The sequence below is a fragment of the Janibacter terrae NBRC 107853 genome, from assembly GCF_001591405.1.
Lineage (GTDB): Bacteria > Actinomycetota > Actinomycetes > Actinomycetales > Dermatophilaceae > Janibacter > Janibacter terrae.
Map to the genome: position 1 here is coordinate 1 of NZ_BCUV01000003.1, position 112,891 is coordinate 112,891.

General features: G+C 72.3%; 104 protein-coding genes, 3 tRNA genes, 1 pseudogene and 1 riboswitch. Of the genes and pseudogenes, 53 read left to right on the plus strand and 55 right to left on the minus strand.

What is annotated here, in order from left to right:
• A partial coding sequence (locus JT1_RS02460; RefSeq protein ID WP_255218234.1) for a PrsW family intramembrane metalloprotease occupies positions 1 to 1,483 on the plus strand: 1,483 nt, incomplete at its 5' end.
• Between the two features lie 18 nt (positions 1,484 to 1,501).
• Here JT1_RS02460 and JT1_RS02465 read toward each other — a convergent pair.
• On the minus strand, positions 1,502 to 2,179 hold the full coding sequence (locus JT1_RS02465; protein ID WP_068322561.1) for a 4'-phosphopantetheinyl transferase family protein: 678 nt from the start codon (positions 2,177 to 2,179) through the stop codon (positions 1,502 to 1,504).
• Positions 2,180 to 2,253: 74 nt separating this feature from the next.
• Here JT1_RS02465 and JT1_RS02470 point away from each other — a divergent pair.
• The 6 genes from JT1_RS02470 (at position 2,254) to JT1_RS18820 (ending at position 9,651) form a co-directional block, all read left to right on the plus strand.
• Positions 2,254 to 2,330: transfer RNA gene (locus JT1_RS02470), tRNA-Arg, on the plus strand.
• 60 nt (positions 2,331 to 2,390) lie between these two features.
• Positions 2,391 to 4,115 (plus strand): dynamin family protein, encoded by a 1,725-nt coding sequence (locus JT1_RS02475; protein ID WP_068322564.1) that lies wholly within the window; start codon positions 2,391 to 2,393, stop codon positions 4,113 to 4,115.
• The gene (locus JT1_RS02480) at positions 4,112 to 5,770 is read left to right on the plus strand and encodes a GTPase family protein (protein WP_068322568.1); all 1,659 of its coding nucleotides are present in this window, start codon (positions 4,112 to 4,114) and stop codon (positions 5,768 to 5,770) included. Before JT1_RS02475 ends, JT1_RS02480 begins: the two co-directional genes overlap by 4 nt.
• Positions 5,771 to 5,922: 152 nt before the next feature.
• The gene (locus JT1_RS02485) at positions 5,923 to 6,507 is read left to right on the plus strand and encodes a single-stranded DNA-binding protein (protein WP_068322572.1); all 585 of its coding nucleotides are present in this window, start codon (positions 5,923 to 5,925) and stop codon (positions 6,505 to 6,507) included.
• A gap of 46 nt (positions 6,508 to 6,553) precedes the next feature.
• Complete coding sequence (ettA, locus tag JT1_RS02490; protein ID WP_068322575.1) at positions 6,554 to 8,236, plus strand: energy-dependent translational throttle protein EttA; 1,683 nt, start codon at positions 6,554 to 6,556, stop codon at positions 8,234 to 8,236.
• Positions 8,237 to 8,349: 113 nt separating this feature from the next.
• Positions 8,350 to 9,651 (plus strand): polysaccharide pyruvyl transferase family protein, encoded by a 1,302-nt coding sequence (locus tag JT1_RS18820; RefSeq protein ID WP_082807424.1) that lies wholly within the window; start codon positions 8,350 to 8,352, stop codon positions 9,649 to 9,651.
• A 136-nt stretch (positions 9,652 to 9,787) separates the two neighbouring features.
• Here JT1_RS18820 and JT1_RS18825 read toward each other — a convergent pair.
• From JT1_RS18825 to JT1_RS17680, 5 genes and pseudogenes are all read right to left on the minus strand, one after another.
• Positions 9,788 to 10,447, minus strand: a pseudogene (locus tag JT1_RS18825) (O-antigen ligase family protein); the annotation flags it as partial.
• 419 nt (positions 10,448 to 10,866) lie between these two features.
• The gene (locus tag JT1_RS02510; RefSeq protein WP_068322586.1) at positions 10,867 to 12,126 is read right to left on the minus strand and encodes a glycosyltransferase; all 1,260 of its coding nucleotides are present in this window, start codon (positions 12,124 to 12,126) and stop codon (positions 10,867 to 10,869) included.
• Between the two features lies 1 nt (position 12,127).
• Complete coding sequence (locus tag JT1_RS02515) at positions 12,128 to 13,435, minus strand: lipopolysaccharide biosynthesis protein (RefSeq protein WP_068322589.1); 1,308 nt, start codon at positions 13,433 to 13,435, stop codon at positions 12,128 to 12,130.
• Positions 13,432 to 14,196 (minus strand): hypothetical protein, encoded by a 765-nt coding sequence (locus JT1_RS02520; RefSeq protein ID WP_068322592.1) that lies wholly within the window; start codon positions 14,194 to 14,196, stop codon positions 13,432 to 13,434. Before JT1_RS02520 ends, JT1_RS02515 begins: the two co-directional genes overlap by 4 nt.
• Entirely contained in the window at positions 14,193 to 16,367 is a 2,175-nt protein-coding gene (locus tag JT1_RS17680) for a glycosyltransferase (RefSeq protein WP_082807425.1), read from the minus strand. Before JT1_RS17680 ends, JT1_RS02520 begins: the two co-directional genes overlap by 4 nt.
• Before the next feature lie 140 nt (positions 16,368 to 16,507).
• Here JT1_RS17680 and JT1_RS02530 point away from each other — a divergent pair, with 140 nt between their 5' ends.
• Positions 16,508 to 17,113 carry a pentapeptide repeat-containing protein gene (locus JT1_RS02530; protein WP_068322595.1) on the plus strand — a complete coding sequence of 202 codons (606 nt, stop codon included), beginning with the start codon at positions 16,508 to 16,510 and terminating at the stop codon, positions 17,111 to 17,113.
• Between the two features lie 29 nt (positions 17,114 to 17,142).
• On the opposite strand, the gene JT1_RS02535 is transcribed toward JT1_RS02530, so the two are convergent.
• Positions 17,143 to 17,754, minus strand: a complete 612-nt coding sequence (locus tag JT1_RS02535; protein WP_255218235.1) for a TetR/AcrR family transcriptional regulator — start codon at positions 17,752 to 17,754, stop codon at positions 17,143 to 17,145.
• Positions 17,755 to 17,833: 79 nt separating this feature from the next.
• On the opposite strand from JT1_RS02535, the gene JT1_RS02540 reads away from it, so the two are divergent.
• The 4 genes from JT1_RS02540 to moaA all read left to right on the plus strand — a co-directional run bounded on the left by JT1_RS02540 (position 17,834) and on the right by moaA (position 21,044).
• Positions 17,834 to 18,988: an acyl-CoA dehydrogenase family protein gene (locus JT1_RS02540; protein ID WP_068323411.1), complete on the plus strand. Its 1,155-nt coding sequence runs from the start codon at positions 17,834 to 17,836 to the stop codon at positions 18,986 to 18,988.
• 123 nt (positions 18,989 to 19,111) lie between these two features.
• The gene (locus JT1_RS02545; protein WP_068322598.1) at positions 19,112 to 19,603 is read left to right on the plus strand and encodes a MogA/MoaB family molybdenum cofactor biosynthesis protein; all 492 of its coding nucleotides are present in this window, start codon (positions 19,112 to 19,114) and stop codon (positions 19,601 to 19,603) included.
• On the plus strand, positions 19,603 to 20,046 hold the full coding sequence (locus JT1_RS02550; protein ID WP_068322601.1) for a molybdenum cofactor biosynthesis protein MoaE: 444 nt from the start codon (positions 19,603 to 19,605) through the stop codon (positions 20,044 to 20,046). The genes JT1_RS02545 and JT1_RS02550 overlap by 1 nt, the downstream gene beginning before the upstream one ends.
• Positions 20,046 to 21,044 carry a GTP 3',8-cyclase MoaA gene (gene moaA / locus JT1_RS02555; protein WP_068322604.1) on the plus strand — a complete coding sequence of 333 codons (999 nt, stop codon included), beginning with the start codon at positions 20,046 to 20,048 and terminating at the stop codon, positions 21,042 to 21,044. Before JT1_RS02550 ends, moaA begins: the two co-directional genes overlap by 1 nt.
• A gap of 3 nt (positions 21,045 to 21,047) precedes the next feature.
• Here moaA and JT1_RS02560 read toward each other — a convergent pair whose 3' ends face one another.
• The 13 genes from JT1_RS02560 to JT1_RS02620 form a co-directional block, all read right to left on the minus strand.
• Entirely contained in the window at positions 21,048 to 21,287 is a 240-nt protein-coding gene (locus tag JT1_RS02560; RefSeq protein WP_068322607.1) for a MoaD/ThiS family protein, read from the minus strand.
• A complete protein-coding gene (locus tag JT1_RS02565; protein WP_068322609.1) occupies positions 21,284 to 21,565 on the minus strand; it encodes a DUF6457 domain-containing protein in 282 nt (93 codons plus the stop codon). Before JT1_RS02565 ends, JT1_RS02560 begins: the two co-directional genes overlap by 4 nt.
• Positions 21,562 to 22,188 (minus strand): molybdenum cofactor guanylyltransferase, encoded by a 627-nt coding sequence (mobA, locus tag JT1_RS02570; RefSeq protein WP_068322612.1) that lies wholly within the window; start codon positions 22,186 to 22,188, stop codon positions 21,562 to 21,564. The genes JT1_RS02565 and mobA overlap by 4 nt, the downstream gene beginning before the upstream one ends.
• On the minus strand, positions 22,185 to 22,664 hold the full coding sequence (gene moaC / locus JT1_RS02575; protein ID WP_068322615.1) for a cyclic pyranopterin monophosphate synthase MoaC: 480 nt from the start codon (positions 22,662 to 22,664) through the stop codon (positions 22,185 to 22,187). The genes mobA and moaC overlap by 4 nt, the downstream gene beginning before the upstream one ends.
• Positions 22,665 to 23,891: a molybdopterin molybdotransferase MoeA gene (locus JT1_RS02580; protein WP_068322618.1), complete on the minus strand. Its 1,227-nt coding sequence runs from the start codon at positions 23,889 to 23,891 to the stop codon at positions 22,665 to 22,667.
• Positions 23,888 to 25,048: a ThiF family adenylyltransferase gene (locus JT1_RS02585; RefSeq protein WP_068322621.1), complete on the minus strand. Its 1,161-nt coding sequence runs from the start codon at positions 25,046 to 25,048 to the stop codon at positions 23,888 to 23,890. Before JT1_RS02585 ends, JT1_RS02580 begins: the two co-directional genes overlap by 4 nt.
• Before the next feature lie 19 nt (positions 25,049 to 25,067).
• Positions 25,068 to 25,820: a respiratory nitrate reductase subunit gamma gene (gene narI / locus JT1_RS02590; RefSeq protein WP_068322624.1), complete on the minus strand. Its 753-nt coding sequence runs from the start codon at positions 25,818 to 25,820 to the stop codon at positions 25,068 to 25,070.
• Positions 25,817 to 26,563: a nitrate reductase molybdenum cofactor assembly chaperone gene (gene narJ, locus JT1_RS02595; RefSeq protein WP_068322627.1), complete on the minus strand. Its 747-nt coding sequence runs from the start codon at positions 26,561 to 26,563 to the stop codon at positions 25,817 to 25,819. Before narJ ends, narI begins: the two co-directional genes overlap by 4 nt.
• Entirely contained in the window at positions 26,560 to 28,227 is a 1,668-nt protein-coding gene (gene narH / locus JT1_RS02600) for a nitrate reductase subunit beta (protein ID WP_068322631.1), read from the minus strand. Before narH ends, narJ begins: the two co-directional genes overlap by 4 nt.
• Positions 28,227 to 31,949: a nitrate reductase subunit alpha gene (locus tag JT1_RS02605; RefSeq protein ID WP_068322634.1), complete on the minus strand. Its 3,723-nt coding sequence runs from the start codon at positions 31,947 to 31,949 to the stop codon at positions 28,227 to 28,229. The genes narH and JT1_RS02605 overlap by 1 nt, the downstream gene beginning before the upstream one ends.
• On the minus strand, positions 31,946 to 32,743 hold the full coding sequence (locus JT1_RS02610) for a helix-turn-helix transcriptional regulator (protein ID WP_255218236.1): 798 nt from the start codon (positions 32,741 to 32,743) through the stop codon (positions 31,946 to 31,948). Before JT1_RS02610 ends, JT1_RS02605 begins: the two co-directional genes overlap by 4 nt.
• Positions 32,744 to 32,873: 130 nt before the next feature.
• Positions 32,874 to 33,836, minus strand: a complete 963-nt coding sequence (locus tag JT1_RS02615; RefSeq protein WP_068322639.1) for an acyl-CoA thioesterase — start codon at positions 33,834 to 33,836, stop codon at positions 32,874 to 32,876.
• Positions 33,837 to 33,896: 60 nt separating this feature from the next.
• Positions 33,897 to 36,014, minus strand: a complete 2,118-nt coding sequence (locus JT1_RS02620) for a RecQ family ATP-dependent DNA helicase (RefSeq protein ID WP_068322642.1) — start codon at positions 36,012 to 36,014, stop codon at positions 33,897 to 33,899.
• A gap of 88 nt (positions 36,015 to 36,102) precedes the next feature.
• Between JT1_RS02620 and JT1_RS02625 the strand changes: the two genes are divergently transcribed.
• Genes JT1_RS02625 through JT1_RS02635 form a run of 3 tightly spaced genes read left to right on the plus strand, consistent with a single transcriptional unit; the run spans position 36,103 to position 38,001 of the window.
• The gene (locus JT1_RS02625; protein ID WP_068323414.1) at positions 36,103 to 36,558 is read left to right on the plus strand and encodes an acyl-CoA thioesterase; all 456 of its coding nucleotides are present in this window, start codon (positions 36,103 to 36,105) and stop codon (positions 36,556 to 36,558) included.
• Positions 36,555 to 37,184 carry a DUF8185 domain-containing protein gene (locus JT1_RS02630; RefSeq protein ID WP_068322645.1) on the plus strand — a complete coding sequence of 210 codons (630 nt, stop codon included), beginning with the start codon at positions 36,555 to 36,557 and terminating at the stop codon, positions 37,182 to 37,184. The genes JT1_RS02625 and JT1_RS02630 overlap by 4 nt, the downstream gene beginning before the upstream one ends.
• A 22-nt stretch (positions 37,185 to 37,206) precedes the next feature.
• Entirely contained in the window at positions 37,207 to 38,001 is a 795-nt protein-coding gene (locus JT1_RS02635) for an inositol monophosphatase family protein (RefSeq protein WP_068322648.1), read from the plus strand.
• Positions 38,002 to 38,121: 120 nt separating this feature from the next.
• Here JT1_RS02635 and JT1_RS02640 read toward each other — a convergent pair whose 3' ends face one another.
• The 3 genes from JT1_RS02640 to JT1_RS02650 all read right to left on the minus strand — a co-directional run bounded on the left by JT1_RS02640 (position 38,122) and on the right by JT1_RS02650 (position 41,331).
• Entirely contained in the window at positions 38,122 to 38,739 is a 618-nt protein-coding gene (locus tag JT1_RS02640; RefSeq protein WP_068322652.1) for a hypothetical protein, read from the minus strand.
• A gap of 130 nt (positions 38,740 to 38,869) precedes the next feature.
• Entirely contained in the window at positions 38,870 to 40,852 is a 1,983-nt protein-coding gene (locus tag JT1_RS02645; protein WP_068322654.1) for a sensor histidine kinase, read from the minus strand.
• Complete coding sequence (locus JT1_RS02650) at positions 40,849 to 41,331, minus strand: hypothetical protein (protein ID WP_068322657.1); 483 nt, start codon at positions 41,329 to 41,331, stop codon at positions 40,849 to 40,851. Before JT1_RS02650 ends, JT1_RS02645 begins: the two co-directional genes overlap by 4 nt.
• Before the next feature lie 116 nt (positions 41,332 to 41,447).
• Between JT1_RS02650 and JT1_RS02655 the strand changes: the two genes are divergently transcribed.
• On the plus strand, positions 41,448 to 42,113 hold the full coding sequence (locus tag JT1_RS02655; protein ID WP_068322662.1) for a response regulator transcription factor: 666 nt from the start codon (positions 41,448 to 41,450) through the stop codon (positions 42,111 to 42,113).
• A 7-nt stretch (positions 42,114 to 42,120) separates the two neighbouring features.
• Here JT1_RS02655 and JT1_RS02660 read toward each other — a convergent pair whose 3' ends face one another.
• Genes JT1_RS02660 through pepN form a run of 6 tightly spaced genes read right to left on the minus strand, consistent with a single transcriptional unit; the run spans position 42,121 to position 49,095 of the window.
• Complete coding sequence (locus JT1_RS02660) at positions 42,121 to 42,915, minus strand: glycerophosphodiester phosphodiesterase family protein (RefSeq protein WP_068323416.1); 795 nt, start codon at positions 42,913 to 42,915, stop codon at positions 42,121 to 42,123.
• 30 nt (positions 42,916 to 42,945) lie between these two features.
• Positions 42,946 to 43,497, minus strand: coding sequence for a dienelactone hydrolase family protein (locus JT1_RS02665; RefSeq protein WP_068322665.1), 552 nt, complete (start codon positions 43,495 to 43,497; stop codon positions 42,946 to 42,948).
• Position 43,498: 1 nt separating this feature from the next.
• Entirely contained in the window at positions 43,499 to 45,214 is a 1,716-nt protein-coding gene (locus JT1_RS02670) for a glycoside hydrolase family 13 protein (protein WP_082807426.1), read from the minus strand.
• Positions 45,211 to 45,615, minus strand: a complete 405-nt coding sequence (locus JT1_RS02675) for a globin (RefSeq protein WP_068322668.1) — start codon at positions 45,613 to 45,615, stop codon at positions 45,211 to 45,213. The genes JT1_RS02670 and JT1_RS02675 overlap by 4 nt, the downstream gene beginning before the upstream one ends.
• A gap of 13 nt (positions 45,616 to 45,628) precedes the next feature.
• Complete coding sequence (locus tag JT1_RS02680) at positions 45,629 to 46,546, minus strand: mechanosensitive ion channel family protein (RefSeq protein ID WP_068322671.1); 918 nt, start codon at positions 46,544 to 46,546, stop codon at positions 45,629 to 45,631.
• Positions 46,543 to 49,095 carry an aminopeptidase N gene (pepN, locus tag JT1_RS02685; protein ID WP_068322673.1) on the minus strand — a complete coding sequence of 851 codons (2,553 nt, stop codon included), beginning with the start codon at positions 49,093 to 49,095 and terminating at the stop codon, positions 46,543 to 46,545. The genes JT1_RS02680 and pepN overlap by 4 nt, the downstream gene beginning before the upstream one ends.
• 72 nt (positions 49,096 to 49,167) lie before the next feature.
• Between pepN and JT1_RS02690 the strand changes: the two genes are divergently transcribed.
• From JT1_RS02690 to trmB, 4 genes are all read left to right on the plus strand, one after another.
• Positions 49,168 to 49,773: a mycothiol-dependent nitroreductase Rv2466c family protein gene (locus JT1_RS02690; protein WP_068322676.1), complete on the plus strand. Its 606-nt coding sequence runs from the start codon at positions 49,168 to 49,170 to the stop codon at positions 49,771 to 49,773.
• A gap of 11 nt (positions 49,774 to 49,784) precedes the next feature.
• Entirely contained in the window at positions 49,785 to 50,252 is a 468-nt protein-coding gene (locus JT1_RS02695; protein ID WP_068322679.1) for a ribose-5-phosphate isomerase, read from the plus strand.
• A gap of 149 nt (positions 50,253 to 50,401) precedes the next feature.
• Positions 50,402 to 51,481 carry a PP2C family protein-serine/threonine phosphatase gene (locus JT1_RS02700; RefSeq protein WP_169701817.1) on the plus strand — a complete coding sequence of 360 codons (1,080 nt, stop codon included), beginning with the start codon at positions 50,402 to 50,404 and terminating at the stop codon, positions 51,479 to 51,481.
• A gap of 58 nt (positions 51,482 to 51,539) precedes the next feature.
• Positions 51,540 to 52,259 carry a tRNA (guanosine(46)-N7)-methyltransferase TrmB gene (gene trmB, locus JT1_RS02705; protein ID WP_082807427.1) on the plus strand — a complete coding sequence of 240 codons (720 nt, stop codon included), beginning with the start codon at positions 51,540 to 51,542 and terminating at the stop codon, positions 52,257 to 52,259.
• Between the two features lie 36 nt (positions 52,260 to 52,295).
• Here the strand turns inward: trmB and JT1_RS02710 are convergent, their stop codons facing one another.
• The 5 genes from JT1_RS02710 to JT1_RS02730 form a co-directional block, all read right to left on the minus strand.
• On the minus strand, positions 52,296 to 52,868 hold the full coding sequence (locus tag JT1_RS02710; RefSeq protein ID WP_068322684.1) for an AMIN-like domain-containing (lipo)protein: 573 nt from the start codon (positions 52,866 to 52,868) through the stop codon (positions 52,296 to 52,298).
• Positions 52,869 to 52,965: 97 nt separating this feature from the next.
• Entirely contained in the window at positions 52,966 to 54,240 is a 1,275-nt protein-coding gene (gene efeB, locus JT1_RS02715) for an iron uptake transporter deferrochelatase/peroxidase subunit (protein ID WP_068322687.1), read from the minus strand.
• A 2-nt stretch (positions 54,241 to 54,242) separates the two neighbouring features.
• Positions 54,243 to 55,403 (minus strand): iron uptake system protein EfeO, encoded by a 1,161-nt coding sequence (efeO, locus tag JT1_RS02720; protein ID WP_068322690.1) that lies wholly within the window; start codon positions 55,401 to 55,403, stop codon positions 54,243 to 54,245.
• Positions 55,404 to 55,414: 11 nt separating this feature from the next.
• Positions 55,415 to 55,621 carry a hypothetical protein gene (locus tag JT1_RS02725; RefSeq protein ID WP_169701818.1) on the minus strand — a complete coding sequence of 69 codons (207 nt, stop codon included), beginning with the start codon at positions 55,619 to 55,621 and terminating at the stop codon, positions 55,415 to 55,417.
• A 78-nt stretch (positions 55,622 to 55,699) separates the two neighbouring features.
• A tRNA-Gly gene (locus tag JT1_RS02730) sits at positions 55,700 to 55,770 on the minus strand.
• 93 nt (positions 55,771 to 55,863) lie between these two features.
• Between JT1_RS02730 and JT1_RS02735 the strand changes: the two genes are divergently transcribed.
• From JT1_RS02735 to JT1_RS02785, 12 genes are all read left to right on the plus strand, one after another.
• Positions 55,864 to 55,937 (plus strand) — tRNA-Pro (locus tag JT1_RS02735).
• Between the two features lie 153 nt (positions 55,938 to 56,090).
• Positions 56,091 to 57,446, plus strand: a complete 1,356-nt coding sequence (tig, locus tag JT1_RS02740; RefSeq protein WP_068322697.1) for a trigger factor — start codon at positions 56,091 to 56,093, stop codon at positions 57,444 to 57,446.
• A gap of 83 nt (positions 57,447 to 57,529) precedes the next feature.
• Entirely contained in the window at positions 57,530 to 58,786 is a 1,257-nt protein-coding gene (locus JT1_RS02745) for an MFS transporter (protein WP_082807428.1), read from the plus strand.
• The gene (locus JT1_RS02750; protein ID WP_068322700.1) at positions 58,783 to 59,499 is read left to right on the plus strand and encodes a PaaI family thioesterase; all 717 of its coding nucleotides are present in this window, start codon (positions 58,783 to 58,785) and stop codon (positions 59,497 to 59,499) included. The genes JT1_RS02745 and JT1_RS02750 overlap by 4 nt, the downstream gene beginning before the upstream one ends.
• A 10-nt stretch (positions 59,500 to 59,509) precedes the next feature.
• A complete protein-coding gene (treS, locus tag JT1_RS02755) occupies positions 59,510 to 61,777 on the plus strand; it encodes a maltose alpha-D-glucosyltransferase (RefSeq protein WP_082807450.1) in 2,268 nt (755 codons plus the stop codon).
• Positions 61,774 to 61,899, plus strand: coding sequence for a hypothetical protein (locus JT1_RS18830; protein ID WP_255218237.1), 126 nt, complete (start codon positions 61,774 to 61,776; stop codon positions 61,897 to 61,899). The genes treS and JT1_RS18830 overlap by 4 nt, the downstream gene beginning before the upstream one ends.
• A gap of 173 nt (positions 61,900 to 62,072) precedes the next feature.
• Positions 62,073 to 62,654 carry an ATP-dependent Clp protease proteolytic subunit gene (locus JT1_RS02760; protein WP_068323429.1) on the plus strand — a complete coding sequence of 194 codons (582 nt, stop codon included), beginning with the start codon at positions 62,073 to 62,075 and terminating at the stop codon, positions 62,652 to 62,654.
• 30 nt (positions 62,655 to 62,684) lie between these two features.
• Positions 62,685 to 63,359 carry an ATP-dependent Clp protease proteolytic subunit gene (locus JT1_RS02765; protein ID WP_068322703.1) on the plus strand — a complete coding sequence of 225 codons (675 nt, stop codon included), beginning with the start codon at positions 62,685 to 62,687 and terminating at the stop codon, positions 63,357 to 63,359.
• A gap of 105 nt (positions 63,360 to 63,464) precedes the next feature.
• Positions 63,465 to 64,043, plus strand: a complete 579-nt coding sequence (locus JT1_RS02770) for a hypothetical protein (protein WP_169701819.1) — start codon at positions 63,465 to 63,467, stop codon at positions 64,041 to 64,043.
• 21 nt (positions 64,044 to 64,064) lie between these two features.
• Entirely contained in the window at positions 64,065 to 64,607 is a 543-nt protein-coding gene (locus tag JT1_RS02775) for a hypothetical protein (RefSeq protein ID WP_068322708.1), read from the plus strand.
• Between the two features lie 134 nt (positions 64,608 to 64,741).
• The gene (gene clpX, locus JT1_RS02780) at positions 64,742 to 66,019 is read left to right on the plus strand and encodes an ATP-dependent Clp protease ATP-binding subunit ClpX (RefSeq protein ID WP_068322710.1); all 1,278 of its coding nucleotides are present in this window, start codon (positions 64,742 to 64,744) and stop codon (positions 66,017 to 66,019) included.
• 13 nt (positions 66,020 to 66,032) lie between these two features.
• Entirely contained in the window at positions 66,033 to 66,752 is a 720-nt protein-coding gene (locus JT1_RS02785; protein WP_068322713.1) for a cysteine peptidase family C39 domain-containing protein, read from the plus strand.
• Positions 66,753 to 66,764: 12 nt separating this feature from the next.
• On the opposite strand, the gene valS is transcribed toward JT1_RS02785, so the two are convergent.
• Complete coding sequence (gene valS / locus JT1_RS02790; RefSeq protein ID WP_068322716.1) at positions 66,765 to 69,395, minus strand: valine--tRNA ligase; 2,631 nt, start codon at positions 69,393 to 69,395, stop codon at positions 66,765 to 66,767.
• Between the two features lie 85 nt (positions 69,396 to 69,480).
• On the opposite strand from valS, the gene JT1_RS02795 reads away from it, so the two are divergent.
• Entirely contained in the window at positions 69,481 to 70,245 is a 765-nt protein-coding gene (locus JT1_RS02795; RefSeq protein ID WP_068322719.1) for a lysophospholipid acyltransferase family protein, read from the plus strand.
• 3 nt (positions 70,246 to 70,248) lie between these two features.
• On the opposite strand, the gene JT1_RS02800 is transcribed toward JT1_RS02795, so the two are convergent.
• Complete coding sequence (locus JT1_RS02800; protein WP_068322722.1) at positions 70,249 to 72,075, minus strand: ABC transporter ATP-binding protein; 1,827 nt, start codon at positions 72,073 to 72,075, stop codon at positions 70,249 to 70,251.
• Positions 72,076 to 72,159: 84 nt separating this feature from the next.
• On the opposite strand from JT1_RS02800, the gene JT1_RS02805 reads away from it, so the two are divergent.
• Entirely contained in the window at positions 72,160 to 72,624 is a 465-nt protein-coding gene (locus JT1_RS02805) for a MarR family winged helix-turn-helix transcriptional regulator (RefSeq protein ID WP_082807430.1), read from the plus strand.
• A gap of 12 nt (positions 72,625 to 72,636) precedes the next feature.
• Here the strand turns inward: JT1_RS02805 and JT1_RS02810 are convergent, their stop codons facing one another.
• The 9 genes from JT1_RS02810 to JT1_RS02850 form a co-directional block, all read right to left on the minus strand.
• On the minus strand, positions 72,637 to 73,176 hold the full coding sequence (locus tag JT1_RS02810; RefSeq protein WP_068322725.1) for an NUDIX hydrolase family protein: 540 nt from the start codon (positions 73,174 to 73,176) through the stop codon (positions 72,637 to 72,639).
• A 32-nt stretch (positions 73,177 to 73,208) separates the two neighbouring features.
• Complete coding sequence (locus JT1_RS02815; protein WP_068322727.1) at positions 73,209 to 75,467, minus strand: heavy metal translocating P-type ATPase; 2,259 nt, start codon at positions 75,465 to 75,467, stop codon at positions 73,209 to 73,211.
• Entirely contained in the window at positions 75,464 to 76,378 is a 915-nt protein-coding gene (locus tag JT1_RS02820; RefSeq protein ID WP_068322731.1) for a DUF8832 domain-containing protein, read from the minus strand. The genes JT1_RS02815 and JT1_RS02820 overlap by 4 nt, the downstream gene beginning before the upstream one ends.
• Complete coding sequence (locus JT1_RS02825; protein WP_068322734.1) at positions 76,378 to 76,587, minus strand: heavy-metal-associated domain-containing protein; 210 nt, start codon at positions 76,585 to 76,587, stop codon at positions 76,378 to 76,380. Before JT1_RS02825 ends, JT1_RS02820 begins: the two co-directional genes overlap by 1 nt.
• An 89-nt stretch (positions 76,588 to 76,676) precedes the next feature.
• Positions 76,677 to 77,453 (minus strand): ECF transporter S component, encoded by a 777-nt coding sequence (locus JT1_RS02830; protein WP_068322736.1) that lies wholly within the window; start codon positions 77,451 to 77,453, stop codon positions 76,677 to 76,679.
• Entirely contained in the window at positions 77,450 to 79,069 is a 1,620-nt protein-coding gene (locus JT1_RS02835; RefSeq protein ID WP_068322739.1) for an ABC transporter ATP-binding protein, read from the minus strand. Before JT1_RS02835 ends, JT1_RS02830 begins: the two co-directional genes overlap by 4 nt.
• On the minus strand, positions 79,066 to 80,202 hold the full coding sequence (locus JT1_RS02840) for a CbiQ family ECF transporter T component (RefSeq protein WP_068322742.1): 1,137 nt from the start codon (positions 80,200 to 80,202) through the stop codon (positions 79,066 to 79,068). Before JT1_RS02840 ends, JT1_RS02835 begins: the two co-directional genes overlap by 4 nt.
• 8 nt (positions 80,203 to 80,210) lie before the next feature.
• On the minus strand, positions 80,211 to 81,146 hold the full coding sequence (locus JT1_RS18200) for a hypothetical protein (protein WP_169701820.1): 936 nt from the start codon (positions 81,144 to 81,146) through the stop codon (positions 80,211 to 80,213).
• On the minus strand, positions 81,146 to 82,507 hold the full coding sequence (locus JT1_RS02850; RefSeq protein WP_068322748.1) for a prenyltransferase/squalene oxidase repeat-containing protein: 1,362 nt from the start codon (positions 82,505 to 82,507) through the stop codon (positions 81,146 to 81,148). Before JT1_RS02850 ends, JT1_RS18200 begins: the two co-directional genes overlap by 1 nt.
• 108 nt (positions 82,508 to 82,615) lie before the next feature.
• A riboswitch (cobalamin riboswitch) is annotated at positions 82,616 to 82,678 on the minus strand.
• 311 nt (positions 82,679 to 82,989) lie between these two features.
• Here JT1_RS02850 and ileS point away from each other — a divergent pair.
• From ileS to JT1_RS02865, 3 genes are read left to right on the plus strand one after another with little or no spacing between them, the layout of a single operon-like run.
• Positions 82,990 to 86,307, plus strand: coding sequence for an isoleucine--tRNA ligase (gene ileS / locus JT1_RS02855; RefSeq protein ID WP_068322751.1), 3,318 nt, complete (start codon positions 82,990 to 82,992; stop codon positions 86,305 to 86,307).
• A 7-nt stretch (positions 86,308 to 86,314) separates the two neighbouring features.
• Positions 86,315 to 86,674, plus strand: coding sequence for a CidA/LrgA family protein (locus JT1_RS02860; RefSeq protein WP_068322755.1), 360 nt, complete (start codon positions 86,315 to 86,317; stop codon positions 86,672 to 86,674).
• Positions 86,667 to 87,371: an LrgB family protein gene (locus tag JT1_RS02865; protein WP_068322758.1), complete on the plus strand. Its 705-nt coding sequence runs from the start codon at positions 86,667 to 86,669 to the stop codon at positions 87,369 to 87,371. The genes JT1_RS02860 and JT1_RS02865 overlap by 8 nt, the downstream gene beginning before the upstream one ends.
• A gap of 55 nt (positions 87,372 to 87,426) precedes the next feature.
• Here the strand turns inward: JT1_RS02865 and JT1_RS02870 are convergent, their stop codons facing one another.
• The 7 genes from JT1_RS02870 to JT1_RS02900 form a co-directional block, all read right to left on the minus strand.
• The gene (locus JT1_RS02870; RefSeq protein WP_068321680.1) at positions 87,427 to 88,464 is read right to left on the minus strand and encodes an IS481 family transposase; all 1,038 of its coding nucleotides are present in this window, start codon (positions 88,462 to 88,464) and stop codon (positions 87,427 to 87,429) included.
• Between the two features lie 187 nt (positions 88,465 to 88,651).
• Positions 88,652 to 89,158, minus strand: coding sequence for an SRPBCC domain-containing protein (locus JT1_RS02875; RefSeq protein WP_068322761.1), 507 nt, complete (start codon positions 89,156 to 89,158; stop codon positions 88,652 to 88,654).
• Positions 89,155 to 89,493 (minus strand): ArsR/SmtB family transcription factor, encoded by a 339-nt coding sequence (locus JT1_RS02880; protein ID WP_068322765.1) that lies wholly within the window; start codon positions 89,491 to 89,493, stop codon positions 89,155 to 89,157. Before JT1_RS02880 ends, JT1_RS02875 begins: the two co-directional genes overlap by 4 nt.
• Positions 89,494 to 89,519: 26 nt before the next feature.
• Positions 89,520 to 90,329 carry an ABC transporter ATP-binding protein gene (locus tag JT1_RS02885; protein WP_068322769.1) on the minus strand — a complete coding sequence of 270 codons (810 nt, stop codon included), beginning with the start codon at positions 90,327 to 90,329 and terminating at the stop codon, positions 89,520 to 89,522.
• A complete protein-coding gene (locus tag JT1_RS02890) occupies positions 90,326 to 91,384 on the minus strand; it encodes a FecCD family ABC transporter permease (protein WP_068322774.1) in 1,059 nt (352 codons plus the stop codon). The genes JT1_RS02885 and JT1_RS02890 overlap by 4 nt, the downstream gene beginning before the upstream one ends.
• Positions 91,381 to 92,400 carry a FecCD family ABC transporter permease gene (locus tag JT1_RS02895; protein WP_211596799.1) on the minus strand — a complete coding sequence of 340 codons (1,020 nt, stop codon included), beginning with the start codon at positions 92,398 to 92,400 and terminating at the stop codon, positions 91,381 to 91,383. The genes JT1_RS02890 and JT1_RS02895 overlap by 4 nt, the downstream gene beginning before the upstream one ends.
• Before the next feature lie 10 nt (positions 92,401 to 92,410).
• Positions 92,411 to 93,442, minus strand: a complete 1,032-nt coding sequence (locus tag JT1_RS02900; RefSeq protein ID WP_068322780.1) for an iron-siderophore ABC transporter substrate-binding protein — start codon at positions 93,440 to 93,442, stop codon at positions 92,411 to 92,413.
• Between the two features lie 66 nt (positions 93,443 to 93,508).
• On the opposite strand from JT1_RS02900, the gene JT1_RS02905 reads away from it, so the two are divergent.
• Genes JT1_RS02905 through JT1_RS02945 form a run of 9 tightly spaced genes read left to right on the plus strand, consistent with a single transcriptional unit; the run spans position 93,509 to position 101,382 of the window.
• Positions 93,509 to 93,922 carry a class I SAM-dependent methyltransferase gene (locus tag JT1_RS02905; RefSeq protein ID WP_169701821.1) on the plus strand — a complete coding sequence of 138 codons (414 nt, stop codon included), beginning with the start codon at positions 93,509 to 93,511 and terminating at the stop codon, positions 93,920 to 93,922.
• 19 nt (positions 93,923 to 93,941) lie between these two features.
• Positions 93,942 to 95,381: a bifunctional folylpolyglutamate synthase/dihydrofolate synthase gene (locus JT1_RS02910; protein WP_068322786.1), complete on the plus strand. Its 1,440-nt coding sequence runs from the start codon at positions 93,942 to 93,944 to the stop codon at positions 95,379 to 95,381.
• 20 nt (positions 95,382 to 95,401) lie between these two features.
• Positions 95,402 to 95,797 (plus strand): DUF4233 domain-containing protein, encoded by a 396-nt coding sequence (locus JT1_RS02915; protein ID WP_169701822.1) that lies wholly within the window; start codon positions 95,402 to 95,404, stop codon positions 95,795 to 95,797.
• A gap of 2 nt (positions 95,798 to 95,799) precedes the next feature.
• Positions 95,800 to 96,627, plus strand: coding sequence for an undecaprenyl-diphosphate phosphatase (locus JT1_RS02920; RefSeq protein ID WP_068322791.1), 828 nt, complete (start codon positions 95,800 to 95,802; stop codon positions 96,625 to 96,627).
• A gap of 26 nt (positions 96,628 to 96,653) precedes the next feature.
• Positions 96,654 to 97,076, plus strand: coding sequence for a nucleoside-diphosphate kinase (ndk, locus tag JT1_RS02925; protein WP_068323432.1), 423 nt, complete (start codon positions 96,654 to 96,656; stop codon positions 97,074 to 97,076).
• A 1-nt stretch (position 97,077) separates the two neighbouring features.
• Positions 97,078 to 98,127 carry a rod shape-determining protein gene (locus JT1_RS02930; protein ID WP_303621104.1) on the plus strand — a complete coding sequence of 350 codons (1,050 nt, stop codon included), beginning with the start codon at positions 97,078 to 97,080 and terminating at the stop codon, positions 98,125 to 98,127.
• Positions 98,127 to 98,903: a rod shape-determining protein MreC gene (gene mreC, locus JT1_RS02935; protein ID WP_068322794.1), complete on the plus strand. Its 777-nt coding sequence runs from the start codon at positions 98,127 to 98,129 to the stop codon at positions 98,901 to 98,903. The genes JT1_RS02930 and mreC overlap by 1 nt, the downstream gene beginning before the upstream one ends.
• A complete protein-coding gene (gene mreD / locus JT1_RS02940; RefSeq protein ID WP_169701823.1) occupies positions 98,900 to 99,388 on the plus strand; it encodes a rod shape-determining protein MreD in 489 nt (162 codons plus the stop codon). Before mreC ends, mreD begins: the two co-directional genes overlap by 4 nt.
• Complete coding sequence (locus tag JT1_RS02945; RefSeq protein ID WP_068322801.1) at positions 99,385 to 101,382, plus strand: penicillin-binding transpeptidase domain-containing protein; 1,998 nt, start codon at positions 99,385 to 99,387, stop codon at positions 101,380 to 101,382. Before mreD ends, JT1_RS02945 begins: the two co-directional genes overlap by 4 nt.
• On the opposite strand, the gene JT1_RS02950 is transcribed toward JT1_RS02945, so the two are convergent.
• Together JT1_RS02950 and JT1_RS02955 are read right to left on the minus strand one after the other, a co-directional pair.
• Positions 101,383 to 101,586: a YbdD/YjiX family protein gene (locus JT1_RS02950; protein WP_068322804.1), complete on the minus strand. Its 204-nt coding sequence runs from the start codon at positions 101,584 to 101,586 to the stop codon at positions 101,383 to 101,385.
• Positions 101,583 to 103,880 (minus strand): carbon starvation CstA family protein, encoded by a 2,298-nt coding sequence (locus tag JT1_RS02955; protein ID WP_068322807.1) that lies wholly within the window; start codon positions 103,878 to 103,880, stop codon positions 101,583 to 101,585. Before JT1_RS02955 ends, JT1_RS02950 begins: the two co-directional genes overlap by 4 nt.
• A gap of 77 nt (positions 103,881 to 103,957) precedes the next feature.
• On the opposite strand from JT1_RS02955, the gene lpdA reads away from it, so the two are divergent.
• The 7 genes from lpdA to JT1_RS02990 all read left to right on the plus strand — a co-directional run bounded on the left by lpdA (position 103,958) and on the right by JT1_RS02990 (position 112,498).
• Complete coding sequence (gene lpdA, locus JT1_RS02960; protein WP_068322810.1) at positions 103,958 to 105,355, plus strand: dihydrolipoyl dehydrogenase; 1,398 nt, start codon at positions 103,958 to 103,960, stop codon at positions 105,353 to 105,355.
• A 207-nt stretch (positions 105,356 to 105,562) separates the two neighbouring features.
• A complete protein-coding gene (locus JT1_RS02965) occupies positions 105,563 to 107,461 on the plus strand; it encodes a M6 family metalloprotease domain-containing protein (protein ID WP_082807431.1) in 1,899 nt (632 codons plus the stop codon).
• A gap of 7 nt (positions 107,462 to 107,468) precedes the next feature.
• Positions 107,469 to 108,311, plus strand: a complete 843-nt coding sequence (locus JT1_RS02970; RefSeq protein ID WP_068322813.1) for a hypothetical protein — start codon at positions 107,469 to 107,471, stop codon at positions 108,309 to 108,311.
• The gene (locus JT1_RS02975; protein ID WP_068322817.1) at positions 108,308 to 109,222 is read left to right on the plus strand and encodes an ATP-grasp domain-containing protein; all 915 of its coding nucleotides are present in this window, start codon (positions 108,308 to 108,310) and stop codon (positions 109,220 to 109,222) included. The genes JT1_RS02970 and JT1_RS02975 overlap by 4 nt, the downstream gene beginning before the upstream one ends.
• A gap of 27 nt (positions 109,223 to 109,249) precedes the next feature.
• Entirely contained in the window at positions 109,250 to 109,546 is a 297-nt protein-coding gene (locus JT1_RS02980; RefSeq protein WP_068322819.1) for a hypothetical protein, read from the plus strand.
• A 124-nt stretch (positions 109,547 to 109,670) separates the two neighbouring features.
• Positions 109,671 to 109,940, plus strand: a complete 270-nt coding sequence (rpsO, locus tag JT1_RS02985) for a 30S ribosomal protein S15 (RefSeq protein WP_068322822.1) — start codon at positions 109,671 to 109,673, stop codon at positions 109,938 to 109,940.
• 176 nt (positions 109,941 to 110,116) lie between these two features.
• A complete protein-coding gene (locus tag JT1_RS02990; RefSeq protein WP_068322824.1) occupies positions 110,117 to 112,498 on the plus strand; it encodes a polyribonucleotide nucleotidyltransferase in 2,382 nt (793 codons plus the stop codon).
• Between the two features lie 133 nt (positions 112,499 to 112,631).
• On the opposite strand, the gene JT1_RS18205 is transcribed toward JT1_RS02990, so the two are convergent.
• Positions 112,632 to 112,799 (minus strand): hypothetical protein, encoded by a 168-nt coding sequence (locus JT1_RS18205; RefSeq protein ID WP_169701824.1) that lies wholly within the window; start codon positions 112,797 to 112,799, stop codon positions 112,632 to 112,634.
• Positions 112,800 to 112,891: the final 92 nt, after the last annotated feature.

Consider the following 112,891-nt stretch of genomic DNA (forward strand, 5'->3'; position numbering starts at 1 on the left):
CGGCGCGTCCGCGACCCCGCCGCCGCCGTCCGTGACCCCGACGCCCCCGCCGCCGCCCGGACAGCCGCCGGCCCCGCCGTCGTCGAGCCGCCCGGCGGAGGACACCCTCTCCCGACGCGTGCTGCGTCGCTCCGCGCCGGACGAGCCGGAGTGGTTCCGCACCGCCTCGCGCTCGATCGCCCTCGCCGAGCAGGAGGCCAGGACCGACTCGCGCGCGAAGGTCCTCGCCCAGCAGCAGGCCTACGAGGAGCAGCAGCGGGCTGCGCGCCTGGCTGCCCAGCAGCAGGCCGCCGCCGCGCAGTACCAGCAGCACCAGGCGTGGCTGCAGCAGCAGCAGTACACCGCCCACTACGTGACCGCCCAGGCACAGGCCAACCCCACGCCGCGCCCGACGCTGCGGACCTGGCTGCTCGGCGGCACGGTGCTCATCGGCTCGCTCGTGCTCGTCCTGCTCTTCGCGCTGTACTACGGGTTCGCCTTCGGGGTCATCCTCACGCTCGTGTCGCTGGTCGCCGCGCTCATCCCGCTGTGTCTCGTCCTGCCGATCTTCCTGTGGCTGGACCGCTTCGAGGCGGAGCCGCTGCGCTACCTCGTCACGGCCTTCCTCTACGGCGCGCTCGTCTCGACCTTCCTCGCGATCTTCGCCAACACCCTCGGCGGGGCGGTCATCAGCTCGTTCGCCTCGTCGCCGCAGGACGTCAGCACCCTCACCGCGGTGCTCGTCGCCCCGCCGGTCGAGGAGACGACGAAGGGGGTCTTCATCCTCGTCATGTGGTGGTTCATGCGGCGTGAGTTCAACGGGCTCACCGACGGCGTCGTCTACGCGGGCATCGTCGCGGCCGGCTTCGCCTTCACGGAGAACATCCAGTACTTCGCGGGGGCGGCCACCGAGGCCGGCGCCGCGGGCTTCGGCTGGACCTTCGTCCTGCGCGGTCTCGTCACCCCCTTCCTCCACCCGATGTTCACGTCGATGACGGGCATCGGCATCGGCGTGGCAGCGGTCTCCCGGTCGATGCCGGTCAAGATCATCGCCCCGGTCCTCGGGTGGTGCGCGGCGGTGCTCCTCCACGGCCTGTGGAACCTCAGCGCCTCCACCGGGCTGGTCGGCCTGGGCATTGGCCTGGTCGTCGGCTTCGGTGCCTTCGTCAGCTTCGTCTGCTTCGTCGTGTGGACCCGCAAGCGCGAGGGGCGGGTCATCGGCCAGCACCTCATGGCCTACGTCGACACGGGCTGGATCTCGGGCGACGAGGTCGGGATGCTCGCGGACATGAAGGCCCGCCGCCAGGCGCGCCAGTGGGCCAAGTACCACCGGGGGCCGGGTGGGTTGAGCTCGATGCGCAGCTTCCAGGACTGCGCCTCGGAGCTGGCGCTGCTGCGCTTCCGGATGCTCAGCCACGAGGCCGACCCGCGCTCGCTCGAGCGTGAACGGGTCCTGCTGGACTCGATGACCGCCCGACGGCGGGAGTTCGCCGGCGCGGTCTGACCGCGGTCGACGCGATCCTCAGGTCGTGACGACCTCGAGGGGCTCGTCCGTGAGGGCTGCGACCGCGGCGCGGTGGCTCGCGGCGTCGAGCGTCACGTCGGCGAGCGAGATCCGCGCCGGTCGCGGCTCGGTGGCCCGCCAGTCGACGAGGAGCGCGGCCTCCAGCGGCCCGGAGACCAGGACCTCGGCGGGGTCGACGACCAGGCCGTGACCGGTCGCCTTGAGGACCGCCTCCTTGCGGGCCCACACCCGGGCGCGGGCGACGAGCAGCTCGTGGCCCTCGAGGCCGTCGAAGCCGGCGACCTCCTCGCGCGCCAGCGTGGCCCGGGCGAAGCTGTCGAAGTCGGCATCCGTCAGGTCCTCGGTGTCGACCCCGACCTCGACCCCCTTCGCCACCGCCACGACGGCGACCTCGGGGGTGTACGAGAGGGAGAAGTGCCAGCCGTCGCCCTCGACGAGGACCGGTTTGCCGTGGAGGTCGCTGCGGCAGGTCGTGCACCGGCGCTCGAGGACGAGCCCGGCGGGGTCGCGCTCGACCAGCTCGCCGAGGACCCGTCGCACGAGCGCGTGGCCCGTGACGAAGGGGGCCGGCTGTCGCTTGCGGTGCGCCCGGGACATCTCGCCGGGGTCGAGGAGCGCCAGATCGGCGGGGGAGTGGCCCACCCCCGCCTCACGGACCAGGACGCGGACGGACATGTCCCGATCATGTCAGGTCGCGACGCTCACTACACTGGGCTCCGCCCGTGCGTGGACACCGCCACGCCGGGCGTGCCTCCGTAGCTCAGCTGGACAGAGCAAGGGCCTTCTAATCCCTAGGTCGCAGGTTCGAGTCCTGCCGGGGGCGCCACGCGCCGTCACGCCGAGCGTTCGGGCAGGACAGCCGGGCGCACGTATATAGGGTGGGCGCATGGCTGAGATCTCGAGCGCGAACGGGGCGGACGCCGGCCTGCTGCAGCGGGTGACGAGCCTGCGCGACGAGGTGGCTCGCAGCCGGCTCACGCTGGACCTGCCGAGCACCCGCGCGGCGCGGACGGAGCGGCAGGCGCTCCTCGACCAGCTCGACGACTACGTGATCCCGCGCCTGTCCTCGATGGACGCGCCGCTGCTCGCCGTCGTCGGTGGCTCGACCGGCTCCGGCAAGTCGACGCTGGTCAACTCGATCCTGCGCCGGGAGGTGAGCCGGTCCGGGGTGCTGCGCCCGACGACGACCAGCCCCGTGCTCATCCACCACCCCGACGACGAGCGGTGGTTCCGCGACGCGCGGGTCCTCCCTTCCCTCGCCCGCGTCACCGGTGGCGCCGGCGCCGACCCGCAGCCCGGGACCGTCCGCCTGACGCCGTCGCCGACACTGCCCCCGGGCATGGCGATCCTCGACGCACCCGACATCGACTCGGTCGTCTCGGCCAACCGCGAGCTCGCCGCCCAGCTGCTCGCGGCCGCCGACCTCTGGCTCTTCGTGACGACGGCCGCCCGCTACGCCGACGCCATCCCGTGGCGTCTGCTGCAGCAGGCCTCCGAGCGGGGGACCGCGGTCGCGATCGTGCTCGACCGGGTCGACCGGCCCGCGATGGCCGACGTGCGCACGCACCTCGTCGACATGCTGCGCGACCACGGCCTCGAGACCGCGCCGGTCTTCACCGTCCCCGAGACCGACCTCGACGACGACGGCCTGATCCCGGAGCAGGACATCGAGCGGGTGCGCGCCTGGCTCACGGCGCTCGCCGGCGACCAGCGGGCCCGCTCGATCATCATCCGGCAGACCCTCCGGGGCGCGCTGCGCTCGCTCGACGGCCGCACCCGCGCGCTCGTCGACGCCGCCCAGAGCCACCGCGACCAGACGGACACCCTCGCCCAGGCCGCCTACGACGCCTACGACAAAGCGGAGGAGGGCGTCACCGAGGGCATGAAGGACGGGCAGCTCCTGCGCGGAGAGGTCCTCGCCCGGTGGCAGGAGTTCGTCGGGACCGGTGAGTTCTTCCGCAAGGTGGAGAAGGGGGTCTCGCGCCTCCGCGACCGCGTCACGGCCGCAGTGGGCGGAGGCCCCCCGCCGTCCGCGGAGCTCGACCAGGCCCTGCACACTGGCGTCAGCGCGCTGCTCATCGCCGAGGCCGACGCCGCCGCGAGCACCGTCGCCCGGACGTGGCGCTCGACCGAGGCCGGCCCGGTCGTCCTCGACCAGCACCCCGAGCTGGCGCACTCCTCGCGAGGGCTCGAGGGCGAGGTCGAGCGGCTCGTGCGCGACTGGCAGGGCGATGTCCTCGACATCGTCCGGGCCGAGGGCGGCAACCGGCGCACCAACGCCCGGATCGCCGCCTACGGCGTCAACGGCATCGGCCTCTTCCTCATGCTCGTGTCCTTCGCGCACACCGGGGGCGTGCTCGTCGCGCCCGAGGTCGCCATCGCGGGTGGGACCACCGCGCTGGCGCAGAAGGTGCTCGAGGCGATCTTCGGCGACCAGGCGGTGCGCGACATGGCCAAGAAGGCCCGCCAGCTGCTCCTCGAGCGGGTCGAGGACCTCTACACCGCGGAGCGGTCGCGCTACACCGACGTCACCGGTGACCTCGCCGTGAGCGAGGCGCAGCTGCGCCGGCTGCAGCAGGCCGCTGCCGCGGTCGGTGAGGGCACCCGATGAGCCCGCGCAACCCCCTTCGTCGTGGCGGTGGGGACGCCTCCGCGCTGTCCGTCGAGGAGCTGACCGCCCGGGCCGACGCACTCTCCGAGGCCCTCGAGGCCGGGGGCAGCCGACTCGAGCCGCAGCCGGCCGGCCGGGCCCGCGAGGTCGTCGCCAAGGTCTCCGAGCGGACCGCGCTCGTCGGCGGGCACACGGTCGTCGCGCTCGCCGGGGCGACCGGCTCCGGCAAGTCCTCGCTCTTCAACGCCCTCGTCGGCGCCGACGTGGCCCGGGTGGGCCAGCGGCGCCCGACGACGTCCACGCCGACCGCCGCCGTCTGGGGCGGTGAGCCCGCCGGCGAGCTGCTCGACTGGCTCTCCGTGGGCACCCGGCACCAGGTGCAGGAGGGTGCCTCCGACCTCGACGGGCTCGTCCTGGTCGACCTGCCCGACTTCGACTCGCGCGAGGCCGCCCACCGCGAGGAGGCCCGGCGGGTCCTCGAGCTCGTCGACGTCTTCGTCTGGGTCACCGACCCCCAGAAGTACGCCGACGCCGTGCTCCACGACGACTACGTCGCGGTGCTGCGCGAGTACGGCGCCGTGACGATCGTCGTGCTCAACCAGGTCGACCGGCTGCGTGGGGAGGGCCAGGCCCAGGTGGCCGCCGACCTTTCCCGGCTGCTCGAGCGCGATGGCCTGCAGACCCACGAGGTCATCGGGACCTCCACGCGGACGGGGGAGGGGCTCGAGACCCTGCGCGCCCGCCTCGCCGATGCCGTCCAGCACTCCGATGCCGCCCGCCACCGGCTCGGCGCGGACCTGCGCACGGCCGCAGAGGGCCTGCGTGCGTCCGTGGCCGATCGGGAGGCAGCGATCCCCGACCGCGCCCGCGGGGAGCTCGTCGACGCCCTGGCCCGCAGTGCGGGCGTCCCGACCGTCGTCGAGGCCGTGGCCCGGGACTTCCGCATGGAGGCCTGGGCGCGCACCGGCTGGCCCTTCACCCGCTGGGTGCGGGCCTTCCGGCCGGCGCCGCTCAAGCGGCTACGGCTCGACCGCACGAGCGACGGGACCCCGGACATCACCGAGCAGGACGTGCGCGCGGTGCTCGGCCGCTCCTCCATCCCGCCACCGGCGCCCGCGGCCCGCGCGAGCGTCGACCTCGCGGCCCGTCGCATCGGCACCGCCGCCGGCGAGGGTCTGCCGACCCGCTGGGCCGACGCGGTCGCCGATGCCGCGAGACCTGCCGACCACGACCTCGCCGACGAGCTCGACCAGGCCGTCATGCGCACCCCCCTGCGCAGCCGCAAGCCGATGTGGTGGACGGTCTTCGGGCTGCTGCAGGTCCTCCTGGCGATCACCGCCGTCGTCGGCCTCGTGTGGCTCGTCGTCATCGCGCTCGCCGGCTGGCTGCAGCTGCCGGAGATCCCGACCTTCGACGTCGGGCCCTTCGCGACCCCCTTCCTGCTGCTCGTCGGCGGGCTGCTGGGTGGGCTGCTGCTCGCCGCGATCGCCCGCTGGCTGGCGAGGATCGGTGGTCGCAAGCGAGCCGGGGTCGTCGACAAGCGGCTGCGCCGCTCCATCGGCGAGGTCGCGGACGCCCGGGTCATCGAGCCCGTCGAGACCGTGCTCGGCGAGCACGCCCGAGCTCGCGCGGGCATCGAGCGCGCCCACGGTTGACCACGGCTCCGCCGTCGTCGTGCACAGGGGGAGGGTGACCCGCCCGGTCGTCCACAGGGGGTGACTCGGCCCGTCGCGCCCGTTGGTCCGGCGCGACGCTGGTCCCACGGACCCACCCGATCGCAGGTGGGCGCACAGGGATGGGACACGAGATGAACGAGACCGAGATCACCGTGGGCGGCCGGGTCGTCGCCGACCCCGAGCACCGCACCACGCGCAACGGCATCCAGTTCACGATCTTCCGGATCGCGAGCACGGTACGGCGGCGCAGCCGCGAGGGCGTCTGGGTCGACGGGCCGACGAGCTTCTACAACGTCGCGACCTACCGCGCGCTGGGGGTGAACGCCCACCAGTCCCTCGGCAAGGGTGACCCCGTCGTCGTCCACGGGAGACTGACGATCAACGACTGGCAGCGCACCGACGGCTCGTGGGGCTCCTCTGCCGACATCGAGGCGATGAGCGTCGGGCACGACCTGACCTTCGGCACGACCGAGTACTCCAAGGCGCAGCGAGGCGCCGGCGACGCCGAGGCCCTGGCCGCCAGCGAGGCGGGCTTCGACCGGATGCGCACCCGCATGGAGGAGTCCGACGGACCCGGGTGGGGCACGGTGCACCCGGCGCCGGCTCAGGGCCCGGCGGGCGAGGTCGTGGACGAGAGCACCGGCGAGGTGCTCGACCCGACGGAGCCGGATGGGCAGGGCGCCGACGAGGCGGAGGAGGTCGCCGTGCCGGCCTGACGACGGTGGATTCGGGCGTGGGGGCGGGAGTGGATAGCCTGCCCCCATGGCCGACTACATCTACACCATGGTCCGCGCGCGCAAGGCGCACAACGAGAAGGTCATCCTCGACGACGTCTCGATGTCCTTCTTCCCCGGTGCCAAGATCGGGATGGTCGGCCCCAACGGGGCCGGCAAGTCGACCATCCTGAAGATCATGGCCGGGCTCGACCAGCCGAGCAACGGCGAGGCGAGCCTCAAGCCGGGCGCGACCGTGGGCATCCTCCTCCAGGAGCCGCCGCTCAACGAGGACAAGACCGTCCTCGGCAACGTCGAGGAGGGCGCCGGCGAGATCAAGGCCAAGCTCGACCGGTTCAACGCCATCTCCGAGGAGATGGGTGAGCCCGACGCGGACTTCGACGCGCTCATGGAGGAGATGGGCAAGCTCCAGGAGGAGATCGACCACGCCGACGCGTGGGACCTCGACTCCCAGCTCGAGCAGGCGATGGACGCCCTGCGCTGCCCGCCGCCGGACAGCCCGGTCACCAACCTCTCCGGTGGTGAGCGTCGCCGCGTCGCGTTGTGCAAGCTGCTCCTGCAGAAGCCGGACCTGCTGCTCCTCGACGAGCCGACCAACCACCTCGACGCCGAGTCCGTCCTCTGGCTGGAGCAGCACCTCGCGGCCTACGCGGGTGCCGTCGTCGCCGTGACGCACGACCGGTACTTCATGGACAACGTCGCGCAGTGGATCGCCGAGGTCGACCGCGGCCGTCTCTACCCGTACGAGGGCAACTACTCGACCTACCTGGAGAAGAAGCAGGAGCGGCTGCAGATCCAGGGCAAGAAGGACCAGAAGCTCGCCAAGCGGCTGAAGAACGAGCTCGAGTGGGTGCGCTCGAACCCCAAGGCCCGCCAGACCAAGAACAAGGCCCGTCTGGAGCGCTACGAGGAGATGGCGGCGGAGGCCGACCGGACCCGCAAGCTCGACTTCGAGGAGATCGCGATCCCGCCGGGCCCGCGCCTCGGCAGCAAGGTCATCGAGGTCCGGGACCTGACGAAGGGCTTCGGCGACCGGGTGCTCATCGAGGACCTGTCCTTCTCCCTGCCGCGCAACGGCATCGTCGGCATCATCGGCCCGAACGGCGTCGGCAAGACGACCCTCTTCAAGACGATCGTCGGCTTCGAGCAGCCGGACGCCGGCGTGGTCGACATCGGTGACACGGTCAAGCTGTCCTACGTCGACCAGAACCGTGGCGGCATCGACCCGGAGAAGAACGTCTGGGAGGTCGTCTCCGACGGGCTCGACCACATCCAGGTCGGCCAGGTCGAGATCCCCTCGCGCGCCTACGTCAGCCAGTTCGGGTTCAAGGGCCCGGACCAGCAGAAGAAGGCCGGTGTCCTCTCCGGCGGTGAGCGCAACCGCCTCAACCTCGCGCTCACCCTCAAGCAGGGCGGCAACGTGCTGCTCCTCGACGAGCCGACCAACGACCTGGATGTCGAAACCCTGGGCTCCTTGGAGAACGCGCTCCTGGAGTTCCCCGGCTGCGCCGTGGTCATCTCCCACGACCGGTGGTTCCTCGACCGCGTCGCGACGCACATCCTCGCCTACGAGGGGACCGACGAGAACCCGGCCTCCTGGTACTGGTTCGAGGGCAACTTCGAGGGCTACGAGGCCAACAAGGTCGAGCGCCTCGGGGCGGACGCCGCGCGTCCGCACCGCGTGACGCACCGCCGCCTGACCCGCGACTGAGGGCGCCGCGAGGCAGGGGCAGCGCAGCTCGTCCGACCCTGCCGTCGTCGCCGCCCCCTGGGTAGGGTGTGGCCATGGTCATACCGCCGGCTCGGGACTGAGCACACACGGCCATGACGCACGTGCGGCAGGTCGGGCTCGTCGGCGGGGTCGGTGGCGGAAACACCGGCAACGAGGTCAGTCTCGCCGTGGTCCACGACCAGCTGGCTGCCGCACGGCCCGACCTGCGGTTCGCGGTCGTCACGCCGATGCCCGACGGTGCCCGGGCCCGCGGGGTGGTCCACGGCGACGAGCCCGTGCTGTCCTTCCGAGCCGACCGCACGCGCGGCGGTGCACGGGCCGTTCGGCTCGGGCGAAGGGTCGTCGCCGAGCTGCGTCACGTGGGTTCGGTCCTGGGGTGGATGGGCTCGCTGGAGGCCGTCGTCGTCTGCGGCACCGGGGTCCTCGACGACCTCGAGGAGCCGCCGTGGGGGATGCCGTGGTCGCTCTTCCTCTGGGCGGCCGCCGCGCGGGCGCGGCGACGCCCCTTCGTGCTGCTGGCCGTCGGGGCCGGGCCCATAGGGAGCCGGGCCAGTGCGCTGCTATTCCGAGCGACCGTGAGGCTGGCGTCCGAGGTCACCTACCGCGACGCGGACTCGATGCGCACCATGGCCGACCTGGGCGCGGCCCGTCCCGACGCGCGGGTGACCTGCGACCTCGCCTTCGGCCGCGCGGTCGGCTCGACGGCGCCCGCGCAGCCCGGACCGGGGATGCGGGTCGCCGTCGGCATCATGGACTGGAGGGGCTGGTCTGGTTCAGGTCGGGGCACGGAGCAGTACCTGGACATCCTCGCGGAGGTCGTCGTCGGGCTCCTCGACCGTGGCTGCCGGGTGGTGCTGACGGTCGGACAGCCGGTCGACGTCGAACCCGCGCGAGAGGTGCGCCGGCAGGTCCTGCGGCAACGTCCGCAGGGCCGGCTGCCCCTCGCCGACGTCGGCAACTTCGACGAGCTGGTCGAGGTGGTGCAGGGCGTCGATCTCGTCGTCGCGACCCGGTTCCACACCGTCGTCGCCGCCCTCGCGGCCGACCGCGCGATCGTGTCGGCGGGCTACGCACCCAAGAACCGCGCCGTCCTCGAGCGGGTGGGCCTGGACCACGCCGACCGGCCCGTGGACGAGATCGACGCGGCCTGGATCCTCGGCGAGGTGGACGCCGTCGCGGAGGGCAGGGCTCCGTGGCGTGCCGACCGGCAGATCATCGCGGGCTGGGCACGCCTCGTGCGTGACGAGATCGACGGGCTCGCCATCCGGATCGACCGAGCCACCAGTCGGCAGCGGCGTGTGGTGGGTCGGGTGACACCGACCAGCCGGTGGCGATCACGGCTCCGGCGACCCAGAGCGTGGTGGTCTCGTCGAGGAGGTTCTCGGTCAGCGTGACCGTGACGAGTCCGAGCGCGACGGCCGCCGCCGCCTCGAAGGAGGCGCGTGCCTCGCCCTCGCGCTGCCGGAGTGCCCGGCCGGCCTCGCGGAGCGTGACGGTGACCCCGATGGTGACGGTCACGAGCGCCACCATCCCGACCGCGCCGAGCTCGACCCAGGTCTGGACCCACACGTTGTGCGGGAGCAGGCCCTCGCTGCGCATCGTCGGTACCACGCCGAACCCGATCCCCGTCAGGGGGTTGAGCCAGCCCAGGGGGGCGAGCGCCTGCCAGTAGCCCCATCGCCAGGCGAGGGAGCTCTCAGGCGCCCCGGGGGGCGGGGGCGGCGGATCCCAGATGTCGACCACTCGCTGGTTGAGACTGGGTGTCAGGGCCACGACGACGACACACACGGCGATGACGACGGGCAGCCAGCGCCGGTCCCTGCGATAGGCGATGACGAAGGCACCGAGGGCCACGGCGATCCATGCGGCCCGTGTGTAGGTGAGCAGGACGACGACGCCCGTCGCCAGCGTGCCGCACCCCCAGAGGAGCCGCTGGCCGGACCGGGACCACACGAGACGTGCCAGCATGAGGACGCAGAGCACCGCCGCGTACTTGCCCAGCACGCTGGGGTGCACGAAGGGCCCGGTGACCCGGGAGAGGCCGGTGTCGCTGTCGACGGGAGAGGTCCCCGTGATGACCTGGACGATGACGTGGCCGCACACGATGACGGCCGAGGCGGCAAGCGCTGCGTGGACCGTGGACGAGGTCAGCTGCCGGCTGCGCACGAGCTGCTCGATGACGACGAACATCAGCACGCCTGCGGTCAGCCGTGCCGCGCTGGCCGCGGACAGGGCCGGCACGTGCGAGCTGAGCGTGCTCAGGGCTGCGGCCCCGACGAAGCCGAGGAGCGCCCACACGGCGACGGAGGGACGCCGCAGCTGGTCCGTGCGCCACTGCGACCACAGCCACCACACGGAGGCAGCGATGAAGATCAGCCCGATGGCAATCGCCGTCCCGTGGCCCACCGCGTCGAGCTCGGGTCGCACGACGAGCAGGAGCAGCGCCAGGGCAGCGAACTGACGCACCGCGAGCACCCCCGCAATGACGACGACGAGCGCCGCGACGACGAGGACCACGACGGAGAAGAGGTCGACACCGACCCATACGGAGGCGATGCCGGCGATGCCCGCACCCAGGCCGATGACGGCGGCGTACCCGGTCCGTCGGGTCACGACCGCACCCCGTGGGTCGCCTCGCCGTACACCGTCGTGAGGCGGGCGAGGTGCTCCTGCGTCGTCGTGCTGCGTCGACGCACCTCGTCGACGAGCGCGGCGCTCCCGGCCAGCCGGGAGCGAAGTGCGGTGTCGAGGGTGGCAGCCCACCCGTGGACGTCGTCGTGCCGCACCGTCCAGCCGCTCGCCGGACCGACCATCTCCGGCATGCCGCCGACCCGCGACACGACGGCCGGCACGCCGGCCATGAGGCTCTCGCGGAGGGCGAAGGGGGAGTTCTCGTGGCACTGCGACGGGTGTGCGGTGACGATCGCGCGGTCGAGTGCCCGGCGCACGCCCGCGGCGTCGGTCACCCCGGGCAGGTCGACCCGGGGGATGCCGTCCGCCGCGATCATCGATCTCAGCTCGCCGGCCTGGCTCCCTTCGCCGATGAGCTCGACCCGCACCTCCGGGTGGAGGTGTGCGATCCGCCGCCACGCCTGCAGCAGCACGTGTGGCCCCTTGAGCGGGACGAGCCGGCTGGCGAAGACGATCGCGTCCCGCGGACCGTCCGAAGGGAGCACGTCCTCGCCCTGCGAGCGCCACGGCAGGTCGAGGTACTCGACCGCTGCGGCCGGCCACCCCTCGTCGGCGATGACGCCCCTCATGAAGTCCGACGGCGCGAGGATGTGCGGGCCGGACCGTCGCCACTGCGGGGCGGAGACGAGCTGTTCGGCGGCACCGAGGGCGCTGACCGCGAGGCTGCCCTTCATGCACCGGCGCCGCACGGGGGCGAGGGCGCGGTGCAGCGATGAGCGGCCGACGCAGTCGGTGCAGATGGTGCCGTCCGGATCGCTGAAGAGGGTCTGGTTGGCGCACACCAGCTTGTACTCGTGGGCGGTGAGGACGGCGGGGAGACCCGCCTCGCGGACGGCTCGTACGACCGATGACGTCAGCTGGTAGCAGGTCCCGTGGAAGTGCACGATGTCGGGACGGTGCTCGCGGATCGCTCGTCGCATCGTGACCCCGGCCTCCGGCGACCACACCGACACGGCCGCGCTGCGCCAGCGGTCGGGGGAGCCGGGCTCGAAGGACCGACGTCGGGTGAACCACGTGGGCGCCCCCGACAGGTCCATCGGGGACCGCCCCGGTGGCGGCGTCATCGCCACCACCCCGACGTCGTGGCCGTCGGCGACGAGGGAGCGCACGAGCCAGCCCACGTAGGTCTCCACGCCGCCGACGTGGTGCGCGAACTTGCTGACCTGGAGGATGCGCACGTCAGGCCCCGCTCCGGGCCCGCAGGAGTCGGCTGCGCAACCAGTCCATGTCCCGGCGCAGCTCGCCCGGCGACAGGACGGCCCGGACGGACAGGCCGATGTGGCGCGCCACGAGCCGCTCGCCGAGGACGAAGACGGTGGTGTAGCCGACCGTGCTCATGATCGCCGCGCCCAGTATCCCGTGCCGGGGCACGAGGAGGACCAGCCCGACGAGCAGCACGATCGTGCCGCCCACGTGGGCCACGCTGGCCCACCCGGGTGCCCCGAGGCCCTGAAGCGTCGCCATGAGGGCCATGCTCGCGGAGAAGAGCACGATACCCGGCAGCATGAGCCACAGAGCGGGGACAGCGGCGGAGAACTCGTCGCCGTAGACGAAGGGGATGACCCACGGTGCCGTGGCAGCGATGGCGAGGATGGCGAGGCCACCGCCGACGAGGTTGATCCTCAGCCCGCGCTCGAGCGCGCCCCGGGCCGCGGGCCCATGACCGGCAGCCGTCAGCGGGAAGATCACCATGGCCACGCTCCCGAAGAGGGAGACGACCATGGAGGAGACGTTGACCGCGATGGAGTAGTAGCCGATCTGGGAGGCGCTGACGAAGGCCGGCAGGACGAGTGAGTCCAGTCGGAGCGCACTCAGGCTGATCCCCTGCATGCGGAACCCGTAGCCGAGGGACGCGCGCGCCAGCCGACGATCGCCACGGGTGATGCCCTCCGCCACGAGGCCGACGACCGCCACGGTGAGTGCCACCCCGTAGCTGGCCACCTGGGCCGACAGGACGGTCACCGGGGTGAATCGGTCGAGACCGAGCAGGGTGAGGAGCGTGAGCACGTAGGTCGCGGGCTGGGTGATGCGCACGACTCCGAGGAAGCGGAAGCGGTGGCGGGCCATGAGCATGGCCCACATCGCCTCGGTGGTGAGGACGACGGGGATCGCGCAGAGAAAGATCCGCGCGATCAGCTGCGTCTCGTCGTCCTGCGCGGCGAAGCCCACGGGGACCAGGAACTGTGCGATGCCGACACCGAGCACCCCGAGGACGGGCGCCATGGTGAGGGTCGTGCCGAGCACCCGGCGCTGGTCGGCGCCCCGGCCCTGCAGGAAGATCATGCCGTCGGCGAATTTGAGGTTGGACGCCCAGGTGAGCGTCAGCGTCCACGTGCTCACCGCGGCGACGACCCCGCGTCCGTCGGCGCCGAGGAAACGGGCGGTGAGCACACCCGAGACGAGCCCCAGGAGGATCGTCGTGCCACTGGTGGCCAGTGTCGTGGCGAAGGCCCGTCCGGTGGACGGGCGGCTCTGGTCGGTGGTCACGCCGACGACCGGGTGTCGCCACGCTCTTCGTGACGCCGGCGCCTGCGGACGGTGAGCAGCGCGAGGGCACCCCCAGTGAGGACCAGGGCCGCGAGCCCGCCGGCGACGCTGGCGCGGGCCCGGGTCGAGGTCGTGCTCATCGGGCTGGTGTCCACCTGGAGCGACGAGGCCCGGTCCGCGTTGCGTCGTTGGGCCACCTGGATGCTCTTGAGCGATGAGGTGGCGTCGGCGACGATCTCCCCGACGCGGTTGAGGGCGGCCGTGTCCGCCGGGAACGCAGGGCCCCTGCCCCCCTCCGACTCGAGCGACTTCCGGGCGAGCTCGGCACCGGCGACATCGGCATCGAGCTGCTGCTCGATGCCGTCGGAGACCTCGTCGAGGGCATGGCGCACCTGTCGGCGCAGACCGCTCTCGGCCGCGTCCGCCGTGCTGGCCACGTACGTGACCCGGATGATCGTGCCGTTGCCGACACGAGAGGAGTCGACGAAGGCCCCCGGTGCGTCGGGATCGCCGGCCACGTCGCCCGTACCCACGTCGTCGCCGTAGGCCGAGGTGAAGTCGGCCGCGTGCGTCGCCACCTCGTAGTTGGAGAAGGTGCCGATGATCGGGGCGATGTTGACGTCCGCCGTCGCACGGACGGTGGCCGGTGACCACCCCGCGGTCCCGGACCACGTGACAGCTGCCGCCACGCCGGCGGTGACGACGAGGATGGCGGCGGAGCTGACGGAAGGACGTCTGACACCGCGGGACGGTCCGGTCATGCCGACCCGCTGGCCGGGCGGAAGCGTCGACGGGCGGGACGGGCGAGCACCCGCTCGAGGTAGTGGGCGGTGAAGCGTGCGCTCCCCCGCAGGCCCCGGGGACTGCGCAGGACGTCGCAGGCGGTGCCGGCGGCCTCGCGGCGTCGCCCGTCGGCGAAGAGGCTGCGGATCCGCAGGATCCTCGTGCGGACGAGCTCGTCGCGCACGGCCCGCAGGTGCCGTGGATCGTCGCTCGACTGCAGTTCCCTCTCGAGGACCGCCACGGCCCCGTCGAGCTGCCGGGTGAAGTCGCCGACGCTGTCGGCGGCGTCGTGGATGCGGTAGGCGATGACGGGGCGCTCGACGTGCAGCGCGGCCCCTCCCGACCGGGAGAGCGCGAGAGCCAGGTAGCGGTCGTAGGCCGTCGCGGCCCAGTCGGGGCGTTCGCTCCAGTCGACGGCGCGACGACGCAGGACCGCGGCCACCATGAGGATGTCTCCGCGCGCCGCCACGTCGTCGAAGGCGGGCAGCCTCCCTTCCGGCACCCGGCGCCGGTCGACCATCGCGTGCATCGGGTGCGTGCGAGGCAGCGGCAGACCGTCTGCGTCGACGAGGTCGACGTCAGCGAAGCAGACGGCGAGGGACGGGTCCTCCAGCATGGGTCGCACGAGCTGCTCGAGCGCGTCCGGGCGGAGGACGTCGTCGTCGTCGACCTCCATGACGAGGTCCGTCGTCGAGTCGGTGAAACCCTGCCAGACGTTGCCGAGGATCCCGAGGTTGGACTCCCGCGGCACCCAGCGGAAGCGCGCATCGGCGAGCTCGTCGACGACCCTGCCCACCTCCGGCTGGGCGGCGTTGTCGCAGACCACGACGGTGAAGTCGGCGAAGGACTGGGTGCGCAACGCCTCGAGACAGGAGCGCAGCATCTCGGGCCGACGGTAGGTCGGCACGACGATCGTCACCGCGGGTCCCGCCGCTCGCACGTCAGCGGCCGCCCACGGTCGGGTCCCGGGCAGCACGGAGGCGCGGCGCCACGGCGACGAGGGGTCGCGTCGGCCGGAGTGCCTGCCTCGCTGGGAGACGCCCTGGGCCAGGTCGGCGCACAGGTCGGCGTAGCCCGCCGCCACCTTGTCCCAGTCGTAGCGCCGGGTGCAACGCTCGACGAGACGTCGTCGCCGCTCCGTGTCGGCGTCCGGTGCGGCGTCGATCCGGGCGATCGCCGACGCCAGCGTCTCGACGGTGTCGCCGAAGAACCCGTCGTCGCCGAGGACCTCACGGTTGAAGGGGTTGTCGTGGGCGATCGTCGTGGCACCGGCGCCCATCGCGCGGAGCAGCGACGGGTTGGTCCCGCCGACGGAGTGCCCGTGCAGGTAGCTCGCCGAGCCCGCGTACAGCTCGTCGAGCAGCTCAGGGTCCCAGACGCCCCCGAGCATCCGCACGCCCGGCGTCTGCTCGGCGGCGGACCTGACGGCAGCCTCGTACTCGGAGGCGTAGGGGATGCTGCCGACGACGGCGAGGGGCAGGTGGGCGCCGCTCGCCCCGTAGGCCCGGATCATCTCCAGCACGTGGTTCTCGGGCTCGATCCGCGCGACGACGAGGTGGTAGCGACGACGCTCGAGGCCCACCTCCGCCAGCCGGGCGGTGGGAGCATCCGCGATGACCGCGGTGCCGTACTCGAGCAGCGCGGTACCGGCGTCGAACTCGTCGCGGTAGTACTGCTGGATGCCGGGGGAGTCGGCGATGAGCGCGTCGGCCCACCGCACGGCGGCAGCCTCGGACAGGCGGTAGAAGGTCTGCCCGGCGGGCCCCCACTTCGCCCGCCGCCACTCGAGGCCGTCGACGTGGACGGCCACGGGCAGACCCCGTAGGTGCAGCAGGGGCAGGGCGAAGGTGTTGGCGGCGTTGAAGACGAGGGCGACGTCGTGGCGGGTGCCCGACGCCGCGACGTGCAACGCGGACAAGGCGGTGTGCGAGAGCGTCTCGAGGGTCTTGCGGCGGATGCACGGCAGGTGCACGAGCTGCATCCCGGCATGGATCGTCCGCGGTGCAGCCGAGTCGTCCGCCGGGCGGCGGCAGTAGACCGTGACCTCGTGCCCCGCGTCGGCGAGGCGACTGCCGATCTCCTCGACCGCGGTCTCGAAGCCCCCGTAGTGCGCCGGTACACCTCGTGTCCCCAGCATCACGATGCGCATACCCGCTCCCCGTTCAGCTCTGTGTGGGCCTCCCCATTCAGCACGATGTCGCCACGATAGCGCCAGCACGGGAGCAGGGACATAGCGAAAGCAGCCCTCGCGTCCCAGGTCCCGCTGGTGCCCACACCTAGGGTGCCGTCATGCCCTCACTCCTGGAGCAGGTCGCCGGTCGCACGAGCATCGTCGACGAGGTGCTCACCGGCTCCCTGGGCGAAGGGGAGGTCCTCTCCGGCGTGGAGATGGTCGGGTGCACGCTGCGCGACGCGTCCGTCGCGGGAGCGACGCTGTCGGGGGTGCGGCTCGAGGGCTGTGCCGTGGAGCGGGTCGACCTCTCGCGTGCCCGCCTGCCCGACTCGGTCGTCGATGGCTGCAGGTTCGTCGGGTGCAAGGCACTCGCGACGTCGTGGGCGATGCTGCGCGCCCCGGTGCTCGTGCCCGACCCGAGCGTCTGGGTGGACTGTCAGCTGTCGATGGGCAGCTTCGCCGGGCTCGACCTCACGGGCACCCGCTTCGAGCGGTGCGTGCTGACGGACGCCGACTTCGACGGGGCCACCCTGGTCGAGGTCGTCTTCGACGAGTGCTCCCTGGGTGGGGCCCGCTTCGTCCGGGCGGACCTGCGGCGCGCCGACCTGCGCACTGCGCGCGACTTCGTCGTCGACGTGCGCGATGCCAGGGTCGAGGGGCTCCGGGCGGACCTGACCGGTGCGCTCGGGCTCCTCACCCCCTTCGGCATCGTCGTGGGGTAGGGCGGCGCCGGCCGGGGACCGATGTCACGTCAGGGAGTGCGCGCCCCGACCAGCCGCAGGGCGAGCGCCCCGTAGGTCTCGCCGATGGCGGCCGGGGTGGTGCGCTTGATGCCCGGGTGGTACCAGCGAGCGACGTCGACGACGAGCGAGAGCGCGGCGAGCGCGGTGGCGCGCACGTCGTCGACGACGAACTCGCCGGACTCGACACCGGCGGTGATGATCCCCTCGACGACCGCGTCGATCTCACGACGCAGGGTGAGGACCTCGCGCTGGTGCTCGGGAGCGAGGTGGCGGAACTCGTACTGGACGATGCGGGCGACCTGGTGCTGCTCGGCGTGCCACCGGGCGAAGGTGGAGATGACCTCCTGGAGGGCGTCCGTGGGCGAGCCCGCCTGGGCCGCGGCCGAGGCCAGCGCGTCGCGGGCGCCCTCGTGCCCGACGCGGCTGAGCTGGAAGAGCAGGTCCTCCTTGCTCGCGAAGTGGACGTAGACGCCAGCCGGCGAGAGGCCGGCACGGGAGGCGATGTCACGCGTCGTCGTGGCATGGAACCCCTTGTCCGCGAAGGCGTCCGCGGCCGCCACGAAGAGCCTCACGACGGTCGGGTTGTCGTGCTCGGGGAGAGAGGGCGTCGGCGTCGTCACGTTGACAGCATGCCCGCCGGGGGCGAGACTAAGCAAGCGCTTAGTGCGATGACGCACACCACGTTCCAGAGAGGTGACCATGCCCCGCAACATCTACGACGAGGACCACGAGTCCTTCCGCTCCTCCGTCAAGGAGTTCGTCGAGCGCACGCTCGTGCCCCGGGCGGACTCGATGATCGTCGAGCACACCATCCCCCGCGAGGTCTGGCTCGAGGCCGGCAAGCAGGGATTCTTCGGCCTGACGATCCCCGAGGAGTTCGGCGGCGCGGGCATCGAGGACTACCGCTTCAACGCCGTCCTCGCCGAGGAGCTGTCGAAGTTCAACGTGGCGGTCTCCTCCTGCTTCGGCATCCACGCCGACATCACCGCGCCCTACCTCGTGGCCATGGGGACGCAGGAGCAGAAGCAGCGCTGGCTGCCGAAGGTCGTCACCGGCGAGGCGATCATGTCGATCGGCATGACCGAGCCCTCCGGCGGCTCCGACCTGGCCGCGCTGAAGTCGACCGCCGTCAAGGCCGACGACGGCAGCGGCGACTGGGTGCTCAACGGCTCCAAGACCTTCATCACCAACGGCCACCAGTGCGACCTCGCGGTGGTCGCGGCCCGGACCGACCCGGCCAAGGGCGCCAAGGGCATCTCGCTCTTCGTCCTCGAGGCGAGCGACGAGGGCTTCACCAAGGGCCAGCCGCTGGACAAGGTCGGTCAGCCCGAGTCCGACACCTCCGAGCTCTTCTTCGAGAACGTCCGCCTCCCCGCGGACCGGCTCCTCGGTCCCGAAGGCATGGGCTTCATCACGATGATGCAGAAGCTCCCGCAGGAGCGCCTCGGCAACGCGATCGGCTGCGTCGCCCACGCCGGTCAGATCCTCCAGGAGACGATCGAGTACACCAAGGAGCGCAAGGCCTTCGGTCAGCCGATCGGCTCCTTCCAGCACAACAAGTTCAAGATCGCCGAGCTCGTCACGAGCATCGAGGTCGCCCGGGCCTACGTCGACGAGTGCGTCGTCGCGCACGCCGAGGGCAAGCTCAGCGCCGTCGACGCCGCCAAGGCGAAGTGGTGGGCCGCCGAGACCCAGAGCAAGGTCCTCGACGAGTGCGTCCAGCTGCACGGCGGCTACGGCTACATGAACGAGTACCGCGTGGCCCGCGCCTGGCGTGACGCCCGGATCAACAAGATCTGGGCCGGCACCAACGAGATCATGAAGGAGCTCATCGGGCGCGACCTCGGGCTCTGACCCGGGTCCGCACCCCCGACGCTGCACCGGCGGCCGGCCGCTCCGTGAGACACGGAGCCGCCGGCCCCCGTGCGCGCACCCGAGTTTGAGAGACTGGGGGAGACCACGAGCGAAGGGGGTCCGGTGAGCGACACCGTCCACGTCATCACGGTCTCCGACCGGGTGAGCTCCGGCGCGCGCGAGGACGTCTCCGGCGACGCCGCAGTCGAGCTCCTGCAGGCGGAGGGCCACACGGTCACCACGAGCCTCGTGCCCGACGGCGCGGACGCCGTCGAGGCAGCGCTGCGTGCCGCGCTCGCCGACGGCGCCCGACTCGTCGTCACCACGGGGGGCACCGGTCTCTCCCCGCGCGATCGCACCCCCGAGGGGACCGCGCCCGTGCTCGACCGCGAGGTGCCCGGGCTGGCGGAGCTGCTCCGTGCCGAGGGCGCGCGGCAGACCCCCTTCGCCGCCATCTCGCGCGGTCTCGTCGGCATCGTCGACGCGAGCGACGAGCGTCCCGGCGCGCTCGTCGTCAACCTCCCCGGCAGCACGAAGGGGGTGACGCAGGGCCTGCAGGTCCTGCTGCCCCTCGTCGGCCACGTCCTCGACCAGATCTCCGGAGGCGACCACTGATGGCCGACCTGACCCGCATCGCCCGCATCGCGACCGACGAGGTCGACCTGGCTGGGGTGCTCGCGAGCGTCGACGACCCCGGCCACGGGGCGGTGGCGAGCTTCGTCGGGCAGGTGCGCGACCACGACCCCGAGGCCGGCGGCCGGGTCGTCGCGCTGCGCTACACCTGTCATCCCGACGCGCCGCGCCTGGTCGTCGAGATCGTCGAGCGCGTCCTGCGCGACCTCGACCCGCAGGGCGAGGCGAGCGTCCACGCCGTGCACCGCGTCGGGGACCTCGAGGTCGGCGACCTCGCGCTCGTCGTGGCCGTGGGGACCGCGCACCGGGACCTCGCCTTCACGATCTGCCGGGCGCTCGTCGAGGCGGTCAAGCACGAGCTGCCGGTGTGGAAGCAGCAGTTCGAGGCGGACGGCACGCACGCGTGGTCGGGGTTGAGCTGCTGATGACCCGCCCGCTGGTCGACCCCCACGGCCGCCTCCACCGCGACCTGCGCGTCTCGCTCACCGACAAGTGCAACCTGCGGTGCACGTACTGCATGCCCGCCGAGGGCCTGCCGTGGCTGCCCAAGGACGAGCTGCTCACGACACCGGAGCTGCTGACCCTCGTCGAGGCGGCCGTGACGGCCGGCATCAGCGAGGTGCGGCTCACCGGCGGCGAGCCGCTCGTGCGCCCCGACGTCGTCGAGATCGTCGCGGCGATCGCGGCGATGGAGGGCCCCGAGGGCGCGCCCGAGGTGTCGATGACGACCAACGGCCTGGGGCTGACCAAGGTGGCCGCAGCCCTCGCCGAGGCCGGGCTCGCCCGGGTCAACGTCAGCCTCGACACCCTGCGGCCCGAGCGTTTCCACGAGATCACCCGCCGCGACCGCTTCGACGAGGTCGTCGCCGGCATGGCGGCGGCCCACGACGCCGGCCTGCGGCCGGTCAAGGTCAACTCCGTGCTGCAACGGGGGATCAACGACGACGAGGCCGTCGACCTCACGCGCTGGGCGGTCGAGCGCGGGTACGAGCTGCGGTTCATCGAGCAGATGCCGCTGGACGCGCAGCACACGTGGCAGCGCACCGAGATGGTCACGGGCGCGGAGATCCTCGAGCAGCTGCGCACGGCCTTCGAGCTCACAGAGGTGCCCGGTCGAGGAGCCGCCCCGGCCGAGCGCTTCCACGTCGACGGTGGGCCGGCGACCGTGGGCGTCATCGCCTCGGTGACGATGCCCTTCTGCGGCTCGTGCGACCGGTTGCGCCTCACCGCGGACGGCCAGCTGCGCAACTGCCTCTTCGCGCGCGGGGAGACCGATCTGCGTGGACCGCTGCGCTCCGGGGCGAGCGAGGCCGAGGTCCACGAGCTCGTCCACGCCTGCCTGGCCACCAAGCGTCCCGGGCACGGGATCAACGAGCCCGGGTTCCTCCAGCCGCCGCGGCCGATGAGCGCGATCGGCGGCTGAGCATCAGCCCCCGGCGAAGGGGGGCAGCACGTCGATCGTCGCGCCGGCGGTGACCGGGGTGTCGCCGTCGTCGACGTAGCGCCCGGCGTGCAGCACCGAGCACCGCTGCAGGACCTCCGTCAGCCGTGCACCGTGGGCCGCCTCGGCCTGCGCGAGGACCTCGCCCACGGTCCTCCCGTCCAGGCGTTCCTCGTCGGTGCCGGCGGCCTCGGCCGCTGCCGCGAAGTACCTGATCGTCGTCATGCCTGCTCCTCCTGCTCACGGTCGGTGATCGTCGCCTCGAGCGCCTGGCTCAGGGAGTCCACGTCGACCGGCCGGCCCTGCTCCTGCAGGTGCCCGACGGCGACCCCGAGGATGTAGGCGCCGACCGGCGCCATCGGGCGCTCGAAGCCGTGGGCGATCGTCTTGGTCATCGCGTGGATGGTCACCACGTCAACGCACTCGGGGTCGATGCCGACCGCGGCGCAGGCGTCCTCGATCCAGTCCGCCCACAGCGCGCGGGTCGTCTCGAGATCGGTCACGGTGCCTCCTCGTCGCGCAGTCGCTCCACCCAGCGGGCGTGGTCGGTCCAGGTGTCGATGTCGGCCACGTCGTCGTCGCTCGCCGGCACGGTGACGAGCACCGACTGCCCGAGCAGGCTCTTCATCGACCGGTCCCTGGGCGGGCCCAGCCGTTCCAGCGCTCGCCGCAGGGACGCCGTGCGGTGGATCCCGAGCAGCCACTGGGGATGCCCCGTGGAGTCCTCCAGGCACCAGCCGTCGTGCTCTGCCGTGTCCACGTCCGCGCTGCGCTGTGCGTACGACCAGGCGGCGAGCAGCCGGCCGAGGGCGGGGAGGGGGTCGGCGAGGTCGCAGGCGAGCAGCACGGTCCAGTCGGCGGCACCGTCGGCAGCCAGCGCGTCGAGGCCGGCGGCCACCCCCGCGACGGGGCCGCCCAGCGGCGGGTCCTCGAGGGTGCGGTGCACCCCGGGGGGGACGTCGACGTCGCCGACGACGACGATCTCGCGGGCATCGGAGACGGCGACGAGCACGCGGTCGACGAGGCGTGCGCCGCCGAGCTCGACATCGGGCTTGCTCGCCCCGCCGAGCCGCTCGGCGGCACCCCCGGCGAGGACGACGGCGTCGAAGGGGATGGGCTCGCTCATGCGTCCTCCCGGGTCCAGGTGCCACTGCGACCGCCGGTCTTCTCCAGCAGCCGCACGTCGGTGATGTGGGCGCCGCGGTCACGTCCCTTGACCATGTCGATGACGGCGAGCGCCGCGACGGTGACGCTCGTGAGCGCCTCCATCTCGACGCCGGTGCGGTCGGCCGTGCGCACGGTCGCGGTGATCTCCACGCCCGCGTCGGTGATCTCCAGGTCGACGACCGCCCCGTGGACCCCGATGACGTGGGCGAGCGGTAGCAGCTCGGGGGTCTTCTTGGCCGCCTGGATCCCGGCGATGCGCGCGACGGCGAGCACGTCCCCCTTCGGCACGGTGCCGTCCCGCAGGAGCGCGACCGTCTCGGGGGAGGTGGCCACCCGTCCGGCCGCGGTCGCGGATCGCACGGTCGGGGTCTTGTCGGTGACGTCGACCATGCGGGCGTGCCCGCGGTGGTCGAGGTGGGTGAGGGGGTGATTCATCTACAGGCTCCTGATCTGCACGAGGTCGCCGGGCTCGACGGCATCGGTCTCCTCGGCGACGACCGCCAGCGCCTGCGCGCCGGCGAGCGAGGTGACCATGTGCGAGGCCGAGCCGCGCGCGTGGCTGGGGGTCGCGACGAGCCGTCCGACGTCGTCGCTGGACAGGACGACCGGGACGTACTGGCGGCGTCCCGCGGGGGAGCGCCACGCCGACCCGGCCACGGCCCGGGTCGGCCCGGGCAGGGGCGCGCGGCCGAGGAGCCGGTCGAGCAGCGGACGGCCGAAGACCTCGAAGGAGATCGCCGTCGAGACCGGGTTGCCCGGCAGGGCGAGCACCGGCACCTCGCGCCAGCGGGCCCATCCCTGCGGCTTGCCCGGCTGCATGCGCACGTGGCGGAAGGTCGCGCCCGAGCGCTCCAGCACGATCCGCGAGACGTCGAAGTCGCCGACGCTCACCCCGCCGGTGAGCAGGACGAGGTCCGCGCCGGAGGTCAGCTCGTCGAGTCCCGCGGCGAAGGCCTCGGTGTCGTCCGTGAGCACGACCGTGGCCCGGACCTCGGCGCCCAGCTCGCGCAGGGTGGCGGCGAGGTGGGTGCCGTTGGACTCGAAGATCTGCCCCCGCGCGAGCGGGGTGCCGGGGGCGACGAGCTCGTCGCCGGTCGCGGCGATCGCGACGACGGGGCGGCGGCGGACCGTGACGGTCGCGGTCCCGGCCGCGGCGAGCGACCCGAGCACCCGCGCGGTGACGGTGGTCCCGGCGGCCGCGACGACGTCGCCCCCGCGCACGTCCTCGCCCGCGCCGCGGACGTGCTGCCCGCGCTCGCCGACCCGGGCGATCGTCACCTCCGCAGTCCCGCCGTCGGTGGCCTCGACGGGGACGATCGTGTCGGCGCCGGTCGGGACGGGCGCGCCGGTCATGATGCGCACGCACTGCCCCGGTGCGAGTGCCGGGTCCTCGCCCGAGCCGGCGGGCACGGCGCCGACGACGTGGAGGATGGTGGGCAGCGTGCCCAGGTCCTCCCGCCGCACCGCGTAGCCGTCCATGGCCGAGTTGGCGAAGGCCGGGACGTCGCCGACCGCCGTCACCGGCTGCGCGAGCACGCGCCCGAGCGCGTCGGGGAGCGGGACCTCCTCGGTCTCGTCGAGGGGCCCGGACCCGTCGAGCAGGTGGGTCAGCAGCTCGTCGAGGTACTCCTCGACCGTGAGCAGCACGCGGTCGGTGGTCATGGGGTCTCCGGGGTGTGCGGGACGGGGTCGGGCCAGGCGAGCATCCCACCGTCGAGGACGAGCAGCCGGTCGTGCCCGCGCGCCAGCAGGGCGCTCGCGGCGAGCCGGGCCCGTGGCCCAGCGCGGCAGACGAGGACGACGTCCCGGTCGGTCGGGACCTCCGCCGCCGCGGTGGGGTCGGAGGTCAGCCGAGCGACGGGGATGTGCACGGCGCCGGGGACGACCCCCGCGGCCAGCTCGTGATCCTCGCGCACGTCCAGGACGAAGGGGGCGTCCGCCCCAGCCAGACGAGCGGCCAGCTCCGCGGCGGAGAGCGTCGGGACGCCCGGCTCCTCCGGGGGTGCTGGTACCGTGCGGGCCGGGCGGGGCGTCCCCGCCGCCCGCGGGTGCCGCGCGACGAGGGGGATCTCGCGCTGGGTCGCGGCGAGCACGTCGATGAAGAGCAGCCGCCCGAGCAGGGGCGCTCCGACACCGGTGATGAGCTTGATGGCCTCGGTCGCCATCATCGAGCCGACCTGCCCGACGAGCGGCCCGACGACCCCGGCGTCGCCGCAGGCCGGCACGCTGCCGGGGGCCGGCGGCTCGGGGAAGAGGTCCCGCAGACCGGGCGCCGGCAGTCCCTCGGGTGCCCCCGGCCAGAAGACGGTCAGGTGGGCCTCGGTGCGGTACACCGCCGCCCACACGAGCGGGATCCCGAGCTCGTCGCAGGCGTCGGCGACGGCGTAGCGCGTCTCGAAGTTGTCGCTGCCGTCGAGCACGAGGTCGTGGTCGGCGAGCAGCTGACGGGCGTTGTCCGCGTCGAGGTGCTCGCGCACGCCGACGACCTCGATGTCGGGGTTGAGCGCCCGCACCCGCTCCAGAGCGCTGTCGACCTTGGGGCGGCCGACGTCGCCCGTCGCGTGGATGACCTGTCGCTGCAGGTTGGTCTCGTCGACGCGGTCGTCGTCGACCACCGTGAGGCGCCCGACGCCCGCGCCCGCGAGGTACAGCAGCGAGGGGGAGCCGAGCCCTCCCGCACCGATGACGGCGACCCGGGCGGCGAGGAGGCGACGTTGTCCCCTTTCGCCGATCGTGGGCATGAGGAGGTGGCGCGAGTACCGGCTCACCTGGTCCCCGGTGAGCGCCGGACCGGGAGCCACGAGCGGGGAGAGGGTCATGGTGCCGACGGTAGCCCGGTCACCTCCGGCTGGGCAGGTCGGGCTTGTCCCAGCCGCGGCGCGGCGCCGAGGTGCCCGTGCCGTACCCGCTGCGGGCGTCCCGGGAGCGGTAGACCAGGTAGGGCCGGGTGAGGTACCCGACGGGTGCGCTGAAGACGTGGACGAGCCGGGTGAACGGCCACATCGCGAAGAGCCCCATGGCGACGAGGGCGTGCAGCTTGAAGCCGATCGGCGCGTCCTGCATCAGCTGGGCGTCCGGACGGAAGGTGAAGACCCCGCGCCACCACGGCGAGACCCCGTCACGGTAGTTGTACTCGCCGCCGAACTGCAGGAGCGAGCCGGCGACGGTGTTCCACATGCCCAGGACGATGACGGCGGCGAGGAAGACGTACATCACCTTGTCGTTCGTCGTGGTGGCGGAGAAGACGGGGCCGGTCGTGCGCCGGCGGTAGACGAGGATGGCCAGGCCCACGAGGGTCGCGATGCCGGCCGGGATGCCGCCGGCCAGCGCGATGACGTGGTAGGCGTGCCGGCTCAGGCCGAGCGCGTCGGTCCACACCTGCGGGATGACCAGGCCGATGACGTGACCGGCGATGACGCCGAGCATGCCGAAGTGGAAGAGCGGGCTGCCGATGCGCAGCAGCCGGTCCTCGTAGAGCTGGGAGGAGCGCGTCGTCCAGCCGAACTTGTCGTACCGGTAGCGCCAGACGTGCCCGACGACGAAGGTCGCCAGGGTGAGGTAGGGGACGATGACCCAGAGGAAGGTGCTCATCGGGGGGCTCCTACGGGGATGGTCGCGCCGAGGTGGGACGCGGCGGGAGGCGAGGGACGAAGGGGGCCGGCCAGGTGCTCGTCGAGCGCCGGGTCCTGCGCGTAGGGGGCGGTGTCGATGCCGACGTCCTCCTGCGGCGGGCCCTCGGCGATGAGGCGGCCGAGCGCCTCCTCGTCGTCGCCCCGCAGCCGGGGGAGGGTGGCGCGCAGCGCCCGGACGGCGGGCAGCCACGGGGACTGCTTGCCGGTGAGGGCGGTGTGCAGCAGCTCGATCCCGACGCGGTGGTCGTTGAGCAGCCGCCACGCCGTGTCCGGGTCGCAGGTGGCACCGAACTCGAGCAGGACGCACAGGTGGTCGGGCAGCTCGGCGTCCTCGTCGTCCAGCTGCACCCCGGCGGCCCGGTAGGCCTGCTTGAACTGCACGAGCGCGACCCCCCGCTTCCGGGTGTCACCGTGCAGGAAGTAGGTCAGGTGCAGCGCGCACCGACGGGTCACGTCGAAGGTGTCGACGTACTGCGCCTGCAGGTCGGTCAGGTCGGTGCGCTCGATGTGGTCGAGGAGGTCGACGAGGGGCTCGCCGACCGTGGCCGGCAGCCCCTGCGCGCTCTGGCGCAGGACGGGGACGAGCGCGACGAGACGCTCGTCGGGGTAGTCGAGGAGCAGCGAGATCACCTGCCAGGCGTCGGCGAGGGCCCGTCCCTGCACGGCGGGCTCGCTCCTGCGGTGGCGTCGCCAGGGCATCATGGCCGGTCACCGCGCGACTGGTCCGGGAAGAGCCCCTCTGGGGTGCCCTTGCCGTCCCAGTTGAGCAGGTTGACCCGGCCGGTCTTCGTGCCACCCGCGACGAGCTGGTCGGAGGTCTGCCGCTCCTGCAGCATCTGGAAGTTCTCCACCGCCACCGGGGTGAGGGCACCACGGCCGGACCCCTCGCCGAAGGGGCCGGACAGGTCGATCTCCTCGTCGTAGCCGGAGACGGCGCAGTCCGTGGCGAGCTCCTCGAGCCCGTGGGCCTGCTCGCCGTGGGCGGTGGGGATCACGTAGCGCTCGTCGTACTTGGCCAGGGCGAGCAGGCGGTACATGTCGTACATCGCCTCCTCCTCCATGCCGACGGCCTCCGGGATCTCCGCCCGGGGGTCGCGGCCGAGGTTGATGTCGCGCATGTAGCTGCGCATGGCGGCGAGCTTCTTGAGCACCTCGTCGACCGGCCGGACGTCGCCGGCGGTGAAGAGGTTGGCGAGGTACTCGACCGGGATGCGCAGGGTGTCGATGGCCGCGAAGAGGTTGTCCTTGTCCTCGCCGTCGTACCCGGTGTCCTTGATGACGTCGACGACCGGCGACAGCGGCGGGATGTACCAGACCATCGGCATGGTGCGGTACTCCGGGTGCAGGGGGAGCGCCACCTTGTAGTCCATGATCAACCGGCGCACCGGCGAGGCCTTGGCGGCCTCGACCCAGTCACCGGGGATGCCGGCCTGCTCTGCGGCCCGCTGCACCTGCGGGTCGAAGGGGTCGAGGAAGACCGAGCGCTGGGCCTCGTAGAGGTCGTGGTCGTCCTCCACCGAGGCCGCGTCGAGGACCCGGTCGGCGTCGTAGAGCATGATCCCGATGTAGCGCAGGCGTCCCACGCAGGTCTCGGCGCAGACCGTCGGGATGCCCACCTCGACCCGCGGGTAGCAGAAGGTGCACTTCTCCGCCTTGCCGGTCTTGTGGTTGAAGTAGACCTTCTTGTAGGGGCACCCGGTGACGCACATGCGCCAGCCGCGGCACTGGTCCTGGTCGACGAGGACGATGCCGTCCTCCTCGCGCTTGTAGATCGCGCCGGAGGGGCAGGAGGCCGCGCAGCTGGGGTTGAGGCAGTGCTCGCAGATGCGCGGCAGGTAGAACATGAAGGTCTGGTCGAACTCGAACTTCACCTTGTCCTCGATGCCCTTGAGCATCGGGTCCTTGACGGCGTGCTCGAGGCTCCCGCCCAGGTCGTCGTCCCAGTTGGCCGACCACGACACGTTCATCTTCTTGCCGGAGATCAGCGAGTAGGGGCGCGCGACGGGGAAGTGCTTCTGGGCCGGGGCGTTGAGCAGGGTCTCGTAGTCGTAGGTCCACGGCTCGTAGTAGTCGTGGATGCTCGGCATCTTGGGGTTGGAGAAGATGTTGAGCAGCTTGTTGATCCGTCCCCCCGCCCGCAGCTTGAGGCGACCGTTGGCGGCGCGCTCCCAGCCCCCCTTCCACTCCTCCTGGTCCTCGTAGCCGCGCGGGTAGCCCAGACCCGGGCGGGTCTCGACGTTGTTGAACCACACGTACTCGGTGCCCGAGCGGTTGGTCCACGCCTGCTTGCAGGTGACCGAGCAGGTGTGGCACCCGATGCACTTGTCGAGGTTCATGACCATCGCCATCTGTGCCATGACGCGCATCAGTACTGGACCTCCTGGTTGGTGCGACGACGGATCATCGTGACCTCGTCGCGGTTGTTGCCCGTGGGCCCGATGTAGTTGAAGAAGTAGGACAGCTGGGCGTAGCCGCCGATGATGTGGCTCGGCTTGAGCAGGATCCGGGTCAGGCTGTTGTGGATGCCGCCCCGTCGCTGGTCGGTCTCGGTGAGCGGCACGTCGATCAGCCGGTCCTGCGCGTGGTGCATGAAGACGGTGCCCTCGGGCATGCGGTGGCTGACCACCGCGCGTGCCGCGACGACGCCGTTGCGGTTGACCGCCTCGATCCAGTCGTTGTCCTTGACGCCGATCTTGGCGGCGTCGACGTCGGACATCCACACGGTCTGCCCGCCGCGGCTGAGGCTGAGCATGAAGAGGTTGTCCTGGTACTCCGAGTGGATGGACCACTTGTTGTGCGGGGTCAGGTACCGCACGCTCACCCCGAGCTCGGTCTGCTCGCCGATCGGTGTCTCCCCGAACAGGCGGGTCATGTTGAGCGGTGGTCGGTACGTGGGCAGCCCCTCGCCCATGCCGAGCATCCAGTCGTGGTCGACGAAGAACTGCTGGCGTCCGGTGAGGGTGTGGAAGGGCTTGTGCCGCTCGATGTTGATGGTGAAGGGGGCATAGCGCCGGCCCCCGGACTCGCTGCCGGACCACTCGGGGGAGGTGATGACCGGCACGGGCGCCGCCTGGGTGTCGGCGAAGGTGATCAGCTTGCCCTCGTGCTCGGCGGCCAGGTCGTGCAGCCGGGTGCCGGTGCGCTTCTCGAGCGCCTTGAAACCCTGGGTCGACAGGTGGCCGTTGGTCGTGCCCGACAGGTGCATGATCGCCTCGGCGACGTGGATGTCGGTCTCGAGCCGGGGGCGGCCGTCGCCGGCGCCGCCGTGGACCGTGCCGTTGCGCTGGCGCAGCAGGTCGATCTCGCGCGAGGGGTCGTAGGGCACCCCCTTCGTGACCATGCCGACCGTGTCGAGGAGCGGACCGATCGAGGTCATCTTGTCGTACACCGCGGTGTAGTCGCGGGTCACCTCGGCCAGGACCGGCAGGGTCTTGCCGGGGACCGCCTCGCACTCTCCCTTCGCCCAGTCCAGGACGCGCCCGTGGACGGTCGCCATGGCCTCGGGGGTGTCGTGCCACAGGGGCTTGGCGACGACGTCGGTGCGGGTGCCGAGGTGGTCGGCCGCGAGCTCGGAGAAGCGCTTGGCGATGACCTTCCACGTGTCCCAGTCGTTCTTGGACTGCCACGGCGGCGCGATCGCCGGGTTGAAGGAGTGGATGAAGGGGTGCATGTCGGTGGTGTTGATGTCGTGCTTCTCGTACCAGGTGGCCGCCGGCAGGACGACGTCCGACAGCAGCGTCGAGCTCGTCATGCGGAAGTCGAGGGTGACGAGCAGGTCGAGCTTGCCCTCCGGTGCCTCGTCGGCCCAGACGACGTCCTGCGGCCGGTGCGCCTCGTCGGCCTCACGCGCCTTGACGGCGTTGTCCGTGCCGAGCAGGTGCCGCAGGAAGTACTCGTTGCCCTTGGCCGAGCTGCCGAAGAGGTTGGCCCGCCACAGCGACAGGATCCGCGGGTGGTTGTCCTCCGCCTCGGGGTCCTCGATCGCGAAGCGCAGGCTGCCCTCGGTGAGGGAGCGCGCCACGTACTCGCCGACGGGGACACCGGCCTCCTTGGCCTCGTCGGCGACGACGAGCGAGCTGCGGTCGAACTGCGGGTAGCTCGGGGTCCACCCCAGCCGCACCGACTGGGCGAGCAGGTCCATCGTCGTGCGTCCGGCGAAGGTGCCCGTGCTGCCGTTGACCTCGTCGGCGTCGAAGGTGTCGTAGCGGTACTGGCTCGTGTTGACGTACCAGTACGCCGTCTGGTTCATGTGCCGTGGCGGGCGGACCCAGTCCAGCGCGAAGGCCATGTGCTGGAAGCCCATGAGCGGGCGCACCTTCTCCTGGCCGACGTAGTGGGCCCAGCCGCCGCCGTTGCGTCCCTGGCAGCCGGTGATCGTCGTCAGGACGAGCATCGCCCGGTAGATCTGGTCGGAGTGGTACCAGTGGTTGGTGCCGGCGCCCATGAGGATCATCCCGCGGCCGGTCGTGTCGATGGCGTTGTCCGCCCACTCGCGCGACAGGCGCACGATCTGCTCGACGGGCACACCGGTGATCTCGGCGCCCCACGCCGGGGTGGCGGGGACGCTCGGGTCCTCGTAGCCCGTGGGCCAGGCGCCGGGCAGACCCTCGCGGGCGACGCCGTAGTGGGCCAGCATCAGGTCGAGGACGGTCGTCACGAGGTGGTCGCCGACGCGGCGCACCGGGACGCCGCGTCGCTCGGTGCCCATCTCGCCGTCGAGGTTGTCGAAGCGCGGCAGCTCGACCTCCACCGACTGCGCCTCGCCGTAGAGGCTCAGGCGCGGGCGCACGTCGCCGAGCTCGAGGTTCCAGCGGCCCAGGCCCTCGTCACCGAAGCGGTGGCCGATGGAGCCGTTGGGGATCACGACCTCGTCGCTCACCTCGTCGATGACCGCGGTCTTCCACATCGCGTTCTGCGAGGTCTGCTCCGGGTTGTCGAAGTCGCCGGCGACGAGGAACTTCGAGGGGGCGTACCCCCCTTCGCTCGTGGGCTCGAGGGTGACGAGGTAGGGCAGGTCGGTGTACTGCCGGTTGTAGTCGGTGAAGAAGTCGACCTGCCGGTCGACGAAGTACTCCTTGAGCAGCACGTGGCCCATCGCCATGGCCAGCGCCCCGTCCGTGCCGGGCGCCGCGGCGACCCACTCGTCGGCGAACTTCACGTTCTCCGCGTAGTCGGGGGCGACGGCGATGACCTTCTGCCCCCGGTAGCGGGCCTCGGTCATCCAGTGGGCGTCGGGGGTGCGGGTGAGCGGGACGTTGGAGCCCCACATGATGAGGTAGGCCGCGTCCCACCAGTCGCCCGACTCGGGGACATCGGTCTGGTCTCCGAACATCTGCGGCGAGGCATTGGGCAGGTCGGCGTACCAGTCGTAGAAGGAGAGCATCGGTGCGCCGATGAGCTCGTTGAAGCGGGCGCCGGAGACGTAGCTGACCTGCGACATCGCGGGGATCGGGGAGAAGCCGGCGATGCGGTCCGGGCCCCACCGCTTGATCGTGTAGACATAGGCGGCCGAGACCATGTCGACCACCTCCTCCCACGTGGCGCGGACGAGCCCGCCCTTGCCACGGCCGCTCTTGTAGGTGCGGGTCAGCTCGGGGTCCTGCACGATCGAGCCCCAGGCGACGACGGGGTCGCCGTAGCGCTCCTTGGCCTCGCGGAACATCTGGAGCAGGGTGCCGCGGACGTAGGGGTAGCGCACGCGGGTGGGTGAGTAGGTGTACCAGGAGAAGGCGGCACCTCGGGGGCAGCCTCGCGGCTCGTACTCGGGACGGTCGCCGCCGGTGCTCGGGTAGTCGGTCTGCTGCGCCTCCCACGTGATGATCCCGTCCTTGACGTAGATCTTCCACGAGCACGACCCGGTGCAGTTGACGCCGTGCGTCGAGCGCACGACCTTGTCGTGGCTCCAGCGGTCGCGGTAGAAGGCGTCGCCGCTGCGTCCGCCCTCGACGAACATCGCCCGGTGGTCCTGCGAGATCCCCGCCCGGGTGAAGAAGCGCCGGGTGCCGACGAGCGCCTCGGACAGCGGCCCGTCGAGCCCGGCGGAGCGGGGGAGGTCGGTGGTGGGTCCACCGGTGGGCGAAGGGGTCATGCGGTGCCTCCTCGAGGGGCGAACGGGGTCCGGGTGGTCACGTGGGCGGTGCAGCGGGTGGGGGTGGCGAAGGGGGTGAGCTCGAGCTCGGCACCGGGCTCACCGAGGACCTCGAGCGTGCCGCGCATGAGCCCGCGGTGGACCGCGCACACGACCTCGGGCCGGCTGCGGGCGAGCTCGATGAAGGGGCAGCCGATGATGTCGATGTCGGCGGTGCGGCCCTCGGCGCTCGTGCGCAGGTCCGGGGTGTAGCCCCAGTCGCGCAGGACGTCGATCATCCGGCCGACCGTGGCCAGCCAGGCGCCGGGGGAGGTGGCCGGCCCGGTGGGCGGACGGTCGCCGAGCAGCCGGGCGGCGTGCTCGTGGGCCCAGGCCGCGCCGGCCTGCTCCGGGGTGAGCGGGCTGCCGTCCACGGTCCGCGCCGTGAAGGTCTCCGCGAGGAGCTCCGCGAGCCGGACGAAGGCCTCGTCGCGCTGCGGCGCCGGCAGGCCCTCGCGGGCGATGGCGTACTTCTTGCGCGGGCGTCCGACGCCGCGGGTGCGCACGGAGTGGGTGGTCAGCAGTCCGCCCGCCACGAGCCGCTCCAGGTGGAAGCGGACGGTGGTCACGTGGAGCCCGGCGAGCTCGCCCAGCTCCTGTGCGGTCAGGCCCTCTTCCCGCCGCCCCGCTGGCAGGGCGGCCAGGGTCTCGACGAGGTCGCGACGCACGGTCGAGTCCAGCAGGTCGCTCCTGCCGTCGGCCTCCTGCGGGGCCACGGTGCTACGGCGTCCGGGCTGCGCCGGTGTGCTCGTCACAGTCCGGAGTCTGCCAGATAAAAATGATTGGCACGAGGTGGACGCGGGCGCGGCATCGGCTGTGAATTGGGCAACAGGACGATGTCGTAGAACATTGGATCATCCGGGGACGCGAATTTAGAGGAAGGGCTCAGGCAGTGCCGTCGGCCCGGGGCGGCTTGATCCGCACCATCGCCTCCTGGGCGATGGTCGCGACGAGCGCCCCGTCCTCGTTGAAGACCTTGCCGACCATGAGACCGCGGCCGGAGCGGGTCGACGGGGACTCCTGGTCGTACAGCAACCAGGCACCCGGGTCGACCGGTCGGTGAAACCAGATGGTGTGGTCGATCGTCGCGGCGGTCAGCCCGGGCTCCGCCCAGGTCAGCCCGTGGGCACGCAGCATGGTGTCGATGGGGGTGTAGTCGGAGGCGAAGGCGAGCACGGCGCAGCGGGTCAGCTGGTCGTGGGGCAGCTGGGCGACGGTGCGGAACCACACCCGCTGACGGCCCTCGTGGTCGGGTGCGGGGACGACCGTCACGTCGCCGTCGACGTAGCGGTGGTCGACGGGCCGGCTGGCGATGTACTCCGCACGGGGGTGGTCGACCTGCGCGAACGCGTCCGCGACCGACTCGAGGTCCTCGGGGTAGGGCACCTCGGGCATCGGCAGGTGGTGGTCCAACCCGTCGGAGGGGTCCTGGAAGGAGGCGGTCATCGACAGGATGGGTCGTCCGTGCTGCAGGGCGTGGACCCGCCGGGTGGAGAAGGACCGGCCGTCCCGCATGCGCTCGACGGCGAAGCGGATCGGCAGGCTGGAGTCGCCCGGCCGCATGAAGTACGCGTGGAGGGAGTGCGGCATGCGGTGCGGCATCTCGGGCAGGACCGTGCGTCCGGCCGCGACGAGCGCCTGCGCGAGGACCTGGCCGCCGAAGACCCGGCCGTGGGGCATCGCGATGCTCTCGCCCTCGAAGACGTCGGCGGCGCTCGCGCCGAGCTCGCCCACCCCTTCGGGACCCTCGACCCGGATCGTCGCGTGCCCGACCTCCTCGAGGTCCAGGGCCGCCAGGGCCGTGCTCAGCGCGATGCGCTGTGCCTGCTCGATCGACTCTGCGGTCATGGGGCTCCTCGACTGGTGGTCAACGACGTGACTCTAGGCGACGACGCGGGGAACGTGTCGTCAGCCGTCCAGGCCGAGGACGAAGGGGAGGACCTCCTGCGCCCCGGCACGCCGCAGGGCGCGCGCGGCGACGGTGAGGGTCCACCGCGAGTGGGCGATGTCGTCGACGAGCAGCACCGGCCCGCTGAGGCCGGGCAGGGCGGCGGCGAGCTCCGGGCCGACCGCGAGCCGCTCCCACACGCCCGAGAGCCGGTAGGCGGAGTTGCCGCCGGGGTCGCCGACCGGTCCGCCGTCGACGAGGTCGAGCGTCCCGAGGACAGGCAGACGGCCGATCTGGCCGAGCTGCTCGGCGAGGGAGGTGACGAGGGTGGGCCGGCTGCGGGACGGGACCACGACGATGCCGGCGGGCCGGGTCTGCCAGCCCCACTCGGCGAGGACGCGGACGACGGCGCGGACCACCTGGTCGGGCACCGGCTGGTCCTGCGCCAGGAGCTCGCGCACCCGCGGTCCCCAGCCGAGGTCGGTGACGCGGGCCAGGGCGCGGCCGGGTGACATCCCCTCGGTCGGCGGGATCTTGCCCCTGACCGGCACGCCGAGCCGGTCCATGCCGGTGGGCCACTGCGCGCGCGGGTCGAGGTCGACACCGGCGCGGTCCAGGGTCGAGCGGGCGGACCCGAGGGCCTCGGCCGCGACGTCCGCGTCGATCCACGCTCCCGCGCAGCGGTCGCAGCGGCCGCAGTCCTGCGCGCTCGGGTCGTCCAGGGTGCGCTGGAGGAAGGCCATGCGGCACCCGTCCGTCGCGATGTAGTCGAGCATGTGCTGCTGCTCCGCCTGGCGGGCAGCGGCGACGCGCTCGTAGCGCTCGGCGTCGTAGACCCACGGCTGGCCGGTGCCGATCCAGCCGCCGCTCACGCGCTGGACGGCGCCGTCGACGTCGAGCACCTTGAGCAGCAGCTCCAGCCGGGTGCGCCGGATGTCGACGATGGTCTCCAGGGCCGCGGTCGACAGCGCGCGCCCTGCCTCGGCCAGGGCCGTGAGCACCGCCGCGGCCTGGTCCTCGCGCGGCATGGACGCCGAGGCGAAGTGCTTCCAGATCGACACGTCGTCGTGCCCGGGCAGGAGGACGACGTCCGCCCGCTCGGTGGCGCGACCGGCGCGACCGACCTGCTGGTAGTACGCCACCGGCGAGGACGGGGCCCCGAGGTGGACGACGAAGCCCAGGTCCGGCTTGTCGAAGCCCATGCCGAGCGCGCTCGTCGCCACCAGCGCCTTGACCTCGTTGCGCCGCAGGGCCTCCTCCATCGACGCGCGCTCCTCGGCGTCGGAGCGCCCGGTGTACGCGGCCACCGTGTGCCCGGCCGCCTGCAGGGCGGCGGCCACGTCCTCGGCGGCGCTCACGGTCAGCGTGTAGACGATGCCGCTGCCCTCGAGCTGCCCGAGGTGGGTGGCGAGCCACGCGAGGTGCTGGTCCATCCCGGCGCGGGGCAGCACCGCCAGCCGCAGGCTGTCGCGCGCGAGCTGTCCGCGCACGGTGAGCACCTCGTCCTGCGTCCCCGCCGCGAGCTGCTCCTCGACGTCGTGCACGACCCGCTCGTTGGCCGTCGCCGTCGTCGCGAGCACCGGCGTGCCCTGCGGGAGCTCCCCGAGCAGGTCCTTGATCCGGCGGTAGTCGGGCCGGAAGTCGTGCCCCCAGTCGCTCACGCAGTGCGCCTCGTCGACGACGAGCAGACCGCACCGTCGGGTGAGGTCGGGCAGCTGCTCCGCGCGGAAGCGCGGGTTGTTGAGCCGCTCCGGGCTCACGAGGAGCACGTCGACCTCGTCGCGCGCGAGGCGGTCTCGCACCTCGTCCCACTCCTGGGCGTTGGCGGAGTTCATCGACACGGCACGCACCCCGGCGCGCTCGGCCGCCGCGATCTGGTCACGCATGAGAGCGAGGAGGGGGGAGACGATGAGGGCGGGTCCGGCTCCCTTCGCCCGCTGCAGCCGCGAGGCGACGAAGTACACGGCCGACTTGCCCCAGCCGGTGCGCTGCACGACGAGGACGCGACGACCGCCGCCGACCAGCGCCTCGATCGCCTCGAGCTGGCCGTCGCGGAAGGTGACGTCGTCGCGTCCGACGAGCCGGCGCAGGACCGTGGTCGCGTCGTCGGCCAGGGTCGTGGTGGGGGAGGTGCTCATGACGTCCACCGTAGGCGAGCCCACCGACGTCGCCGTGGGCTGCGGACACCCTGGGGACGGGCGACCGAGCCGGTGGGAGACTGTGGACATGACCAGCCAGAGCCCTGCCCACCCCAGGTTCACGGCGGAGGTGGTCCTGCGCTGGGGCGACATGGACGCCTTCGGCCACGTCAACAACGTGCAGTACCACCGGCTCCTCGAGGAGGCACGCATCAGGGCCTTCGGCGAGTGGTTCCACTCCAGCGGCGGCGACACGATGCTGCGCTCCGGCGTGCTCCTCGCGCGGCAGGAGATCGAGTACCTCGAGCAGATGGTCTACCGGACCGAGCCGATCGCCATCGAGATGTGGGTGACCCAGGTCGGCGGCGCCACCTGGGACATGGGCTACGAGATCCGCGACCGCGACATGCTGTACGCCCGGGCAGAGTCCACGCTCGTCGCCTTCGACCTCGCCGCGCAGGGCCCTCGACGGCTGACCGCGGACGAGCGGGCCGCTCTCGGCTCGCTGCTCGGCGAGCCCGTCGCGATGCGCCGCCGGCGATGACCCCCCTTCGCCTCGCCGACGAGGAGTCCGCGGCCGACCTCACGACCTACCTCAACCGGGCCAAGCGGGTCGACGAAGGGGGCGACGTGCGCCTCCAGGCGGTCGGTCCGGTCCTCGCGGCCTGGACCTGCGTGCTGCCCGGCCGCGGCCTGGGCAACGGTGGGCTCGTGCTGGGCCTGCGGACCTTCGCCCTGGCCGAGCCGGTCGAGCGCGACCTCACCGTGCCGATCGCGGCCGTGACCGACCGGCTCGCGCGCGGCGGCACCGAGGTGCCCGACCCGCCGATGACCTCCGCGCCCACGTGGGCCGCGATCAGCCCGCCGCGCTCCGGCTGGGAGCCCGTCGGGCGCGTGCCGGACGAGCTGCTGCTCGCCCATGCCCGCGAGGGGGTCGCCGAGGTCGCCGAGGGGGCTCCCGACGGCTCGGGCGCCGCGGCCGTTGCCGACCTGCGCGCCCGGGTGTGGGGACGGCCCACCCGGACGACGCCGCCGGTGCCGGCGGGGACGGCCTTCGGGCTGCACGCGCTCGGCTTCCTGCGGCCCACCGCCGGTGCCGTCGCGCAGGTGCACGCGGCCGGGCCGTGGACCCGGGTGGCGACCGACCGGGGCTTCGTCATCGCCCGCTGAGGACGGCCATAGTGTGGGGCGCGTGGACGACCACCTCGCCGACCTGCCCGCCGACATCGAGGACGCGGCCCTCGCCGCCGCGCTGACCCGACGGGCCGCGGAGCTGGCCGCCCGCATGCGCGCCGACGGGCTCGTGGGGCAGGCCAAGACCTCGATCTCCGACGTGGTGACGGCCGCCGACCACGCGGCCGAGGAGCTCGTGGAGGGCGCCCTGCGTCGCCTGCGGCCCGACGACGGCATCCTCGGCGAGGAGGGCGCCGAGGCCGAGTCGCGGTCCGGCCGCACCTGGGTCGTCGACCCGGTCGACGGGACGTACAACTTCCTCGCCGGGCTCGGGACGTGGTGCAGCGCGCTGGCCCTGCGCGACACCGACGGGCTGGTCCTGGGCGCCGTGCACCAGCCCGCGGTCGACGAGGCCTGGCTCGGCGGGCGCGACCTGCCGACCTCGCTCAACGGCACGGCCGTGGGGGCGCTCGCGGACCTGCCGCTCGCCGAGGTGGCCATGGCGACATACCTGCACCCTGCCGTCCTGCACGTCGACGACCTGCGCGAGCCGTGGCTGGCGGCCATCGCTGGCGCGGCGACGGTGCGGATGTTCGGCTCCGGCTCGTGCGACCTCGCCGCCGTCGCCGCGGGCCGCATCGGCGTGTGGGCCCAGCAGTCGGTGCCGGAGTGGGACTGGCTGCCCGGTGCCGCCCTCGTCACCGCGGCGGGCGGCCGCGCGGAGCAGGTCGAGGTGCGCGGCCACGTGTGGAGCGTCGCCGGGCGCCCCACGGCCGTCGAGCAGGTCCTCGCGGCGCTGCGCAGCCGGGTCTGATCAGGGTCGAGCCGCACGACCGGCCTCGACACGCGCAGCAGGTCACGTCGTGCAGCAAGATCGCGATCTTGCTGCACGACGTGACCTGTCACGCGCCCTCGGGCGGCCTGGTCCTGGTCGTCAGAGGCGGGGGAGGATGCAGGCCGGTTCGAAGACCTGGCACGCGAGGTCGCGGATGGTGTTGTACCGCGCCTTGTAGTCCGTGCCGGTGACCCGGTTGTGGATCACCTCGGCCGACGCGACCCTGCTGGTGATCGTGCTGCTGATGGGCTGCCCGTGGTACTCGTAGCGCTCGTTGCCGTTCCAGAACCACGTCTTGGCGTCGACCCCCCAGCGCGCGGGCGGGGTGACCCCGATGACCTCGCCGCAGGAGTTGCGGAGCACGACCATCGTCGAGCCGGTGTACCCCATGCCCCAGTAGCTGTTGTAGAGGTGGGTCGTGCCCGACACCAGGCCCTGGCTGCGGCTCACCGTGCCGTTGTAGGTGTCCATGTGCAGCCCTCCGGTGAGCGGCCAGCTGCGCTTGCTGAAGGACACGCTGCCGGCCCCGAGGTCGCGGTTGCACCAGTCGCTCGTCGTGGACGCGGACGAGCCGGCGGAGCTGGTCCCGGCCGGTCGGGCCGAGACCGGGGCGGCGGTGGCGGCGCCGAGCGCGACGACGCTGGCGGCGGTGCCGAGAGCGGCGACCATGCGCGTGCCGAGGCGGGGGGTGGTCGAGGTGCGGGTCGTGGTGGTCATCGTGATCTCCTTCGTCGTGGCCCTCTGGGTGGCGGGGCCTGCATGACGAGAGTGGGTCCGCGGGCGTCCCGCCGGTAAGGGACAGGCGCCTGCCGCCGACGGGACGATGTCCCGGGACGCGCGAAGGGGGTCAGCTCGGTGCGAGTGGGATCCGCACCTCGACCCGCGTCCCCGGGTCCGCGTCGAGCACTCGGCAGGTACCTCCGAGCTCCTCGGCCCGGTTGGCCATCGACTGGAGCCCGACCCCACCGTCCCTGGGACGCACGCCGCCGACCCCGTCGTCGGTCACGGTGACGTGCAACCAGTCGTCCTGCGCGCACACGTCCACGCGGCAGCTGCGGGCGTGGGCGTGCCGGACGACGTTGGTCATCGCCTCGGTGGCGATCCGGTACGCGGCCACCTCGACGGCCGGTGGCAGGTCCGGCAGGTCCGTGGGGACCTGCACCGTCGTGCGGTGATCCGGGAGCAGGACGTCGACGCGTTGCGCGAGGGCCGTCCCCAGGCCCCGGTCGAGCGCGGGCGGTCGCAGGCCGTCGACGACGCGACGCACCTCTGCCGTGCAGTCGGCGAGGACCTCGAGGGCGTTCGCGAGCAGCAGGCCGACGGCAGGGTCCTCCGGTGCGGCGCTGCCCGCGAGTCGTCCCCGGGCGGCCGTCAGCTGCATGCGGGTCCCCGCGAGCGCGGGCCCGAGACCGTCGTGCAGGTCGTGACGCAGCCGCAGCCGCTCCTCTTCCCTGGCGCGCACGAGGACGGTCCGGGCCCGCTGGAGCTGCAGCGTCAGACGGTGCGCCTCGGCAGCGATGGCGGCCTGGGTGGCGACCTGCGTCAGCAGGGCCTCCTCGGCCGGGGTGAAGGCCCCGCCCGCGCGGCGGGGCGCGACCTCGAGCGTGCCGACGTGGTCACCGTGGGCGACCAGCGGGAAGGCCTGCGTCCCGGGCTGCGGACGGCCGGACTCCGCCACGACGAGCGGCTCGGCACCGCGGGTCGTGACGAGGATGCGCGCGTACGGGACGCGCAGCGCGTCGGTCAGGGTCTCGACGAACTCCGTGAGCATGCCTCCCGGGTCGCTGGCCTGGTGCATCCGCCGGCCCAGGTTGCCCACGACCTGGTGCGGTCGGTCGCGGTCGCCGAAGAGCAAGCGGTCCAGAGCCCGCTGCACCACGCGTCGCAACGGGTCGAACCCGGCGGCGATGATGCCGGTGCCGATCGCGGAGGCGAGGAAGGGCCGCTCACCCAGGACGGTGCTGCTCGTCACCGCGATCGTGAGCGCGAAGGCCACGAGGACCGCACCGCTCATGACCAGCCAGACGAGGGTGCGGTTGACCACGAGGTCGAGGTCGTCGACCCCGTACCGCAGGATCGCCAGACCCATGCCGAGGGGCAGTGCCAGGGCAGCCGGCACGAGCGAGTAGCTCATGCCGCCGGCGTCGAGGGCGGTGCCAGCGACGAGCAGCAGCCCGGCAGGTAGCAGGCACAGGATCTGGCTGCGCACGGACCCTTCGGCGTCGTCGGCCCGGGCGCGAGCGACCATGTCGATGACGACGAGCACCGTCAGCAGGATGACGACCACGGCGCCGGCGACGGTGGCGACCACCCAGGGGCGGGCCGCCACGGGGGCGGCCTGGGCCGAGGTGAGGAGCGTGCGAGGGGCGCCGAGGGCGGCCGTCGCGAGCGTCGTCGTGCTCACGGCCGTGGTGAGCACCAGCAGCCACGCCACCCACCGTCGCGACCCGGTGGGGAGGTGTCCTCCGGGGAAGGCCAGGAGGGCGAGCGGGATGAGCGCCAGAGGTGGCCACCACAGCCACTGGGTGGCCCAGGCCGCGACCACGTGGTGGGCCCACCCCGCAGCCGCGACGGCGGCGAGTGCGACGAGGCCGATGGCCAGGACGACCCGGCCGACGAGGTGGCCGGGCCGGGCACCGAGGACGAAGATGCCGAGGGGGAGGAAGCCGGCCGCCAGGGTGAGCGTGGCCACCGACGACGGTGTGTCGGCCCCGTCCGAGGTGAGCAGCCCCGCGAGAGCGAGCAGGACGAGGACGGCCGCCACGGTCCCGCCGAGCGCAGCCTCACCGGCGCGCCGGCGGACGGTCACCGTGCCGGCCCCGGGCGTCATCCCATCGCGTGCAGGAGGTTGTGGAACCACCCCCGGCTGTGAGCGTTGGCGGGCGGGTGCTCCAGCCGGTGCAGCTGGGCCAGGACCTCTGGCAGCTCGCCGCCGACCTCGGGGACGACGGTGCCGACCGGGTAGTGGGTGCTGCTGCTCGGGGGGTGCGCGGCCAGGTGGGCGCTGGCCGACGCGAGGACCCGGTCGATGCGGTGCCGCACCTCCACGGGCGAGGCCTGTCCGTCGGCGGTGGCGAACCCGTGGACCTCGAGCGTCTCGTCGAGGAGCGGCTGGAGCTGGTGGCCGGCTGCGTCGTAGAAGTCGAGGGCCCGAGGGTCGTCGCGGGGCGCGTCGCCGAGCGCGTGACCGGTCGTGCGGTGCCTCCCCCCGTGGTCGATGACCTCGGTCACCGTGCCGACGTACAGCCAGCTGTCGTCGGTGGAGATCGCGAGGACCAGCGAATCCGGGGCAAGCGCGTGAACGGCCATCGTGATCGTCTCCGGCTGGGAAGCGATGGGGTGGACGAAGAATGGTCCCCCCGGTCTGGTCAGTATGGCCCCGAATCCCGCTGCTGGGTAGAGCTCCCGGGTCCTAGGCTGCCTCCATGACCAGTCCGGGCGAGGGGACGACGGCGGGGCACGTCGTGCTCGTCGTCGACGACCACCCGGTCGTCCGCAACGGCTTGACCGCGCTCCTCGCCGGGCTGCCCTGGGTGGCGCGCACGGTCGAGGCCGAGAGCGTCGTCTCGGCGCTCGACGTCGCCGGCCAGCACGCTCCCAGCCTCGCCGTCGTCGACCTCGGCCTCCCCGACGGCGACGGCATCGACCTGACGCGACGCCTGCGTGCGCTCCTGCCCGACGTGCGGGTCCTCGTCCTGACGATGACCTCCTCGGGGGACAGCGCCCGCGCCGCACTGGGTGCCGGTGCGTCCGGCTACGTGCTCAAGGAGACCGCGCCCGACGTCCTCCTCGGCGCCCTGCGGACCGTGGCCGACGGCGGACTCGTCCTGGGGCCGGACGTCGGGAGCGGCGAGCTGCTCGGCGAGGGGACGAAGGGGGGAGTGCCCGCCCCCTTCGCCCGGTTGTCCCCGCGGGAGCTGCAGCTCGTCCGGCTCGTCGCCGCCGGCCGCTCCAACGCCGAGATCGCGCGGCGGATGTCGTTGGCGGACAAGACGGTGCGCAACCAGGTCTCGTCCGTCCTGTCCAGGACCGGGGCCGCCGACCGGCTGCAGCTCGCCCTGCTGGCCCGCGAGACGGGGCTCGTCGACTGACGGGACCTCACAGCAGGGGGTGGCCCCGCTCCGCGAGCACGTCCCGCAGGGTGTCGATCCGGTCGGTGACGATGCCGTCGACGCCGAGGTCGAGCAGGCGGTGCATCTCGTCGGCGTCGTCGATGGTCCACACGTGCACGTGCTTGCCGAGGGAGTGGGCAGCGGCGACGAGCCGTCGGGTGGCCAGGGCGACGGGCACCGGCCCGACCCGCTGGCTGAGCGGGATCTGCAGGGCCTGGGAGGGCGAGCGCAGCAGGCGCCGCAGCACGCGGGGGAGGAGCCGGGTGGCGGCCACGTCACGGGGCCCGGCCGACGTCGCGAGGTCCGGGCCGAGCGCCCGGCGCACCGCCCGCAGCCGCTCGTCGCTGAAGGAGCCGATGCACACCCGCTCGATCGCGTCGTGCCGGCGGATCACCTCGACGAGGGGCTCGATCGCCTCGCGCGACTTGATGTCGATGTTGAACCGGGTGCCCGGGAAGGTCTCGAAGAGCTCGTCCATCGTCGGGACGGCGTCGTTGCCGTGGATGCGCGCCGTCGAGACCTCCGACCACGGCAGCTGCGCGATGGCGCCCTGCGCATCGGTCACCCGGTCGAGCACGTCGTCGTGGAAGGCCACGAGCTGGCCGTCGGACGTCGCGTGCACGTCGGTCTCGAGGTAGCGGTACCCGATGTCGACGGCGTGACGGAAGGCGGCGACCGTGTTCTCCCGACCGACGTTGGGGCCGTAGGTCGACCCGCCGCGGTGGGCGAGGGCGATGGGTGGCGCATCGCCGAAGTAGGCGAAGTCCGAGGCGGGTCTCACGCCGACCACGCTAGCGCCGTCACCCGGCGTTCAGCGGATGAAGCCGTGGATCCTCTCGACCGTCGCCGCGGTGAGCGCCGCGTCGTACCCCGGCAGGTCCGGGTCGGTGTAGAGGTGGCCGCGGCCGGGCGCCACGTGGTCCTCGAAGGGGGCCCCACTCACCTCGACCGCCGCGCCGAGGGCGGTCACGTCGGTCGGCGCGATCCACGGGTCGTCGGCGTACCGGTGCACCTGGACGGGCACGCCCGACCACGCGTGCCGCGGGGCGGCGACGGAGTGGAGCAGCACCGCCGCGCGGGCCAGCGGTCGTCGCGCGGCCAGCCGCTGCGCGTACCACGCACCGAGCGAGAACCCGGCGAGCACCGTCTCGGGCGGCAGGGACGCGACGAGCTCGCGCACCGTCTCGAAGTACTCGGGGTGGGCGTCGCGGTGCGCGATGCCCTCGCGCTCGCCGTCGAAGACATGACCCTCGTAGTAGTCCGGCACCTCGACCTCGTGACCCCGCTCGCGCAGCAGGTCGGCGAAGGCGTGGACCCCCGGGCGCAGCCCGAGCGCCGAGTGCATCAGCAGGATCGTGGCCATCTCAGCGAAGGGAGGCCCACACCGTGACGTCACCCGGCACCCGGGTGTCGCCCAGGTCGGCGGAGGAGACCAGCACCTCCGCGCCGTCGGGCAGGTCCACGGGCGCACCCGAGAGGTTCACGAGCACGAGCGTACGGGTCCCGTCGGGCGCGGTCGAGACGTAACCGAGGACGTCCTCGGGCAGGCCCTCGACCTCGGCCAGCCCGCCGAGCCCGAGGCGGCGGTCGCGGCGCAGCGCCAGCAGGGTGCGGTAGAGCTCGAGGGTGGACCCGGCGACCCCGGTCTGGGCGTCCACGGCGAGCTCGGAGTACGAGGCGGGCTGGGGCAGCCACGACGCGCCGGTGTCGTTGAACCCGAGGGCCGGGGCCCCCCTCGTCCACGGCATCGGGACGCGGCAGCCGTCCCGTCCGAGCTCGACGCCGCCCGTGCGGGCGAAGGCCGGGTCCTGGCGGACCTCGTCGGGCAGGCTCGTGTGCTCCGGCAGGCCGAGCTCCTCGCCCTGGTAGACGTAGGCGCCCCCGGGCAGCGCGAGCATGAGGGCCGTCGCGGCCCGGGCGCGGCGCACGCCCAGCTCGGCGTCGGGTTGCGGGTCGGCCGCGCCGATGCCGTTGGGTCGCGGCTGCCCGACCGCCAGGCCGAACCGGCTCGCGTGCCGCAGCACGTCGTGGTTGCTGAGGACCCACGTCGACGGCGCGCCGACCGAGTCGTTGGCCGCGAGCGAGCGCCGCACCGCGTCACGCAGCGCCCCCGCATGCCACTGCGTCTCGAGGAAGTCGAAGTTGAAGGCCTGGTGCATCTCGTCGGGGCGCACGTACCGCGCCAGCCTGTCGGCGGGCGCGACCCACGCCTCGGCGCACAGGATCCGCTCGGGTGCGCCGTAGGAGTCGAGGAGCGCGCGCCAGGAGCGGTAGATCTCGTGGACGCCGTCCTGGTCCCAGTACGGCGCCTCGTGGGTGACCTCCATGAGCCCGCCCGGGTGCTTGCCGAAGGGCGGGAAGGTCGGGTCCTTGACGAGCCCGTGGGCGACGTCGACGCGGAACCCGTCGACGCCGCGGTCGAGCCAGAAGCGCAGCGTCGTCTCGAAGTCGGCGCGCACCTGCGGGTTGGTCCAGTCCAGGTCCGGTTGGCTCGGGTCGAAGAGGTGCAGGTACCACTGGCCGGGCGTGCCGTCGGCCTCGAGCACCCGCGTCCAGGCCCCACCGCCGAAGTTGGCCAGCCAGTTCGTCGGCGGGAGCGACCCGTCCTCGCCGAGCCCGTCACGGAAGACGTAGCGTGCGCGCTCGGGGCTGCCCGGGCCGGCGGCCAGCGCCTCCCGGAACCACGCGTGGTCGCTGGAGGTGTGGTTGGGCACGAGGTCGACGACGACGCGCAGCCCGAGCTCGTGGGCGCGCGCGATCATGGCGTCCGCGTCGTCGAGGGTGCCGAAGAGCGGGTCGACGTCCCGGTGGTCGGCGACGTCGTAGCCGGCGTCGCGCTGCGGGGAGCGGTAGAAGGGGGAGAGCCACACCGCGTCGACGCCGAGGTCGCGCAGGTGCTCCAGGCGCGAGGCGATGCCGGGCAGGTCGCCGACGCCGTCCCCGTCGCCGTCGGCCCAGGACCGCGGGTAGATCTGGTAGATCACGGCGTCGCGCCACCACGGGGAGCCCGCGGGGTCGGCGGCGTGGATCTCGTGCAGGGCGAAGGGGGTGCCCCCGGCCTTCGTGGAGGGGTCGTTCACAGGCGGTTCCCGTCGTCGTCGGCGTTGACGAGCATGTCCGCCGCACGCACGAAGTAGTCACGCATCGCGGCGTCGTGGGCCTCGGGCAGGTCGAGAGTGTCCATGGCCGCCATCATGTGGCGCATCCACCGCTCGCGCTGGTCCGGCGTCACCGCGTAGCCGACGTGACGCATCCGCAGGCGCGGGTGGCCGCGCTCCTGGCTGTAGGTGCCCGGGCCGCCGAAGTACTGCTCGAGGAACATCCGCAGCCGCACCTCCGCCGGACCGAGGTCCTCCTCGGGGTAGAGGGCGCGGAGCGTCTCGTCCCCGGCCACCCCCTGGTAGAAGGCGTGCACGAGGCGCACGAAGGTCTCGTGCCCCCCGACCTGCTCGTAGAAGCTGTCTCCGGGCTGGGCGAACATGGGGTCCAGCCTCTCAGATCTGGTGCTGCCCACCCACGGTGGGGATCGGCGGCCCGGCGATGCCCTCGCGGTCGAAGGCCTCCTTGACCCTGCGGCGGATCTCGCGCTGGATGCCCCAGTTCTCGTCGGGCGCGCAGCGGGCGAGGATGCGGACGGTCACGGTGCCGCCGGTGATCGACTCGACCCCGAGCACCTGCAGCTCCTCGCGCAGCACCTCGCGCCAGTGCGGCTCGTCGTCGATGCGGCCGACCTCGTCGCGGATGATCCCGATGACGCGCTCGACGTCCTCCCGGTAGCTGAAGGGGATGTCGACGAGCACCGTCGACCAGCCCTGGCTGCGGTTGCCGATCCGGATGATCTCGCCGTTGCGCACGTACCAGACGACCCCGTCGTGGTCGCGCAGCCGGGTGACCCGCAGCGTGACTTCCTCGACGGTGCCGACGGCCTCACCGGTGTCGATGAGGTCGCCGACGCCGTACTGGTCCTCGAGGATCATGAAGATGCCGGAGAGGAAGTCCTTGACGAGGGCCTGCGCGCCGAACCCGAGCGCGACCCCGCCGACGCCGGCGGAGGCGAGCAGCGGGGCGAGCGGGATCCCGCACAGCGACAGGACCGTGAGCACCGTGATGACGCCGATGGCGAAGGTCGCGATGGACCTCAGCAGCGAGCCCATCGTCAGCGTCCGCTGGCGGTAGCGCTCGCGGGCGGTCGTCGCCTCGCGGCCGGTGCCGCGCCGCTCGCGCCTGGCGCGGGTCGCCTCGCTGCGCGCGATCGAGGCGGCGACGGCCCGGGTGATGGCCCGGTGGGCGAGCCAGCGCGCGAGGACGGCCACCACGAGGGTGACGACGATCTTCAGCGGGGCGCCGAGGAGCCAGTCCAGCGTGGACTCCCACGTCAGGTCGAGCGCGAGGATCTGGGTGAGGTCGATCATCGGGCCGAGTCTGCGTCACGCTCCTGGGCAGCGACTGCACGCGCCACGGCGTCGCGGCTCTCGGCGACGGTGCGCCGCAGGCCCGCCGGTGCCGACGCGTGCTCGTCGAGCCAGGCCTGGGTCGTCGCGAGCAGCTCCGGCCCGGCCAGCGCCATCGGGTAGAAGCCGATGACGATGCCCTCGGCGATGGCGTGCGTGCGCGTGGACCACACGTCCTCGAGGACGTCGTGGTAGCGCTGGACGAAGGGGGTGAGCAGCGCCGGGTCGGTGGTCCGGCCGAACCCGAGCGCGTGCGCGTCGACGACCGAGTTGGGGGTGTCGGTCGCGACGACGCCCGCCTGCCACGCGGCCTCCTTGGCCTGCGCCGTGGGGATGCTCGCGGCGGCGCGGGCGGCGCGCTCACGACCGGTGGCCGTGTTGTCCCCCTTCGCCTCCGTGGCGATCGCGTCGGCGTCGGCGGCACCGGCCGCGGCGAGGCCGGTGAGCAGGGTCCACCGCATGTCCGTGTCGACGGCCAGGCCCTCGAGGGTCGTGCTGCCGTCGAGCAGCCCTGCGACGAAGGCGGTGTCGTCACCGGGTGCGAGCAGGCCGCAGTGCCCCGTGACGAGCTGCAGCTGGGCGTCGCTGCCGGGCGCGGCCCGGCGCGCCAGCTCGGCGAGGTGGCCGACGACCTGCGCGCGCACCTGCTCGCGGTGCTCCGGTGCGCTGTACGTGAGGACCGCCGTCGTGACCTGGCCGATGAGCGCACGCAGCAGGACCGAGTCGGTGAGCCCGTCGAGGACCGGCAGGACGAGCTCGACGTAGGAGCGCGCCGCCATCTCGCCGTCGCGGGTCATGTCCCATGCCGAGGCCAGGGCCAGCGACGCCGGGAGCGACTCGGTGAAGGCCGTCGGGTGCGCGAGCAGCGTGGCGAGGGAACGCTCGTCGAGGCGCAGCTTGGCGTAGGCCAGGTCGTCGTCGTTGACGAGCAGCAGGTCGGGCTGGCGCTGCCCGACGAGCTGGGGCAGCGGGGTGCGCTCGCCCTCGACGTCGACCTCGATGCGCTCGCGGCGCTGCAGCGTGCCGTCGACGAGGTCGTAGACACCCACGGCGAGACGGTGCGGGCGCAGGGTCTCGAAGCCCTGGGCGAAGGTCTGCTCGATGACGGCGTCGACGTAGTGCCCGCGGTCGTCGACCTCGACGAGGGGCCGCAGGGTGTTGACCCCGGCGGTCTCCAGCCACAGCCTCGACCAGGCACGCAGGTCACGGCCGGACGTCGCCTCGAGCTCGTCGAGCAGGTCGTCGAGCGTCGTGTTGCCCCACGCGTGCTTGGCGAAGTACGCGCGCAGGCCGTCGCGGAAGGGCTCGCGGCCGACGTAGGCGACGAGCTGCTTGAGGACGGAGGCCCCCTTCGCGTACGTGATGCCGTCGAAGTTGACCTCGACGTCGGCGAGGTCGCGGATCGGCGCGACGATCGGGTGGGTCGAGCTCAGCTGGTCCTGGCGGTAGGCCCAGGCCTTCTCGTGGGTGCAGAAGGTCGTCCACGCGTCGGTCCACCCGGTGGCCTCGGCCTGGCAGGTCGTCGAGGCCCACTCGGCGAAGGACTCGTTGAGCCACAGGTCGTTCCACCACTTCATCGTCACGAGGTTGCCGAACCACATGTGGGCCAGCTCGTGGAGGACGGTGAGGGCGCGGCGCTCGACGAGCGCGTCGGGCACCTTGGAGCGGAAGACGTACATCTCGTGGAAGGTCACGCAGCCCGCGTTCTCCATCGCGCCCATGTTGTACTCCGGCGTGAAGACCTGGTCGTACTTGATGAAGGGGTACGCGCGGTCGAACTCCTCCTCGAAGAAGGCGAAGCCCGCCTTGGTCAGCGCGAAGAGGTTGTCGGCGTCGAGGTACTGCGTGAGGGACTTGCGGCAGAAGATGCCCAGCGGCACCTCCTTGTCCCGCGACGTCAGGGAGTCCCGCACGACGTCGTAGGGGCCGGCGACGAGGGCGGTGATGTAGCTGCTCATCCGCTCGGTCGGGGCGAAGGCCCACGTCGCGACGCCGTCACGGACCGGCGTCGGCTCGGGGGTGGGGGAGTTGCCGATGACCTGCCAGTGCGCGGGGGCGGTGACGGTCAGGGTGAAGCTCGCCTTGAGGTCGGGCTGCTCGAAGACGGGGTACATCCGGCGGCTGTCCGGGACCTCGAACTGCGTGTACAGGTAGACCTCGCCGTCGACCGGGTCGACGAAGCGGTGCAGGCCCTCGCCGGTGTGCATGTACCGACCCGTCGCACGGATCGTCACGACGTTGTCCTCGGCGAGGTCGTCGAGGCGGATGCGGTGGTCCGCGAAGAGGTCGGTGGCGTCCAGCTGCACGCCGTTGAGCTCCACGGACTCCACCGACTCACCGATGAAGTCGACGAAGGTGGAGGCGCCCCCCTTCGCGCTGAAGCGGATGGTGCTCGTCGTGGCGAAGGTCGTCTCCGACGTCGTCAGGTCCAGCGTGATCTCGTGGCTGTCGACGGTGACGACGGCCGCCCTCTCGGCGGCCTCCTCACGGGTGAGGTTCTTGCCGGGCACGTGTGGCTCCTTCGCATCGGACGTTTTCCTCATGCTGTCACAGCACCCGGACGGGTCTGAGACGATGGGCGCATGACGACGACGCCCGTTGAGATGTGGTTCGACCCGCTGTGCCCCTGGGCCTGGATGACGAGCCGGTGGCTCATGGAGGTCGAGCAGGTGCGCGACATCGAGGTCACCTGGTCGCAGATGAGCCTGTCGGTCCTCAACGAGGGCCGTGACCTGCCCGAGGAGTACCGGGAGATGATGGACCGGGGCTGGGCGCCGGTCCGGGTCATCGCCGCGGCGCGCAAGGCGCACGGTGACGAGGTGACCAAGCCGCTCTACGACGCGATCGGCACCGCGATCCACCTCGGTGGTGAGCAGGACTACCGCGTCGCCACCGCCGCCGGTCTCGCCGAGGTCGGGCTGCCCGCCGAGCTCATCGAAGCCGCCGACACCGACGAGCACGACGCCTTCCTTCGTGAGAGCCACGACCGCGCCATCGACCTCGTCGGCGACGACGTGGGTACCCCGGTGATCTCGGTCGAGGGCGTCGCCTTCTTCGGCCCCGTCGTCTCCCCGGCCCCGAAGGGCGAGGCCGCCGGCCGCCTCTTCGACGGCTGCGTGCTCGTCGCCGGCACGGACGGCTTCTTCGAGCTCAAGCGTTCCCGTACCCGCGACCCCATCTTCGACTGAGAGGCACTGACGTGCGCGTCCACATCGGCGGTGACCATGCCGCCTTCGAGCTCCACCAGGAGCTGCTGACCTTCCTCGCGGACGAGGGCCACGAGGTCACCGACCACGGGCCCTTCGAGTACGACGCCGTCGACGACTACCCGGTCTTCGTCATCCGCACCGCGCAGGCCGTGGCGGCCGACCCGGGCAGCCGCGGGATCGTCCTCGGCGGCTCCGGCAACGGGGAGCAGATGGCGGCCAACAAGGTCGCCGGCATCCGGGCGGCCCTGTGCTACGACGCGGAGCTGGCCCGGCTCGCCCGCGAGCACAACGACGCCCAGGTCATCTCGATGGGCGGGCGCATGCAGTCCGTCGAGGAGTCCAAGGAGATGGTGCGCGTCTTCCTGGCCACCGAGTTCACCGGTGAGGAGCGCCACCAGCGCCGCATCGACATGGTGAGCGCCTTCGAGGCCGACGGGACCCTGCCGCCCCTGCCGTGACCGATCACCTAGCACCACAACGCTCCTCGCGGGGCGCGTGGTTGGTATCCGATCGGTCACAACACTTCACACGCGGGTAACTTGGTGCTTATGGTGCGGACACGGCCTCATGAGGTGGCCGTGCAGCCCGACCGGGGGAGAAGCACAGCTTGTCAGCCATCCTGCCCAACCGGTTCCCCGCGTGGACCGAGCGTCACTGGTTGCCGCGGGTCGCGCCCTCCCTCGACCGTGCGCACCTGCTCACCGTCATCCTGTGCAGCGTCTTCGCGATCGTCGTGGCGCACGAGCTGTGGGCGATCCCGCTCGTCACCCTGCTGCCACCCGTGCTCCTCGCGACGGCCCTGTGCACGATCCGCGAGGTCCAGCTCGTCTTCGTCGTCGTCCTGGCGTACGCCCTGTGGGCGACCGTGATCGCGGGCGAGGGCCTGGCCCGGCAGCTGCCCTTCCTCGTCTCGCTCGCCCTGATGTACGTGCTCGCCGCCTCCCGGTCCCACCACGGGGCGGCGACCTTCGCTGGCGACCGCATGCTCGGCGACCTGCGCAGCCGCCTGCACGGCATGGGGGAGATCCGTGAGCTGCCCTGCGGCTGGCACGCCGAGCGCTCCTTCGCGACGGCGCACGACCACGCCTTCGCGGGCGACTTCAACGTCTCCTCGGTCAGCCGCTGCGGCGAGAGCCTCGAGATGGTCCTCGTCGACGTCAGCGGCAAGGGGCAGGGCGCGGGCACCCGGGCGCTCGTGCTCGCCGGCGCCCTCGGCGGCGTGCTCGGCTCGGCCGCGCCCCAGCGGGTGCTGCCCATGGCCAACGACTTCCTCGAGCGCGAGGACTGGGACGAGGGCTTCGCCACCGCGGTGCACGTCCACCTCGACATGGTCACCGGCGAGGCGACCGTCGCGTCCGCCGGCCACCCGCCGGCCATGCACTACGACGCCGGGTGCGGTCGCTGGCGCCCCCTCGACGAGGCGCGGGGCCCGGCCCTCGGCCTCCAGCCCGGTGCCGAGTACCCGTCCTCGCGCACGGTCCTCCAGCGCGGCGACGCCCTGCTCGTGTACACCGACGGGATCATCGAGTCCCGTGCCCGCGACCTCGACGACGGCATCGACTGGATGCTCGGCCAGGCCGAGGCCCATCTCTCGCAGGGCTTCTCCGGCCTGGCGCAGCGCCTCGTCAAGCAGGGCCGGGCGGGTCTCGAGGACGACCGCGCGGCCGTGCTCATCTGGCGGGACTGACTGCCGGGGCGGGCCTGCGCCACCTGGGCGTGGCCCGACGGCTCGTATCCTTGCGGCCGTGACCTCCTCCGAGCCCGACCCGCACAAGCAGCCCCTGACCGACACCCCGCTCGCCGCGGACGGCCGTCACCGGGCGACGGTGCGCACCTTCACCCCCCGGTGGCGGATGTCGCCGCGCGTCGAAGGGCTGATGGAGCGGCTCCTGCCGCGCTACGCCGTCCCGACGACGCCGCTCGACCCGGTGGCGGTCTTCGGCCGTGACGTCCCGGTCGTCCTCGAGATCGGCTCCGGCTACGGCGAGTCCGCCGTCGCGTACGCGCGGGAGCACCCCGAGCACGGGGTCATCGCGGCCGAGGTCCACGTGCCCGGCGTCGCGGCGATGATGGACAAGGCCGAGCGCGAGGGCCTGGGCAACCTGCGCACCTTCCGCGGGGACGCGATCGAGTACCTCCTGCAGTGCGTCGGCCCCGACCAGCTCGAGGCCGTGCACCTCTTCTTCCCCGACCCCTGGCCGAAGGCCCGCCACGCGAAGCGGCGCTTCGTGCAGCAGGACACGATCGACATGGTCCTGGAGCGGCTGCGACCCGGCGGCCACCTGCTCGTCGCGACCGACCACGCCGGCTACGCCGAGCACGTGCGCGACCAGCTCGCGCGGCACCCGGGCGTCTCGGTGGTCGAAGGGGAGCGCCCGGCCTGGCGCCCGACCGCCGGCTTCGAGGACAAGGGCACGGCGGCCGGTCGGGAGATCCACGAGTTCCGGGTCACGGCGAGCGCCTGACCCGCAGCCCGCCCACCTCCCGACCGGCGCTCCGCGTCACCACCGGTGCGCGACGTCGATCACCAGACGGGCGTCGGCGCCCGGCCCGTCGAGCGCGAAGGCGCGTACGGGCAGCCTGGCCCGGGTCCCCAGACCGATCGTCGACTGACCCTCGAAGCTGCCGGCCCAGGCCACCTGGCGGAAGGTCCGGTACCCCGAGGTGTCGACCAGCCCCACGCGGTTGGCCGGGCGGTAGGTGCTCCGGCCGTCCTCGTCGTAGGCGGGGGTCCGCACGACGATCTGCAGGTCCGCGCCGCCGCGGAGCGGGACGAGCCGGCCGCTGCCGTCCTCGCGGACGGCGCTGACGTAGCGCACGTCGTAGGCCAGGTCGTGCCGCGGGCGGTCGATGTCGATGACGAGCCGGTCGTAGCAGGTGTGCCGACCGGAGCGCACGTCGTCGAGGGTGCCGAGGCTGTGGCCCCAGCCGCTGACCTTCGCCGTGGATCCCCACCGGATGCCGCAGTAGGGGGAACTGGCCGCGGGGGTCGCGGCGGGGGCCGCGAGCAGGAGGGCTCCCGCCGCGGCGACGGACCCGATGCCGGCCCGTCCGATGATCTTGCGCACGTGCATGACGCCTTCTCCTCCGGTAGGCGGGCTCGCACCCGCTCGATGTGACGTGGATCACCTCACGTGGGGCCAGACGCGCGGAGGGGGCGAGCGGTTGCGCTCAGTCGAGGAGATCTTGTCCGACGTACTGGCCGGGGCCGGCGCCGGGCGGGACGGCGAAGAGCGCGGAGCCGGTGAACCTCAGGTACTCCATCATCGCGTCGTGCTTGGCCATGGCGGTCTGCATGGGGACGAACTGCGTCGCGGGGTCACGCACGTAGGCGAGGAAGAACAGCCCGGCGTCGAGCGAGCCGAGGTCGGTGGACCCGTCGACGAAGTTGTAACCGCGCCGCAGCAGGCGAGCCCCGTCGTTGTGGCTCGGGTGGACGACGGCGACGTGGGAGTCCTTCGGCACGAGCGGCCCGCCGCGACCGGGCAGGGTGAAGTCGGGGTCGTCGTGCTCGGTGCCGCCGGAGAGCGGCGCCCCGCTGGCCTTGGTGCGCCCGATGATCCCCTCCTGGTCGCCGAGGCCCTGACGGTCCCACGTCTCGATCGTCATGTTGATCCGACGCACGACGAGGTAGGAGCCACCGGCGAGCCAGTCCCCGCCGTCGTCCTCGGGCTGGACCCACACGTGCTCCTGGAGGGCGGCGCCCTCGTCGGCGAGGACGTTCTTGGTCCCGTCCTTGAAGCCGAAGAGGTTGCGCGGGGTCTCCTGCCCGCTCGTCGTGCTCGACGTGCGGCCGAAGCCCAGCTGCGACCAACGGACCGCCACCGTGCCGAACCCGACGCGGGCCAGGTTGCGGATCGCGTGGACCGCGACCTGCGGGTCGTCGGCGCAGGCCTGGATGCACAGGTCGCCGTTGCTGCGCGCCGGGTCGAGGACGTCGCCGGGGAAGTGGGGCAGGGGCTCGAGCGACGCGGGTCGCCGGTCGGCCAGGCCGAAGCGGTCCGCGCCGTCCTCGTCGACGAAGAGCCCCGGCCCGAACCCGAAGGTGATGCTCAGGCGTGCGGGCGGCAGCCCGATCGCCTCGCCCGTGTCGTCCGGCGGGAGCCGGTAGTCACCCTCGACGGGCCCGACCGGTCCCGCGGGGCCACCGGCCATCATCCGCTCGGCGGCCTCGGTCCACTCCTTGAGGAGCGAGACCAGGCGTGCGCGCGAGGTCGTCGTGATGTCGAAGGCGGCGAAGTGCAGACGGTCCTGCACCGGTGTCGTGATGCCGGGCTGGTGCCTCCCCCGCAGGGCGAAGGGGGACTCGCTCGCCCCCTTCGTCGGCTCCGCGGCCGTGGCCCGGCCCGCGCCGAAGCCCCCGACGACACCCGTAGCGGCCGCGACCGCGCCGGTGCCGAGCATCGCACGGCGGGAGGGCGGGCGCTGCTGCTGCTCCTCGCCCATCCTCAGACGACCGCCGCAGTGAGCTTGGAGAGGGGCTCGGACAGGGCGTTGACCGCGTCGGAGAGCTCCTTGACCTCGGCCGTGCTCAGGTCGGTGTAGAGGACGAAGCCGTCGCCCTCCGCGTGCTGGTCGAGCAGCTGCTGCAGCTCCTCGAAACGGCTGTCGAGCTGGGTGGCCAGCTCGGTGTCGCCGTTCGCGACGAGGACCGGGCGGACGCCGTCGTAGCCGACCCTGGCGCCGTCGACGTTGGCCTGGAAGTCCCACAGGTCGGTGTGCGACCAGGCCTCCTCCTCACCGGTGACCTTGCCCGTCGCGACCTCCTCGAGCAGTCCGCGGGAGCCGTTGGCGATCTGGTCGATGGTGAACGACATCTTCTGGATCCGCGCGTCGAGGGTCCTCGTATTCTCCAGCAGGTCGTCGCCGTAGGTGGTCCGCTCGGCGTCCGTGAGGGGGGTGTAGCCCTTCGCCTCCTGCGGCCACAGGTCCTTCTCGATGCGGTGCCAGCCGGTCCACCGCTGGCCGGGCTCGAGGTCGGCCTCGCGGGCGTCCATCTTGGGGTCGAGGTCACCGAAGGACTCGGCGACGGTCTCGATGCGCTCCCAGTGGACCCGGGCGCGCGCGTACAGGTCGCGTGCCTCCTCGTCCTTGCCGGCCCGGTAGAGGGCGACGAACTGCTTCGTCTTCGTGAGCAGCTGGTCGGACTGGTCCTTGACGTACGCGGTGTAGTTCTTCTCGGCCTGCGCGATGCTCGCCCGGTCTCCGGCCGCCACCGGACCGTCCGTGGACCTCGCGACGGTGAAGTCGGCGCGGATGCCCTCGCCGACCATCCCCGGCTTGCAGGCCGTCGTGTAGGTGCCCGCCGGCACGGTGACGACGAGGTCGCGGGAGAGATTGGGCCCGATGTTCTCCACCTCGCCGACGACGCGCAGGCCGTCCTCCCCGAGCAGGTAGAACTCGGTGGCCCTGGTCCCGGCGTTCTTGACGGTGAAGGTCAACGGTCCCTCGGGTACGTCGGCCGTGGAGACCTCGCACGCGTCGTCGGTGGAGGTCACCGAGATCGTGCGCTCGTCCCCCTTCGCGCCATCGGTGGAGGGTGGGCCGGCAGTGCACGCGGCGAGGCCGGCGGTGAGCAGGAGTGCAGCGGCGACGGGACGACGGGTCATCGGTGGGATCCTCACGAAGGGGGTGGTGGCGGGTGGGTCAGGCTGCGCGGCGCGAAGCTGGGGACGCCCCTGAGTGGCGTGGGGTACCAGGTGCTGGCGTCGAAGACGTCGAAGACGTCGAAGACGTCGAAGACGTCGAAGGCGGGCGTGCTCAGCCCGCCTGCCCAGACGTGGGGGAGGAGGTGGCGGTCGGTCCTGACGAGGTGGCTGGCGAGCACGAGGAGCACTGTACTGCTGGTTTGGTGAGCCTAGCCTTACTTCTCGTCAATCGTCTCGCGACGTGGGAAGGCACTCGGAGCGGGCGACGGGAATCGAACCCGCGTAGCCAGTTTGGAAGACTGGGGCTCTACCATTGAGCTACGCCCGCGCGCTCGGCCACCAGCAGGCCTGCGCCGCAAGGGTGGATGAGCAGGGGTTAGCCTAGTGCCCGCTCGCGTCCCGATCCCAATCGGCACGCGCACGGGGTATGGCGCAGGTTGGTAGCGCGTCCGCTTTGGGAGCGGAAGGTCGTCGGTTCGAATCCGGCTACCCCGACCGCGCATTCGGCGTGGGGCCGGGCACCGGATACAGTGGGTCCTCGTGTCCCGGGTCACCGGGACGGTGCGTGCGCGCCGCAGGGCCGGTCCTACCGGCCCGAGGGCCTGCGCCCAACCCCCGTCGTCGTCCAGAACGTGTGGAGTGCCTGCAGTGAAGAGTGCCGTCGAGAACCTCAGCCCGACCCGGGTCAAGCTGACCGTCGAGGTCCCGAGCGAGGAGCTCCAGCCGCACGTCGACGCGGCCCTGAAGTCGATCGGGAGCCAGATCCAGGTCCCCGGGTTCCGCGCGGGCAAGGTGCCTGCTCGCATCATCGAGCAGCGCGTCGGCAAGGGCGCCGTCCTCCAGGAGGCCGTCAACGAGGCCCTCCCCGAGTTCTTCGGCAAGGCCGTCGACGAGACCGGCGTCAGCCCGATCGGTCAGCCCGAGGTCGACATCACCCAGGTGCCGATGGCCGACGGCGAGCAGCTCGAGTTCACCGTCGAGGTCGACGTCCGGCCCGAGATCACGCTGCCCGACTACGACGGCATCGAGATCCAGGTCGACAACCTCGAGGTGACCGACGCCGACGTCGAGGCCAAGATCACCGAGCTGCGTGAGCGCTTCGGCACCCTCGTGGGCGTCGAGCGCGCCGCCGAGACCGGCGACTTCGTCTCCATCGACCTCAAGGCCGACATCGACGGCGAGGAGATCGACTCCGTCGAGGGCGTCTCCTACGAGATCGGCTCCGGCAACATGCTCGAGGGCCTCGACGACGCGCTCGTCGGCATGGCCAAGGGCGAGACCAAGGACTTCACCGCGCCCCTCGCCGGTGGCGACCAGGCCGGCCGTGAGGCCAACTGCACCGTGACCGTCCAGTCGGTCAAGGTCCGCGAGCTGCCCGAGGTCGACGACGACTTCGCCCAGATGGCCAGCGAGTTCGACACCGCTGAGGAGCTGCGCGCGGACCTCGCCCAGCAGGCCGAGCAGGCCAAGAAGTTCGAGCAGGGCATCCAGGCCCGCGACAAGGTCCTCGACCACCTCCTCGACAACACCGAGATCCCGCTGCCCGAGGGCATCGTGGAGGCCGAGATCCACCAGCACCTCGAGCAGGAGGGTCGTCTCGAGGACGACACCCACCGCGCCGAGGTCGACGAGTCGACGCGCAAGACGCTCACGACCCAGTTCCTCCTGGACGCCCTCGCCGAGGCCGAGGAGATCGAGGTCGGCCAGCCCGAGCTCATCGAGTACCTCATCATGCAGTCTCAGCAGTACGGCATGGACCCCAACCAGTTCGCCCAGCTGCTCGACCAGCAGGGTCAGGTCGAGTCGATGGTGTCCGAGGTGGCCCGCCGCAAGGCGCTCGCCGCGGCCCTGGACAAGGCCAAGATCGTCGACGCCGACGGCAACGAGATCAACCTCGACGACATCGTCCCCGAGTCCGAGCGCGTCTCCGACGTCGAGGACCTCGCCGGTGACGAGGCCGAGACCGAGGCGGCCGAGCCGGAGAGCGCCGACGAGCAGGCCTGAGCCCCAGCACCCCTGACGAAGGGGGGCCACCACCGGATCACCGGTGGTGGCCCCCCTTCGTCCGTCCCCCAGGAGCCCACCCGATGACCTCCGCCTCCGCGACGACGGCGCGCAACGCCGTGCTGGCGACCTTCGCCGTGAGCGGGTTCGCGTTCGCCTCGTGGGCGGCGCGCATCCCGACGATCCGCGGGCAGCTCGACCTCACGCCGGGCGAGCTCGGTCGCACCCTGCTCGTGGGCGCGCTCGGGTCGGTGGTCTCGCTGCCCTTCGCCGGGCGGGTCATCACCCGGGTGGGCGCCGCACGCACGGTGATGATCGGCGTGGTCACCGTGGCGGTCGGCCTGCTCGCGCTCGGTGCCGCGGTCGACGTCCTCGGGCACCTCGCCCTGACCGCTGCGGCGATCTTCGTCGTCGCCGTCGGCATCTCGTTGTGGGACGTCGCGATGAACCACGAGGGCGCCGCCGTCGAGCAGCGGCTCGGGCGCACGATGATGCCGGTCTTCCACGCCTGCTTCTCCGGTGGCACGGTGCTCGGCGCCCTCGTCGCGGCGGGGGTGGTCCGCGTCGGGCTGCCCGTCCTGGGTCACCTCGCGGCCGCGGCCGCCGTCGCCCTCGTCGTCGGCCTGTGGGTGCCGCGCGGCTTCCTCGCGCGCGACCTCGAGGTCGGGGGAGGCGCGGGCGTCACCGAGCGGCCCGGCAGCGCGTGGCTCGAGCCGCGCACCCTGGTCATCGGTGTCGTCGTCCTCGTCGCGGCCCTCACCGAGGGCACCGCCAACGACTGGATCGCGCTCGCGGTGACCGAGGGGCACGACCAGCCGGAGGAGGTCGGGGTCCTCGCGTTCGCGACCTTCCTCGCGGCCATGACGGCCGGCCGGCTCCTCGGCGTCCGGGTGCTCGACCGCTTCGGCCGCGTCCCGGTCCTGCGGGTGCTCTTCGGGCTCGCCGTCGTCGGCTCGCTGCTCGTCGTGCTCGGCGGCACGGTGGCGGCCTTCGTCGGTGTCGTGCTGTGGGGCGTCGGCGCCAGCCTCGGCTTCCCGACGGGGATGAGCGCGGCCGCCGACGACCCCGCCCGCGCGGCCGCCCGGCTGTCCGTCGTCTCGACGATCGGCTACCTCGCCTTCATCGTCGGGCCGCCGCTGCTCGGCCTGCTCGGGGACCACGTCGGCGTGCTGCGCTCGCTGCTGCTCGTCGGCGTCCTCGCCGTGCCCGCGCTGCTCGCCGTCCCGGCCGTGCGCGAGCGGGCCCCCCGGGGCGCCGGGCACGCCGACCTGAATCCGCATTACCCTAGGGCAATGCGGTTGAACGAGTGTTCAACCCGGCCCCCCGAGGAGGACGCATGACCGACGGAGCCTTCGTCTCCCCCTTCGCCGTCGAGGACCCACAGGCCCTCGCCGCGACCGAGCGCGCCCAAGGTGGTCTCGCCCGCAGCATCGCCCGGCTCGTCGACGCCTGCGTGCGCACCCGCGTCGACGACGCGACGCTCGGCACGACCGCCGAGGCGGTCGACGCACTGACCGCGCGCCTCCTCGAGGTCGCCCAGGACGGGCCGCTCGGCATCGAGACCTCGAGCGACGGTCGGCTGCGTGACCATGCCAACCCCATGGTCGGCCTGCGCAACCCGCTCGCCCCGCCGCTGCTCGTGACCGGTGACGACGAGGGCACGACGACCTGCACGTTCACCCTCGGTGCGGCCTACGAGGGGCCGCCGGGGTGCGTCCACGGGGGCATCGTCGCCGCCGTCCTCGACCAGGTCGCCGGCTCGGTGCCCGCCCGGCTGGGCAGGCCGGGTCTCACCGCCTACCTGAGCACGACCTACCGCCGCCCCACCCTCCTCGGTCACGAGCACGTCTGCCGGGCACGGGTCGATCGCGTCGACGGGTGGAAGACCTTCGTCCGGGGCGAGATCCGCGACGGCCAGGCCCGGGTGACCGCCGAGGTCGAGGCGCTCTTCGTCGTGCCGCGCTGGGCCCGGGAGCACCTCGCGCCCCCGACCGGCGACGCGATCGACGTCCCCTCCACGGTCGACGCGGCGAAGGGGGACACCACGCCGTAGCGTGGTCGTCATGACTGACTCCGACGACGTCCTGCCCGACCCCGTGCCGGGCGTGGACCAGCCCGAGGCGCTCGAGGTCGAGGTGCCGGGTGCGCCCAACTTCGCGGACATCTTCTACCCCGCCCGTCCCAGGGCACTGCGGCCCAGGGCCCGGCTCCGACCGCAGGGTGCACCCTCGGCGGCGCAGGTGCGCTCGGGCGAGCCGGTCGGCTCCAACCCCGTCTACGTGGAGTGGCTGCGGGGCCAGTCGATGCTCCAGGACGCCAAGGAGATCGCCGGTCAGTTCACCGGTATCGGGGCGATGTGGCAGAACCCCTTCGCCCACCCCGACCCGCGCGCCGCGGTGCAGACGGCCTCGGTGTGGTTCACCGCCTACCCGATCTCGATGATCACCCGGCCCGGTCGGTCCTTCCTCGCCTCGCTGGCCGACCCGCGGCTGTGGGAGACCTTCCAGCGCATCGGGATCCAGGCGCTGCACACCGGGCCGGTCAAGCGGGCCGGCGGCCTGTCGGGGTGGAACCCCACGCCGAGCGTCGACGGGCACTTCGACCGCATCGGCACGCACATCGACGAGCTCTTCGGCAGCGAGGACGACTACCGGCGCATGTGCGAGGTCGCGGCCCAGCACGAGGGGACCGTCATCGACGACATCGTCCCGGGGCACACCGGGAAGGGAGCCGACTTCCGCCTGGCCGAGCTCGGCGTCGACGACTACCCCGGGATCTACCACATGGTCGCGATCCCGCAGGAGGAGTGGCACCTGCTGCCGGACGTGCCCGAGGGCCGAGACTCGGTCAACCTCGACGAGGCGGCCGAGGCGGCACTCGCCGAGGCCGGCCACATCATCGGCGAGCTGCAGCGGGTGATCTTCCACGTGCCCGGTCTGAAGGACACCAACTGGTCGGCGACCGCCCCGGTGACCGGTCCCGACGGGGTGACGCGGCGCTGGGTCTACCTGCACTACTTCAAGGAGGGGCAGCCGTCGATCAACTGGCTCGACCCCACCTTCGCCGGGATGCGGCTGGTCATCGGTGACGCCCTGCACAGCCTCGGTGACCTCGGGTCAGGGGGTCTGCGGCTGGACGCCAACGGCTTCCTGGGGGTCGAGCGCACCCTCGACGTCGGCCCGGCCTGGTCCGAGGGCCACCCGCTCTCGGAGGCCGCCAACCAGCTCATCGGGTCGATGGTGCGCAAGGTCGGCGGGTTCACCTTCCAGGAGCTCAACCTCTCGATCGAGGACATCCGCGACACCGCGGCCGGGGGTGCCGACCTGTCGTACGACTTCGTCAACCGGCCCGCGTACCACCACGCGCTCGCGACCGGGGACACCGAGTTCCTGCGCCTGACGCTGCGCCAGGCGATGGAGCTCGGCGTCGACGCGGCGGGGCTGGTCCACGCCCTGCAGAACCACGACGAGATGACCTACGAGCTGGTCCACTTCGCCAGCCGCCACCGCGAGGACGAGTTCACCTTCCGCGGGGAGGCGACGACGGGGGAGGAGCTCGCCGCGACGATCCGGCAGGAGCTCACCGACGCCCTGACCGGCGAGGCCGCGCCGTACAACCTCGTCTTCACGACCAACGGGATCGCCTCCACGACCGCATCGGTGGCGACCGCGGCCCTCGGGCTGCGCGACCTCGACGCACTCACCGAGGAGGACGTCGAGCGGGTGCGGCGCGCGCACCTGCTCCTCGCGATGTTCAACGCGCTCCAGCCCGGGGTCTTCGCCCTGTCGGGGTGGGACCTCGTCGGGGCGCTGCCCGTCCCCGCGGACGAGATCGAGCCGCTGCTGCGAAGGGGGGACACGCGCTGGATCCACCGTCCCGCCTACGACCTGCTCGACGTCGACCCCGGCGCGACCGGCTCGGCCTCCGGGATGCCGCGCGCGCGGACCCTCTACGGCTCGATCGAGGCCCAGCTGGAGGACCCGACCTCCTTCGTCAGCCGACTCAAGGACATGCTGCACCTGAGGGGCTACTTCGGTCTCGCGACGACGCGCCAGGTCGACGTCCCCGACGTCGCGCACCCGGCGATGCTGGTGATGGTCCACGACTACGAGCTCGTGCCGGGTCAGGGGCAGGTCACGGTCCTCAACTTCTCCGCGGAGCCGGTGAGCGGCACCGTCATCAGCGAGCACCTGCCGCCGGGGTCGTGCCTGATGGACATGGGCGACGGCTCGACCTTCGGCGAGGTGGACCAGCTCCACGGCTTCCACGTCGAGCTCGAGGGCCACGCCGGGCTCTCGCTGCTCGTCACCCCGCCCAAGGAGCAGTCGTGAGCGAGCGGCCCCGGGTGCGCGTCCGACCCCTCGGCGGCGCCGTGGGCTGCCTCGGCATGATCCTCTTCTCGGTGATCGCCTCGGTGGTCCTCACCGTCGTGCTCAACCTGCTCCTGCGGTGAGCGGATCGCGTTGCGCTCACGGCGAACACGTGCGGGAGCCGGGAAACATGCGCAGGGAGCGGACGTTAGGGTCAGTGAAAGTCGTGAACCACGAGAGCAACCGCCGGACGGCGGAGAAGCGAGTGAGCGTGAGCAACAGCAGCGAGATCGTCGCGGCCGGCCCGCAGGGCGGGATGGGTCTCGACGACCACATCTACCAGCGCCTCCTCAAGGAGCGCATCATCTTCCTGGGCTCGGACGTGCGTGACGACAACGCCAACGCCATCTGCGCCCAGATGCTGCTCCTCGCCGCGGAGGACCCCGGCAAGGACATCTGGCTGTACATCAACAGCCCGGGCGGGTCGATCTCCGCCGGCATGGCGATCTACGACACGATGAAGTGGATCCCCAACGACGTCGCCACCGTGGCCATGGGCCTGGCCGCCTCGATGGGCCAGTTCCTGCTCTCCGCGGGCACGCACGGCAAGCGCTACGCCACGCCGCACGCCCGGGTGATGATGCACCAGCCCTCCGGCGGCATCGGCGGCACGGCCTCGGACATCAAGATCCAGGCCGAGCAGATGCTCTTCGTCAAGACGCAGATGGCCGAGCTCATCGCCGAGCACACCGGGCAGTCCGTCGAGCAGATCCACCGGGACTCCGACCGCGACCGCTGGTTCGGTGCGGCGGAGGCCAAGGAGTACGGCTTCGTCGACCACGTCTTCGAGCGCTCCGACCAGGCCGGCCGCGGGGACGACAACCCCATCAGCGACTGAGCCCCGACCCGAGCCTTCCCAGGAGAACCCATGAACTTCGACGCACAGCTGCGCACCCACCAGCCGGGCTCGGCCCCCCTTCGCCCCGGGCCGTCCAGCCGCTACATCCTGCCCAACTTCGAGGAGCGCACCTCGTACGGCATGAAGCGGATGGACCCGTACACCAAGCTCTTCGAGGACCGCATCATCTTCCTCGGCGTGCAGGTCGACGACGCCTCCGCGGACGACATCATCGCCCAGCTGCTCGTGCTGGAGTCGCAGGAGCCCGAGCGCGACATCCTGATGTACATCAACAGCCCGGGTGGCAGCTTCACCGCCATGACGGCGATCTACGACACGATGCAGTACATCCGCCCGGACATCCAGACCTTCGTCATCGGCCAGGCGGCCTCCGCCGCAGCGGTGCTCCTCGCCGCCGGCGCCCAGGGCAAGCGCTTCGCCCTGCCCAACAGCCGCATCCTCATCCACCAGCCCGCGCTGGCCGGTGGCGAGTACGGCCAGGCCTCGGACATCGAGATCCAGGCCAACGAGGTGCTGCGGATGCGCACCTGGCTCGAGGAGACCTGGGCCAAGCACTCCGGCAAGACGGTCGAGGAGGTCCGCGAGGACATCGAGCGCGACAAGATCCTCTCGGCGCAGGAGGCCAAGGAGTACGGCCTCATCGACGAGGTGCTCACCCCGCGCAAGGCCTCGCTCGAGGACTGATCCACAGTGACGAAGGGCCCCGGACCTCCGGGGCCCTTCGTCGTGCCCGGGGGCGGATCCCGCGATGAGGTGGAACCGATGGGTGGGCGCCGACGTCGGATGAGCATGAGACGTCTGCTGACCACCCTGCTCACGGTGCTGCTGACCGTGCCGGTCCTCGTGCTCACCGCACCCGCAGCACAGGCGTGCTCGTGCGCGCAGGGCTCGCTCGAGCAGCACCTCGCCGACTCGGACCTCGTCGTCGAGGGCACCGTGACCTCGGTGCGGACCACGGGTCGGGAGCGCGCGTACACCTTCGACGTCCAGCGCTCGTGGAAGGGGCCGCGGCGCGATGTCGTGACCGTCCGCACGCGCGTGGACGGCGCGGAGTGCGGGCGCACCTACGCCGGGGGGAGGCCGCAGGTGGTCCTGGCCGTGGGCTCCGACGGCACCTGGCGGACCGACCTGTGCCGCGGCAAGGTCTTCGACGGCGGGACGCAGATCCGGGACGTGACGGCTGCACAGGTGGAGGAGGAGCTCGGTCGGGGGACCCGCTCTGGTGATGACGTCACCGAGCCGGCGGGAGACGACGCGGTCAGCGTCGGCGACCCGTCGCCGTGGCCCGGGATCGCCGTGGGTGCAGCCCTCCTCGTGCTGCTCGTCGTGGGCCGCTCCGTCCTGGGCCGACGCCGTGGGGAGCGCTGACGCCCCGTGCGACGGTTGCTGATGACGCTCCTCGCGTGCCTGCTGGCGCTGCCCGTCGCGGTGCTCACCGCGCCGGCCGCGCACGCGTGCTCGTGCGATCGTCCGGAGCGCGCGAGCGCCCTGGAGAGCGAGGTCATCGCCGAGGTCCTCGTGGAGGGCGAGGAGCGGGTCGGGCACGACCGCGTCTACGACCTGCGCGTCGTGCGCCAGTGGCACGGGTCGGGCGCCGCGTCCGTCCGGCTGACGACTGGCGCCGACGTCACGGCCTGCGGCCTGCGGCTCGTCGAGGGGGAGCGCTACCTCCTCTTCGCCCACGAGCGTGACGGCGGCGGGTGGCAGTCGAGCTGGTGCACCGCCACCTCCGGGGTCGGGGCGAAGGACGTGGTCGTGACCCGGGCCGACATCGAGGAGCGCCACGGCACCGGGACGGTGCCCGCGTCGGACCACGTCGAGAGCCACCGTGGCGGGGGGCCGGCGCCGTGGCTGCTCCTCGCAGGTCTCGCAACGGGGGTGCTCGCGCTGCTCGGTGGTGGCTGGTGGCTGCTGCGCGGGCGGAGGGGCTGAGGTGTTCCGCTGTCAGCGAAACGGGGCGACGCGCCGCGCCTGATCGTGTCCAATTGGGGGTGGAGCGACGGGCCTTTGGGTAGCGTCGTCCCCACGACCAGATCGGTCGGTGAGGTACGGAGAGGACACCTGACGTGGCACGAGTCGGAGAGAGCGGCGACCTGCTGAAGTGCTCCTTCTGCGGCAAGTCCCAGAAGCAGGTGAAGAAGCTCATCGCCGGTCCCGGCGTCTACATCTGCGACGAGTGCATCGACCTGTGCAACGAGATCATCGAGGAGGAGCTCACCGACTCCGGTGACCTCGGCCTCGACGAGCTGCCCAAGCCGCGCGAGATCTACGACTTCCTCGAGACGTACATCATCGGCCAGGACAAGGCGAAGAAGGCGCTCGCCGTCGCCGTGTACAACCACTACAAGCGGATCCAGGCCGACGACGGTGCCGCCGCCAAGCGCGACGAGGACCACGTCGACATCGCCAAGTCCAACATCCTGCTCATCGGCCCGACCGGCTGCGGCAAGACCTACCTCGCCCAGACCCTCGCGCGGATGCTCAACGTCCCCTTCGCCATCGCCGACGCGACGGCGCTGACCGAGGCCGGCTACGTCGGCGAGGACGTCGAGAACATCCTGCTCAAGCTCATCCAGGCGGCCGACTACGACACGAAGAAGGCCGAGCAGGGGATCATCTACATCGACGAGATCGACAAGGTCGCCCGCAAGTCCGAGAACCCCTCGATCACCCGTGACGTGTCCGGAGAGGGCGTGCAGCAGGCGCTGCTGAAGATCCTCGAGGGCACGACGGCCTCGGTGCCGCCGCAGGGCGGGCGCAAGCACCCGCACCAGGAGTTCATCCAGATCGACACGACCAATGTCCTCTTCATCGTCGGCGGCGCCTTCGCCGGGCTGGAGAAGATCATCGAGTCGCGCGTCGGCAAGAAGGGTCTGGGCTTCGGCTCGGAGCTGCACAAGGCGAGCGACCTCGCCGAGGCGATCACCGACGTCATGCCCGAGGACCTGATGAAGTTCGGCCTCATCCCGGAGTTCATCGGTCGCCTGCCGATCATCACGACGGTCACGCCGCTCGACCGCGAGGCCCTGGTGCAGATCCTCAGCGAGCCGAAGAACGCCCTCGTCAAGCAGTACCGCAAGATGTTCGAGATCGACGGCGTCGAGCTCCAGTTCACCGAGGACGCCCTCGAGGCCATCGCCGACTCCGCGATGGCCCGCGGCACGGGGGCCCGTGGTCTGCGCGCGATCATGGAGGAGGTCCTCCTGCCCGTCATGTTCGACACCCCGAGCGACGAGGGCATCAAGCAGATCGTGGTGAGCGCCGAGGTCGTGCGGGACAACGTCCTGCCGACGATCGTGCGCCACGAGGAGACGCCCAAGCGCAAGCACAAGCGCTCCGCCTGACGCACCTGACAGGATGGGTGGGGTGAGTCCCCCCTTCCACCTCGTGCAGGGTGCCTCCGGGCCCCGCCAGCAGAGTCCGACGACGTGCGGCGCGGCGTGCGCGACGGTGGCGCGGATGCTCGTCGACGCCCCCTTCGCCCGCTGGATCATGGCCGGTGACGGTCATCCGGTCCCCGGCGCCGAAGGGGGGGACCAGACCGAGCGGTTCGCCGCCTGGGAGCGGACGGTCCAGGCCCGGACCAACGGGTGGCGGGCGCCGGCCGGTGGCCTGCTGCTGCCCTGGCCCAAGGCGCTCGGGACGCCGCCGTGGGGCCTGCGGCACGAGCTCGAGCACGGTGCCTCGCGCGCGGGGACCCGCTACACGATGGTGCCCGTGCGCGGCCACAACGAGGAGGGGCTGCGCGCCCGGTACCGGCGTCTGGTCGACCTCGTGGTCGACGGCGAGCCGGCCGCGCTCTACGTCGGCAACCGGCTCACCCCACGCCACGTGACGCTCGTCCTGCCGGGGGACCGCAACAGGTACGTCGAGGTGTACGACCCGGCGAGCGGCCGGGTGTCGGTCCTCGACGAGGAGGCCTTCGTCGCCAAGCGACTCTCGCTCGGTGGCTGGAAGGTGCCCTGGGTGCTCGTCCAGCCGACCGGCCACCGGCGCCTGCCGGTGCGTGAGCCGGTCACCGCCGCGTGGCGGATCCCGGCCCTGGGTCCCGCAGCCCCGACGGAAGCCACGGGGTGAGGGACCTCGGCGTCAGACCTTCGGCGGCTTGACGAAGGGGATGAGCTCGACGTCGCGGAGGCTGACCTCCTCGCCCTCGGCGTAGTCGAAGGCCCCCGTGAGGCGACCGGCGCTGCGCAGGTCGCTCTCGCCCGCCCGCACGAGCTCGGCCCTGGCGGCCGGGGCGACGAGCGTCGCCGCGGTGATCTCGCTGCGCATGCCGACCTTGGCGTCGGACTTCGCCTTGCGGACCTGGCTCAGGGCCTCGCCGACGGCGCCGAGGACGGCGGCGTCGCCGCCCGGGGGCAGCTCGTCGACGGTCGGCCAGGTGGCGCGGTGCACGGAGCCCTCCTTCCACCACGACCAGACCTCTTCCGTGGCGTAGGGCAGGACCGGGGCGAGGAGACGCAGCAGCGCGTCGAGCGCGAGGCGCAGGGCGGCACGCGCCGAGGCGGTACCGGCCCGGTCCTGGCCCTCACCGCCGTGGGCGCGGTCCTTGACGAGCTCGATGTAGTCGTCGCAGAAGGTCCAGAAGAAGGTCTCGGTCACCGACAGGCTGCGGGTGTAGTCCCAGGCCTCGAAGCCCGCGGTCGCCTCGGTGACCACCTGCCGCAGCCCGGCGAGCATCGACTGGTCGAGCGGGTGGGTGACGGCCGCGGCGAGGTCACCGTCGGCCTCGCCGAACCCGAGCGCGAACTTGCTCGCGTTGAGCAGCTTGATCGCGAGGCGACGGCCGATCTTCATCTGGCCGGTGTCGTACGCCGCGTCGGTGCCCAGACGGCCGGAGGCCGCCCAGTATCGGACCGCGTCGGCGCTGTGCTCGACGACGACGTCCTCGGGCGTGACGACATTGCCCTTGGACTTGCTCATCTTCTTGCGGTCGGGGTCGAGGATCCACCCGGAGATCGCGGCGTTCTTCCACGGCGCGGTGCCGTGCTCGAGGTGGGCGCGCACGACGGTCGCGAAGAGCCAGGTCCGGATGATGTCGTGGGCCTGCGGGCGCACGTCCATGGGGAAGACCTTGTCGAAGAGGTCGGACTCGCCCCGCTCGGAGGCGAGCCAGTCGCCGGCGATCTGCGGCGAGAGCGACGACGTGGCCCAGGTGTCCATGACGTCCGGGTCGCCGGTGAACCCGCCCGGCTGGTCGCGCTGGTCCTCGGTGTACCCGGTGGGGACCTGGGCCATCGGGTCGATCGGCAGCTGGTCCTCGGTGGGCACGATCGGGCTGTCGTACCGCGGCTGGCCGTCGACGTCCAGGGCGTACCAGACGGGGATCGGGATGCCGAAGAAGCGCTGGCGCGAGATGAGCCAGTCGCCGTTGAGGCCGGCGACCCAGTTCTTGTAGCGCGACCTCATGAACTCGGGGTGGAAGTCGATCTCGTCGCCGCGGGCCTGCAGCGCCAGGTTCAGCTCGGCGTCGCGGCCACCGTTGCGGATGTACCACTGGCGCGAGGTGACGATCTCGAGCGGCTTCTCGCCGCGCTCGTAGAAGTTGGCCTTGCGCTGGGTCTTCTGCGGCTCGCCCTCGAGGTCACCGGAGGCGCGCAGCGCCTCGACGACGACCTCGCGGGCGGAGTGCACGGTCTTGCCGGACATCTGCGAGAAGACCTCCGCCCCCTTCGCGCTCCCGGCAGCGGCAACCCACTCCGGGGTCTCGCCGAGGACGCGACCGGCGCGGGTGATGATCGAGCGGGTCGGCAGCTGCAGCTCGCGCCACCAGATGACGTCGGTGAGGTCACCGAAGGTGCAGCACATCGCGATGCCCGCGCCCTTGTCCATCTCGGCGGCCGGGTGGGCCACGACGGGCACCTCCACGCCGAAGATCGGGGAGGTCACGCTCGAGCCGAAGAGGCCCTGGTAGCGCTCGTCGTCGGGGTGCGCGATGAGGGCGACGCAGGCGGGGAGCAGCTCGGGACGGGTGGTCTCGATGTGGACCGGCCCGTCGGCGCCGTGGAAGGCGACGCGGTGGTAGGCGCCCGGGTAGTCGCGCGCCTCGAGCTCGGCCTGCGCGACAGCGGTCTGGAAGGTGACGTCCCACAGGCCCGGCGCCTCGGCCGTGTACGCCTCACCGCGAGCGAGGTTGCGCAGGAAGGCGGTCTGCGCGGTCGCGCGGGAGCGGTCGTCGATCGTGCGGTACTGGATCTCCCAGTCGAGGCTGAAGCCCAGGCGCCGGAAGAGGGACTCGAAGGCCTCCTCGTCCTTGACCGTCAGCTCGTCGCACAGCTCGATGAAGTTCTGCCGGCTGACCGGGACCTGGTCGGCCGCCTTGATCGTCTTCGTCGTGCCCTCGAAGGGGGGCGTGAAGTCCGGGTCGTAGGGCAGCGAGGAGTCGCCGCGCACGCCGTAGTAGTTCTGGACCCGCTTCTCGGTCGGCAGGCCGTTGTCGTCCCAGCCGATCGGGTAGAAGACGTTGAAGCCCTGCATGCGCTTGTAGCGCGCCATGCAGTCGGTGTGCGTGTAGCTGAAGACGTGCCCCATGTGGAGGCTGCCGCTCGCCGTGGGCGGCGGCGTGTCGATGGAGAAGACCTGGTCGCGGGGCCCCTCGGGGTCGAACGCGTAGGTGCCCTGCTCGCGCCATACGGCGCCCCAGGTGTCCTCGAGGCCGTCCAGCGAGGGACGGTCCGGGATGCGGGCGGCGTCGGGGGCAGCGGAGAGCTCGGTCATGGGCCAGATCTTCCCATTGCCGGGTGTGACCGGACCAATCGGCCAAGGTCCACCGCGGCAACCTACGAGACCGTAGGCTGCAGGCATGCGCCGCCCTGAGCCTCTCTACCGCGCGATCATCATCGTCGCCCGGATCATCTTCCTCGTGAACGGCTACCGCTTCACCATCAAGGGGGAGCGCAATGTCCCGAGGGAGGGGGGCGCGGTCATGGCGATCAACCACACCGGCTACATCGACTTCGTCCTCGCCGGTCTCGGCGCCCGCAAGAGCCGCCGGTGGGTGCGCTTCATGGCCAAGAAGTCCATCTGGCAGCACAAGGTGGCCGGGTGGTTCATGCGTGGGCTCAAGCACATCCCCGTCGACCGCCACGCGGGCGGCGCGGCCTTCAAGGAGGCCGTGCAGAAGCTCAAGGACGGGGAGGTCGTCGGCGTCTACCCCGAGGCGACGATGTCGCGCTCCTTCGAGATCAAGGAGCTCAAGAACGGCACGGCGCGGATGGCCCAGCTGTCCGGCACGCCGATCCTGCCGACCATCGTCTGGGGGGCGCACCGCATCTGGACCAAGGACGTGCCCAAGCGCCTGGGCCGCACGGGGTTCCCGATCCACATCACCATCGGCGAGCCGATCCACGTCGGTCCGGACGAGGACGTCACCGAGGCCACCGAGCGGCTGCGCGAGGTCATGAAGCAGCTGCTCGACGAGACGATCGCCGCCTACCCGCCGCTCACGGGGGAGGACCTGCGCTTCCTGCCCGCTCGCCTCGGCGGCACCGCCCCCTCGTACGAGGACGCGTACGCCAAGGACCACCGCGACATGACGCGCGTCAAGGACCAGTTCACCAAGGACTGACCCTCAGGCGGTGAGGGCCAGGTCGCTGCCGGCGAGCCGGGCGTAGGCGCCGCCGCGGCGCAGCAGCTCCCCGTGCCCGCCGCGCTCGAGCACCCGACCACCGGAGAGCACGAGGATCTCGTCCGCGGACGCGATGGTGCTCAGGCGGTGGGCGATGGTGATCGTCGTGCGGCCACGGGCCAGGGCGTCCAGGGCCACCTGCAGCTCGCGCTCGGTGTCGTTGTCGAGGGCGCTCGTCGCCTCGTCCAGGACGAGGACCGCCGGGTCGCGCAGGAGCGTGCGGGCGATGGCGATGCGCTGCTTCTCACCACCGGAGAACCGGTGGCCGCGCGCCCCCACCACGGTGTCGAGGCCGTCGGGCAGGCCGGCGACGAGGTCCGCGGCCTGGGCGGTCGCGAGGGCCTGCCACAGCTGCGCCTCGGTGGCGTCGGGGTCGGCGAGCAGGAGGTTGGCCCGGATGGTGTCGTGGGCCAGGTAGGTCTCCTGGGTGACGATGCCGACGACGTGCGTCAGCGTCTGCGGGTCGATGTCGCGCAGGTCGTACCCGTCGACCGTGATCCGCCCGGTGTCCGGGTCGGCGAGCCGCACGAGCAGCGACGCGAGCGTCGACTTGCCGCTGCCGGTCGCGCCGACGAGGGCCAGGTGGGCACCGGCCGGGACGGTGGCGGACACGTCGTCGAGGGCGCGCCCGTGGCCACCGGGGTAGGCGTACGAGACGCCCTCGATCCGCAGGTCCCCGCGGAGGCGAAGGGGGTCGATGTCCACCGGGTCGCTGGGCGCGGCCACCTCCGGATCGAGGTCGAGATAGCCGAAGACCCGGCTGAAGAGGGCCATCGAGGCGATCCACGAGGCGCCGACGTTGAGCAGCCCCATGATCGGGCGGAAGATGCCTGCCTGCAGCGTCGTGAAGGCGATGATCGTGCCGATCGTCATGCCGCCGCTCGTGGCGGGCAGTCCCGCGGCCAGGTAGATCAGCGCGGGGATCGCGGCGAAGACGATCGACATCGTCGCCATCCGCCAACGGCCGGCGAGCTCGGAGCGCACCTCGAGGCCGACGAGGTCGGTCGAGGTCTCGGCGAAGAGCCGGGCGCCGCGCTCGGAGGCGCCCAGGGTCTTCGACAGCAGCGCACCGCTCACCGACAGCTCCTCGGTGACCTGCGCCTGCAGGTCGGCGAGCCGCCGCTGGCGCCGGGCGGTGATCTCCCTTCGTGCGAAGGCCACCTTGCGCGTGGTCCAGATGGCCGGGGGCAGCACGAGGAGGGAGAAGAGCGAGAGCCGCCAGCTCAGGGCGACCATCGCGACGGCGGTCGCGACCGCCGTCGTGAGGTTGGAGGCGATCGAGACCGCGGTGCTCGTGACGATCGACTGCATGCCGGCGACGTCCTGCGTGATGCGGGACTGGATCTCGCCGGAGCGGGTGCGGGTGAAGAAGCTCATCGCCTGTCGCTGCAGGTGGGTGAAGACGTCGGTGCGCAACCGGTGCATGACCGCCTGGCCCACGCGCGTGGAGATCCAGGTCTGCTGCACGCCGATGAGGGCGGTCGCGATCGTCACGAGGAGCATGCCGCCCACGGTGAGGAGGAGGAGCCGGACGTCCTGGCGGGGGAGCGCGTCGTCGATGACCACGCGCAGGAGGAAGGGGGAGGCCATCGAGATCAGCGAGCTCGCGACGATGAGGCCCACGACCGCGGCGACCTGCCAGCGGTAGGGGCGGAAGCAGGAGATGACCCGGCGGGCGCTCACCGGGCTCTCGGCGAGCTGGGCGCGGTCTCGCGGGTCGACGCGGTGCGGTCCGCGGCCGGTCTTGGGGGAGCTCACGGGGGTGTCCATGCGGGCCCCTTTCGTCACAGTCAGTTCGTGATGCTGAGGTTACCTCACTATGAGGTGAGCGGTCAAGATCGCTACCCTTGGGGCATGAGCCCACGCACCCCCGCCCCGGACGGCGACGACCTCGGCGAGCAGCTGCTGCGTGTCGCCCGCCGCCTGCGCCGCGCGTGGCTGGTCGATCTGTCCGCGCACGACCTGTCGCCGCACGAGCTGCGCGCCCTGCGGGTGGCCGCGGACCGCGACGAGGCGCCGCGCCTGCGCGACCTGGCCGATGCCCTGCGCATCGCCCCACGCTCGGTGACCGACGTCGTCGACGCCCTCGAGGCGAAGGGACTGGTCGAGCGACGCCCCGACCCGGCGGACCGTCGGGCGAGCGTCGTCGTCGTGACGGACCGGGGCAGCCGCACCCGGGCCGCCGTCCACGAGGCCCGTCGGCGCAGCGTCGCCGGGCAGATGGGCGCGCTCAGCGCGCAGCAGCGCGCGGCCCTGACCGATGCCCTGACCACGCTCGAGGAGGGCCTGGAGGACCCCCCTCCGCGTGCATTGCCCTAGGGGAATGCAGCCTCAGAAGGCGGAGTGGCCCACATGGACGAGCGCCTGGCGCAGCAGCGCGCCGTGGCCGCCGGCCATCTCGGCGAGCTGACCGGTCTCCCCGGCCTCCTGCGGCGTGAGCCAGGCGAGGTCGAGCGAGTCGTGCTGGGGGGCGCAGTCACCGCGGACCGGGACGATGAAGCACAGCGCCACGGCGTGCTGCCGCGGGTCGTGGAAGGGGGTGACGCCCGGCGTCGGGAAGAACTCGGCGACGGTGAACGGCACGGGCGAGGCGGGGACCGAGGGGAGCGCCATCGGGCCGAGGTCCTTCTCGAGGTGGCGGACCAGGGCGTCGCGCACCCGCTCGTGGTAGTTGACCCGACCGGCGACCAGCTCGCGCTCCATCGTGCCCGTCTCGGAGGCTCGCAGGAGCAGCCCGACGCGGGTGACGTCACCGTTGTCGGAGACCCGCACGGGGACGGCGGCCACGTAGAGGATCGGCACGCGCCCGCGCACGTTGTCCAGCTCCTCGCGGCTCAGCCACGCTTCCTGTCGCTCCACGTCGGTCGGCATGCTCGCCATCCTCGCAGAACCCCCCGAGGCCCTCAGGACCGGGCGATGCTGCGGAACCCCCTCAGCCGCAGGCTGTTGCCGACGACGAAGACGCTGGAGAAGGCCATCGCCGCCCCGGCGAGCATCGGGTTGAGCAGGCCGAGGGCGGCGACCGGCACCGCGGCGACGTTGTAGGCGAACGCCCAGAAGAGGTTGCCCTTGATCGTGTCGAGCGTCCTGCGCGAGAGGCGGATGGCGTCGACCGCCCCGAGCAGGTCCCCGCGCACGAGCGTGATGTCGGAGGCCTCGATGGCGACATCGGTGCCCGTGCCCATCGCCAGGCCGAGGTCGGCCTGCGCGAGCGCCGGCGCGTCGTTGACGCCGTCACCGACCATCGCGACGGTCCTCCCTTCGCCCTGCAGGCGGGTGACGACGTCGACCTTGCCGCTCGGGAGGACCTCGGCGATGACCTCGTCGATGCCCACCTCCGCGGCGATGCGCCGGGCGACCGCCTCGTTGTCGCCGGTGAGCAGCACCGGCGTCAGGCCGAGCCCGCGCAGGGCGGTGACCGCTTCCGTGCTCGTGGCCCGGACCGTGTCGGCGACCACGAGCAGGCCGCGGGCGGCCCCGTCCCAGCCGACGGCGACGACGGTGCGGCCCGCACCCTCCTGCTCCGCCTTGGTCGCCGCGAGCGCCTGCGTCAACGGCTGCGACCGATCGGCGAGCAGGCTCGCGCGGCCCACGACGACCGCGCGCCCGTCGACGACGCCCTGGACACCCGTGCCCTCGAGGTTGGTGAAGTCCTCGGGCGCCGGCAGCGGACCGACCTCCTCGCTCGCCCCCGCGGCGATCGCCCGCGCGATGGGGTGCTCGGAGGCGTGCTCGAGGGCGCCGGCCAGGCGCAGCAGCTCGGCGCGCTCGACGCCCGGCGCGGTGACGACGTCGACGAGGGCCATCCGACCGGTGGTCACGGTGCCCGTCTTGTCGAGGACGATCGTGTCGACCCGGCGCGTGGACTCCAGGACCTCCGGGCCCTTGATGAGCACGCCCATCTGCGCGCCGCGGCCGGTGCCGACGAGCAGGGCCGTCGGGGTGGCCAGGCCGAGCGCGCACGGGCAGGCGACGACGAGGACGGCGACGGCCGCGGTGAAGGCGGCGCTGGCGGGGAGGCCGGCACCCAGCCAGGCGCCGAGGGTCACGACGGCGATCGCGATGACGACCGGCACGAAGACCCCGGAGATCCGGTCGGCGAGGCGCTGCACCTCGGCCTTGCCGGTCTGCGCGTCCTCGACGAGCCGGGCCATCTGGGCCAGCTGCGTGTCCGACCCGACGCGGGTCGCGCGCACGATGATCCGGCCGCCGGCGTTGACGGTCGCGCCGGTCACGGCATCGCCCTCGGTGACCTCGACGGGCACGGACTCACCGGTGAGCATCGACGCGTCGACCGCGGAGGTCCCGCTCGTGACGACGCCGTCGGTGGCGATCTTCTCCCCGGGGCGCACGACGAAGTCGTCGCCGACGCGCAGCTCGTCGACCGGGACCATCACCTCGGTGCCGCCGCGCAGCACGGCGACCTCCTTGGCACCGAGCTCGAGCAGGGCGCGCAGCGCGGCGCCTGCCCGGCGCTTCGAGCGCTTCTCGAAGTACCTACCGGCGAGGATGAAGAGGGTGACCCCTGCCGCGACCTCGAGGTAGATGTTGCCGGCGCCGTCGGAGCGCTCCACGGTCAGCTCGAACGGGTGCGTCATGCCCGGCTCGCCGGCGGTCCCGAGGAAGAGCGCGTAGAGCGACCAGAGGAAGGCCGCGAGCGTGCCCATCGAGATGAGCGTGTCCATCGTGGCGGCGCCGTGGCGCAGGTTGGCCCAGGCGGCCCGGTGGAAGGGCCAGGCCCCCCAGACGACGACCGGGGCGGCCAGGGCGAGCGAGGCCCACTGCCAGTGCTCGACCTGCAGTGCCGGGACCATCGCCATCGCGATGACCGGCGCGGACAGGACCGCGGTCCCGACCAGACGATGACGAAGGGAGGTCAGCTCGGGGTCGTCGTCGGCGCCGGTGTCCTCGCTCGAGGGGACCTCCGGTGCCGGCAGGGCGGCGGTGTAGCCGGCCTTCTCCACCTCGGCGACGAGGAGCGCGGGGTCGTACCCCTCGGGTGCGCTGACCCGCGCCTTCTCCGTGGCGTAGTTGACGGTCGCGGAGACCCCGTCGAGCTTGTTGAGCTTGCGCTCGATGCGGTTGGCGCACGAGGCGCAGGTCATCCCGCCGATCAGGAGCTCGTGGTCGGGGCCGGTCGCGGTGGGGGCTTCGGTGCTCATCGGGTCTCCTCTGCGGCATCGATCACGAAGGTGGCCGTGCGGACCTCGTCGTCGACCCGGAAGTCGAGGTACAGCAGGTAGCGCCCGGCGGTCGGGGTCTCAGCGGTGAAGTCGATGCCGGGGCCGGCGGTCGCGCCGGCACCCGGCTCCTTGTCCCGGGCGTGGACGTGGAGGTAGGCGAGGTCGCCCTCGCGCAGCGCGACGAGGTGGCCGAAGGCGCCGAGGTAGGGCTGCACGTCGGTGACGGGGCGTCCGTCCCGCTCGATCGAGACGGTGAGGTCGGTGGCCGTGCCGGCCTCGAGCCTGCCGTCGATGGTCACGGTGTACCCGTCGACCTCGTCGGTGCGCGAAGGGCGTTGCACGACGGGCGTGTACGCGCCGGTGACGTCGACGGTCCGACTCAGGGTGACCCCCTTCGCCGGCGTGCCACCGGGGGTGAAGTCGGCGTAGACGCGGTGGGTGCCGGCCTCGTCCCAGGTCCACGGCACGGACCACGTGCCGCTCTCCCGGTCGAGTCGGGGGTGCTCGTGGCGGTAGCCGGAGCCGTCGCTGCGCACGACGACGAGGTGGAGGTCCTGCTCGTGCGCCCGCGTGTACTGCGTCAGGGGCTCGCCGTGCGCGTCGAGCACGCGGAAGGACAGCGTGCCGGCGGAGCCGGTGCGGCGAGGCGCGCTCACGGGGGAGAGGCGGTAGCCGTCGGCCTCCAGCGAGACGCCGGTCGGCGCGTGGTCCGCTGCGTCGGCTGCCTCGTGGGGCGGGGCGTCGGCGTGGGTGTCGACGTGGCTCGGCTCGAGCTCGGACCAGCGGGCGACGACCTCGTCGGGCACGGCGGCGCCGGCGATCCCGTAGGACGCGCTGAAGGCCACCACCAGGCCCGCGCCGTAGGCGGCGAGGCGGACGCCCGCCTCCATCAGGCCCGCACCGCCGTGTAGCCGGCCTCCTCGACCGCGGCGAGGACCGCGGCGTCGTCGACGGAGTCGTCGGCGGTGACGAGCAGGCGGCCGCTCTCGTGGCTGACCTCGATGCCCTGGACGCCGGGGATCTCGCCGACCTCTTCGCGGACGGACATCTCGCAGTGGCCGCAGGTCATCCCGGTCACGGTGTACTCGGTGGCGCTCATCGTCGTCTCTCCTGGCTCGGTCGAACTACCCCGAGGGGGTATCTGATGAGACCAACCGTATACCTCGTGGGGGTATTTCCGCCACCGCCTCAAGGCCGGGAGAAGGATGCCCGCCGCGCGGCCCGGCGCAGGGCACCGAGGACCGGTCTGCCGGTGAGGGCGATGAGCACGACATTGGTGCCCGCCCGCCCGAGGTCCCAGGCCAACGAGGTCGCGAGGGTGAAGGCGAGGAAGCGCCGCAGGTTGTCCGCGACCGGGTCGCCCGCGACGAAGGCCAGCGCCGCCTCACCCTGGACGGTGAAGGGCCAGAAGGAGAAGTTGAGCGCCGCCCCGTAGAGAAGCCCGGTGACCACGCCGTACGCGCAGAGCAGCACGATCTCGGCGGCGCCCTTCGCCCGGGGCAGCAGGCCGGCGCCCATCCCGACCCACGAGGCGGCGAGCATCTGGAAGGGCAGCCACGGACCCACCCCGGCGGTGATGAGCGCGCTCGCCGCGAGCGTCGTCGAGCCGAGGACGAAGCCGAAGCCGGGGCCGAAGACCCGGCCGGAGAGGATGAGCAGGAAGAAGACCGTCTCGAGCCCCGCGGTCCCGCCCCCGAGCGGACGAAGGGCGGCCCCCACCGCCGAGAGCACGCCGAGCATCGCGATCGCCTTGGTGTCGAGACCGCCGTCGCCGACCTCGGCGAGGACGACCGCGAGCACCCCGATCAGGACCGCGGCGAAGACGAGCGGGGCGTCCCCGCCGTGCGACAACCCGCTCTCGGGCGTGATGACGAGCGGCCAGAGGAAGGCGAAGAGCCCGACGACGCTCGTCAACCCGATCGCCGCGACGGCGCGTGGTCGCAGCACGACCGCGGTCGAGCTCACGGTCGACCCGCCGCGGCGCGCACCTGCGCGACCGTGAGGAGCGGGGCCGGCGCGAGCACCTTGGCCACCTGCGGGGCGAAGGCGGGGGAGGAGACGACCACCTCGGCGGTGGGGCCCTGCGCGATGACCTCGCCGTCGGCCATGACGACGACCCGGTCGGCGGTCTCGGCGACGAACTCCACGTCGTGCGTCGACAGCAGGACCGTGCGGCCCCGGTCCGCGACGGCGCGCAGCGCGCGCGTCAGGGCGGCCTTGGCCGTGTAGTCGAGACCGCGCGTCGGCTCGTCGAGCAGGACGACGGTGGGGTCGGCGGTCAGCTGCACCGCGAGGACGAGGGCCAGGCGCTGCCCCTCGGACAGGTCGCGCGGGTGCCGCTGCGGCGGGATGCCCGGCGCGATGGTCTCGAGCAGGGCGGCGCAGGTCCCCACGGGGGCGTCCGCGTCGAGGTCGGCGCGCTCGCACTCCCCGCCGACGGTCTCGAGGTAGAGCAGGTCGCCGGGCGTCTGCGGGACGAGGCCGACGACGCCGCGCCGGGCCGCGGGGGCGAGCGTCTCCGGGTCCTCCCCGTCGACCGCCACTGTGCCGGCGGCGCGCGAGCCCGACCCCTGCAGGGCCCACATCAGCGAGGACTTGCCGGCACCGTTGCGCCCCATGAGGGCCGTGATCGCCCCAGCGGGCAGCGTCAGGTCGACCGCGTCGACGGCGACCAGGGCGCCGTGGCGCACGGTCACCCCCTTCGCCGTGATGCCGGCCGGGAGGCTGGGGGCGGGCGCGGGGGCCGGCCACCCGCCCAGCTCGCGACGAAGGGGGCCCGCCGCGCGTCGGGCGTCACGCACGGACAGGGGCAGTGGGGTCCACCCGGCCCAGCGCCCCAGCTCGACGACGGGAGGAGCGACGGTCGAGCCGACCATGATCCGTGCCGGGTCGCCGTGCTCGACGCGGCCGTCGACGACGTGCACGACCGAGTCGGCGTGGTGGATGACGCGCTCGATGCGGTGCTCCGCGACGACGACCGTCGTCGACAGGTCGTGCACGAGGCGGGAGATCGCGGCGAGCACGTCCTCCGCCGCGGTGGGGTCGAGCGCCGAGGTCGGCTCGTCGAGGACGATGACGCGCGGGTGGAGGGTGAGGACGGCACCGATCGCGACCCGCTGCTGCTGTCCGCCGGAGAGGTCGCGCAGCGGGGCATCGCGCAGGTCAGCGATGTCCATGACGTCGAGGGCCTCCTCGACCCGGCGCCGCATCGTCTCCGGGGCCAGGCCGAGCTGCTCCATGCCGTAGGCGAGCTCGGCCTCGACGGTCTCGGTGACGAACCCGGCGAGCGGGTCCTGCCCGACGACGCCCACGATGTCGGCGAGGTCGCGGGGACGGTGCGTGGCCGTGTCGCGCCCGGCGACGAGGACCCGGCCCTCGAGGTGGCCACCGGTGAAGTGCGGCACGAGCCCGTTGATCGCGCCGAGCAGGGTCGACTTGCCGGAGCCGGTGCGGCCGACGACGAGCGCCAGCTCGCCCTCGTCGATCGTCAGGTCGACGTCGCGCAGCGCGGGGGCGTCGGCGCCGTCGTAGGTGATCGTCACGCCGTCGAGGACGACGGCGGGCTCGGGTGACCAGCTCATGCGTGGCTCCTCCCGGTCGTGGTCGTGGCCGTGCCGGTCGCGCGGGCGGCGCGGGTGCGGTGCACGGGCGGGGGCGGGGTGAGCGCGGCGGGCAGCGTCGCGACGAGCAGGCCGAGGGTGAGGAGCCAGGGCAGCTGCGGCGGCCCGAGGGGGGCGAGCGGCATGGTGAGCGCGGCCGGTTCCCAGCGGACGCTGGCCAGCGCGGCGACCGCGGCCAGCACGCCGCAGGCCGCAGTGAGCGTCTCGGGGGTCCGCCAGGGGGAGGGGCGGTAGGTCGTGCGGGAGACGGCGAGCGACCCGCTGCGCAGGCCGAGGGCGCCGAGCGCGACGCCGACGAGCAGCATCGGGGTCCCGACCCACTCGGGGCTCGTCGCGTCGAGGACCCCGTAGCTGCCGACGGCCGTGCACAGCAGGCCGCCGAGCGTGAGCAGACCGGTCGTGCGGTGGCGGGCGGGGGAGACCGCGCCGCGGCGCCCGTAGCCGCGCGAGTCCATCGACGCGGCGAGCGAGAGGGAGCGCTCGAGCGTGTCCTCGAGGACCGGCATCGCGACCCGCCGGAAGGCGCGCAGCCCCCGTGCGGCGTCGCCGCGCAGCAGCCGGGCCCGGTGGACCCGTCGCGCGGACTCGGCCAGCTGGGGCGCCACGCTGATCGCGACGACGATCGCCGTCCCGATCTCCTGCAGGGCGCCGGGGAGCGCGGCGAGCAGCCGCTTGGGGTCGGCGAGCGCGTTGGCGGCGCCGATGCACAGGATCATCACCGCGAGCCGCAGCCCCTCGAAGAGCGCCCCGAGCAGGCCCTCGAGCCGCACGTCACCGAGCAGGTCGATCCCCGCGGCCCAGCCCGGCAGGCCGATCGTCGGCAGCGGCAGGACGACGAACTCGCCGTACTTGAGCCCGACGAGCACGTGCAGCACGAGCCGCAGCCCGATGATGAACCCGCCGAGGACCGCGTAGAGCCGGAAGGCGCGGCCCCACGGCGAGTCGGTGCGGCGCGCGACGACGACGAGGGTCACGGCGGCCGCGGCGAGCAGCAGCACGAGCGGGTTGGTCGTCTGCGAGACCGCCACGGCCAGCCCGATGGCCCAGAGCCACCAGGCTCCCGGGTGGAGGGCGCGTGCGATCGGTGGGGTCACGAAGGGGGTCAGCCCGCGCGTCGTCGTGCGGCCACCGCAGCGGCGCCCCCGCCGAGGGCGAGGAGCAGGCCGCCACCGATGACGGTCGGCAGCAGGGCGCCGCCCCCGCCGCCAGAGGTGTCCGCGCCGGCCGCCACCGTCGCGTCCGAGGAGGTCGTGGACGAGGCGGACGTCGGGGGCTGGGTCGAGGACGTCGACGTGGTCGACGACGTCGTGCCCTTCGACGTCCGCGAGGGCTTCGACGCCCGTGAGGAGGACGTCGCCGACGAACCGCTGTCACGGGTGGTGGTCGACGAGGTCGAGAGGGCGGTGCTGCTGGTCGTCCGGCCCGGGGTCGGTGCCGCCGTGCCGCCCGGGTCCGGGGTGCTGGTGCTCGTCGGGTCCGTGGCGGTCGACGAGCCCCCGCCACCGCCCCCGGACGTGGGTCGGGGCGCGGCCGTCGTGCGGGGCGCGTCGGCCGTCGCACGAGCGGTCGGCTGCGAGGTGGTCGTCGGGGCCGCGGGTGCGGGCGCGGGTGGCGCGACGCTCGGCGACTGGCTGGAGCCCAGGCGGAAGCCGACCGAGGTACCCGGCGCCGGGTCGTACTCGTAGATCCCCCTCTGCGAGTACTGCCAGGAGCCCCCCGCCGGCGCGTGGAAGAAGGCCCAGTACTGGCTCGCGGGAGGCATGCGCACGCACGAGGTGCTGGGCACGCCGTTGATCTGGCACACGGCCCCCGGCTGGGTCTGGACCTGCTGCACGCTGAAGCCCGCGGCGGTCAGCGCCGCACCCGCAGAGGCGGGGTCACCCGAGGCGCACCGCACGTCGGTCGAGGACCCGTAGTCCACGACGACGGTCACCCCGCTGCCGCCCGAGCAGGGCGCCGCCTGGGCGGGGGCGGCCAGCGTGAGGCCGGCCCCGCCGACGACCAAGGAGGTGCCGAGGGCGGCGAGCAGCCGCCGCATCAGCGCACCCGCTCTCCGACCCGACGACGGGTCACGAGGGTCGCGCCGGCGGCCGTGGCCGCAGCGCCGAGGCCGAGGGCCCACGCCGGCCAGCCGGCCGAGGGGGCGGTCACGCCGTCGGTCTGGACGACCGCGGGGATCTCCGGCTGCTGCGGGGCGGCGCCGGTGTCGGTGCCCGTACCGGTGCCGTCGCTGCCGCCGGTGCCGTCGGTGCCAGTGCCGTCGGTGCCAGTGCCGTCGGTGCCGGTGCCGTCGGTGCCAGTGCCGTCGGTGCCGTCGTCACCGGAACCGTCGGTGTCGTCGCCACCGGGAGCGGGGGTGTCGCAGCCGGTGTCCGGGGTGGCGGCGGCCTGCCCGGCCGAGGTCACGGTCGCGTACGACTGGTCGGTCAGGCCGAGCAGGGCCTGGGCGGTCGAGCGGGTGATGGTCCCGTCGGGGGCGGCGGAGGCCCCCTTCGCCACGGCGGCGTCGAAGTCGGCGCGGTTGTACGCGATGCCGCCGGCGAGGGCCGGGGTGGCGCAGTCGAAGGTCAGCGCGTCGACGTACCCGAGCGCGCTCGCCCGGGCGTCGTCACGACCGGCGAGCCGGAAGGCGACGGCCGCGAGGCCGGTGCTGTTGGAGTTGGCGCCCTCGGTCGTGGCGCCGCCGCCGACACCGCCGTCGGAGCCCTGCCGGGACTCGAGGTAGTCCGCGGCCTCCTGCACGACGGCCTCCTGCCCCCCGACGACGTCGAGGGCCTGGACGGTGAGGGAGGTGGCGTCGGGGTCGGAGACGCAGCCGTCGGCGAACTCGAGGCTGAAGCCGCCGTCGTCGCACTGCTGCGACAGGAGGGTCTCGACCGAGGCCGTGGAGGGGGTGGCGCCCGCGCGCGTCAGGCCGATGACCCCGAAGGCCTGGCCGAGCGTGTTGGAGTAGTCGCCCCACTGGGACTGGTCGGAGAAGCGGCCGTCGGCGTCCTCGAGGGACTGCAGCTGGGCCACGAGGTCGACGCCACCGAGGGACCGCGGGTCGAGCCCACGGGCGCTGGCGAACGTGAGCAGCTTGGCGGTCGCGGCCGAGTAGACCTCGTCGCCGTACCCGTAGTACGTGCCTGCGTTGGCGACGACGTAGTCGGTCGCGGCGGCGGAGGCGTCCCCGCCGGAGCCCGCGGCGCTCATGCCGAGCACCCCGTCGATCGTCAGGCCGAGGTCGTCGAAGGTCTGCCCGCCGGACTCGACGGTCAGCCGGTCACCGCCGTCCGCCAGACGGTCGGCGAGGTAGGCGACGGAGTCCGCGGGTGCGGCCGCGCTCGCGGTGGGGGCGAGGGCGAGGCCGAGGGCGCCGACGGAGGCCGTGGTGGCGAGGGTGCGCAGGAGACGCATGGGAGCGTGCCTTTCGGGCTTGGGACGGTATGCCGTTGACCCGGGCGCGATGCGTCGGGCTCGACCCGCTGTCCACGGCGGGTGATGGCGGAGCCACACGTCGTCTCAGGTGCTCCGGCTCGCCACGAGGCTCACGGTTGCGGGACAGCGCCGGACTCGCACCGGCTTCCCCCGAGGGACGCTGGGGTGAGTCTACCCGCGCGCCGCAAGCCCTTACACTGGTCCCTGCAGGCGCCTGAGCCGTCATCACCGGCGAGCCTTCCGGAAGAACGGGACCACGACCCACGCGGGCCGCGCTCCTCACTAGACCCGGACGGGTGGTCACGTCACGACCGAAGGACCAAGAGCGGTCTGCTCCCGACGCGTGCGAAGGGGGTGGACAAGCGGGGTGGTACCGCGGTGGCCGCAGTCGCATCAGACCCAGGCCGTCGTCCTCGTGGCACAGCCGAGACGACCACCCCGAGCACCCCGGAGCCGCCGCGATGACCTACCCCAAGGTCTCCACCACCGACGCGACCACCGTCGCCGCCTCCCCGAGCTTCCCCGAGATCGAGAAGCACGTCCTGAGCTACTGGGACGAGGACCAGACCTTCCAGGCCTCGATCGACGCGCGCGACCCGGGCGAGGACGGGGCCAACGAGTTCGTCTTCTACGACGGACCCCCCTTCGCCAACGGCCTGCCGCACTACGGGCACCTGCTCACCGGCTACGTCAAGGACGTCGTCCCGCGCTACCAGACCATGCGCGGCAAGCGCGTCGAGCGCCGCTTCGGCTGGGACACGCACGGCCTGCCCGCCGAGCTCGAGGCGATGCGGCAGCTCGGGCTGAAGACGACCGACGAGATCCGCGAGCTCGGCATCGAGAAGTTCAACGCCGCCTGCCGCGAGTCGGTCCTGAAGTACACCGGGGAGTGGCGCGACTACGTGACCCGGCAGGCGCGCTGGGTCGACTTCGACAACGACTACAAGACCTTCAACCCCGGCTTCATGGAGTCGGTCATCTGGGCCTTCAAGTCGATGTACGACAAGGGCCTGGTCTACGAGGGCTTCCGCGTGCTGCCGTACTGCTGGCAGGACGAGACGCCGCTGTCCAACCACGAGCTGCGCATGGACGACGACGTCTACCAGCAGCGCCAGGACCCGGCCGTCACCGTAGGTCTGCGGATGCACACGACCGGCGAGGACCCGGTGCTCGACGGTGCCCACCTGCTCGTGTGGACGACGACGCCGTGGACCCTGCCGAGCCACCTCGCCGTCATGGTGGGCACCGAGATCGACTACGTCGTCGTCGAGGCGCCGGTCCCCGGCGTCGAGGGGGAGGTCGCCAAGTACCTCCTCGCCGAGGCGCGCCTGGGCCACTACGCCCGTGAGCTCGGCGAGGAGCCGGTCGTGCTCGGTCGGTACACCGGCGGCCAGCTGCTCGGCCGCACCTACGAGCCGCCGTTCTCGTACTACTCCGGGCACGCCAACGCCTTCCGCGTCGTCGCTGCGGACGACGCGGTGACGACGACCGACGGTTCCGGCCTGGTCCACACCGCCGGCGCCTTCGGTGAGGTCGACAAGGAGGTGACCGACCGCGAGGGCATCGAGGCGGTCATGCCCGTCGCCAAGGACGGCACCTTCACCGCGCCCGTGAGCCACTACGCCGGCCTGCTCGTCTTCGACGCCAACGGCCCGATCATCGACGCGCTCAAGGCGACCACCCGCGGCGAGCCCACCGACGCGGTCACGCCCGGCACGATCCTGCTGCGTCGGGAGTCCTACGAGCACTCCTACCCGCACTGCTGGCGTTGCCGCCAGCCGTTGATCTACAAGGGCGTCGAGTCCTGGTTCGTCGAGGTCACGGCGATCAAGGACCGGATGCTCGCCAACAACGAGCAGATCACCTGGGTGCCCGGGCACGTCAAGCACGGGCAGTTCGGCAAGTGGCTGGAGAACGCGCGCGACTGGTCGATCACCCGCAACCGCTTCTGGGGCAGCCCGGTGCCGGTGTGGAAGTCCGACGACCCCGCGTACCCGCGCATCGACGTCTACGGCTCCTTCGAGGAGATCGAGCGCGACTTCGGGCGGCTGCCGAGGGACCCGGAGAACCCGGACGTGCCGGACCTGCACCGCCCCTTCGTCGACGAGCTGACCCGCCCCAACCCGGACGACCCGACCGGCCGGAGCACGATGCGCCGCGTCGAGGACGTCCTCGACGTGTGGTTCGACTCCGGGTCGATGAGCTACGCGCAGGTGCACTACCCCTTCGAGAACGCGGAGTGGTTCGAGCACCACTTCCCGGGCGACTTCATCGTGGAGTACATCGGCCAGACCCGCGGCTGGTTCTACACGCTGCACATCCTGGCCACCGCGCTCTTCGACCGGCCGGCCTTCTCCTCCGTCATCAGCCACGGCATCGTCCTGGGCAACGACGGGCACAAGATGAGCAAGTCCCTGCGCAACTACCCGGACGTCTCCGAGGTCTTCGACCGCGACGGCGCCGACGCGATGCGCTGGTTCCTCATGAGCAGCCCGATCCTGCGCGGCGGCAACCTCGTCGTCACCGAGCAGGGCATCCGCGAGGGTGTGCGCCAGGTGCTCATCCCGCTGTGGAACAGCTACTCGTTCTTCACGCTCTACGCCAACGCGCTGGGCGGGGCCGACGGGTCCGGCTACGAGGCGAAGTGGTCGACGGCGTCGTCGGACCCGCTCGACCGCTACCTGCTGGCCAAGCTGCGCGAGTTCGTCGAGGACGCGACCGCCCGGATGGACGTCTACGACATCGCGGGTGCCTGCGACAGCACGCGGACCTTCACCGACGTGCTGACCAACTGGTACATCCGGCGCAGCCGCGAGCGGTTCTGGGCGACCGGTGCAGACCGGACGGACGCCGAGGCCGCCTGCGACACGCTCTACACGGCGCTCGAGGTGCTCTGCCGTGTCGCCGCCCCCCTTCTCCCGCTCACGACCGAGGAGATCTGGCGCGGTCTGACCGGGGAGCGCTCGGTGCACCTCGCCGACTGGCCACAGGCGCAGGACCTGCCGGCCGACCACGAGCTCGTCGTCGCGATGGACACCGCGCGCGCGGTCTGCAGCTCGGCGAGCGGCCTGCGCAAGGCCAACAAGCTGCGCAACCGGCTGCCGCTGCGCGACCTCACGGTCGTCGTGCCCGAGGCCGCGCGGCTCACGGCCTTCGGCGCGATCGTCGCCGACGAGGTCAACGTGCGCCAGGTGAGCCTGCTCGACATCACCGACCCGGCCGCGCAGGAGTTCGGCGTGAGCCAGCGACTCGCGGTCAACGCCCGCGCCGCCGGACCGCGCCTGGGCAAGCAGGTGCAGGTCGCGATCAAGGGTTCCAAGACCGGGGACTGGTCGGTCGCCGAGGACGGCACCGTCACCGCCGGCGGGATCGAGCTCGTCGAGGGCGAGTACACGCTCGAGACCGTCGCCGCCGATGACGAAGGGAGCCAGCGCGCCACCGCCATGCTCCCCGGGTCCGTTGGCGGGTTCATCGTCCTCGACACCGAGGTCACCGACGAGCTCGCTGCCGAGGGCCTGGCCCGCGACGTCGTCCGGGCCGTGCAGGACGCCCGCAAGCAGGCCGGTCTGGAGGTCTCGGACCGGATCAGCCTGACGATCACCGGCTCGCAGCCGGTGTGGGAGGCGACGGTCGCCCACCAGGGGCTCATCGTCGACGAGACCCTGGCGGGCCAGTTCGGCTCGGCGCCGAACCTCGAGGCGCTGCCGCTGGGCGATGGCGTCGTCGAGACCGAGCTCTCGGGCAACGAGAGGGTGCGGGTCAAGGTCACCCGCCTGTGAGGCCCCGATGATCAACGGCATCCTCTGGGTGCTCGGGTGCCAGCTGGTGGGCGAGGTCCTCGTCCGCGCGCTCGGCATCTCGATCCCCGGCCCGGTCGTGGGGATGGTGCTCCTCTTCGGGGTCCTCTCCCTGCGCCGGCCGGGGGAGACCTCGGGCACCCTGCGCTTCGCCGACGGGCTGCTGCGCCACCTCCAGCTCTTCTTCGTCCCGGTGACGGTCGGGATCATGGTCCACGCCTCCGAGATCGCCCGGCAGTGGCTGCCGATCGGCGGCGGTCTCGTGGTCTCGTGGGCCGCCGGCCTGGTCACCGTGGCGCTGCTCGCCTCGTGGCTCACGCGTCGTCGCGGGGAGGACGTCCATGGGTGACGCCCTGGACTTCCTGCGTGACTCGCCGGTCACGTGGGTCTTCGTCACCCTGCTGGCCTACCGGGCGGGTCTGTGGCTGCGTGCCCGCACGCACGGGCACCCGCTCGCCCAGCCCGTGCTCGTCGCGGCCGGGCTCGTCATCGCCCTGCTCGCGCTGCTGGGCATCGACTACGACACGTACATGACCGGGGGGTCGCTGGTGCACCTCGTCCTCGGTCCCGCCACCGTGGCCCTCGCGGTGCCGCTGCACCGGCAGGCCCACCACCTGCGCGAGATGGCCGTGCCGCTCGCGGTCGCCCTGCCCGCCGGCGCGCTGGTCTCCATCGGCTCTGCGGTGCTCACCGTGCGCGCCCTGGGGGGCGGGGAGGCGCTGGCCAACACCATCGCCCCCAAGGCGGCGACCACACCCGTGGCCATCGCGATCGCCGACAGCATCGGTGGTGTGCCGGCGCTCGTCGCGGTCTTCACGATGTTCGCCGGGATGCTCGGTGCCGTCCTCGGTCCGTGGGCGCTCGACCGGATGGGCGTGCAGGACCGGCGGGTCCGCGGCCTGGCGATGGGTGCGGTCTCGCACGGCGTCGGCACCTCGCGCTCTCTGCACGACAGCATCGTCGAGGGTGCCTTCGCCGGGTTGGCCATGGGCCTGACCGCGCTGCTGACGAGCATCCTCGTGCCGGTCGTCGTCGCGCTGCTCTGACCCCTGCATTCCCCTGGGGCAATGCAGACGAGCGGTCGCCGACCTGCGCATTGCCCTAGGTGTAACTGGGCATGACCTTGGTGACACGGGTCTTGGCGCGGCTGGCTGGGGGTTGGTCCCCGATGGCGCTGTGTGGGCGATGGTAGTTGTAGTGGGTCACCCAGATCTGTAGCTGTCGTCGGCGGGCTTCTTCGGAGGGGTAGGCGTCGGCGTAGAGGACCTCGCGGGCCATGGTCTGCTGGTAGCGCTCGACCTTGCCGTTGTGCTTGGGCGTGTAGGGCTTGATCCGCTTGTGTTTCGAGGCGAAGGAGAGCACCGAGCGGGTGAAGTTCTTGGCGCGGTAACAGGACCCGTTGTCGGTGACGATGCGGGTGATGCGGGTGATGCCGTGCGCGGCGAAGAAGACCCGGGCGCGGGCCAGGAACGCGATCGCGGTCGCGGCGCTCTCGTCGTCGTGGGCCTCGGTGTAGACCATCCGGGTGAAGCCGTCCACGGCCGAGTGCAGGTAGGTGTAGCCCACCTTGGCGCCGCGGTGGTGTCCTCGCAGGCCGCGGGCCCGGTCAGCGTCCGAGCCGCGGCCGTGGACGCGCCACCCGCCCCCGGGCGGGATGCGTCCGACCTTCTTCACGTCCAGGTGGATCATGTGCCCGGGGTAGCGCGCGATGATCTTGCCGGCGGGCTGCTGGCGCAGGGGCTGCCCGTCGACGTCCAGGTCCCGCAGCCGGTTCAAGCCCTCGCGGCGCAGGATCCGGGCGATGGTGCACACCGCCACATTCGTGCCCTCATCGGCCAGCGCCAGATGGATGCGCCGCGCGGACCACTTACGGCGCCGCAGCTCGATGATCCGCTCGACCACCGGTTCGGCAGTCGCGCTCGGGGAGCGTTGTGGCCGGCTGGAGCGGTCGTGCAGCCCTTCCTCGCCGTGCTCGCGGTAGCGGGCTACCCATTTGGACAGGCACTGGCGTGAGATCGCGGCCTCGGCTGCGACGTGCGCGATCGGCCGCGGGCCGGCCTCATCATTGGCCTGACCCAGCACTCGCTCGATCAGACGTAGGCGACCACCAGGGGTCATCGGGGCATTAGCGTGGGACACAGGGCAGGTTCCTTTGGCTGGCTCGTGATGAACGGCTTTGACACCCTCATCCTGTCGCCACGGGGACCTGCCCGCCCTGTTACGCCCCTCCTCGTGTCACCAACCTCATGCCCCGCAACACCTAGGGCAATGCGGACGAAGGGGGGAGGTCGCCCGCGCGGGCGACCTCCCCCTTCGTCCGCCCGGGTCAGAGGGCCTCGGCCTGCCGCTGCCAGACCTGCTCCTCCATCGGCCGGCCGGTCTCGAGCACCGACTTGATGCCGGAGAGGACCCACGGCCAGCCGCCACCGCCGGCGCCCGACGGGTCGGGGTTGCCGGCGACCTGGCTCGCCGTCTGCGGTCGACCGGTGAGGTCGTGGGTCAGGGTGAGGCGGGTGGCGCCGTCGGCGGTGGCCTCGATGTCCCACGTGACGGTGCCCGGCTCCTCGTCCTGGATCCAGGTCGGTGCCCAGGTCTGCACGAGGCGACGCGGCGGGTCGGCCTCGAGGACCTCGCCGGTGACGACGACCTCGGGCATGCCCATGGACCTCATCTCCTCGCTCGCCCGGTGCTCGTAGTGGCCGCCGGGGGTCAGGTCGTAGGAGACGTCGCCGGTGTACCCGTAGAGACGGCTGAACTCGGGGGTGGTGATCGCCTCCCACACGCGCTCCGGGGTGGCGTTGATGAAGATGCGGTGGATCTGGATGTCGCTCATGACTGGTCCCTGTCCTTTTCCAAGACACGTTTGAGGTCGAGCAGCGCGGAGGCCCGCGCGGCCGTGTACTTGTCGATCCAGCGGTCGTGGATCGCCCGGATCGGGACGGCGTTGAGGAAGTGCAGCTTGCTCCGCCCCTGCTTGCGGGTGACGACGAGATCCGCTTCCTCGAGCAGCCGCAGGTGCTTGGCCACCCCGAACCTCGTCATCTCCCAGCGCTCCCGCACGACCTCCTCGAGCTCGGACTGGGTGCGCCCGTCCTGCTCGTGGAGCGCGTCCAGCAGGGCCCGGCGGACGGGGTCCGCCAGGGCCTTGAAGACGAGGTCGTCGGTCACCCCACCGAGGATAGGTGACTATTTAGTCACCTGTCAATGGTCGAGGCCGGGAGTGCAGCGGACCGGACGTGCGGGACGACGAGCGGGGTGCCCGACCGGGGGTCGTCGACGACGTCGGCGGCCAGGCCGAAGACCTCACGCACGAGCTCCGCGGTGAGGACCGAGGTGGGGTGGCCGTCGCCGCGGATCCTCCCTTCGCTCATCACCACGAGACGGGAGGCGAAGCGAGCCGCCTGGTTGAGGTCGTGCAGCACGGCGACGACCGTGCGGCCCTCGCGGTTGAGCTCGGCGAAGAGCTCGAGCAGCTCGTACTGGTGGGCGATGTCGAGGAAGGTCGTCGGCTCGTCGAGCAGGATGACCTCGGTGTCCTGCGCGAGCACCATGGCGACCCACGCGCGCTGGCGCTGACCGCCCGAGAGAGTGGCGACCGGGGTGTCGGCGAGGTCGCCCAGGTGGGTCCGCTGCAGCGCGGCCGCGATGGCCCGGTCGTCGTCGGGGGACCACTGCCGCAGCAGGGTGTGGTGCGGGTGCCGACCGCGGGCGACGAGCTCGGCGACGGTGATGCCCTCGGGGGCGACCGCGCTCTGGGGCAGCAGCGAGATCCGTTGCGCGACAGCGCGTCCACGCATCCGGTGCACGTCCTCGCCGTCGATCTCGACGCGGCCGGCCGAGGGCCGGTTGACCCGGCACAGCGCCTTGAGCAAGGTCGACTTGCCGCAGCCGTTGGGTCCGACGACGACCATGAAGTCACCCTGCTCGATCGCCAGGTCGAGCGAAGGGATGACCGGCTCGCCCCCGTAGCCGACGGTGACCTGGTGGGCAGCGAGGAGCGTCATGTGGCCTTCTTCCATTCGCCGACGAGCAGGAGGCCGAGGTAGACGCCACCGATCGCCAGGGTGAGGATGCCGACGGGCAGCCCGTCGAGGAGGGGGACCTGCTGGGTGGCGAGGTCCGCCAGGGACAGCAGGAGGGCGCCGGTCACCGCGGACAGCCCGAGCAGTGGCCGGGCGCTGCGGGCCAACCGGCGGGTGATGTGCGGTGCGGTCAGGGCGACGAAGGAGATCGGCCCGGCGACCGCGACGGCACCGCCGGCCAGCAGGACGGACAGGAGCACCGCCCTTCGCCGGACCGCGCCGGAGTGCACGCCGAGCGAGGCGGCGACCTCGTCGCCCATCTCGGTCATCCCGAGCGGCACCGACAGCATCGCCAGGGGCACGGCGGCCACGGCGAGGACGATCCAGATCGTCACCGCCTGGTCCCAGCCGCGGGCGTTGAGGCTGCCGTTGATGTAGGCCGCCAGCACCGACGACTTGTCCCGGGCCATGACGTAGACGACGTACTGGGTGAAGGCGTAGGCCATCGCCGAGACACCGATGCCGGCGAGCACCATGCGCATCGGGTTGGACAGGCCGGTGCCGGTACTCACGGCCACCAGCCCCACGGCGATCGCGGCGCCGGCCACGGAGCCGATCACGATCGAGGTGGCGCTGGGCACGAGCAGCCCGACGAAGGCAGCACCGGCGCCTGCACCCGCGCTGACCCCGATGACATCGGGACTGCCCAGGGGGTTGCGGGTCACCGACTGGAAGAGCGCGCCGGAGGCGCCGAGCGCTGCACCGGCACCGAGCGCGACGACCAGCCGCGGCCCGCGCAGGTTGCCGAGGACGAAGTTGGCCTTGCCCCGCGCGTCCCCGCCCAGGACATCGGCGATGCCTGCCGGCAGCTCCATGACCGGGATGCCGAGCCGCCCCATCGACAACGTCGCCACAGCCGCGCCGACGACCAGGGCGACGAGGACGAGGCCCAGGAGTGCCACCCTTCGGCGCACCGGCAGTCGGACACGGCGACCCAGACCGATGACGGGCTCCGAGGTGGTCCACGGGGTGCTCATGCCGCCCGCTTCCCGAGGCGCCGGACCGCGAGAAGGAGGACCGGTGCCCCCACGAAGGCCGTCACCACCCCCACCATGAGCTCCTGCGGTCGCAGCACGACCCGACCGATGATGTCCGCCCCGAGCAGCACGATCGGGCCGACGAGCAGGCAGGTGATGAGCTGTCGGCGCATGTCCAGGCCGACGAGGGTCCGCACGATGTGGGGGACGGCCAGACCGACGAAGGCGATCGGTCCGACGGCTGCGGTTGCCGCCGCGCAGAGCAGGGTTGCCGCGCCGAGAGCAGCAGTGCGCAGCAGGGTGGTGTTGACCCCCAGGCCGGTCGCGGTCTCCGAGCCCAGGGCGAGGGCGTTGAGGCCGCTCGCCGAGAGCAGAGCGAGGACCAGCCCGACGATGAGGAAGGGGGCGACCGACCGCAGCTGGTCGAGCCCACCGTCACCCAGCGATCCGACGACCCAGAAGCGGTAGCTGTCGAAGTGCTGGGGCATCGACAGTGCGAGCCCCTGGACGTAGGCGCTGAGCACCGCCGCGACGACCGCACCAGCGAGGACGAGGCGCACCAGGCTGGCGCCGCCGCCACCCACCGTGCCGATCGTGTGGACGACGAGCGCCGCGATCCCACCGCCGAGCAGTGCGACCCATGCCGAGGCCGTCGACCCCGTCGCCACGCCGAAGAAGGCGCTCGCGGTCACCATCGCGGCAGCCGCACCGGCGTTGATGCCGAGCAGCCCCGGGTCGGCGAGCGGGTTGGCGGTTACGCCCTGCATGAGCGCCCCCGACAGGGCCAGCGCGACCCCCACCGCAAGCGCGAGCAGGGTGCGCTCGATGCGTGAGTCGAGAACGGTCGCCAGGTAGGTGTCCGGCCGCCCGGTGAGAGCGCCGATCACCTCGGGCAGGGACGTGGACTTGGATCCGACGGCGAGGGAGGCCAAGCAGATGAGGGCGAGCATGACGACGCACCCCACGAGGACCAAGGCGGTCCGTGGGGTGCGTCGTGCGGAGGGCGTGCTCGTCACCAGCCGAGGGTCACTTGGCGTCGGCCTTGGCGATGGCCTTGTCGATCATCTTCGGGTAGCGCTCGAGCGTGTACGGCACGGTGAGCGGGTTGATCATCGACGAGGCGGTGACGAAGGCGTTGTCCTCGCCGGCGACGACCGCGCCCTGCTTGATCGCCGGGATCGAGGCGTAGAGCTTGTTGTCCATCGCCTGCTTCTTGGCCTTCGGATCGCTGTAGAAGGTGAAGATCAGGTCGCTGTCGTTCAGCTTGTCGGCGTTCTCGTAGCCGATGACCGCGGAGTCGGTTCCCTCGGTCTCCTCGAGGGTCTTGACGACCGGGTCGGGCTTCAGCCCGAGCTTCTGCACGATCGCGGCGCGCTGCTCCGTCGGCAGGAAGACACCGAGGGTGTCGGGTGTCGTGTAGACGTACGAGAAGGTGTGCTCGGCCCACTCGGGGTGCTTCTTCGCCTCGTCGGCGAGCTGCTGCTCGAGGTCCTCGACGACACCCCGGGCCTGCTCCTCCTCGCCGAGCGCCTCGCCGATGATCTCGATCTGCTCGTCCCAGTCGGTGCTCCACGCCTTGTCCGGGTAGGCGACGGTCGGGGCGATCTCGCTCAGCGAGTCGTACTGCTCCTGGGTGATGCCGGACCAGGGGGCGAGGATGACGTCGGGCTCGAGCTCGACGATCTTCTCCAGGTCCAGCTCCTCGCCGGCCCCGACGAACTCCGGGAGCGTGCCCCCTTCGTCCTTGACGGCCTCGTGGACCCACGGCGTGTAGCCGGACTCGTCGGCGGCCCACGCGTACTCCTCCATGCCCACCGGCACGGTGCCGAGGGCGATCGAGGTCTCGGTGGAGCCCTGGCCGAGGGTGACGACCTTCTTCGGCTTCTCGGTGATCTCGGCGGTGCCGAGGGCGGACTCGATGCTCACGGGGAATGCGGAGTCGTCGGAGCCGGACGTCGCGGCGGCGTCGGTGGCGGGGTCCGAGCCGCAGGCGCTCAGGGCGACGGGTGCGGCGACGAGGAGGGCGACACCGGTGGTGCGCAGGCGGGGCAGGGGCATGGCAGAACCTCAGGTCGATGGATGGTTAGGAGAGGCTAACCTACTCAATCGCGCGAGTGAATGGAGGTGCCAGTCCGCGACCGCGGCCTCGACATCGTCCTGGTGCAGGCCGACGTCAACGCTGCTGCCCCCTTCGGCTCCGCGCAGCACGACCTCGTGACAGCCGCCTACGCATCCGTCCCGCGGACGCCCGACGGCCGCGGCGTCGCCCACGTGCTCGACGCCGTCGCGCCGGGCGGCCACCTCGTCGTCGTCAACCACGACACGCACGACATGGACGAGACCGCGACGCACGGCGACGTGGACCAGACCCGGCCCTTCGACCACCACGCCTTCGTCGGCACCGACGACCTCGTGGCCGCGATCGCCGAGCGGCCCGGGTGGGTCGTCGAGGTCCACGAGCGCCGGGAGCGCCCAGCCGGCGCGGTCTCCGCGCACCACGTGCACGACGTCGTGCTGCGTGCACGCCGTGGGGCCTGACGATGGGACAATCTGCGGCATGAGCCCCGCCCCCGACGCCGCCCAGCGGCAGGCCGCCGCCGACCTCGAGCTGCGCAAGCGCATGCGCCAGGTGGAGGAGAGCATCCTCGAGCGTGCGCCCGAGCACGACCTGCAGCCCAGCCTCGACCGCATCCGGGCGGTCATGGACCTGCTCGGCGAGCCGCAGCGCACCTTTCCGGCGATCCACGTCACGGGCACCAACGGCAAGACCTCGACCGCGCGGATCATCGAGTCGGTGCTGCGCGAGTCGGGCCTGAAGACGGGACGGTTCACCTCGCCGCACCTGCAGGACATCCGGGAGCGGATCACCATCGGCGGGGAGCTGATCACGCGCGAGGCCTTCCTCGACGCGTGGGCGGACATCGCCCCCTTCGTCGACGCGGTCGACACCCGCTCGGTCGCCGAGGGTGGACCGCGGATGACCTACTTCGAGGTGCTCGTCGCGCTCGCCTACGCGGCCTTCGCCGACGCGCCGATCGACATCGCCATCATCGAGGTCGGGATGGGCGGGTCGTGGGACGCGACCAACGTGCTCGAGGCCGACGTCGCGGTCATCACCCCCGTCGGGCTCGACCACCAGCACTTCCTCGGTGACTCCATCGAGGACATCGCCTCGGAGAAGGCGGGGATCATCCACCCCGGCGCCATCGCGGTGAGCGCCCCCCAGGAGCCCGAGGTCCTGGACATCCTGCGCGAGCGGGCCGAGGAGGTCGGCGCGCAGCTGAAGGTCGAGGGAGCCGACTTCGGGGTCCTCGAGCGCGAGGTCGCGGTCGGCGGCCAGGTCATCTCCCTGCGCGGCCTCGCCGGGGACCACCCCGACCTGCTGCTCAAGCTCCACGGCGCGCACCAGGCGGGCAACGCGGCGCTCGCCGTCGCGGCCGTCGAGGCCTTCCTCGGCGGGGGAGAGCAGCCGCTCGGGGAGGAGGTCCTCGCCGCCGGGCTGGCCACGGCCACCTCGCCCGGTCGTCTCGAGATCGTGCGCCGCAGCCCCACCGTCATCGTCGACGCGGCCCACAACCCGCACGGCGCGGCGGTCCTCGCCGAGGCGCTCAAGGACTCCTTCACCTTCAGCCACCTCGTCGGCGTCGTCTCGATCTTCAAGGACAAGGACGTCGTCGGGATCCTCGAGGCCCTCGAGCCGGCGCTCGACGAGGTCGTCGTCACCCGCTCGACCTCCCCGCGCGCGATGCGTCCCGACCGCCTGGGCGAGATCGCCGGGGAGGTCTTCGGTGACCACCGCGTCACGGTCGTCGACGAGCTGCCCGACGCGCTCGACCGCGCGGCCGAGCTGGCGGACGAAGGGGGAGTCGCCGGCGGTGTCGTCGCGACCGGGTCCATCGTCACCGTCGGTGAGGTGCGCCTGCTCCTCGGCGTGACCGACGTCGAGGAGCCCGTCGCCCCGCCGGTCGAGGTGCCGGTGGATCTCGACGACGAGTGAGCCGCTTACCCTTGACCACCGTGACTCCCGACCAGCAGCCGCGCCCCCAGGGCAAGTTCATGTGGCGGATGCTCGCCACCGTCGTGGGCGGCCAGGCGCTCGTCATCTTCTTCGGCGCCCTGACGAGCCGGGGCCTCGACCCGGACCAGGACGCGGTGATCGCGGGGCTGACCCCCTTCGTCCTGCTCTGCGGCCTGGCCGTCCTCGCGCTCGTCTCCGCGGGTGTGATGAAGCGGCCCTTCGGGCCGGCCCTGGGATGGGTCGTCCAGGTTCTCTCCATCCTGTCGGGACTCTTCGTGCCGATGATGTTCGTCGTCGGTGCGATGTTCGCGCTCCTCTACGGCTACTGCCAGCGCGTGGGCCGACGCGTCGATCGTGAACAGGCCGCCCGCGCCACGACCCAGCAGGAGAGCTGACCTTGGACCTCATCACCGCCATCATCCTCGGGCTCGTCCAGGGGCTCACCGAGTTCCTCCCGGTGAGCTCCAGCGCCCACGTCTCGATCGTCGGGCAGCTGCTCGGGCAGGAGGACCCGGGCGCGGCGTTCACCGCGATCACCCAGCTGGGCACCGAGGCCGCGGTCGTCATCTACTTCTGGCGCGACATCACGACGATCATCCGCAAGTGGTGCCTCTCGCTCGCCGGCAAGGTCGCCAGGGACGACCCGGACGTGCGCATGGGCTGGCTCGTCATCATCGGCACCATCCCCATCGGCCTCCTCGGCATCCTCTTCCAGGACCAGATCGAGACCTCGCTGCGGAGCCTGTGGATCACCGCGACGATGCTGCTCGTCTTCGCCCTCGTCATCATGGCCGCCGAGCGGCTCGGCACCCAGCGCCGCGAGCTGACCGAGCTGTCGTGGAAGCACGGCATCTTCTACGGCCTCTGGCAGGCCCTGGCCCTCGTGCCGGGGGTCTCCCGCAGCGGCGGCACGATCGCCGGCGGTCTCTTCATGGGCTACACCCGTGAGGCCGCGGCCCGATACAGCTTCCTCCTCGCGATCCCCGCGGTCATCGCCTCGGGCGGCCTGCAGGTCGTCAAGATCGCCGGGGGAGAAGGGACCGGCGAGACCGGCTGGACGCCGATCATCGTGGCCACCCTCATCGCCTTCGTCGTCGGCTACGCCGTCATCGCGTGGTTCATGCGCTACATCACGACCCACACCTTCACCCCCTTCATGGTCTACCGGATCCTCCTGGCGCTCGGCCTCTTCGCCCTGCTGGGTACGGGCACGATCAGCGCGTGACTACGCTGGGGCCCGTGACCGAGACCGTGCAGACCGAACGCTCCCTGATCCTCGTCAAGCCCGACGGCTTCCGCCGTGGCCTCACCGGTGAGGTGATCCGCCGGATCGAGGCGAAGGGGTACACCCTCGTCGCGCTCTCCGTGGTCACCCCGACCCGGGAGCAGCTCGCCGCGCACTACGCCGAGCACGAGGGCAAGCCCTTCTACGAGCCGCTCCTGGACTTCATGTCCTCCGGCCCCGTGGCCGCGGTCGTCATCGAGGGCCAGGAGTGCATCAAGGGCTTCCGTTCGCTCGCCGGCGCGACCAAGCCGACCGAGGCGGCCCCCGGCACGATCCGTGGCGACCTCGGCCGCAAGTGGGCCGGCGCGGTGGACGAGAACATCGTCCACGGCTCCGACTCGCCGGAGTCCGCCGACCGTGAGATCGGCATCTGGTTCCCGAAGCTCTGACGTGGCGGAGGGAGCACGAGGAGGACGCCGAGGGCTCCCACGCCTGGCCCGTGACCTCGCCATCGACCTCGGGACCGCCAACACCCTGATCCACCACCAGGATCGCGGCGTCGTCCTCGACGAGCCGAGCGTCGTCGCGGTGAGTGCCGAGACGGGGGAGCTCGTCGCCGCGGGCACCCGGGCCAAGGAGATGCTCGGGCGCACGCCCGGGGCCGTCCGGGCGGTGCGTCCGATGCGCGCCGGGGTCATCAGCGAGCCCGATGCCACCGAGCAGATGCTGCGGTGGTTCACCGACCGCGTCGGCATGTCCCGCGTCTTCCGCCCGCGCGTCGTCGTGTGCATCCCGAGCGACATCACGGGTGTCGAGCGTCGGGCGGTCGAGGAGGCCGTCCTGCGCGTCGGAGCCCGGCGCGTCTACCTCGTCGAGGAGCCGATGGTCGCCGCCATCGGCGCCGGCCTCCCGGTGACCGACACCCAGGCCTCGATGGTCGTCGACATCGGCGGCGGCTCGACCGACGTCGCCGTCATCGCGCTCGGCGGGATCGTCGCCTCGCGCAGCACCCGCACCGCCGGCGACGCCATCGACGACGCCATCGTCGACCACGTGCGCCGCCACCTCTCGCTGCTGCTCGGGGAGCGGAGCGCCGAGCACATCAAGGTCGAGGTCGGCTCCGCGTTCCCGCTCGCCACCGAGGTGTCCACGCGCGTGCGCGGCCGCGACCTCGTCACGGGCCTGCCCAAGACCGTCGACGTCGGCTCGGCCGAGATCCGGCGGGCCATCGCCGGGCCCGTCGGTGAGGTCGTCGGCCTGGTCCGTGACGTCCTCGACCGCTGCCCGCCCGAGCTCGCCGGCGACGTGCTCCAGCGCGGCATCACCCTCACCGGCGGTGGCGCGCTGCTGCGCGGGCTCGACGCGCGGCTGCGCCACGAGCTCGGCGTCCCCGTCACCGTCGCCGACGCGCCGCTGCGCGCCGTGGTGCGCGGCGCCGGCCGGTGCGTCGACGACTTCGCCGCACTGCAACCCGTCCTCGTCGACGGCCACCGGTTCTGATGCGTCGCCGCGTCCTGCCCGTGCTGCTCGCGCTCACGCTGCTCGTGCTGCTGGCGGACCTCGCCGGTGCGCCGCTCGGCCCCCTGCGCGGGGCCGGCGACGCGGTCCTGGGCCCCGTCGAGCGCCTCGTCGCGCCCGGTGACGACGAAGCCGACCGGCTCGAGCGGGACAACATCCGCCTCGCCGAGGAGATCCGGACCCTGCGCGAGCAGGCCCGTGCGGGACGGGCTCTCGACGAGCTCGACGCGGGCGAGCTGCGCACGGTCAGCGCGCGCGTGGTCGCGCTCGACCGCGCCGGGGCGTCCGGCCCGGAGCGGGTGACGATCGACGTCGGCCGTCGCGACGGCGTGCGCGTCGACAGCGCGGTCATCGCCCCGGACGGCCTCGTGGGCCGGGTCGTCTCCGTCGCCGACTGGAGCGCCGACGTCGCCGTCGTCGGAGCGCCCGATGCGGGCGTCGGGGTCCGCACCGGGCCGCGAGGAGTCATCGGCACCCTGTCGGGGTCGGACCCCACGACGACGCACGCCGCGGACGAGCTCGTCATCACCCAGCTCACCCGCGCCCGGACGACGAAGGGGGACGACGTCACGACGCTCGGCAGCCCCGGGCAACGGCCGTACCCGCCCGGGATCCACGTCGGCACGGTGACGCGCGTCGAGCACGCCGCGGGCGCCCTCACCGACACCGCCGTCGTCGATCCCGCGGTCGACCTCGCGACCGTCGACGTCGTCGCGGTCGTCGTCGGTCCCGGCCGCACGAGCCGGCGCACCCCGTGAGCGGCCTGCGCTGGCCAGTGCGCCTGCTCGCCCTCGCCCTCGCCCTCGTCGCCGTGCTCGCGCTCGGCGCCCGAGGGGTGCTCGCCCCGCCCGACCTCGTCCTGCTCGTCGTCGTCGGCGTCGCCCTCGCCGCGGGCTCGCCCTCCGGGGCGCTCATCGGGCTCGTCGGCGGTTGGCTCGTCGACCTCGCCCCGCCCGTCGGTGCGCCGCTCGGTCTCTCGGGCCTGGCCTACGCGGCGGCCGGGTGGGTCGCCGGCACCGCCCGACGGCGCTCCGGCCACCCGTGGTGGTGGCCGGTGCCGGTCGTCGTGCTCGCCGTGGTCGTCACCCGCGCGGCGCCTGTGCTCATCGATCTCGCCAGCGCGCGGCCGGTGGCATGGGGAGCGCTCGGCTGGCAGGTGCTCGCCACGGCGACCCTCGGTCTCGTCGTCGTCGGCCTCGTCGAACGCCTCGAGGCCACTCTCGTGACGAGGGGACTGGCATGAGGCCTCGCGCGCCCCGCATGCAGGCCCGCATGCTCGCCTCGCTCGCCGTCCTCGCGCTCATGGCCGGGGTGCTCCTCGGGCGTCTCGGTCAGCTGCAGCTCACGGACCACCCGGCCGCGGACCCCGGGGTGCAGGGCCCGGGCACGACCCGCCTGGCGCTGCCCGCCCTGCGCGGCCGGATCCTGGACCGCGACGGCCGACCGCTCGTCGACAACGCGGTGCGCACCGACCTGACGATCGACCGCGCCTCGCTCGCCGATGCCCCGGACGGCGGGCGCGCGACGGTCCGCCGACTCAGCGAGGCGCTGGACCTCCCCTTCGCGCGGCTGTGGGGGAGGACCACCCTCTGCGGTGCACCCGGGGCGGCCGACCCGCCGGCCTGCTGGCCCGGCTCCGCCCTGGTCCCGGTGCCGGTCGCCGTCGACGTCGACCCGGCCGATGCCGCGGCGATCACCGAGCGTCCCGAGCTCTACCCGGGCGTGGCCGTCACCCGGCAGCCGGTCCGCGGCTACCCACGGGCGAAGGGGGGCGGCGCCCCGCAGACCACCGGGTACCTCGCGCGACCCGATGCCGCGACCGTCGAGGCCTCGGGGGGCGCGATCTCGGCCGACGACCTCGTCGGCGCCTCCGGCCTGGAGCGGCAGTACGACGAGCTGCTGCGCGGGCGCCCCGGGTACCGCGACGTGCGCGTCGACGCCCGCGGGGTCGCCGTCGAGGAGGTGGGCCGGAGCGAGCCCGTCCCCGGGTCGGACCTGGTGACCACGCTCGACCTGCCGATCCAGCGCCGCACGGAGTCCGCTCTCGCCCAGGGGATCCGGGACGCGAGGGCGCGCGGCAACGCCGCCGACAGCGCGGCCGCGGTCGTCCTCGACCTGCGCGACGGCGGGGTCGTCGCCTCCGCGAGCGTGCCGACCTACGACCCCTCGGTCTGGTCGCGCGGCGTGACCCAGGAGCAGTACGAGCGGCTCACCGAGGGTGACGGCAGCCCGCTCATCGACCGCGTGGCGGGGGTGGCGCAGCCCCCGGCCTCGACCTTCAAGGCGGTCACCCTGCCCGGCGCCGTCGCGGCGGGTACCGACCTCGACGACGAGGTCAACTGCTCCGCCTCGCACCGGATCGGGGACCGGACCTTCAACAACTTCGAGTCGCGGGCCTACGGGTGGATCACCTGGCGCGAGGCGATCAAGGTCTCCTGCGACACGGTCTTCTACCGCGTCGCCGAGGACGTGTGGCGCGAGCAGGGCGGCCTGTCCGCCGACGACGACGGTGACCCCCTCATCGACACCGCGCGCGACCTCGGGCTCGGCGAGCCGACCGGGATCGACCTGCCCGCCGAGTCCGCGGGACGCATCCCGGACCGCGCCTGGAAGCAGGAGTGGTGGGACACGACCAAGGACGCCTCCTGCCGCGAGGCCGAGCGCGGCCACCCGAAGATCGCCGACCCCACCCGCCGCGCCTACCTCACCGCGATCGCCCGGGAGAACTGCGACAACGGCTACCAGTTCCGTCCCGGCGACGAGGCCAACCTGTCGATCGGGCAGGGCGACGTCACGGCGACCCTGCTCCAGATGGCCCGCGTCTACGGCACCATCGCCGCTGACGGGCGCGAGCCGGCGCCGCACCTCGCCCGCGCGGGCATCGCCCCCGACGGGACCAGGACCGCGATCGACGCACCGACCGCCCGCCAGGTCGACCTGCCGGGGGAGTCGGGCGCGCTGCTGCGGGTCGCGCTCGGTGACGTCGTCTCGGAGCCCGGCGGCACCGCCCGCTCGGCCTTCGAGGGCTTCCCGTTGCGCCGCTGGCCGGTTGCCGGCAAGACCGGCACCGCCGAGGTCTACGGCAAGGAGGACACGGCGTGGTTCGTCTCCTACGCGCCGACGACCAGGCCGCGCTACGTCGTCGCGGTCGTCGTGTCGCAGGGCGGCACCGGTGGTGCGTCCGCTGCGCCGATCGCGAGGGAGGTCCACGAGACGCTCGCGGGCGTCCGGGACTGATCAGCAGCAGCGGGTGCCCGGGTGGCGCTCCTGCTCCTCGTAGTGCGCCCGCCAGAACTCCGCTCGCGTCGGCACGGGAGCGCCCGGGTGGACCCGCTGCAGGTGCTCGACGTACCGCTCGTAGCGGTCGGCGCCGGTCACCCCCGACACGAAGCGGCCGATCCGCCGCAGCACGTCGAAGGGGGAGCCCGTCACCGCGTTCATCGGTGGCCGCGCCTGGCCGCGGGGGAGGGCTCGAGGCCCGCCTCTCGCCACTCGGCGAGGACGGCCTTCTCCTCCGGGGTCGCCATCGGGCCGGACGGCGCGAAGATCCGGGAGGGGACCCCCTTCGTCTCGCTCGTCGGCAGGCCACCGGCGCGGGCCGCGCGGACCATCACGGCCACCGCGGCGACGACGACGATGATGACGAGCACCGCGAAGATGATCGACAGCGCGCCCTGGACGCCGGAGTTGAAGATGATCTTGTCCATGTCCGCGGCGCTCTTGGCCCCGGTGAGCAGCTCACCCTTGTCCCGGGCCTCGACGAAGGCGTCGCGCTGGGCGAAGTAGCCGATCTTGGGGTTGCTGCTGAAGATCTTCAGCGCGGAGGCCCACAGCGTGATGACCAGGTCCCACACGAGGGCGACTCCCGGGATCCAGGCCCAGCGCAGGTTGCCCTGCTTGACGATGATCGTCGTCACCACCGCCAGCGCGATCGCCGCGAGCAGCTGGTTGGCGATGCCGAAGAGCGGGAAGAGCGTGTAGATCCCGCCGAGCGGGTCGAGGATGCCCATGACGAGGATCGAGCCCCAACCGGCCACGACGAGGAAGCTGCACAGCCACGCGCCCGGCCGCCACGACGGGTCCTTGAAGCGGCCCAGGCCGGGCAGGTTGCCGAGCGCGTCGGAGAACATGAAGCGCGCCACGCGGGTGCCGGCGTCGACCGTCGTGAGGATGAAGAGCGCCTCGAACATCACCGCGAAGTGGTACCAGAAGCTCTTGAGCGAGTCGCCGCCGAAGACGCTCATGACCTCGCTCATGCCGAAGGCCAGCGTCGGGGCCCCACCGGTGCGGGAGATGATCGTCTCCTCGCCGACGCTGTCCGCGGCCTGCTGCAGCGTCGCCGCGTCGACCGGCGGGACCGGGCCGCCGCCGGGGGTGAGGAGCGGCAGGCCGTTGACGTAGTCGGCGGCGCTGCCCGGCTCGCCGCCGGTGAGGGCCGCCGGGGCGTTCATCGCGAAGTAGATGTGCTGGTCGATGCTCACGGCCGCGACCATCGCCATGACGGCGACGAAGGACTCGGTGAGCATCGAGCCGTAGCCGATGAAGCGGGCCTGGCTCTCCTTCTCGATGAGCTTCGGCGTCGTGCCCGAGGCGATCAGCGCGTGGAACCCGGACAGCGCTCCGCAGGCGATGGTGATGAAGAGGAAGGGGAAGAGCGAGCCGGCGAAGGCCGGCCCCGTCCCGGTCGAGGCGAACTCGGTGACCGCCGGCATCCTGACCTCGGGGCGTGCCACGAGGATGCCGATGGCCAGCAGCGCGATGGTGCCGACCTTCATGTACGTCGACAGGTAGTCGCGCGGGGCGAGGAGCAGCCAGACCGGCAGCACCGAGGCAGCGAAGCCGTAGGCGATGAGCAGCCAGGCCAGCGTGATCGGCTCGAGGGTGAAGGTGCCCGAGAGCGTCGGGTGGTCCGACACCCAGCCGCCACCGATGATCGCGACGACGAGCAGGACGACGCCGATGAGCGAGACCTCGCCGACGGCACCGGGCCGCAGGAAGCGCAGGTAGAGCCCCATGAAGAGGGCGATCGGGATCGTCATCGCGATGGAGAAGACGCCCCAGGGGGAGTTGGCGAGCGCGCCGATGACGACGATGCCGAGGACGGCGATGAGGATGAGCATGATGGCGAGCACGCCGACGATCGCGGCCGTGCCACCGACCCGGCCGAGCTCGTCCCGGGCCATCTGGCCGAGGCTGCGACCGCCACGGCGGATCGACAGGTGCAGGACCATGTAGTCCTGCACCGCGCCGGCGAAGACGACGCCGAAGACGATCCACAGCGTGCCGGGCAGGTACCCCATCTGCACCGCGAGGACAGGACCGACGAGCGGACCGGCGCCGGCGATCGCGGCGAAGTGGTGCCCGAAGAGCACCCGCCGGTCGGTCGGCATGAAGTCCTTGCCGTTCTCGAACTCCTCTGCGGGGGTGGCGCGCTCGTCGCGCGGCTTGAGCACCTTGTACTCGATGAGGCGGGCGTAGAAGCGATACCCGATGATGTACGTGCACACCGCCGCGAAGACGAACCAGACCGCGTTGACGTGCTCGCCGCGGACCACCGCGATCATCGCCCAGCCGACCGCCCCGAGCAGGCCGATGAGGGCGAAGACGAGTTTCTCCCTTCCCGTCACGAGGTGCGGTGCGCGCACCGCGACAGGAGGGCGGTCGCTGTCGGTACGGACCCGCTCGACGCCGTCCCTCTCCTCGACGAGGGGACTCGACTCAGCCTGCTGGCGCATGGTCACTCCTGGTGCTCACGGCGGTGTGATGCGGACTCGTGTCTGAACGTAGTCCACCTGTGGCTAGGCTGTCGGCCATGGCTGATTTCGACGTTGTTGTGCTCGGTGCCGGACCCGGTGGCTACGTGGCGGCGATCCGCGCCGCGCAGCTCGGCAACACGGTCGCGGTGATCGAGAAGAAGTACTGGGGCGGTGTCTGCCTCAACGTCGGCTGCATCCCCAGCAAGGCGCTCATCAAGAACGCGGAGCTCGCGCACACGCTGACCCACGACAAGAAGAAGTTCGGCATCGAGGGCGACGTCACGATGTCCTTCGGGCCGACGCACGCCCGCTCCCGCCAGGTGAGCGCCGGCATCGTCAAGGGCGTCCACTTCCTCATGAAGAAGAACAAGATCACCGAGATCGACGGCTGGGGCACGATCACCTCCGCCAACACGGTCGACGTGGCCCTGAACGACGGAGAGACCAAGACCGTCTCCTTCGACAAGCTGATCGTCGCCGCGGGCGCGACCACCCGCATGCTCCCCGGCGTCGAGGTGAGCAAGAACGTGGTCACCTACGAGGAGCAGATCCTCGACGAGAACCTCCCCGGCTCGATCATCATCGCCGGCTCCGGTGCCATCGGCGTCGAGTTCGCCTACGTCATGAAGAACTTCGGCGTCGACGTGACGATCGTCGAGTTCCTCGACCGCATGGTCCCCACCGAGGACGCCGACGTGTCCAAGGAGCTGGCCAAGCACTACAAGAAGCTCGGCGTCAAGGTCATGCTCGGCACGAAGGTCGAGTCCGTCGAGGACACCGGCTCGGGCGTCAAGGTCACCGTCACCCCGGCGAAGGGGGGCGACTCCCAGGTGCTCGAGGCCGACCGCCTCCTGTCCGCCATCGGCTTCGCCCCGCGCACTCAGGGCTACGGCCTCGAGTCCATCGGCGTCCAGCTCACCGAGCGCGGCGCCATCGAGATCGACGAGTACTGCCGCACCAACGTCGAGAACGTCTACGCCATCGGTGACTGCACCGCCAAGCTCATGCTCGCCCACGTCGCCGAGGCCCAGGGCGTCGTCGCCGCGGAGCACATGAACGGCGCCGAGACCATGCCGGTCGAGTACGACTTCATCCCGCGCGCGACCTACTGCCACCCGCAGATCGGCTCCTTCGGCTACAGCGAGGAGCAGGCGAAGGAGAAGGGGTACGACGTCAAGACGGCGACCTTCCCCTTCACCGCCAACGGCAAGGCCATGGGCCTGGGCGACGCGGTCGGCTTCGTCAAGGTCGTCGCGGACGCCGAGCACAACGAGATCCTCGGCGCCCACATGATCGGCCCCGACGTCACCGAGCTGCTCCCGGTCCTCACCCTGGCGCAGAAGTGGGACCTCACCGCCGACGAGGTCGCCCGCAACGTCTTCGCGCACCCGACGCTGTCCGAGGCGGTCAAGGAGGCCGTCGAGGGCATCGCGGGGCACATGATCAACCTCTGACGCACTGACGAAGGGGGGGGCGCGGCCACATCGGCCGCGCCCCCCTTCGCTCGTCCTCCCCAGGTGCCGCCGAGGGCGCCGACTACCGCTGGGCGACAGGGCTGGCCGGGACCTTGTCGCCCGGTGGTGGCGCTGTCAGGATGAGATGGCGCAGCTGCTGTTCCCCCGGACAGGACCCGGGGTCGATGGTTTTGACGGAGAGTCATCATGGACAGTCACAGCGATGCAGCACGGCCTCGGACGATCCGACCACACCGCGTCGACGACCTGTGCGTCGTCGCGCCGGACCCCGAGCTCAACGAACAGCTCAAGGAGCAGTTCCAACGGTTGCGCGAGCAGGTCCGCGACCAGGAGCTCGGGACCCTCGCCGACCACCTGACCCTCAAGGCGCCCGACCACGTCGGCTTCGACGACGGGCTCATCTTCCCCGGCACGTACTTCCCGACCGGGACGACGGCCGCCGTGGCCCAGCGCGCGGCGCTGGACCGGGCCCCCCTCCGCGGGGACGTGCGGGTCGTCGTCGTCCTCGTGGACTTCTCCGACAAGACGATGGCAGCGGACGCCGACGACCGCTTCAGCCGGCTCTTCTTCTCGTACGGTGAGCTCCCCGCCGGGAGCGTGACGGAGTACTTCTCCGACGTGTCGGGCGGCCTCGTGACGATCACCGGGGAGGTCGTGGGCCCGTACCGGATGCCCGGCACCCTGGCCAGCTACGCGGGGAGCGCCAACGGCACGCAGGCCACCACGCCCAACGCGCGGACGATGGCGAACGACGCGCTGTCCGCGGCCAACGCCGACGTCGACTTCGGGCCCTACGACAACGACGGCAACGGGTTCGTCGACGCCTTCATCGTGGTGCACGCCGGCCGCGGTGCCGAGCAGACCGGGCAGGCCACCGACATCTGGTCGCACAAGTGGGTCCTGCCCGCCGAGCGCACCGTCGACGGCACCAAGGTCTTCGCCTACCTCACCATCCCCGAGGACGCGAAGATCGGCGTCAGCGCGCACGAGATCGGGCACCTGATCTTCGGCTGGCCCGACCTGTACGACACCGACGGCACGTCCGAGGGCGTGGGCAACTGGTGCCTCATGGGAGGAGGCTCGTGGGGCGGCGGCGGTGACCGCCCGACCCACCCGTCCGCCTGGTGCAAGCTCACCCAGGGGTGGGCGAGCGTCGTCGTGCAGTCGACCAACGCGACGGTCACGATCAACGACATCAAGACGGGCCGCACCGCCTACCGGTTGTGGAAGGACGGGCTGGGTGGCAACGAGTACTTCCTCGTCGAGAACCGGCAGCGCACGGGCTACGACCAGTCGCTGCCGGGGGCCGGTCTGCTCGTGTGGCACATCGATGAGGCGGTCACCGGCAACACCAACGAGTCGCACTACAAGGTCGGGCTCCTCCAGGCCGACGGCAGTCGGCACCTCGAGCTCAACACCAACCGCGGGGATGCCGGCGACCCCTTCCCCGGCTCGTCCGGCAACACCACCTTCAACGACTCGTCGACGCCGAGCAGCACGTCCTTCGCCGGGGCGTCCACCTGCGTGGAGATCTCCGCCATCCCGGCCTCGTCCGCCGCGATGACCGTCCAGCTGAAGGTGCGCTGCTTCACCGCACCCAAGCTGCGGGAGGCCAAGGACATCAAGGACATCCGGGACGGGTGGAAGCGGTGGCCCGACGTCGACGTCAAGCCGATGAAGGACCTGCGCGACGACCGCGGCAAGGGGCTCAAGGACGTCCGCGACGGCAAGGGGCTGCGTGAGGAGAAGTTCCCCGACAACAAGTTCGGGGAGAAGCTCGCCGAACGTCCCTTCGGCCGAGGGCAGTGGTGGTCGTCCGCGCCCGACCCGGTCGCGGAGTCGGTCGGCGACCTCGAGGCCCGGCTCGATGCGCTCGAGACGGTGGTCCACGGTCTCCTCGAGTCGCTGGGCGGCAGCGGGCCCGACGAGGGCTGGAGCGAGGGTGCCGAGCCCTTCATCGGCGAGGCGGAGCGGCCGGACCTCGGTCGCAGCAGCGGTGGCCCGGACCCGGACGCGCTGCGGTCGGCGGTCGAGGAGGGGTCGACCGGGGCCAAGGCCGAGTTCGACACCCTGCCGCCCGGCTGAGCCCGCGATGGTCCCGTCGATCCTGATCATCGCCCCACCCCGGGACGTCACCGCGATGGCCGTGGCCGCCGTGCTGCGCCGCCGGGGGGTGGAGAGGGTCGAGCTCGCCGACGACCTGCACCTCGCGCGGGCGAGCACGACCCACACCCCGGCGTCGGGCCCGTGCGCGAGCGACCTCGAGCCCGAGCCGCCCGGGTACGACGTCATCTGGTGTCGCGCGGTCACCTTCCGGGCCCGCCCCTTCGCCCGGTCGGCCGACGCGGAGTACGCGGCGGCGGAGATGCACGCCGCCGGGCTGTCCTGGTTGTGGAGCCGTCGTGAGGTCGTCGTCAACCGGCCGAGCCCGGGGGCCCTGTGCGGCACGGCGCCGGACCTCCTGCGGCTGGCGCCCGCCTGTGCCGCGGTCGGGCTGGCGACCCCGGACCTCCTCCTCGCCGCCGACGCGGCCCGGGTCCCCGGGGAACGCTGGCCGGGCGGGCAGCGCCGCCCCTGGGTCGAAGGGGGGATCCCGCGCCACGTGGACGCCCCCGGCCGCGGGCCAGGGCGGCCGGTGCTCGCCGAGCCGATGGTCGGCAGCTCCGAGATCCCGCCCGGGCGCCGGCAGGTCCTCGTCTGCGGGGACGTCGTCGACGCGCCAGCCGGCCTGGTCGGTCCCCTTCGCGCCCTCGTGCGCTCCCTCGACCTCGAGGTCGCGAGCGTGCTGCTGTCGGTGCCCGGGCCGCGCCCCGGGGGGCCGGAGGTCCTCGGGGTGGACCCGGTGCCCGCGACGACGGCACCGGCCGGTCTGCAGATGCTGGCCCGACACCTCGAGGGGCGCGCCGCGGAGCACGCGGGCAGGCGCGTCGCATGATCATCGTCGTCGGCAGCCCCAGCGAGCCACCCGTGAGCCTCCTGCTCGACCGGGCCTCCCGGGAGGGGATGGAGGTGCTCCTGCTCGCCGAGGAGGAGGCGCACGCCTGGCAGCTCGAGGTCGAGGTGCGCGGCGGGGTCGTCGGTGCCTGGTGCGGTCGGCACGGCGCGCGCGTGGACCTCTCGCGCGCCACCGGCCTCTACCTCCGGCTCAGCGGGCCGGACGTCGCCGGTCTGGTCCCCGACCCCCTTCGCGACCGTCGGCAGGAGGCGGCCCTCGCGGCGATGACCGCGTGGGCGGATGTCGCTCCGCTGCGTGTCGCCAACCGCCCGCGTGCGATGTCGAGCAACACCTCGAAGCCGTACCAGGCTGCGCTGATCCGCGCGCTGGGGTTCGACGTGCCGGAGACGCTGGTCACGAGCGACCCGGAGGAGGCGCGGCGCTTCCTGCGACGACACGGGCGGGTGGTCTACAAGTCGGTGAGCGGCGTGCGGTCCGTCGTGCACGAGCTGGCGGGGGAGCGCCTGGACGACCTCGAGCGGGTCCGGCACCTGCCGACCCAGTTCCAGCGGCTGCTCACCGGGACCAACGTGCGGGTGCACGTCGTCGGTGACACCGTGCATGCCTGTGCCGTCGACTCGGAGACGCTCGACTACCGCTACCCGGAGGGGGGCGGGGGGACCGCGATGACGCCCGTGGAGCTGCCCGACGACCTGGCGCGACGCTGCGTGCGGCTCGCCGAGGAGCTCGAGCTGCCCTTCGCGGGGGTCGACCTGCTGCACGACGAGGACGGGAGGTGGTGGTGCTTCGAGGTCAACCCGTCGCCCGCGTACAGCTGCTTCGAGGAGCCGACCGGGATGCCCATCGCGCACTCGCTCGCGACATGGTTGGCTGGACGCGACGCGGCCTGAGACCGCGGCCCGGAGCAAGGAGTCGAGATGGTGCAGGCGATGGAGAACCGCTCGCTCGTGTGGTGCGCCCCGGGCTCGCGTCCCGAGGAGGGGCCCGCGCCGGGGTGGTGCACCGTGCCCGTGAGCGTCGAGCGCACCGAGCCGGTCGGGGAGGTGGCCCACCTCATGACCGACGCCGCGGGCGACGAGTACACCGCGCTCGTCCCCCCGGAGCTCGTCGAGAGGCTGTCGGGCGAGCCGTCCTGGGTGGTCGAGGTCGAGGTGACCGGCCCCCGCCGCATCACGGTCCGCTCCGTCGCGGACGAGGGGCCCCCCGCGGATTAGGGGGCGTGGGCGACGCACTGGTAATCTGCACGGGTTGCCGTTAGATCGGCCGCGGATCCAAGAGCCCCGGTGAACCAGCCCGGGCGCGCCGCGCAACAACCCAGGAATGGAGCAGTGTCACCGCATGCCGCTGACCGCTGAAGTCAAGAAGCAGATCATGACCGAGTACGCCACCGTCGAAGGTGACACCGGTTCCCCCGAGGTCCAGGTCGCGATGCTCACGCAGCGCATCAAGGACCTCACCGAGCACTCGCGCGAGCACAAGCACGACCACCACAGCCGTCGTGGTCTGCTGCTCCTCGTGGGCAAGCGTCGCCGCCTCCTGCGTTACCTGGAGAGCACCGACATCGAGCGCTACCGTGCGCTGATCAAGCGCCTCGGCCTGCGCCGATAAGTATGTCGTGGAGAGCGGTTCCCGAGACTGGGGGCCGCTTCTTCGCGTATCCGGGGACAGTGTGAACCCCGGAGGAACCACAACTGAAGATGCGACAACTGAAGACCGTCACCACCGAAGACATGACCGGGGCACAACGACGATGCACCCGGTAGCAGAGAGAAAAGGAGGACCCGATGGAGGGTCCTGAGATCCAGTTCGCCGAGGCCACGATCGACAACGGCCAGTTCGGCACCCGCACGGTCCGGTTCGAGACCGGGCGCCTCGCCAAGCAGGCCGGCGGTGCCGTCGTCGCCTACCTCGACGGCGAGACCATGCTCCTGTCGACCACGACGGCCGGCAAGACCCCGAAGGACCACTTCGACTTCTTCCCCCTGACGGTGGACGTCGAGGAGCGCATGTACGCCGCGGGTCGCATCCCGGGCAGCTTCTTCCGCCGTGAGGGTCGTCCCGGCACGGACGCCATCCTCACCTGCCGTCTGATCGACCGCCCGCTGCGCCCCACCTTCAAGAAGGGTCTGCGCAACGAGGTCCAGGTCGTCATCTCCGTCCTGTCCGTCCACCCGGACCACCAGTACGACGTGCTCGCGATCAACGCGGCATCCGCGTCCACCCAGATCTCCGGTCTGCCCTTCTCGGGCCCGATCGGTGCGGTGCGCGTCTCGCTCATCGACGGCCAGTGGGTCGCCTTCCCGAACTTCAGCGACATCGAGCGCTCGACCTTCGACATGGTCGTCGCCGGCCGCATCGCGGGTGACGACGTCGCGATCATGATGGTCGAGGCCGAGTCCACCGAGTCCACGTGGAACCTCGTGAAGAACGAGGGCAAGACCGCCCCGACCGAGGAGGTCGTGGCCGAGGGCCTCGAGGCCTCCAAGCAGTTCATCAAGGTCCTGTGCGACGCCCAGGCCGACCTCGCTGCCAAGGCCGCGAAGCCGGTCGAGGACTTCCCGATCTTCCTCGACTACCAGGACGACGCCTACGCCGCCGTCGAGGCTGCGACCTCCGCGGACCTCGCGACCGCGCTGACGATCGCCGGCAAGGTCGAGCGCGAGGACCGGCTCGACGAGATCAAGGACGCCATGAAGGCCTCCCTCGCGGGCACCGAGGAGGCTCCCGGCGAGTTCTTCGGTCGGGACAAGGAGCTGTCCGCCGCCTACCGCTCCGTGCAGAAGGCGCAGGTCCGCCAGCGCATCCTGCGCGACAAGGTCCGCATCGACGGCCGTGGCCTCGCCGACATCCGCGCCCTCGGCGCGGAGGTCGAGGTGCTGCCGCGCGTCCACGGCTCGGCGCTCTTCGAGCGCGGCGAGACCCAGATCATGGGTGTCACCACGCTCAACATGCTCAAGATGGAGCAGCAGATCGACTCACTGAGCCCGGTCACCAAGAAGCGCTACATGCACAACTACAACTTCCCGCCCTACTCGACCGGTGAGACCGGCCGGGTCGGCAGCCCGAAGCGCCGCGAGATCGGCCACGGAGCGCTCGCCGAGCGTGCGCTCATGCCGGTGCTGCCGCCCCGCGAGGAGTTCCCCTACGCGATCCGTCAGGTCTCCGAGGCGCTGAGCTCCAACGGCTCGACCTCGATGGGCTCCGTCTGCGCCTCCACCCTGTCGCTGCTCAACGCCGGTGTGCCGCTGCGCGCGCCGGTCGCCGGCATCGCCATGGGCCTGGTCTCCGACGAGGTCGACGGCCAGACGCAGTACGCGGCGCTGACCGACATCCTCGGCGCCGAGGACGCCTTCGGCGACATGGACTTCAAGGTCGCCGGTACCCGTGAGTTCGTCACGGCCATCCAGCTCGACACCAAGCTCGACGGCATCCCCGCCTCCGTGCTCGGTGGCGCGCTCACCCAGGCCCGCGACGCGCGTCTGCACATCCTCGACGTCATGAACGAGGCCATCGACACCCCGGACGAGATGGCGCCGACCGCGCCGCGCATCATCACCGTCCAGGTCCCCGTCGACAAGATCGGTGAGGTCATCGGCCCGAAGGGCAAGATGATCAACCAGATCCAGGACGACACCGGCGCCGACATCAGCATCGAGGACGACGGCACCGTCTTCATCGGTGCGGTCGACGGCCCGTCCGCGGACGCCGCGCGCAACGCGATCAACGCGATCGCCAACCCGCAGATGCCCGAGGTCGGTGAGCGCTTCCTCGGCACCGTCGTCAAGACGACGACCTTCGGTGCCTTCGTCTCGCTCCTGCCGGGCAAGGACGGCCTGCTGCACATCTCCGAGGTGCGCAAGCTCGTCGGCGGCAAGCGGATCGACGCGGTCGAGGACATCCTCGGCATCGGCCAGAAGGTCCAGGTCGAGCTCAAGGAGATCGACCCGCGCGGCAAGCTCAGCCTCGCCGCCGTCCTCACCCCCGAGCAGGAGGCCGAGATGGCCTCCGGCGGTGACGACGAGGGTGGTCGTGGCGGTCGCCGTGAGGGTGGTCGCGACGGCGGTCGCCGTCGTCGCCGCCGCGGTGACGACGAGGCCAGCGAGTCGGGCCCCGCGTCCGTGTCCGGGTCAGGCTCCGACGAGTCCGGTGCCGCTCAGGACGACTGACCCCAGGGTCCCTGAAGGGGGCCGGCTCTCCCACGGGAGGGTCGGCCCCCTTCGTCGTGCGTGGGGACAAGAGGAAGCCCCGCGACCAGCGACGTGGTGGCGGGGCTTCCTGGCTGGGGGAGCGGTGGCTCGTTCAGGCAGCGTGACGTGCGGTGCGACGGGTCTCGTCGAGCCAGCGCATCTCCATGCGGGTCTCGCCGTCCTCTCCGCGCACGGCGACCCAGGTGCAGGTCAGCCTCGGGGTGGGGCGAGTGGTCTCGGCCTTCTTCGGATCGGCCTGCTCGAGATGGGTAACGGTCATGACGGACACCTCCTGTTCACTTTGTGTTCATGTCGGACCATAGCACCGACATGAACAGAAGGTGAACAACCCGCCGGTGGCGTCGCGTGCGG

Bases quoted from the DNA above. Each gene is read 5' to 3' on its own strand.
- JT1_RS02465 (WP_068322561.1), bottom strand. From the start codon at position 2,179: ATGTCCGTCCGCGTCCTGGTCCGTGAGGCGGGGGTGGGCCACTCCCCC.
- JT1_RS02475 (WP_068322564.1), top strand. From the start codon at position 2,391: ATGGCTGAGATCTCGAGCGCGAACGGGGCGGACGCCGGCCTGCTGCAG.
- JT1_RS02480 (WP_068322568.1), top strand. From the start codon at position 4,112: ATGAGCCCGCGCAACCCCCTTCGTCGTGGCGGTGGGGACGCCTCCGCG.
- JT1_RS02485 (WP_068322572.1), top strand. From the start codon at position 5,923: ATGAACGAGACCGAGATCACCGTGGGCGGCCGGGTCGTCGCCGACCCC.
- ettA (WP_068322575.1), top strand. From the start codon at position 6,554: ATGGCCGACTACATCTACACCATGGTCCGCGCGCGCAAGGCGCACAAC.
- JT1_RS18820 (WP_082807424.1), top strand. From the start codon at position 8,350: ATGACGCACGTGCGGCAGGTCGGGCTCGTCGGCGGGGTCGGTGGCGGA.
- JT1_RS02520 (WP_068322592.1), bottom strand. From the start codon at position 14,196: ATGACCGGACCGTCCCGCGGTGTCAGACGTCCTTCCGTCAGCTCCGCC.
- JT1_RS17680 (WP_082807425.1), bottom strand. From the start codon at position 16,367: ATGCGCATCGTGATGCTGGGGACACGAGGTGTACCGGCGCACTACGGG.
- JT1_RS02530 (WP_068322595.1), top strand. From the start codon at position 16,508: ATGCCCTCACTCCTGGAGCAGGTCGCCGGTCGCACGAGCATCGTCGAC.
- JT1_RS02540 (WP_068323411.1), top strand. From the start codon at position 17,834: ATGCCCCGCAACATCTACGACGAGGACCACGAGTCCTTCCGCTCCTCC.
- JT1_RS02550 (WP_068322601.1), top strand. From the start codon at position 19,603: ATGGCCGACCTGACCCGCATCGCCCGCATCGCGACCGACGAGGTCGAC.
- moaA (WP_068322604.1), top strand. From the start codon at position 20,046: ATGACCCGCCCGCTGGTCGACCCCCACGGCCGCCTCCACCGCGACCTG.
- JT1_RS02560 (WP_068322607.1), bottom strand. From the start codon at position 21,287: ATGACGACGATCAGGTACTTCGCGGCAGCGGCCGAGGCCGCCGGCACC.
- mobA (WP_068322612.1), bottom strand. From the start codon at position 22,188: ATGAGCGAGCCCATCCCCTTCGACGCCGTCGTCCTCGCCGGGGGTGCC.
- moaC (WP_068322615.1), bottom strand. From the start codon at position 22,664: ATGAATCACCCCCTCACCCACCTCGACCACCGCGGGCACGCCCGCATG.
- JT1_RS02580 (WP_068322618.1), bottom strand. From the start codon at position 23,891: ATGACCACCGACCGCGTGCTGCTCACGGTCGAGGAGTACCTCGACGAG.
- JT1_RS02585 (WP_068322621.1), bottom strand. From the start codon at position 25,048: ATGACCCTCTCCCCGCTCGTGGCTCCCGGTCCGGCGCTCACCGGGGAC.
- narI (WP_068322624.1), bottom strand. From the start codon at position 25,820: ATGAGCACCTTCCTCTGGGTCATCGTCCCCTACCTCACCCTGGCGACC.
- narJ (WP_068322627.1), bottom strand. From the start codon at position 26,563: ATGATGCCCTGGCGACGCCACCGCAGGAGCGAGCCCGCCGTGCAGGGA.
- narH (WP_068322631.1), bottom strand. From the start codon at position 28,227: ATGCGCGTCATGGCACAGATGGCGATGGTCATGAACCTCGACAAGTGC.
- JT1_RS02605 (WP_068322634.1), bottom strand. From the start codon at position 31,949: ATGACCCCTTCGCCCACCGGTGGACCCACCACCGACCTCCCCCGCTCC.
- JT1_RS02615 (WP_068322639.1), bottom strand. From the start codon at position 33,836: ATGACCGCAGAGTCGATCGAGCAGGCACAGCGCATCGCGCTGAGCACG.
- JT1_RS02620 (WP_068322642.1), bottom strand. From the start codon at position 36,014: ATGAGCACCTCCCCCACCACGACCCTGGCCGACGACGCGACCACGGTC.
- JT1_RS02625 (WP_068323414.1), top strand. From the start codon at position 36,103: ATGACCAGCCAGAGCCCTGCCCACCCCAGGTTCACGGCGGAGGTGGTC.
- JT1_RS02630 (WP_068322645.1), top strand. From the start codon at position 36,555: ATGACCCCCCTTCGCCTCGCCGACGAGGAGTCCGCGGCCGACCTCACG.
- JT1_RS02640 (WP_068322652.1), bottom strand. From the start codon at position 38,739: ATGACCACCACGACCCGCACCTCGACCACCCCCCGCCTCGGCACGCGC.
- JT1_RS02645 (WP_068322654.1), bottom strand. From the start codon at position 40,852: ATGACGCCCGGGGCCGGCACGGTGACCGTCCGCCGGCGCGCCGGTGAG.
- JT1_RS02650 (WP_068322657.1), bottom strand. From the start codon at position 41,331: ATGGCCGTTCACGCGCTTGCCCCGGATTCGCTGGTCCTCGCGATCTCC.
- JT1_RS02655 (WP_068322662.1), top strand. From the start codon at position 41,448: ATGACCAGTCCGGGCGAGGGGACGACGGCGGGGCACGTCGTGCTCGTC.
- JT1_RS02665 (WP_068322665.1), bottom strand. From the start codon at position 43,497: ATGGCCACGATCCTGCTGATGCACTCGGCGCTCGGGCTGCGCCCGGGG.
- JT1_RS02675 (WP_068322668.1), bottom strand. From the start codon at position 45,615: ATGTTCGCCCAGCCCGGAGACAGCTTCTACGAGCAGGTCGGGGGGCAC.
- JT1_RS02680 (WP_068322671.1), bottom strand. From the start codon at position 46,546: ATGATCGACCTCACCCAGATCCTCGCGCTCGACCTGACGTGGGAGTCC.
- JT1_RS02690 (WP_068322676.1), top strand. From the start codon at position 49,168: ATGACGACGACGCCCGTTGAGATGTGGTTCGACCCGCTGTGCCCCTGG.
- JT1_RS02710 (WP_068322684.1), bottom strand. From the start codon at position 52,868: ATGCACGTGCGCAAGATCATCGGACGGGCCGGCATCGGGTCCGTCGCC.
- efeB (WP_068322687.1), bottom strand. From the start codon at position 54,240: ATGGGCGAGGAGCAGCAGCAGCGCCCGCCCTCCCGCCGTGCGATGCTC.
- efeO (WP_068322690.1), bottom strand. From the start codon at position 55,403: ATGACCCGTCGTCCCGTCGCCGCTGCACTCCTGCTCACCGCCGGCCTC.
- JT1_RS02745 (WP_082807428.1), top strand. From the start codon at position 57,530: ATGACCTCCGCCTCCGCGACGACGGCGCGCAACGCCGTGCTGGCGACC.
- JT1_RS02750 (WP_068322700.1), top strand. From the start codon at position 58,783: ATGACCGACGGAGCCTTCGTCTCCCCCTTCGCCGTCGAGGACCCACAG.
- treS (WP_082807450.1), top strand. From the start codon at position 59,510: ATGACTGACTCCGACGACGTCCTGCCCGACCCCGTGCCGGGCGTGGAC.
- JT1_RS02760 (WP_068323429.1), top strand. From the start codon at position 62,073: ATGGGTCTCGACGACCACATCTACCAGCGCCTCCTCAAGGAGCGCATC.
- JT1_RS02765 (WP_068322703.1), top strand. From the start codon at position 62,685: ATGAACTTCGACGCACAGCTGCGCACCCACCAGCCGGGCTCGGCCCCC.
- JT1_RS02770 (WP_169701819.1), top strand. From the start codon at position 63,465: ATGAGACGTCTGCTGACCACCCTGCTCACGGTGCTGCTGACCGTGCCG.
- JT1_RS02775 (WP_068322708.1), top strand. From the start codon at position 64,065: ATGACGCTCCTCGCGTGCCTGCTGGCGCTGCCCGTCGCGGTGCTCACC.
- JT1_RS02785 (WP_068322713.1), top strand. From the start codon at position 66,033: ATGGGTGGGGTGAGTCCCCCCTTCCACCTCGTGCAGGGTGCCTCCGGG.
- valS (WP_068322716.1), bottom strand. From the start codon at position 69,395: ATGACCGAGCTCTCCGCTGCCCCCGACGCCGCCCGCATCCCGGACCGT.
- JT1_RS02795 (WP_068322719.1), top strand. From the start codon at position 69,481: ATGCGCCGCCCTGAGCCTCTCTACCGCGCGATCATCATCGTCGCCCGG.
- JT1_RS02800 (WP_068322722.1), bottom strand. From the start codon at position 72,075: ATGGACACCCCCGTGAGCTCCCCCAAGACCGGCCGCGGACCGCACCGC.
- JT1_RS02805 (WP_082807430.1), top strand. From the start codon at position 72,160: ATGAGCCCACGCACCCCCGCCCCGGACGGCGACGACCTCGGCGAGCAG.
- JT1_RS02810 (WP_068322725.1), bottom strand. From the start codon at position 73,176: ATGCCGACCGACGTGGAGCGACAGGAAGCGTGGCTGAGCCGCGAGGAG.
- JT1_RS02815 (WP_068322727.1), bottom strand. From the start codon at position 75,467: ATGAGCACCGAAGCCCCCACCGCGACCGGCCCCGACCACGAGCTCCTG.
- JT1_RS02820 (WP_068322731.1), bottom strand. From the start codon at position 76,378: ATGGAGGCGGGCGTCCGCCTCGCCGCCTACGGCGCGGGCCTGGTGGTG.
- JT1_RS02825 (WP_068322734.1), bottom strand. From the start codon at position 76,587: ATGAGCGCCACCGAGTACACCGTGACCGGGATGACCTGCGGCCACTGC.
- JT1_RS02835 (WP_068322739.1), bottom strand. From the start codon at position 79,069: ATGAGCTGGTCACCCGAGCCCGCCGTCGTCCTCGACGGCGTGACGATC.
- JT1_RS18200 (WP_169701820.1), bottom strand. From the start codon at position 81,146: ATGCGGCGGCTGCTCGCCGCCCTCGGCACCTCCTTGGTCGTCGGCGGG.
- JT1_RS02850 (WP_068322748.1), bottom strand. From the start codon at position 82,507: ATGCGTCTCCTGCGCACCCTCGCCACCACGGCCTCCGTCGGCGCCCTC.
- ileS (WP_068322751.1), top strand. From the start codon at position 82,990: ATGACCTACCCCAAGGTCTCCACCACCGACGCGACCACCGTCGCCGCC.
- JT1_RS02860 (WP_068322755.1), top strand. From the start codon at position 86,315: ATGATCAACGGCATCCTCTGGGTGCTCGGGTGCCAGCTGGTGGGCGAG.
- JT1_RS02865 (WP_068322758.1), top strand. From the start codon at position 86,667: ATGGGTGACGCCCTGGACTTCCTGCGTGACTCGCCGGTCACGTGGGTC.
- JT1_RS02875 (WP_068322761.1), bottom strand. From the start codon at position 89,158: ATGAGCGACATCCAGATCCACCGCATCTTCATCAACGCCACCCCGGAG.
- JT1_RS02885 (WP_068322769.1), bottom strand. From the start codon at position 90,329: ATGACGCTCCTCGCTGCCCACCAGGTCACCGTCGGCTACGGGGGCGAG.
- JT1_RS02890 (WP_068322774.1), bottom strand. From the start codon at position 91,384: ATGAGCACCCCGTGGACCACCTCGGAGCCCGTCATCGGTCTGGGTCGC.
- JT1_RS02900 (WP_068322780.1), bottom strand. From the start codon at position 93,442: ATGCCCCTGCCCCGCCTGCGCACCACCGGTGTCGCCCTCCTCGTCGCC.
- JT1_RS02910 (WP_068322786.1), top strand. From the start codon at position 93,942: ATGAGCCCCGCCCCCGACGCCGCCCAGCGGCAGGCCGCCGCCGACCTC.
- mreC (WP_068322794.1), top strand. From the start codon at position 98,127: ATGCGTCGCCGCGTCCTGCCCGTGCTGCTCGCGCTCACGCTGCTCGTG.
- JT1_RS02945 (WP_068322801.1), top strand. From the start codon at position 99,385: ATGAGGCCTCGCGCGCCCCGCATGCAGGCCCGCATGCTCGCCTCGCTC.
- JT1_RS02950 (WP_068322804.1), bottom strand. From the start codon at position 101,586: ATGAACGCGGTGACGGGCTCCCCCTTCGACGTGCTGCGGCGGATCGGC.
- JT1_RS02955 (WP_068322807.1), bottom strand. From the start codon at position 103,880: ATGCGCCAGCAGGCTGAGTCGAGTCCCCTCGTCGAGGAGAGGGACGGC.
- lpdA (WP_068322810.1), top strand. From the start codon at position 103,958: ATGGCTGATTTCGACGTTGTTGTGCTCGGTGCCGGACCCGGTGGCTAC.
- JT1_RS02965 (WP_082807431.1), top strand. From the start codon at position 105,563: ATGGACAGTCACAGCGATGCAGCACGGCCTCGGACGATCCGACCACAC.
- JT1_RS02970 (WP_068322813.1), top strand. From the start codon at position 107,469: ATGGTCCCGTCGATCCTGATCATCGCCCCACCCCGGGACGTCACCGCG.
- JT1_RS02975 (WP_068322817.1), top strand. From the start codon at position 108,308: ATGATCATCGTCGTCGGCAGCCCCAGCGAGCCACCCGTGAGCCTCCTG.
- JT1_RS02980 (WP_068322819.1), top strand. From the start codon at position 109,250: ATGGTGCAGGCGATGGAGAACCGCTCGCTCGTGTGGTGCGCCCCGGGC.
- rpsO (WP_068322822.1), top strand. From the start codon at position 109,671: ATGCCGCTGACCGCTGAAGTCAAGAAGCAGATCATGACCGAGTACGCC.
- JT1_RS02990 (WP_068322824.1), top strand. From the start codon at position 110,117: ATGGAGGGTCCTGAGATCCAGTTCGCCGAGGCCACGATCGACAACGGC.
- JT1_RS18205 (WP_169701824.1), bottom strand. From the start codon at position 112,799: ATGACCGTTACCCATCTCGAGCAGGCCGATCCGAAGAAGGCCGAGACC.